Genomic DNA, 114,164 nt, shown 5'->3' with positions numbered 1-114,164 from the left:
GCGCTGGGGCCCGGGTCGAGACTCGTTCTGGAAGCGCTGCGCCTGGTGGATGTCGGCGCCCCTCCGCAGCTGACCGAACGCGGTCGGCTGGCGGCGGAACGGCTGGCGGACGCGCAGGCGCAGGCGTCGGGCCCGGTCGTGGGCAGCCACCGGTCCGGCACACGGCTGCGGCGGATCGCCCGCGTCCTGCCCGTTCACGAGCGGGATGTCGTAGCCGCGTCCACCGCGACCGAGGAGCAGAGCGATGAGTTCATCGTGACGTACGAACTGTCGCCGGAGCCGGGCAGCCGGCCCGACGGCGGGGGCGGGGCGAAGATCGAGGTGGCACGGAACGACCAGGACTTCTGGATCTGGCAGCGCGGAGGACCCGACACCGTCGTCGTCCTGGAGTCCATGGAGCCCCTGCCGGTGAGCGGCGAACCGGTGGTCGTCGCCAACCCGGACGGCCAGCCGCCGTCCGTCCTGCTCCGGCGCCTCTTCGGTCTCAGTGAGGAGAGCGATGGCTGACGACACGACGGCGGTCTCCGCCGACCGGCGGCATCGGGAACTCGCGCTGAAGTTGCAGTGCGCGCTGCTGTCGCTGGACCAGTGCGTCCGAAAGGCCCCCGAGGTGCAGAAGGGCGCGACGGACGAGGACGTCCGGAGTGCTGCGGCCCCCTACGCGAAAAGACTGGCCGCTGATATCAAGAATGTCTGGAGCGCGCGCCAGGCCCTGCGGGAGAAGGGGACCGCAGGCCTGCTCGGAGTTCCCCCGTGGCTCGGGCCGCGGCCCGCGGCGGCGACGTCCGGTGACAGCGCCACGGGGGCGCCCGCCGGACTGCGCCTGCTCCAGGAACGCCTGTCCTCCGAGGACCGCGTCTGGGCCCAGGTCCGCACATGCCTCTCCGCCGAACCCGCGGGGACGTTCCTCCTCACCAGGCTGACGAGTGACTGGGCGGGCGCCACGGAGCCGGCGCGGACCACCGAGGCCTCCGGCCACCCGGCCGGGCAGCCGGAGGAGGGGGGTGAACAGGGGAGCGCCACCGGAGGCCGCCCCACCCGTATCGAGATGCTGTTCCCCGTCATCCACATGGCGAGCGGCAACAGCTTCCTGGTCGAGATGACGCTGCACGCCGCCGAGCAGCCGGAGGAGCCGTCCGGCACCGAGGGCCAGGCTCTGACACCGAAGTTCAAGTCAGGCCTCGCCGCCGGGCGCCAGGCCGGCCTGAAGCTGGCGGCACGGCTCGGTGTGTCGGCGGAAGACCGGCACCTATGGGAGACGGGCAGCTACACCTTCCGCGGCATACCGACGAGTTACCGGCTCGACGACACGTCCGCCAGCGTCGGTACCGCGGTGGCGGTGGTCCGGCACCTGCTCGACCTGCCCGACCCGGACGTACTCGTCTCGGGTGAGGTCAGCGGTGACGGCACGGTGATGTCGCTCCCGTCGCCGGCCGACTTCACCGCGAAGAGCCGGGCGGCCGGCGACCACGGCCTCGGCCTGCTCCGCATGGTTCCGCAGTGGCCACTGTCCGAGGTGTGTGAGCAACTGTGGCCGAAGTCCTGGGCGTTCGCGGTGGAGCGGACAGCACGCAGCGGCCTGCTCGCCCTCTCCCACGAGGCACGCGCGGTGGGAAAGGTCAGCACCGGCGTCACCGCCACCGGCCAGTCGTTCTCCCTGGTCAGGCTCAAGATGGTGGACGAGATCCTGCAGCGGATGAATGCCGGCGCTTCGGCGGTCGTCGTCGGCGGTCCACGTGCCTCGGCCCGGACGACCTCGGTGCGGCAGGCGGCGCTGGAGTGGGCGGGTGCGAACGGCGCGGCCGTGGTGCAGTTACGTCTGAAGGACGGCGCTCTGCCGGACCGGGCCGATCTCACGCACGCCATCGAGCTGGCCCGGCGCGCCACTCAGACGTCCATGGGCAGTCCGGCCGTGGTGGTACTGGAGGATCTGCTCCCCTACGACGACGCGACCGATCTCGACACCGTGCTGCCCCAGGCCGCCGAGGCGACCGGGACCAGGATCATCGCCGTCTGCCTCTACACCGGAGGGACGCGGTGGGCGACCGACAGTGTCGCCACCGTGCCGAGCATCCCCCGGGCCGGTGAGGTGAGCGACTTCTCCAAGAGGTTCGTGCAGCTCAACGGCATCGAACTGGACGACGCACAGCTCGCCGTGGCGCGGCATGCCGCGAACGAGGACTTCTGGTGGCTCGTGCACCTCCTCATGGACAAGGCTCCGGTGCCGGACGGTGCCGGAGCGCGGGACACCCTCGCTCTCGCGTCGACGGCGACGGACATCCGCCCGTGGGCGGAGGCGGAGGACGAGCCCCTTCTCCATCGGACCGGGCGGCGGTCGGTCGCGGAACTCGATCCGTCCGCCGCCATCCGGGCCGCCTACGTCCGCCGGGCGCGCGGTCAGGTCAGTCCGGAGCAGCTCGACCTGATCAAGGCCGTCGCCGCCAGCAGCCTGCTCCGGGTCGGTGTGCCGGAGTCCCTGATCAAGGATCTGCCTGCCTCGGCCCTCCACCGGGCCGGGGCGCAGCGCGACCGGTCCGGACGGTGGTACATCGAGCGCAGCGCGACCTGCCGGGCCCTGCTCGCCTCCAGCGAGGCCATCGCGGACTCCACGGGACGGGAGTGGATGCGCACCGCCGACGCGCAGTACATGGCGTTGGCGGCGGTGCTGCGGCCGTATCTGCGCGAATACGACCGGAAGGCGGTGGGCTTCGTGACCACGCTCCTGGTCGCGGCCAAGACGGTCGAGGCCGGTCTCCACCGGCGCCTGCTGGAACTGGTCTCTCCGATGCTGACCGGCCACATCCACGTGGACGCTCCACCCGTCCTGGTCGCCCACGCTCTGCTGGCCGGCGGAGACACCTTCGGGGCGGAGCAGCGGCAGAAGCTCTTCGAGACCCTCATACGCAGCATCTTCGTGACGGGCTGGGGCGGGATGACCGCACGTCAGGCGACCACCTGCCTGCGGGCCATCCGGTCGAACGAGGACCACGCCGTCGGGCAGATCGTGCCGCTCCACGGCGAGGTGATCGAACGCATCGGCCGGGACATGAAGCCGGTCCTGTCGCGCAGCGACCCCGCGCAGGGGATGCTGTTCGTCCACGAACTCGGCCGCCGGTTCGACCGCAGGACGGCGGACGAGGTGGTGCCGCTCGCCGTCCAGGCCACCAGCGGATGCGACCCCGCTCTCGTGGAGCACTACGGGGCCGCGATGGGCCTGCTCGACGCGGCGGACAGGTACGGCGGCGACCGCCGGTCCACGATCCGGGAGAAGTTCGCCCGATCGCCCGGTGTGCGGCGGCTGGTCGAGGCCGAGCACAGGAACGACGCCGGACTCATCCTCGCCCGGGTCGCCCTGGAGCGAGCGCTCACCACACAGGGTGACGCGGATGCCGGCGGGCTCAGGAAGCTGTGCGCGGCGCTGTCCGCCGCTCTGCCCGCCTCCACGCCGTACAGCGTGACGCAGGGACTGCTGCTCATCGAGCGGGTCGATCTCGGGTGGGGACGCAGGATCCTGCGCCAGTCGAAGTTCACCTCCTGGTTCAGGACAGTCGTACTGGAGAGCGTCACATCCGATGTGACGCCGTGGCAGCTGGCCCAGCTCATCCGCACCCTGGGCAAGATCGAGGCCGGTTCCCTGATGAGTGCGCTCTACTCCCCCGACCGGAGCAGGGCGGAGCATGCCGTGATCGACGCGATCGTCAGCTGTGTCCTGGACATGGGAGACCTCAAAGGGGTCGGGCAGGTCATGGCCGCCGTCACCGCGTTCGACATCCAATGGGGGCCGGGGGGCTCCGACAACGCGGCCTCCCTGCTCTGTGCGCGGTTCGAGCAGTTCGTCGACGACGCCCTGGACACCGAGCGACGGGGGAGCGTCGTCCTCGCCGTCGTGAACGCGCTCGTGGAGGCCAACGTCTCGACCGCGACACTGAGCGCGCTCCTCGGGCGCTGTGCCGACGTCGTGGAGATGGAGGCGAAGGAGAGCGACAAGGAGTACGCACCGCGGCTGGGGCTTCTGATCGGCCAACTGGACTCCGTGGGAAACGAGTTCCTCTCCATGATCGATTCCCGGCTGGACGACGACCTGCTGTTGAAGCGGATGACGAGAGCTCGGTCCGTCGAATCGAGTGCGGCGTACATGGACCTCGCCCGTGCGTTGCGCCGGACGCAGGACATGGACTTCCTCGCGCAGTTCCTGGAGGACGAATGGCTCACGTACTCCCTGAAGGCGCTCGGCGACGGGAGCGTACTCACCACCCTCAAGGCACTCCGCGCCTACAGCCTCCTTCTGCGCGACGCCTGTGTGACCCTCCAGGAGGAGGGGCTGCTCAGGAGCGTCAGCGACGATCCGAAGGTGTGGGCCAAGCGGTTGAAGAAGCTCTTCCACCCGTCGCAGCTCAGTGAGGCACTCCATCTCCTGCACGGGCTCGCGCCGGCCATGAGCCGCCTCGTCCTGCGCGAACTCGACGTGCTGTACCGGCCGGGAGGGAGCGTCGGCGCCGCTCTTCCGGCCCTTCCCCCCGCTCCGCCGGTCGCGGCCCCCGCGGGGAAGCCGATCCCGGCCCCTGTCAGGATCGCTCTGATCGAGCAACGCAAGAAGGAGCAGCGCGATGTGACGGACCGGCAGCTGCCCGGCATGCTGCGCCACGCCCAGCGGCAGTTCATCAAGCCGGTCCAGGCCATCGAGCTCATCAACGCGACGCGGACCATCGACGAGGAGGCGGGGCGCAGTATCGGCGCTGCGCTGTCCGCCAGCGGCAACTGGGAGAGGAAGGCCCGTGCTCTGCTCGATACGGATGCTCCGGTGCACCTGGGGAACCTGCTGCGGATGATGGCGGAAGCGGACCTGGCCCTTCCGCCGCGCGTCCTGGACGCGCTCGCCCGCGCCTGGCACCCCTGGGCGTACACCCACCGGTCTCCGGCCGTTGCCGCGAGCATCATCTGCGGCTTCGCCGCATCAGGGGAGCAGGGCGTGGAGATCGCGCAGAACTGGGCGAGGGCTCTGAACATCGAAGCCTTCGCGCGCAGGCTGGAACGAGGTCTGCCCCACGACATCGAATCCGCCCCCCGCCTCGTCCAGGCCCTCGACCTCTGGGGGCCGGAGGGGAGCGCGGAGCGGATCGCCCATGCGCTTCCCGAGGACGCGGTGGTGCGGATCGGCACGGATGCCGCCGTGGACCTCCTGCTCACCCTGGAAGAGACCTTCCCCGATGCGGCGTTGCTCCACCTCGAAGCGGCGCAGCAGGTCATCGCGGAGAGATCGCGGCTGCGCTACGTGCCCAACCCGGAGGAGCACTGGCGTGACCTGGGCTGGCTGATCCGGATCGCCCGCCCGGAGCCGGACACCTGGGCCGACGCGGCGGAACCGATCTTCGAGCAGGTCGTCGGGCAGTGCCGCCGGCCCGAGGTCGTGGCATGGGTCGGGAGCTGTCTGGGGCGGCTCCCGGACGACGAGAGCTGGACTCTGGACGGTGAGAGGACGGCGGCCTGGGCGGAGTGCGCCCGGTTGCTGGCCCACTCCGAGCTCTCACCGGGGGCGTCACCTCACCACGAGCGGTACGTCGAGCTCCTGGGGCGAGCCTCGACACGCTGGCAGATCCAACTGCTGCACAGGGCCGAGGAGGACGCGGAGTTGCGCGGGAGGCTGACCGATGATGACCTCGACCGCCTCGACGCGGAGGGGGAGGATCTGATCGCGATCGGCCGGCCCGTGGGCGCGATCCTCGGGCGCGCGGTGGACGACGTACGGGCCGTCTCCGTGTTGTCGTGAGGAGACGTCGGCGTACGGCTACTCGCTCCGCACCGGCCCCGGCGGCCAGCCGACGACGTCCTCCGCGTGGACGTTGCGCAGGGACGTTCCCTCGAAGCGGGCGCCGGTGATGTCCGTCGGGCCCAGGCGCGGGATGCCGGTGTTGACCGTGCTGAGGCGGGCGCCGGTGAGGTCGGTGTCGCGGAGGTCGGCGTCGCGGAGGTTGCAGCCGGCGAGGACCGCGCCGCGGAGGGAGGCGCCGCGGAGGTCGGCGCCGGTGAAGTCGCAGAACTTGAACCAACAGCCTTCCAGGGTCGCGTAGCGAAGGTCCGCGCCCGCGAAGGAGCAGCGGGCGAAGCGGAGTTGGCTGGTGCGCGTGGATGCGAGGTTCTGGTGGGTGAAGTCCTCGCCGCTAACGGCCGCATAGCGGTGGAGCTCGGATAGGCGTTGGCGGGCGGTCAGTGGCGTGGTCATGGGGATCAGCGTCTCAGCCGTGCTGGTGGGCGCCATCGAGATTGCGACAACTTGACAGTTCAACAGCTGTGGCGGTGTCGAGTGATCACGTGCCTCGGTAGGGGGACTTGAGGACGTCTCGGGTTGATTTGGGTACGGGCGCCCGCGCGCCTGTTGTACCGTGATCGCGTCATCACCCTCTGTGCGTGCGTTTGTGCGCGCACACATGGGGCGGCCCCCGGTGGTGTTCACAGCACCTAGCCGAGGGCCTTCACCCAGGAGTGGAAGCACGAGGTCCACCAGGATGCTTCGGCATGCTATCGCGCCTGTTCGGCGCTACACGAAGGTCTCGCACGACGTCATGCGCCATCCGCGTCTCGGCAGCGACGCGAAGGTCATGATCGCCTACGTCCAGGGGCTGCCCGATGAACGGGCCGGAAAAGCCCTGTCCGACCTCGCCCGCGAGGTCGGTATCGCCGGGCGCAGGTTTCAGATCGCGAAAGGCCAGTTGGTCGTCAACGGATTCGTGCACGAGTGGCGGGTCGTGGGGGAGCGGGGGCGGTGGGCCACCCGACAGCTGTTCTCCAATGTCGCGCTGAGCGATGACGAGGCCCGTGTCGTGTGGCGGGAGGCCGGTGCGGGGACGGAGCCGTCTCCGAGTGAGCGGTTTCCGACCGTCGGCCGGCCGGGCCCCCGGAGCGTCGGTCATCAACTACCGGTGGAGGAAGAACGGGTGGAGAACTCTTCCCGCCCACCCACCGGAGCCGGTGCCGGGGTTCCCGCGGGGGAGCGTGGGCCGGATGAGCCGAGGGGCGAAGAGGCCGTGGTCGAGCGGGTGTTGTTGTCCCTGCGCGACGTACGCGCGGATCTCCGTCTGGGCGTCGTCGAGGCGCGGGCCCTGGTGGCCCAGGCCGTCGAGTGGCTGCGGCGCGGGGTGTCGGGTGCCGAGCTCCGGCGGGTGCTGAGCAGTGATCTGCCGCCGGGGAGGGTGCGGTCGGCCGTGGGGTTCCTGCGGCATCGGCTGGAGCACAAGATGCCCGAACCGCCCCGGCGCCGGGAGGAGAGGGCGGAGGCGGTGGCCGCCCCTGCGGAGTCCTCGTCCGCCGCCGCGGATTCCGCCGCGGTCGCGGACAGGCGCGCGGTCGCGGACACGGACGCGGACGGGCCTGCGGACGCGGGGCCCGCAACCCCCTGTGTCCCGCCGCCCCTGGTCACCTGTGAGGGGCCCGGCACCGAGCATGTCTTCCGGTCCTGGGGCGGGGAGGAGCTGTGCCCCGACTGTCAGCAGGCCGCCGCCTGGGCGCGGTGGGCCGAGAGGCGCGCCGCCGACCTGGGCGTCGACCTCGCGGAGGAGGCCGCCGCCGCCGTGGAGGCCGGGCGCGATCCGAACGGCTGGCGGGGGCGCCTCGCCGCCGCGGCCGCCGCGCACGGGGTGTCCGGGAGCGCCGACGAACGGTAGTTGGCCGGTTTCCGCAGTTCGGCGGGGCCGTGGACACGGCGGTGCCCGGCGACCGTGGCGTACGCGTACGGGAGGTGCCGTACGCGCGCCCGGTCACCGGGCACGGAGCGAGGGAGCCGAGGCGGTGGGCCTCAGCCCGTGATCTCGATCCTGTCCTTGTCCTTGTCGGACGCGGCGGTGGTGCTCTTCTCCGGCGCACCACCGGCGGTCTCGCCCGTGGTGCGGTTCTTCAGGTTCTCCAGCAGCGCGGCCACGTCCACGCCCGTCGTGGAGCTGAGCAGCTCCATGCCCTGGGCGACGTTGTCGGTGACCGTACGGGCCAGCTGGCTGGCGCCGTCCGTGGAGACGACCGTCAGCTTGTCGATCGCGCTCAGCGGCTCGGAGGCCTTCGCGACGACCTGCGGGAGGACCTCGACCAGCATCTGGAGGACGGCCGCGTCGCCGTACTGCGCGAACGCGTCGGCCTTCTTCTGCATGGCCTCGGCCTCCGCCGAACCCTTCGCGGCGATCGACGCGGCCTCGGCCTCACCCTCGATGCGCACCGCGTCGGCCAGCGCCGAGCGGTGGAGCTTCTCACCCTCACCGGTCAGGCGCGAGCGCTCCGCGTCCGCCTCGGCCTCCTTGACCAGGGCGATACGGCGGGCCTCCGCCTCCTGCTCGGCCTGGTAGCGGGCGGCGTCGGCGGGCTTGCGGACCTTGGTGTCCAGCTCGCGGTCGGTCAGCGCGGCCTGGCGCTCGGCCACCTTCTCCTGCTCCTGGAGCACTTCCTGCTGGCGGGCGGCCTCGGCGAGCGGACCGGCGGCGTTGGCCTTGGCGGCGGCCGCCTCGGTCTCGGCCTTGATCTCGGCCTGCTTCAGGTAGTACGTCCGCTCCGCGATGGCGATCTCCTCGGCCGCCTTCAGCCGGGCCTGCTCCGAGGCGCGCTTGGCGATCGCCTCGGCGATGTCCGCCTCCTGCTTGGCGCGGGCGGCCTCCGGGCGGCCGAGGTCCTCCAGGTAGGAGCCCTCGGTGGTGATGTCCTGGATCTGGAAGGCGTCCAGGATCAGGCCCTGGCCGGAGAGGCTGGTCTCGGCCTCCTCCGCGACCTGCCCGGCGAACGCGGCCCGGTCCCGGATGATGTCCTCGACCGACATCCGGCCGACGATCGCGCGGAGCGCACCGGAGAGCACTTCCTGGGTGAAGCCGACGATGCCGTCCTGCTGCTGGAGGAAGCGCTGCGCGGCGGCCCGGATGGCGTCCTCGCTGCCGCCGACCTTGACGATCGCGACGCCTTCGAGGTTCGACTTCACCCCGCGCAGGGTGACCGCGCCGCGCACGGCGATCGGAATGTGCCGGCTGGAGAGGTCCAGGGTGAACTTCTGCTGGACGAACGGCACGACGAAGACACCGCCACCGACGACGACCTTCTGGCCGCTGTTGTCGATGCTGGTGAGGCCGGTGACCGGGTCGACCGACTTCTTGCCGCGGCGCCCGGTGATGATGAACGCCTCGCTGGGCCCGGCGACCTTGTACCGCGTGATGACGACCAGGCCGAGCAGGACGAGCAGGACGACGATGCCGATGACGGCGATGGCTACTGGACTCATGAGAAAGGTCCCCCCTGCCTCCCGGATGGGGGACGGCAGATTGTTTGTGGTGCCAGGTGCTGTGTGGGTGGGGTGGGGTGTTCGGTTCGTTGAATTGAAGGGGTGCGGTGGGCGGGTGGCCTCAGCGGTCCACCGGGCGGACCGCCACCGACGTCGTCGACAGCTCCGCCTCCACCCAGACCTCGGTGCCCCGGACGACGGGCTCCGGGGATTTCGCCGCGTACTTGACGGGCTGGCCCGCCAGCCGCAGCATCACCTCGCCGTAGCCGCCGGCCGGGATGGCCGTCACGACCGTCCCGGACGTGCCGACGAGGTCGCCGCCGCGCGGGGTGGACGAGGTCTGGTCCCGCATCAGGGCCTTGCTGAGTTTCCACGTCAGCCAGCCCGCGACGACCCCGGCCCCGACGCCGACGACGGTGGCCACGACCGGCCCGGCGCCCGTGGTGCCGAGCACGATCGCCCCGCCGAAACCGAGCATCGAGATGAACCCGGCGATCACCGGGAGCGAGAGCAGCCCGTCGAAGAGGCCGTCGAGCACCCCGTCCAGCAGCCCTTCGAGGACGCCGCCGAAGACCAGGGAAAGGGCCAGCAGGACGATCCCCGCGATGCCGAGACCGAGAAAGAAGGTCACCTGATCACTCCCCTGTTCTTCGACTTCCCCCGGGTATTTCCGTCGAACTGACTGGATGGTCCCATAGGGGTCCGGTTCGAAGCACTGCCGGAACCCGGCAATCTTTACGCCGTTTTGATGCCGGACAACTGATCAGCAAGGGTGGAAAGTGACTGGAAGGTCGCACCCAGCAACGCCACGTGCTTCCAGCGCAGGACGCCGTCGGGGCCGATGAGGAAGACCGCCCGCCGGACGCCGATGCCGGGGGCGGCGACCCCGTACGCCCTGGCGATCTCCCGGCCCTCGTCCGCCAGCAGCGGCATCCGGAGCCCGTACGTCCGTGCGAACGACTCATGGCTGTCCACACCCTGTGGACTGATGCCCCAGACCTCCGCGTCGAGCCCCTCGAAGGTCTCCATGCCCGAGGAGTACGAGCACAGCTGCTTCGTGCAGACCGTGGTGTTGTCCCCGGGGTAGAACGCCAGTACCAGGGCCCGGCCGCGGGCGGCGGAGAGCGTGTAGTCGGCGCGGTCGAAGGCGTCCCCGGACAGGACACCGCCGGGGAGGGTGAAGTCCGGTGCCGGGGTGCCGAGGGATGGTCCTGCCGCCATGACGACTCCTTCGTGTGCGTTCGCGGTGCGAACGGGGGTGGGGCGTTGCCCGTACAGTGAACGGCACTTTCCGCCCGTTGACACGTTCGGCCCATCCGGAACGGCGTCCGCACCGAATACGTGACACCGCAGACGTACGGGGCGGGGCGCCCGGCCCCTCTCCCGCCCCTTCACCCGGACCTGGAGGTTACGCGTGGCCCCACGATCCCCGTCGGCAGCGGTTCTCGTCCTGCACGGGGGCTACGAGAACGGTACGGAGCCGCCGCCTCCCGGCCTCCTCAACCTCCCCGGCACCCGGATGCGCCCCTTCGTCCGCGCCCTGCGCCGCGCGACCCGCACACCGGCGAGCGGCCCGGGGAGCGGTGCGGACGTCCTCGTACGGCAGGTGCGGTACGCCCACCGGGGGTGGAACGGGTCCCGTGCCGACGCCCTCCACGACGCCCTGGCCGCGCTCGACGCACTCGGCGAGGAGACCGGGGGGTCCGAGGAGGGCGGCGGCGTGCCGGTGGTGCTGCTCGGCCACTCCATGGGCGCCCGCGCCGCCCTGCTCGCCGCCGGGCACCCCCTCGTGCGCGGGGTCGTCGGCCTCGCCCCCTGGTGCCCGCCGGGCGACCCGGTGACCCAGCTCGCGGGCCGTGACGTCGTCCTCGTCCACAGCAGCCGGGACCGGATCACCAGCCCCCAGGCCACCCAGTCCCTCACCACCCGCGCCCGCCGGGCCGGCGCCCGCACCTGCATGATCACCGTCCGGGGCGGCGACCACGCGATGATCCGGCGCGCCCCGGCCTGGCACCGCCTCACGACCACCCTGGTCACCGGATTGCTGGGTACCGGCAGTCTGCCGGAGCCCGTCACCGCCGCGCTCGGCCTGCCGCCGACCGCCGAGCCCACCGAGGGGACCCTCGACCTCGACCGGCTGCGCGCCGGGCGGGGCACGGCCGGACTCCAGCCGAGCCCCTGAGCCCGGCCGAACGCCCCCGGCGGGCGGGCCGCCGTGCTGCGGATGCGGTGCCGGGCGCGGCCGCTCACGATGGAGGTCCGGAGGCCGATCTACGGCACAGGAGGCCCCCTTGCAGGCCGCAGCGTGCGGCGACGGCATTCCGTCGTCCTTCGACCGCTCCACCGTGGCCGCCCTGCTCGACGGGAACCCCGCGGGAGTGGCGGTACTCGACGCGGACCTCCGCTACACCTACGTCAACCCCGCCCTCGAACGGATCAACGGCCTGCGCGCCGGGTCCCACCTGGGCCGGACCTTCTCCGAGGTGCTGCCCGGGCTGCGCGGCCAGGCCGCCGTCCTGCGCGGCGTGCTGCGCGACGGTGAACCCCGCGAGCAGACGATCAGCGGCCGGACCTGGGCCGCCGCCTCCGGCGACCCCCGGTTCTGGCGCGCCGCCTACCACCGGCTGGAGACCGGCGGGGACGTGTGCGGGCTGATGGTGATCGTCGTCGAGATCAGCGACGTGGCCCGGCAGCGGGCGGAGCTGGAGGAGGCCCGGGGCCATGTCACCCTCCTCTCCACGGCCGCCGTGCAGATCGGCACCACGCTCGACATGGACACCACCTGCCGGGAGCTGGCCGAGTTCGTCGTGCCGCCCTTCGCCGACGTGGCCGCCGTCGACGTCTTCCCGCCCGAGGTGGGACATCCCGTGCGCCGGGCCGGACCCGGTGTCCTGCGGCTGCGGCGGGCCGCGCTGCGGGGCCGGGGGCCGCTCGACGAGCAGATGCAGCGGTTCGGGCACCCGGGGGAGTACGTCGACTTCGCGGCGGACTCCGCCGTCACCCGCTGCCTGGCCGAGAACGAGCCGGTCCTCGACGACTGGGAGGACCACCGGAGCGCCCGCTCCGCGTCCACCTCGCAGCGGATCGCCGCCATCCTGGCCCTCGGCCTGCGCCAGGCGCTCGTCGTCCCGCTCACCGCCCGCGGCCGTCAGCTCGGCACGCTCAGCCTGGTCCGGGCGGAGGGCTCGCCCGCCTTCAGCGACCAGGACGTGGTCGTCGCCCGGGAACTCGCCGGCCGCGCCGCCGTCGACCTCGACCACGCCCGCCGTTACGACCGCGAGCACAGCATCGCCCGCGAACTCCAGGGCTCCCTGCTCTCCGAACCCCGCGGCCCCCACCCGCACGTGGAGATCGCCACCCGCTACCTCCCGGCCGAGCGGGGGGTCCTGGTGGGCGGCGACTGGTTCGACGTCGTACCGCTCCAGGACGGGCGCCACCTCAAGGCGATGGGCGATGTGATGGGCCACGGCGTGGAGGCCGCCGTGGCGATGAGCCACTACCGCTCGCTGCTGCGGCTGCTGGCCGCCGAGGACCTGCCGCCGCACCGGATCCTGGAGCGGCTCGACACGATGGTGGAGCGGTCGGGGCTCGACCGGGCGGCCACCTGTCTGCTCGCCGTCGTGGACCGGTTCGGCGGGGTCTGCGAGGTGGCCAGCGCGGGGCACCTGCCGCCGGTCTTCATCGACCCGGGGGCCTCGCGGGCCCACATCGTCCCGGTGGAGGCCGGGCCTCCGCTCGGCACCGGCTTCGGCGGCTACCGGACCACCTCCGTGCCCTGCGGCCCGGGGACCGTGCTCTTCATGTACACCGACGGTCTGGTGGAGCGCCGGGACGAGGACATCGACGTCTCCGTGGCCCGGCTGGCCTCGCTGACCCTGCCCTCCGGCGGGAGCCTGGAGGATCTGCTCGACCGGGTGCTGGACCGGTTCGGCGGCGACGCGGAGGACGACATCGCGGTGCTGGCCTCGCGGATCAGGGAGGATCCGCCGGTGGCGCCCCGGAGACCGGACGGCTCCGCGTAGGCCGTCGGGTCCGCGTCGGGTATCGGGTCCGCGTCGGGTATCGGCTCCGCCTAGGCCATCGGCTCCGCGTCGGCCGTCGGCTCCGCGCAGGCCCTGGTCCGGTTGTGCGCGAATCGGCCGGTCGGCGGTGCGCGGACCGGCCGCCCCTGTAGATCCTCGGCCTCTCAGCCCAGTTCGAGGCTGGTGATGCCGTAGTAGCCGTCCCGGTCGATCACCGGCTGCGGGCCCGTGTACATCCGGGCCGTGTCGAACGACGGGGTCAGCCCCAGCCCGTCCGCGAGCCGTACCGCCGCCGGGTTCAGGTCGGGCACGTCGATCGCCACCGGCCCGTCCGGCACCGTCGCCGCGAGCGCGCTCACCAGGGCCGCCGCCACCTGCGGGGACGCGGCGTAGAGCGGTCCGATCCGGGAGGCGGCGCGGCACTCCCGTACCACCGCGAGCCCGTGCAGCTCCCCGTCCCGCACCGCCGCCAGCGCCGTACGCCCGGGGGCGGTGATCCAGGCCGCCAGGAAGCCGTCCCGGGGCGCCGGGAAGAACCGCCGGTCGTACGCGGCGAGGAGGGCGAACGGTACGGAACGGGCGTCGACGAGCGTGATGCCCGGGGGCGGTGCGATGTCCGGCGGCGGGGTGCCCTCGTACCGGGCGTTGCTCCAGCAGGTGCGGAAGCCGGAGCGGCGGTAGTTGTCCTGCTGGTCGGGGACCCCGTCGAGCCCGATGGTGCGTCCGGCGAGCCGGGCCGTCCCGGCCTGCCAGGTGCGCAGCCCGTACCCCTGGCCGCGCAGGTGCGGGCGGGTCAGGTAGAAGCCCAGGAAGCCGTGGTCGGGGCCGTACCGCACGACGGACACCGAGGTGACCGGCACACCGTCGAGGCGGCCGATCAGGAAGCCGCCGGGGTCGGCCGGGAAGAAGACCCGGCCGTCGGTGAGGCCGGGGTTCCAGGACTCCTCGTGGGCCCATTCGCCCAGCATGACGATGTCCTCGGCGCTGGCGGCGGCGATCCGGAAGGTGTTCTCGGCGGGGTTCGGCACGGTACAGCCGTACCCCGGGGCCGGGCGGTTCAGTGATCGGTCGTTACGCCGTCGGGGTGACGTCCCCGTACGGCTTCGCGCACCGCTCCCCGTACCGCCGGGCGCTCACGCCGTCTCCGGGGTGTTCTCCCGGTTCCGGCCGCGCAGCTGCCGCAGGATCAGGGCGGCCGAGGTGATCAGCGGCAGCATCCCCGCCACCGCGTCGGCGGTGCTCAGCCTGTCGTGGCGGTTCCTGGCCCGGCGTACCTGCTTGGACGCCCTGATGACGGCGAGCGCGCTGCTGCCCAGGCTCAGCGCCAGCCCCGCCTTGCTGCCCCGCAGGCCCTTGGCGGGAGCGGAACGGTTCTTCTTCGCCATGGGAGGTACCTCCAGGTGGTCCGGGTCGCGTCCTCCGTGACCGGCCTCCTCCACGTAACCGGGTGCCGGCCGCCCCCGCAAACGGACGGCCGCGCCGTCGCGGAGGGAGCCCCGCTGCCGTGGCATGACAGCGTCATCGTGCGTTCACGCCCCGTCCGCGCCCGCGTCGCAGTGCCTTGCGATCGTCACCGCGGAAGCGCGGAAGCGCCGGACAGCGGAAGAAACGCCCGTACGGAGAGGTCGTCCATGAACAGATCGAAGGCTGCCGGCCTGCCCCGGCGCGGGGCCCGGCTGCTGGCCGGAGTCCTGGCCGCGGGCACGGTCGTCGTCGGAGCGGGTACGGGCACGGCGGCCGCGGCGGGACCGGGCGGCGCGGGACCGGGGAGCGCCGGGGCGTGCGCCGGGAGCGGGCCGCTGCCGCGCGCCTGTGCGCAGCCGGGCGATCTGATCGACGTCACCCTGGGCGAACTCCACCCGACCCAGGCCGTCCTCGGCTTCGACCAGGTCTTCTACAAGCTGGGCCGCTACGGCAGCGACCGCGACGAGGCGGCGGGCGGCTTCAACAAGCGCTTCGACGACTGGTGCGAGACCAACGGCCAGGGCGAGGCGGCCTCGGTGAGCCCGGGCGCCCGGCTGGACGACCCGGCGAGCTTCACCTGCACCGTGCCGCTCGGCCAGGAGACCGGGAAGTCGATCGCGCCGATGAAGACGGCCGTCATCGGGCCCGGCGGGAAGCTCTACCTCACCGACGGGCACCACACCCTGACGTCCTTCCTGGAGGGCCCGGACGGCTCCGCCCGGCTGCCGATCCGGCTCCGCGTCACCGACAACTTCAGCTCGCTGTCCACCGCCGCGTTCTGGCAGCGGATGACGGCCGGGAAGAAGGTGTGGCTGCGCGACGAGAACAACCGCCCGCTGGGCGTCGACCAGCTGCCGGACCGGCTGGGCATCACGCACTTCCGCGACGACCCGTACCGCAGCCTCGTCTACTTCACGCGGGACATCGGCTACGAAGTCCCGGACGGGGCGACGGAGTTCCTGGAGTTCTCGTGGGGCTCCTGGCTGCGCGGGAAGCACGACACGTCCGCGTACGACCTCACCTCCCCCGGGCCCTACCTCGACCTGGTCAAGAGCGCCTCGAAGTCGATGGCCGCGCTCGACGCCGACGCGGTCGTCGACGACGGGAAGACCGCCGGGCAGCTCGGCCGGATCGCGGAGTGGAACGGCGGCAAGAAGGAGACGGGCGGGGAGTTCGCCAAGCTGAGCAAGCCCCTGACGGACGCCAAGCCGGGCAAGCTGGCCGAATCCCTCGCGTACAAGGCCACGGTGGGGCGTGCCCCCGCGTGCACCACGAGGATCACCGGCGTACGCAACGGTCCGCTGACCGTCACGGACGGCGTCACCTGCGTCGAACGCGCCGCCCTGCGCGGGCCGGTCACCGTACGCGCCGGAGCCGCCCTCGTCCTGACCGGCTCCACGCTGGAGGGCCCGCTCCAGTCGGACCGTGCCGCCGCCGTCCGGGTGTGCGGGTCGAGCATCACGGGGCCGCTGGTCATCGGCCGCACCACCGGGACCGTCCGGTTCGGCGGGCCGGGGTGCACCGCCAACGCGGTGACCGGGGCCGTCGTCCTGACCGGCAACACCGGGGGCGTCCAGCTCGCCGCCAACACGGTGACGGGTCCCGTCGCGTGCTCGTCCAACGCCCCGGCGCCGGAGAACACCGGGCGGCCGAACGAGGTCCGCGGGCCGCGCTCGGGGCAGTGCGCGGGGGTGTGAGCCGGAGCGCGCACGTGAGGGGAGGCGGGGTGCACCGTGCACCCCGCCTCCCCGCGCCCGCGCCTTCGCCAGCCCCCGAACGCGTACGCCGTCGGATGACGTGCCGTAAGCCGCGTACGCCGGGCTCGTACGCCCGCTTCCCGGTGGCTCGTCAGCCGCCGATCGCGTACGCCACCGTCGTCGCCGCCCCCAGCCCCGCGCCCGCCACGGTCTGCGCGACCGTGTGGTAGCCGAGGGCCACGCGTGACCAGCAGACGGCCGCGGTCAGCGTGTACGCGGCCAGCCACCAGGGGGAGTGCACGACCGCGAGCAGGGAGACCACCGCGGAGGCCACCGCCGAGTCGACCGAGATCTTCCACACCGTGTTGACGGCGAGCAGCCCGATGGTCATCACCCAGAGCGCGAGCATCGCGACGAGGATGCCGGCCGGCGCGCTCCCGAGGACCATCACCACCGAACCGGCCCCGATCGAGCCGAGGATCACGAAGAAGATCGGGGCCCGCTTCGTACGGTCGACGACATGGCGGTCGCCCCAGGTGCCGCGCCCGCGCTCCCACTCGATGTACCCCGCCGGGATCAGCCCGGCGCAGAGCGCCCCGAGCAACCCCCAGAGCAGCCCGGTCCACTCCCCGGCTGCCGCCAGCCCGATGCCGAGCATGCCCGCGAGGAGGGCGTTGCGGGGCTGGAGCACGTCGGTGACCGCGCGCGCGACGGAGGTGCGGCGGGTGGCGTCCTCGGGGGTGGCGGTGGCCTCCCCGGCACCGACGGTGCTGCCGGTGTCCGCGGTGTCCGTGGCACCTGTCGTGCCGGTGGCGCCTGAAGGGCTGGTGGTGCCAGTGGTGCCTGCGATGCCTGCGGTGCCGGTGGTGTCTGAAGTGCCGGTCGTGTCTGCGATGCCTGTCGTGTCCGTGGTGCTGTTGTTGGTCATGAGAGCTGCTCCGTCTGCTGCTGCGCCGCGCGGGGCGTGGTCTCCCGCTGTGCCGTACGGGGTTCGGCCGCCGCCGTGAGCACCTCATGGGCCCGCTCCGCCGTCACCGTCCGGTAGGCCGCGGCGACCCGCTCCAGCCGGGCCACCTCGCCGTCCTGGTCCGCCGCCTGCTGGGCCGCCACCGCCGCGGCGGGGCCCGCGGGGACGCCGGACTCCTTGGCCAGCAGGGCGGCCCTGATCCAGTACGCGTCACCGAGCGCCGCCGCCCGGCGGGCATCGGCGGTCTCCCGGCCCGCGGCCTCACCGGCGGCGGCGACCAGCCCGTCGGGGACGTAGTGGCGCAGCTTCTCCACCGCGTCCGCGATGTCGGCGGCCCAGCGGTCGACGCGCAGGTCGGCCGGGGCGTTGAACCGGGTCAGCTCCCGGGCGAGGGAGGCGGGCGGGTCGAAGGGCTGGTCGGGGAAGGCGGTCATCAGCTCGTACCAGAGGGCGTGCAGCCGGATCTGGGCCCGCCAGAGCCGCACCCGGCGTGCGCCGGTGCTGAAGGCGGGGACGGACGCGCCGAGGGCGAAGAAGGCGAAGAGGACCAGCTGCGCCGCCTCGGTCACCTGGTCGAAACGGAGGGCGAACGACTCGCTCGGCTCGTCCACCACGCTGATCCAGAGGAACAGGGTCCGGCTGACGGTGTAGCCGACGCCGATGAACATCGCGAACGTCATCATCCCCAGCCCGATGCGCAGATGGCGCCGCCGGGCGTCGGCGGTGGCCAGCGCCCACTGGAAGGCGCAGACGGCGGAGGCGGCGCCGAGATAGAGGTAGAAGACGCTCATGTAGAGCGTGGCGCCCCACTCGCCCGCGTGGTCGGAGACGAAGCGGTCCGAGGGCTCGGAGCGGTCGACGACGGTGAAGAAGAGGACGGTCAGCAGGATCAGCGTGGCCACGGAGGCCTTCGCCGCGACCTGCTGGACGAGCCGGGCGAACCGTACGTGACGGGGGACCGCGCCCCCCTCCGGGTAGCGGCCGTAGATGGCGACGATGTAGCTGAGGATGGCCAGAATCGCCACCGTCGCGGTGTAGTGCTTGATGAGGACGGCGAGGTCGGTGACGGCGCTGTTGTTGAGGCCGATGCGCACCGCCTCGGTCTTCGTCCACAGGGCGAGGGCGAATCCGGCGTAGCAGCCCCACAGGGCCCGCCGTCTGCGGTCGTCCTCATCGCCCCACAGGGCAGCGGGCATACGCCACAGGGCAACGGCTGTCATCAGGCCGGCTATCAGGTAACCGGCGAGATCGAGGGGGGTCACAGCGGTCTCGTCCTCGGGTGTCGGGGGCACGGCGGTGGGGGAGGTGCGGTGGTGGCACGTGTCACCGAGAGGGGCGCACTCGGGGTCACGCGTCGTCCGAGGGCTCCCTCCGGCCGATCCGGGGGAACAGTCCGCGCCGGCGGTGGGCCACCGGGCGGGAGAGGGAGTCGCTCAGCCGCCCCACCATGTCATCGGTGGTGAGGTCCCGCGCCATCCGGGGGATGAGGGAGGCACCGAATTCGGCCATGCGTTCGTCATGGGTCGCGTACTGCGCGCGGGCCTGCACGGTGGAGCCTCCGGCGGCGAAGGACGCGGCGGCCTCGGGGGAGATCATCCGGGCGATCAGCGAGGTGTCGAAGACCGGGAGCAGCGTGCGCAGTTGCTCCGCGTCGAGGGTCGTCCCGTGGTCGAACCACTCGTGGCACAGCTCGTGGAGGATGACGTGCTCGGTCTGGTAGGCGGTCGGCCTGCGGCGGTAGAGGACGAGACTGGTGGTGTCCGCCTTCAGCCGCAGCCCGCAGGCGGCGTTGACGCGGGCGAGGCGGTCCGGCATCTCGTGCAGCCGGATCGTGCGGCCGCGCGCCGCCTCCATGTTGGCGACCAGCCCGGTCAGCGAGAACGGGACCGGGATGGGCAGGTCGGCGAGCTGTGCCTCGCACTCTTTGCGCAGCTTCCGCAGGGACATGCCACCGACGCTACGTGTCCTGCGGGCGGTTCCGCGAGGTTTCCCCCGCACTCTCCCGTGAGGGGGCCCGACCCTCCGGTGCGGTCTCCCGGGCCGCGTCCTCCAGCAGCGAGAGCGCGAACCGGAGCAGTTCCGGGGGGAGGCCCTCGTCATCCAGCCCCCGGCCCGCCACCCCGCTGATCTCCCCGGTCCGCCGCTTGGCCAGGAACTGCAGCCCCGCGACGACGTCGTCGACGACCTCGGACTCCTCCTTGAAGAAGCGCCAGTCCACGCCGAACCCCAGGCCGAGGGCCTTGAGGATCTCCTCCGACGGCTGGGTGACCTTGCCGGCGAGGATGTTGGAGAAGTAGCTGTGCGAGAGGGAGCCGCCCCGCTCCCGCACCAGCTCCGCGAAGACCCGGCCGGAGATCTTCTGGCCGGGGAAGGTCCTCTCGACCATGTACTCGACTTTTTCCCGCAGCGAGTTCAGGGGCGGCGGGCCGGCCGGGCGGGGTGGTTCGTTCCGTTCCGCACCGGGTTCGTCACCGTCGACCTTGGCCATCCGGTCCTCCACGCTCACCTCGGAGTCGGAACTGAGCTTGCGCAAACACTCTACGTCACTGTTAACTCGAAAAAACACGGGCAGGGGACCACGAGGGGAGTGCCTTGCCCGTGATGACCCAGGGCGCCCCTTGCCCGCCGCGGACGGGGGCGCCCGCGCCGGCCCGGACGGGTGTCCGTACCGGCTCGGACGGGTGTCCACGGTGGCCCGGACGGGTGCCCGCGCCGGTCCCGGGCCGGTGTCGGAACCGGTTCCGGACAGGGGTGTAGCCCTTCACGACGGGGGATGCGTGAAGGGCTACGCGTGCATTATGGCCCCGCGGTCCGCCCGACGACAACTGACCAGTCGGTCAGTTCCATCGGCGCGTCGGCCATCGTGACGCCGCCGGTGGCCGAAAGCTGTCACGGCCGCGATAGACATGTCCTTCCCGGGCGATTAGGGTTTCTTGTGCAATCAGGCGAAACAGCGGTACGCGGCAGAGGGGCACCCCGCAGGCGTACGGCGCCCCGGGCCCTCCGTCACGTGTGACAGACAGGTGTGACAGAAGAGGTGCAGATGCCCCCGGAGCCCCCCTCGCACGCCATCGACCGGCTCGACGACGACGACTACCCCGCCTACACCATGGGGCGCGCCGCCGAGATGATCGGGGCGACGCCGGGTTTCCTGCGGGCGATCGGTGAGGCCCGGCTGATCACGCCGCTGCGGTCCGAGGGCGGTCACCGCCGTTACTCCCGCTACCAGTTGCGCATCGCCGCCCGCGCCCGCGAACTCGTCGACGGCGGCACGCCCATCGAGGCCGCCTGCCGCATCGTGATCCTGGAGGACCAGCTCGAAGAGGCGCTCCGCCTCAACGAGGAGCTGCGCGGCGGCCGTCCCGAGCGCTGAGCCGCGCGCCCCGGCCCGGGTGCTGAGGCCTGGAAGGGTGCCGCGAACCCCGGAGGGGTGCTCCTTCGCCGCCCGAGCCCTGGTGGCCCGCCCGGAACATATCTGTATTCGCCGGCGCAGAATTTCACGCAATGCGCGATGAGGCTTTTCCCCCGCTGTTTTGTTCCCGCATCGCGCGTGATATTTCGTTCGTCCCCGCCCGGGGCCCCCGTGCTACTGTTGATCTCAGTTGCAGTTGTGGTTCCCAAAAACTTACAAGTTTTCCGGTGCTCTTCCGGACGGGGTAATCATCGCGGCGACGTGGGGTCCACAAGGTGTGGGCCCACGGGCACTGCCCCTCCCCTAAGGAGATATGACATGGCTACTGGCACCGTGAAGTGGTTCAACTCGGAAAAGGGCTTCGGCTTCATCGAGCAGGACGGTGGCGGCGCTGACGTCTTCGCCCACTACTCGAACATCGCCGCCTCCGGCTTCCGTGAGCTGCAGGAGGGCCAGAAGGTCTCCTTCGACGTCACGCAGGGCCAGAAGGGCCCGCAGGCCGAGAACATCGTCCCTGCCTGATCATCCGGTCTGCCCGATCACTCGGGCGCCTGATCACTCGGGACCGTCCGATCGCTCGGACGGGACTACGCAGCTGGGGCCCGCACCTTGGGGTGCGGGCCCCAGCTCGTTGCTGTTTCCGGGGCCGGCGGAGCACGTCTCCGCGCCCCTTTGTCATTTCATCGGCTCGTTCTTGCGATTCTGGGTGCCGTTCACGGTTTATTCCCCTGAAAAAGAATCCCTCGATACGTGCCCCATCGAGGAAAGGTTCTGCATGAACCGCGAACGCACCCCCCGCTCGAACGACCGATTCGCCCGCACCCGTGCGGGCTCCCCCTCCTCCGGCGGCCGTAGCGGCGGCGCACCGGGGAACTCCGGCGGCGAGCGCCGCGCCGCCGGGTTCGGCGGCGGACCCCGTCGCTCCGGCGGCGGTGGCGGGCGCTCCGGTGGTGGGGCCGGGCGCCGCGGCTCCGCGCTGAAGGGCGAGTTCGCCCTGCCGGTGACCGTCACCCCGGCGCTGCCCGCCGCCGAGACCTTCGGTGAGCTGGAGATGCCCGCCAAGCTCAAGGCGGCGCTCGTCGCGGAGGGGGTGACCGTGCCGTTCCCGATCCAGGCGGCCACCCTGCCGAACTCGCTGGCCGGCCGGGACGTCCTCGGCCGCGGCCGGACCGGCTCGGGCAAGACCCTCGCGTTCGGCCTGGCGCTGCTGGCCCGCACCGAGGGGCGCCGCGCCGATGCCAAGCGCCCGCTGGCTCTGGTGCTCGTACCGACGCGTGAGCTGGCCCAGCAGGTCACCGACGCCCTCACCCCGTACGCCCGGTCGCTGAAGCTGCGGCTCGCCACCGTCGTGGGCGGCATGTCCATCGGCCGTCAGGCGAGCGCGCTGCGCGGCGGCGCCGAGGTCGTCGTCGCCACCCCGGGCCGGCTCAAGGACCTCATCGAGCGCGGCGACTGCAGGCTGGACCGGGTCACCGTCACCGTCCTCGACGAGGCCGACCAGATGGCCGACATGGGCTTCATGCCGCAGGTCACCGAGCTGCTCGACCAGGTGAACCCGGAGGGGCAGCGGATGCTCTTCTCGGCCACCCTCGACCGCAACGTCGACCTGCTGGTGCGGCGCTACCTAGACGACCCGGTCGTCCACTCCGTCGACCCGGCCGCCGGTGCCGTCACGACGATGGAGCACCACGTGCTCTACGTCCAGGGCGCCGACAAGTACGCCACCACCACGGAGATCGCCGCCCGGGACGGGCGCGTGATCATGTTCCTGGACACCAAGCACGCCGTCGACAAGCTCACCGACCACCTGCTGCAGAGCGGGGTCCGGGCGGCCGCCCTGCACGGCGGCAAGTCCCAGCCGCAGCGCACCCGGACCCTGGAGCGGTTCAAGACCGGCCACGTCACGGTCCTCGTCGCCACGAACGTCGCCGCCCGGGGCATCCACGTCGACAACCTGGACCTCGTCGTCAACGTCGACCCGCCGAGCGACCACAAGGACTACCTGCACCGCGGCGGCCGTACGGCGCGCGCCGGGGAGTCCGGCAGCGTCGTCACGCTCGTCCTGCCCAACCAGCGCCGCGAGATGACCCGGCTGATGGCGGACGCCGGGATCACCCCGCAGATCGCCCAGGTCCGCTCCGGCGAGGCCGAGCTGAGCCGGATCACCGGTGCGCAGGCGCCCTCGGGCGTCCCCGTGGTCGTCACCGCCCCGCCCAAGGAGCGCTCCGGCCGCGGTGGCGGCGGCGCGTTCATGGGGCGCGGCACCAAGCGCGGCGGCGGGGCCCCGGCCCGGCGCCGCCGCCCTGACCTGCCGACGACGGAGGCACGCGCGGCCGCCGCCCAGCGCCGGGCGAACCGGGCCGCGTAGTCCGTCGGAGTCCCGGCGGGAGGCGCGGAGCGCCGCATGTGGGGCGGGGCCGGGCAGCACACGCTGCCCGGCCCCGCCCCGCATGTGGGGCGGGGCCGGGCAGCACACGCTGCCCGGCCCCGCCCCACATGGTCCCGTCCCCTCAGCGCGCGTTCGCGTCCGCCCGGGAGGCCGAGGCGCTGCCTCCCTCCGCGTCCAGGTGCGGCAGGATCCGGTCCAGCGGGCCGGGGATCCACCAGGCGGAGCGGCCCAGCAGCGTCATCACCGCCGGGACGAGCAGCAGCCGTACGACGGTGGCGTCGATGAGCACGCTGGCGGCCAGTCCCAGGCCCAGCATCTTCACCACGATGTTGTCGCTGATGACGAACGCGGCGAAGACGCTCACCATGATCAGCGCCGCGCAGGTGATGACCCGGGCGGTGATCTCCAGCGCGTGCGCCACGCTCGCCCGCGCGTCGCCGGTGCGCACCCACGCCTCGTGGATGCGGGAGAGCAGGAAGATCTCGTAGTCCATGCTCAGCCCGAAGACGATGGCGAACATCATCATCGGGACGTAGCTCTCGATCGGCACCTTCCCCGACACCCCCAGCGCCGGACCGCCCCAGCCCCACTGGAAGACGGCCACCACGACCCCGTACGAGGCCGCGATCGACAGGACGTTGAGCACGGCGGCCTTCAGCGCGACGAGCAGGCCCCGGAAGACGGCCAGGATCACCAGGAACGCCAGGGCCACGACGACCGCGATGATCAGGGGCAGCCGGCTGGAGACGATGTCCAGGAAGTCGACCTGGGCGGCGGTGGTGCCGGTGACGTACGTGCTCGCGTCCGTGCCGGAGACGGCCTGCGGCAGGACGTCGTCGGTGAGCCGGTTCACCAGGGAGGTGGTCCGCCCGTCCTGCGGGGCGGCCACCGAGTAGGCGGTGGCGGTCAGCACGTCGCCGTCCGACGTGGCGGTGAGCGGGGTGATCACGGCCGCGTCCGGGACGTTCGTCAGGGCCTTCTGCGCCTGGTCGGCCAGGGCGGAACGGTCACCGGAAGCCACCTTGCTCTGGTCGATGACCAGGGTCAGCGGGCCGTTGGAGCCGGGCCCGAAGGCGTCCGACATCAGGTCGAAGGCGCGCCGGTCCGTGAACGACTTCGGGTCCGCGCCGTCACCGATGTGGCCGAGCTGGATGAAGAAGACGGGGAAGGAGAGGACCGCCAGCAGCACCACCCCGCCCGCCAGGAACCACCACGGCCGCCGCTCCACCCGCTGCGCGTACCGGTGCCAGCCGCCCGCCTCCGCGCCCTCCCGCGCGGGAACGGTCTCGGCCACCGGCCTCCGTACCCGCACCCGGTCGATGCGGCGGCCGATGAGCCCGAGGAACGCCGGTACGAGGGTGAGGGCGCCGAGCACCGCCGTGACCACGGTGACCGCGGCCGCCAGGCCCAGCTTGCCGATGAACCCGATCCCGGAGACCCAGAGCCCCGAGAGCGCGATGATCACCGTGCAGCCGGAGAGCAGCACCGCGTGGCCGCTGGTGGCGGCGGCGTTCCCGGCGGCGGTGACCGGGTCCCGGCCGTCGATCAGGTTCTGCCGGTGGCGGGTGACCAGGAAGAGCGCGTAGTCGATGCCGACGCCGATGCCGATCATCGTGGCGAGCGTGGGGGAGACGGTCGCGAAGGTCGCGGCGGCGGCGAACAGGCCGAGCAGCGCGAGCCCGCACAGGGCGCAGATCAGCGCGGTGACCAGCGGCAGCACGGCGGCGAGCAGGCTGCCGAACCCGATCAGCAGCACCACGACCGCCACCCCGAAGCCGATCGCCTCGCTGGTGCGGTCGCTGGGCTCGGGCCGGGCCAGTTCACCGAGCGGACCGCCGTACTCCACCTCCACCCCCGCCGAACGCAGCGGCTGGACCGCCGCGTCGACCCCGTCCAGGTAGGAGGGGTCGAGGGTGGCGGGCTGCACGCTGAAGCGGACGGTGATGTAGGCGGTCTTCTGATCGCTGGAGAGCGGCCCGGTGTTGGGGTCGGGAGGCGGGGGCGGGGCGGAACCGGAGGACGGCAGCGGGTTCTGCGCCGAGAGCACGTCGGGCAGCTTCCCCAGGTCCGCGACGGCCGTGGCGACCTGGTCGGAGACCGAGGTGAGCGGCTTGTCGGCGTCGTGCAGGACGACCTGGGCGCTGTACCCGCCCGCCTGCGGGGCATGCGCCTTCAGGACGTCGAGGCCCTCCTGCGACTGGGTGCCGGGGAGCGAGAAGTCGTCGGAGTAGTCGCCGCCGTACGCGTGCTGGAGGACCTGGAGCCCGGCGAGGGCGGCGACCCACAGCACGAGGACGGTCACGAAGTGCCGGGCGCACCACTCGCCGGTGCGGCGCAGGGCTCCCCGGTCACGGCGTGGGGCGGCCTCCCGGTCGGTGCGGGCCTGTGACGACGGCATACGGCTCCCTGTCCTGTTCCGCCCCCGCTGTGAAGGCGCCTCCGCCGAGGCGTCGGGACTCCGCGTCCAGGCGTCGGGACTTCGCATTCAACGGCCCTCTCCGCCCCGCGGCACTCCGGCGCGGGAGAACGGGTGACGGGGGCGGGCCGCAGGGGGAACGGGGCCGGCCCACCCCGGCCCGACCGGCCCCCGGACGGGCCGCGGGACACCCTCCGCCCGACCTGGGAGAGGGGCCGACAGCAGGGTGTCATACCGGGTGATAAGCGACCATTCCTTGCTATACACGAGCGATGGAGCACCCCGGGACCCTCGTCCTGATCATGGCCCTGGCGGTTCTCGCCCCGCTGCTCGGCTATGCGACCGGGCGGTGGCTGTCCGTTCCCGTCGTCATCTTCGAGATCGTGCTCGGCATCCTGGTCGGTCCCGATGTGCTCGGCTGGGCCCACCACGACCAGGTCATCGACGCCCTGTCCGACCTCGGCCTCTCGATGCTGATCTTCCTCGCGGGGTACGAGATCCGGTTCGCGGAGGTCCGGGGCTCCACCCTGCGCCGGGCCGGCGGGGCCTGGATCTGCTCGTTCGCCGCCGGGCTCGGGGTGGCCCTGCTCCTCAGCGGCGCGGACCTGGCCAAGAGCCTGGTGATCGGCACCGCGCTCACCAGTACGGCCCTGGGGGCGGTGCTGCCGATCCTGCGGGACTCGGGGCGGCTGGAGGGGAGGTTCGGGTCGGTGGTGATGGCGTTCGGGTCGGTCGGCGAGTTCGGACCGATCGTGGCGATGGCCCTGCTGTTCAGCGGGCGGAGTCCGGGGGCGGCGAGCGCGGTGCTCGCGGTGTTCGCCGTCATCACCGTGGGCGCGGTGTTCTGGGCGATGCGGCCCCGGCCCCCGTGGTTCGCCCGGATCATCGCCCTGACCCTGCACAGCAGCGGCCAGTTCGCCGTCCGCTTCGTGATGCTGCTGCTCGCCGGGATGCTGGGCCTGGCCCATGTCTTCGGCCTGGACACCCTGCTCGGCGCCTTCGCCGCCGGGATGCTGACCCGGCTGGTCCTCCAGGGGGCGGTGCCCGAGCGCAGCGGGGAGATCCTGGGGAGGATCGAGGCCATCGGGTTCGGCTTCCTGGTCCCGTTCTTCTACGTCGTCACGGGCATCGACTTCGATCTGGCCGCGCTCCTGGACGGTGGCCGCCCGCTGCTGCTCCTGCCGGTGTTCCTGCTGCTCTTCCTGCTGGTGCGGGGGGTGCCGGCGTACCTCCTGGCCCCGCGCGACCTGACCGGGCGCGCGTCCCGGTCCGCGCTGGCGCTGTTCTCCTCCACGTGTCTGCCGCTGGTGGTGGCGATCACCGCGATCGGCCTGGACGAGAAGGTGATCGGGGCGGGGGAGGCCGCCGCGCTGGTCGCCGCCGCGATGGTGTCGGTGCTGGCGTTCCCGCTGCTGGCGTTCCGGCTGCTGCGGAAGGAGGAGGGCGGCACGGGGGCGGAGGCGCCGAGCCGGGCGGCGGAGAGCGGCGAGGCCTGGTGAGGGAGAAGCGTCCGGGGTGGGGCGGAGGGCGTACGGCGGTCAGGGGGCGTCCTCCGTCGGGACGCACAGCACCGGGACGGGGGACATGTGCAGCAGCTTGTGCGGGGTCGAGCCGAGGAGGGCGCCGCGCATCGGGCTCTCGCCCCAGGTGCCGACCACGATGACCCGGGCCGCGTGCCGTTCGGCCGCGTCCAGCAGGGCCTGTGCCGGGCTCTCGTCCAGCACCTCCACCCGGGCCGGCACCCCCGCCTCCTCGGCGGCCGTCAGCGCGTGCTCCAGGCCGGTGCGGCCGGCCTGCCGGATCGCCTCGTAGTGGCTGCGGTACTCCGCCCCGTCGCGCAGCCCCGGGGCCGCCGCGCCGTAGACGAGGACCAGCTCCTCGCCGTACGCGGCCGCCACCTCGATCGCGATGCGCAGGGCGCGGGCGGCGCCGGGGGACTCGTCGTAGCCGAGGACGACCGACATCTCAGCGCTCCTTCCGGTCGGCGGACCTCGCGGTCGTGGCGTGCACCAGCTCCGGGTCGGCGACCCCCGGCCGCTCCTGCCAGAACACCGCGTCCCGCAGCCGCCACACCACCATGAGGACCACGCCGACCAGCGAGATCACGATGCCGATGACCAGTGGCGGACCGAGGCCGAACCAGGAGGTGCCGCTGTAGGAGTTCGCCGGGTCCGACATGTCCATCACCGACCGCACCAGCAGCCAGGTCAGCAGTCCGGCACCGACCACCGGGCCCAGGCCGATGAGGAGGAAGTTGCGGACGCTCTCGGTGAGATGGCGGCGGTAGTAGACCGCGCAGGCCACGCCGGTGAGCCCGTAGTAGAACGCGATCAGCAGGGAGAGCGCGGTGAGCGAGTCGAAGAGGGCGGTGGTGGAGATCTGGTTGACCACCAGGTACCAGACGATGGCGATCCCGGCGACCCACCAGGTGCTGACGTCAGGGGTACGGAACCGGGGGCTGATGTGGCCGAAGTGCTGCGGCAGCGCCTGACGGCGGGCCATCGACAACGCGGTCCGGGACGCGGGGATGATCGTGGTCTGGGTGGAGGCGATCGCGGAGGTGGCGACCGCGAGGAGCAGGATCCAGTCCCAGCCGCCCAGCACGTCCCCGGCGAGCTGCGCGAAGACGAACTCCTCCTCGCCCGCGTTCTCCGCGAGGAACGCCGTCCCCGCGAAGGCGACGACCGCGACGGCGACCGACAGGTAGGTCACCAGCAGCACCACCGTGGACCACAGACCCGCCTTGCCGGGCGCGGTCGCCGAGTCCTCGGTCTCCTCGGTGAGGTTGACCGCCGACTCCCAGCCCCAGTAGATGAACACCCCGAGCAGCAGCCCGCCGGTCAGCGCGGCACCGCCCGCGCCGAACGGGTTGAGCCAGCTCCCGGACGGCTCGATGGAGTCGAAGCCGGTGGTGCCCGCGTACACCCGGTAGAGCGCCACCACGACGAAGACCAGCAGGAACGCGACCTGCGCCAGGATCAGCGCGTTCTGCACCTTGGCCGACAGCTCGGTGCCGATCACGCAGAGCCCGGTCATCACGATGATCAGCAGCACCGTGAGCAGCTGCCGTACGAAGTCGTTGGCCACCCAGCCGTCCAGCCCGACCGCCAGCAGGGTGAAGCTCACCGCCACATCGGCCAGCGAACCGACCACCAGCACCCCGGTCATGGTGATCGCCCAGCCGCCGAGCCATCCCGCCCAGGGGCCCATCGCCCGGGTCACCCAGGAGAAGGTCGTCCCGCAGTCCTGGTCGACCTTGTTGAGGTAGTAGAAGGCCGACGCGATCAGCAGCATCGGGACGAACGAGGCGAACATGACACCCGGGGCGTAGATCCCCACCAGGGCCACGATGGGGCCGATCACGGCGGCCAGGGAGTAGGCGGGGGAGGTCGCGTTGAGGCCGATGACCAGGGCGTCGACGAACCCGATGGCGTTGGGCTTCAGGCCGACCGCCGAGCCGTCCTGCCGCCCGCCCTCCCCGTCCTGCACAGCGTCGTGGGACATGGTTCCTCGATCCGGCCGGGTTCGCCGCGGGGGGCGGCGGATGATCCGGACCTCATCGTAGGAACACCTACATCAGTGCGCATTCCGGGCTGAAAGACCTCAGGGGTGAGGGTCACCCGATCGCCCCCGCTCCTCTGCGAAGGCCGGGGCCGGGGCGCAGGGTGGAGTCCATGTGCTCCCGCCGAATCGTCCTGGGCGCCCTGCTGCTGCCCCTGGTCCTCCTGATCTTCCGGGACGGCCCGGCGCTCCACGAGCAGCACCGGGAACTGGCCACCGGACCCCGGCCGCCGCGCGGGCTCCCGCAGCCCGCCGTCGTCAGCCGCGAGGAGTGGCACGCGGACGAGGGGCTGGTCCGGGAGAAGCCGCATTACACGGGAGCGGCGGAGGCGGTCTTCGTCCACCACACCGGCAACCCCAACGACTACGACTGCGCCGACGCCCCCGAGCTGATCCGGTCCGTCCAGAACGACCACGTCGAGAAGGACGGCTGGGACGACATCGGCTACAACTTCCTCGTCGACCGCTGCGGCACCATCTACGAGGGCCGGGCGGGCGGTGTGGGGCGGTCGGTGCTCGGCGCCCACACCAAGGGGTTCAACGCGGACACCGTCGGCATCGCGGCCATCGGCGACTTCGGGGCGGGCGCCGAGGTGCCGGAGCCGATGATGGACGCCCTGGTCGAGCTGGCCGCCTGGAAGCTGCGGCCCGGCGCCGACCCGCTCGCCACCGTCGAGCTGGTCTCCACCAACGCCGAGAGCCGCTTCGACGAGGGGCAGGTGGCCCGGCTGAACGTCATCTCGGGCCACCGCGACAGCTTCGAGACCCGCTGCCCGGGCGATGTGCTGTACGGGCTGCTGCCGGAGCTGCGCGAGCGGGTGGCCCGGATGCGCGACTCCGCCCCCGGCAACGCGGCGAACTCCCGGCTGCGCCCGTACTTCTGAGGGCCGCCCGGGCGGGCTACCGCGCGACGAACTGCGTGAGTATCGCCTGCACCTCGTAGATGTCGACGCCCTTGGTGAACGTCTTCTGGAGCGGGGTCGAGCTGCCCGAGATCCAGATCTTCAGCTCGGCGTCCAGGTCGAACGTCCCGGCCGTCTCCACCGCGAAGTGCGTGATGCTGCGGTACGGCACGGAGTGGTACTCGGTCTTCTTGCCGGTGATGCCCTGCTTGTCGACGAGGATCAGCCGGCGGTCGGTGAACAGGATCGTGTCGCGGATCAGCAGGAAGGCGGCGTGCACCTGCTCGCCCTGGCCGAGGAGGCGTTCGTAGTCCTGCTGGGCGGTGGCCGGGTTGATGGTGTGCGCGTTGCCGAACAGTGCCATGGATGCCCCGTCTCTCGGATCTGTCGTACATGAGTACGCGTACGGCAGTTGTTCTGGTTCCCGCCGGAGCCGGTGCCATGCTTTCGGGTGGCCCGGGGCGGTTCCGGGAACCCGGCCGGCCTCAGAGCGGGACGACGGTCACCTCGGTCGCCTTCACGCCCGTCCAGACCTCCGTGCCGTCCGCGATGCGCAGTTCGGCCGCAGCCTGCGGGGTGATCTCCGCGACCAGGTCCGGCGCCCGGTCGGAGGTGATGAGGAGGCGGAGCCGGCTGCCGCCCGAGGTGATCTCGCGGACCGTGCCGGGCCAGACGTTGCGGGGGGAGCCGGTGGGCTTCTCGCGGTGTACGGAGACGGCCTCGGGGGCGATGACCGCGAGGGCCTCCGTGCCCGGGGCGAGGGGCTCGGCGACCACGAGGTGTCCGCCGCCCGCCAGCTCCAGGCCGTCGGCGGTGGCGGTGCCGGGCCAGGCGTTGCGGCCGAGCATCCGGGCCACCCAGGGGGAGCGCGGGTGGCGGGTCACCTCGGCGGGCGGCTCGTCCTGGAGGACCCGGCCGTCGTCCAGGACCAGGACCCGGTCGGCCAGCGAGACCGCCTCGACCGGGTCGTGCGTGACGATCAGGCAGACCCCGCCGAAGTCGGCGAGGTGCCTGCGCAGGGTGTGGCGGACATGGGCCCGGGTGGTCTGGTCGAGGGCGGCGAGCGGTTCGTCCAGCAGCAGCAGGCGCGGGCGGGCGGCCAGCGCGCGGGCGAGGGCGACCCGCTGGGCCTGGCCGCCGGAGAGCTGGCCGGGCCTGCGGTGGGCGAGGTGGCCGACGCCGAGCCGGTCCAGCCAGGACTGCGCCTCGCGCCGGGCCGCCGCGCGGGGCACCCCATGGGCGCGGAGCCCGTACGCCGTGTTGGACAGGGCGCTCAGGTGCGGGAAGAGCGCGCCGTCCTGGGGGACCCAGGCGACCCCCCGGCGGTGCGGGGGGAGGGCCGTGACGTCGCTGTCGCCCAGGCGGAGTGCGGCGTGGGCGCGGGGGGTGAGGCCGAGGAGGGCGCGCAGGAGGGTGGTCTTGCCCGCGCCGTTGGGGCCGACGACCGCGATGGTGGTGCCGGGGTCGGCGGCCAGGGCGAGCCGGGTGAAGCCGGTGACGTCGGCGTGCAGGGGCCAGCGCTCCCGGGGGGCCTTCTCCAGGACGTGGCCGGGGGCCTTGCCGAGGGCGTCCTGGGCCGCCTCGTCCCGTACGTACGCGGCAGGTTCTGGCAGGACGTCCGGTGCGGCGGCGGCCGTCGGCTCCTCCGGGCGGGGGGCGGACCGCTCGCGCCGGTGGTCGCCGGGGGTGCCCGTCCACCGGCCGCGCAGTGCGATGAGCACGACCATGGCGATGGCCAGGAGCAGCAGCGAGACCGAGGTCGCGGCCTCCGGCGACTCCTGGAGCAGCAGATAGACCTGGAGCGGCAGGGTCTGCGTGGTGCCGGGCAGGTTCCCGGCGAAGGTGATGGTGGCGCCGAACTCCCCGAGCGCCCGCGCCCAGGTGAGGGCCGCCCCGGCGATCAGCCCGGGGGCCACCATCGGCAGGGTCACGGTGAGGAACACCCGTACCGGGGAGGCTCCCAGCGAGGCCGCCGTCTCCTCGTACCGGGGGCGCAGACCGCCGAGCGCGCCCTCCAGCGAGATGACCAGGAACGGCATCGCGACGAACGTGGCCGCCAGCACCGCCCCCGAGGTGTGGAAGGGCAGCGTGATCCCGAACGTGTCCTCCAGCCACGGCCCGAGCAGCCCGCGCCGCCCGAACGCCAGCAGCAGCGCCACCCCGCCGACCGTGGGCGGCAGCACCATCGGCAGCAGCACCAGCGAGCGCACGAACGCCTTGCCGGGGAACGGCACCCGGGCCAGCAGCCAGGCCAGCGGCACCCCGAAGAGCAGCGAGAGGCCGAGCGACCAGAGCGAGACGAGGAGGGAGAGGCGGAGCGCCTGGGTGGTGGCTTCGGCGGTGAGGTGCGCGCCGAGGTCGCCCCAGGAGGTGCGGGCCAGGATGCCGACGAGCGGCAGCATCAGGAACGCCACGGCCAGCAGCGCGGGCACCGTCAGCAGGAGCGGGGCGCGGACCCCGGGCGTACGGCGGAGGGCCGGTCGTTTCATGGTGACCTCGTCGGGCGGCTGGAGGTGCGGGAGCCCCGGCGGGCCCGTCGGACGGTACGGGCCTGCCGGGACGTGGGGTGGTGCCGTGCGGTCACGGGCCCGCCGGCCCGGGCATGGCCCGGTCCGCGGCTGCCGGCCCGAGGCGCAGGTTACGGCTGCTGGAAGCCCGCGCCCTGGAGGATCTTCTGCGCGGCGGGAGTGGAGAGCCAGGCGACGAACGCGGCGGCGGCCTCGCTGTGCTTCGACGCCTTCAGCGCGGCGGCCGGGTAGGAGGCGACGGCGTTCTCCGCGTCCGGGATGTCGATCGCGTCGACCTTGTCGGTGGCGGTGGCGGCGTCCGTCTTGTAGACGAGCCCCGCGTCCGCCTCGCCCAGCTCGACCTTGCTGAGGACCGCGCGGACGTTGGGCTCCTGGGAGACCGGCTTCACCTCGATCTCCTGCGCGTCGAGGATCTGCTTGCTGTAGCGGCCCACCGGCACCTCGGGGGCGGCCAGGACCACCTTGAGCTTGGTGTCGGCGAGGTCCTTGAGGCTGCCGACCTTCTCCGGGTTGCCCTCACCGACGGCGATGACCAGGCGGTTCTTGGCGATGACGGTCGGGCTGCCGGTCTCGGCGGAGAGGCCGTCCATCGTCTTGGTGTCGGCGGTGACCAGGGCGTCGGCCGGGGCGCCCTGCTTGACCTGGGCGGCCAGCTCCTGGGAGCCGGCGAAGGAGAACGTCACCTTCGTGCCCGGGTTCTCCTTCTCGTACGCCGCTCCCGCCTCCTTGAAGACGTCGGTCAGCGAGGCGGCGGCCAGCACGGTCAGCTCGGCGGCCGGGGCGCCGGAGGCGGGCGCCGAGCCGGAGGGCCCGGCACTGGCGGCGCTGTCCTTCTCCGTGTCGGATCCGTCGTTGCCGCAGGCGGCGAGCGGGACGAGGAGGGCGGCCGTGAGGACGGCGGCGGCGGTACGGCGGCGGGTGAGCAGGAGGGACATGAGGGCGGGCTCCTTGGCTGCGAGCCCGGTCGGCGGGGTGCCGTCCGGGCAGGGACGAGTTCGCGCGGGGCGCGTGGGCGTGTGGGGGCGTACGGGAGGTGGTGCGGTGGTACGGGCCTCGCGGCCGGGGCTCTCGGGCGTACGGGCCTGTGGGCGGCGCCCAGGACCGGCACCGGCCCCGGTCCGGTGCCCGGCGGTGGGGGACGGCCGGGCACGAGCGGCTCAGGTGCGGTCGATGTGCACGCTGGTCGACTTCACCCGGGCGGTCGCCTGCATGCCGACCTCCAGGCCCAGCTCCTCGACCGCCTCCCGGGTCAGGAGGGAGACGAGCCGGTGCGGGCCCGCCTGGATCTCGACCTGGGCCGCGACATCGCCGAGCTTCACCGCGGTGACGATGCCCGGGAAGGCGTTGCGCGCCGAGGTGTACGGGGTCTCCTCCTCGCCCGCGGCGCCCTGGCCGACCTCGATCGAGAAGGCGGCCAGCGCACGACCGTCGATCAGCCGTCGGCCGGTCTCGTCGCGATGGGTCGCGACCCGGCCGGCGTCCGCCCAGCGTCGGGCGGTGTCGGGGCTGACGCCGAGAAGTCGTGCTGCCTGGCCGATTGTGTAGGACTGCATGTACGACACGCTAGGCCAACTGGGCTCGCATTTGCCATTCTTGAGGCGATTACCCATGGCAGATGCGAGGTTCTCGGAGGATCGTACGGAGCCCCCGGACCGAGGCGGTCCGGGGGCTCCTGGGTGCCGTGGCGGAGGTCAGGCGGCCGGGCTCGTCGCCGGCATCTCGCCTTCCGTCGTCGTCACGTCGATCACGGAGAACGTCGCGCCCTGCGGGTCGGAGAGCGCCGCGAACCGGCCGAAGGGGCTGTCCACCGGCCCGTACCGCAGTGCGCCGCCCCGCTCGGTCGTCCTCGCCACGGCCGCGTCGCAGTCCGGGACGGTGAAGTACACGTTCAGGAACGCGGGCATCTCGGGCGGGAAGTCCTCGCCCATCGCCATCCGGCCGAGCACGGTCCGCCCCTGGACGTCGTACATGGTGAAGTCCATCGACTCGTCGTCGAACTTCCGCACCGTGTAGCCGAAGACGGCGGGGAAGAACGTGTCCGCGGCCCCGGGGTCCCGGGTGAAGACCTCGCCCCAGCAGTAGCCGCCGGGTGAGCCCATCTCCGTCTCGAACCCCTGGTGCGCGTCGGCCTGCCAGACGCCGAAGACCGCGCCGCCGGGGTCGCGGGCGAGCAGCATCGTGCCGAAGTCGCCCACCCGCATGGGTTCCATCAGCACCTCGCCGCCGTTGGCGCGGATCTTCTCACCGGTGGCGGCGGCGTCCGGCGAGGCCAGATACAGGCACCACGCGGACGGGGCGTCCGCGCCCGGCATCGGCGGGACCACCGCTGCCGCCGCCCTGCCGTTCGCGTACGCCGTCGTGTAGTCGCCGAACTCCGACGAACTCTCGCCGAACGTCCAGCCGAGCACATCACCGTAGAAGCTCTTGGCGCCCTCCAGATCGGCGAACATGGCGTCCGCCCAACACGGGGTGCCTTCGGGTTGTCCAGCCATGGCACTGGCCCTCTTCCGGTCCCGGACCTCTCGTGGTCCTCCGCTGCTGCTCCTTGGCCACCCCCTCTCGTCACGCTAGTCAGAGGTCCGGTTCCGCGCGCGCCGGGAGAACCCCGCCGGCCTGTGCGCCGGTGCGTACTTCTCGTGCGCTGGTACGCGGGAGGGGCAGGGGGCCGGGCCGGGCCGGTGTGGGCGCGCAAAAGGCCGGGCACCGCCGTGGGAGATCCTTTCCCATGGCTTTGCCCGGCCATTGCCCAACCGATTACCCGGCCGGTTTACCGTCAGAGGGCTTCTCCGCGGTGTCCGCACTCTCATCGGAATCCGCGTTCGGCGGTGGGCGCCGAACACTGAGCACGATCGACGTCGTCAGGATGACCACGATCACCGCCAGGCTGACCGGCGACGGGATCTCCGGGATGGACGTGCTGATCATCTTGTGCGAGGCCTGGAGCAGGAGCTTGACCGCGATGAAGGCCAGAATGATGGCCAGACCCGTGCTCAGGTAGTGGAAGCGGTCCAGCAGCCCCGCCAGCAGGAAGTAGAGGGCACGCAGTCCCAGGATGGCGAACGCGTTGCTGGTGTAGACGATGAACGCGTCGTCGCTGACCGCCAGCACGGCGGGCACACTGTCGACGGCGAAGATCAGGTCGGCCGCCTCGATCGCGGCGACCACCGCGAGCAGCGGTGTGGCGACCCGCTTCCCCTCCTCCTTGATGACGAAGTGCGTCCCCGCGTACTCGTCCCGGACCGGCATGATCTTCCGCAGCATCCGCACCGCGAAACTCTTGCTCGGATCGAAACTGTCGTCCTCGCCCTTGAGGATCTTGTAGGCGCTGTAGAACAGGACCGCGGCGAAGAGGAACAGCACGAAGGTGAAGCGGTTGACCACCGCGACGCCGGCCGTCAGGAAGATCGCACGGAACACGAGGGCGCCGATGACGCCGAAGAACAGCACCCGGTGCTGATATTCGCGCGGCACCTTGAAGTAGGCGAAGATCAGCGCGAAGACGAAGAGGTTGTCGACCGACAGACTCTTCTCCAGCAGCCAGGCCGTCGTGTATTCCGTCCCCGCGGTCGTCCCGAGGACATAGAAGACCACACCGCCGAAGACGAGCGCCAGGCCCACCCACAGCACACTCCACCAGGCCGCTTCCCTGAAGCCGATGACATGCGCCTTGCGGTGGGCAAGCAAGTCGACTGTGAGTGACACCACCACCGTTACGGCGAACGCCACCCAGAGCCACACCGGTACATCCACGCCCGAGACCTCCCCTGTTGATTGTTACGAGTGTGACGTGTCGGGCGCAGGAGTGCGAGGGGTTGTGCGCCGACCGGCTGCCGCGACCGATGCCATCAGCTCCGCGTCCAGGAAGGATGGATCGGCCATCCGGGTGGCGGCCGCATAGGAGTTGAGCAGGGCTTTCGTCACCCGGAGGGCGGCTTCGGGACGGCGTGCGACGGGCTTCGCCCAGGCCTCCACGGCCTGATCCAATTCGTTCTCCGGAACCACTCGCTGGAGGACGGAGAGCGCTTGCGCCTCGGCCGCGCCGAACGCCCTACCGGTCAGTACGAGTTCACGGACCCGGGCCGCGCCCACCTCATGGATCAGCCGGGGCAGCAGCCCGCCCCACGCCGTCGGCAGCCCGAGCGCCAGCTCCGGCAGCCGGAAGGAGGCGTTCTCCGCGCCCACCCGCAGATCGCAGGCGAGGGCGAGCGCGAACCCCGCGCCGACCGCCTTGCCCTGCACCCGGGCGATGGTGACGGCCCGGCTGCCGGAGAGCGCCTCGCAGACCCGGCGGGCCTTCTCCCCGGCGATCCGGATGCCGCGCCCGGCCGGATCCTCCGCCAGCCAGTCGGCGAACTCGGCGCGGTCGCCGCCCAGGCAGAAGTCGTCCCCGGCGGCGCTGAGGACCAGCACCCGCACGTCGGGGTCCGGCACGGCGACGACGGCCAGCAGCTCGTCGAGCATCGTCCCGGTGACCGCGTTCCCGGAGTCGGGGGCGTTCAGCCGCACGTGCAGGACGGCACCCTCGCGCCGGCTCCGTACGGTCGCGGGCGTCCCGTCCGGAGCCTCGGCCGCCTGGTCCGGGGCGGTGGCACTCCCCTGCGCGGCAGCGGGCGTCCCGTCCGGGGAGGGGTTCAGGAAACCGGACAGCGAGAGCTTCACAGCGCCACGCCCAGCGAGGTGACGCGCCGGAAGACCATCCGGGGGGCGTGGACCGGCGGGGAGACCGTCCGCAGGGCGGGGAAACGATCCAGCATGCGGGCCAGCAGCGTCCGCGCCTCCAGCTTGGCCAGCGCCGCGCCCAGGCAGTAGTGCACCCCGCCGCCGAAGGTGAGGTGGCTGCCGCCGCGCAGGATGTCGAAGGCGCCCGGGTCGGGGTTGCGGCGCGGGTCGTGGTTGGCGGCGCCGTACAGGACGTGGACCATGCTGTCCTTCTCGATGGGGACGCCGGCCAGGACGGTGTCCTCGGCGGCGATCCGGGTGTTGATGTGGATCGGCGGGTCGTAGCGCAGCACCTCGTCCACGGCCGCGTCGACGTGCTCGGGGCAGGAGCGCAGCCACGCCCAGCGGCCGGGCTCGGCCGACAGCAGGGAGACCATCGACGTCAGCAGGGTCGCGGTGGTCTCCAGCGAGGCGATCGTGACGAACATGGTGAGCCGGTAGAGGATCTCGTCCGCCCGCTCGCGGTCCGGCTCCAGCGCGTCCCAGGTGTGGATCCAGCCGGTCAGCACGTCGTGGCGGGGCTCGGCGCGGCGGCGGGCGACCAGGTCGGTGAAGTAGGCGCGCAGCTGCGCGGTCGCCTTGGCGGAGACCGCCAGTTCGCTGCTGGTGGGCAGCAGCTCCTGCGCGTACACCTGGTTGTGGGTGATCTCCAGGATGTGCGGATAGTCCTCGGGCGGCAGCCCCAGCCAGGAGCCGATGGTGTGGATCGGCAGCTGTTCGCTGACCGTGGAGACGAAGTCCGCCTCACCCCAGCGGAGCTTGTCGGCCAGCTCGTCCAGGAGCCGGTCGGCGTGGCGCTCGACGTCGGGGGTGAGGCGTTCGATGGTGGACCGGTCGAAGAGGTTGCCCAGCGAACGGCGCTGGCAGGTGTGTTCGGGAGCGTTGAGCCGGGCCAGGGTGCTCGTCATCTCCCGGGTGGCGATGGCGTCCCACCGTTTGGCGTCGTCCTGCCGTTCCTGCCAGGCGAAGTCGGGGGCCTGCCAGTTGCGGCCGCGCAACACCTGGCTGCAGGCGTCGAATCCGGTGACGAGGTATCCGTTCCACGGAGCGCGGACGACGTCACCCATCGTCCGCAGCTCCGCGAGTATTCCGTACGGCTCGGCCTGTCCCTCGGGCGAATTGAGTCTGCGGAGCAGGCCGATGACCGCGCGCCGACCATCGGGGGTCCTGGATGTACCACCTGTGATGCTCACGCAGAGTTCCTTGGACTAGGCCCGGGGTTACCGCCCAGAACCTACCCCTCCGGATAGCTGCGCCAAGCATCGGACTTTGTTGCCCCCGTCACATGCAATCGTCACAAATGCCCGTTGTCACTTGCGAATTGTCGGCCTGTGGGTCTTACGTGAAAACCAGTTTTCAGACACGGAAGACGTCGAGGAACGAACTCCACCAGCCCTTCTGCTTCTTGGCCGGTTCCGCAGGGTGACGGGCGGCGGCGCCGGGCTGGGGAGGAGCGTTCCGGTACGGATCGGGCAGCTGCGCCGAGGTCGGGGCCGGCGGCTGGGCGGCCGGGGTGCGGCGGGCGGCGGTGGGCGTGAACCGTACGGGCAGGGCGACCAGGGCGCGGTGGAAGGGACCGGGCCGCCAGGCGACGCCCGAGGCGGGGACGGCCAGCGCGAGGTCGGGCACGGTGTTGAGGATCTTCTCGATCGCGGTCAGCGCGATGAGGGTCGCGGGCGACTTGGCCGGGCAGACGTGCGGGCCCGCGCCCCAGGCCAGGTGGGCGCCCTTGCTGAGGGTCTGGCGGGCGTCGGTGAGGGACGGGTCGCTGTTGGCGGCGGCGAAGCTGATGAGGACCGGGGTCTCCGCCTTGAGCACCACCCCGTCCAGCTCGATGTCCCGGACCGGGTAGTGGGTGGCGTAGTTGGCGATCGGCGGGTTGTTCCACAGCACGTCGTCGAGCGCGTCCTCGACGAGCATCCCCGAACCGCGCCGCTCGTGCCCGCCCGGCTGCTCGCCGGAGAGCATCAGCAGCAGCGCGTTGGCGATCAGGTTGCGCTCCGGCTCGACCCCGGCGCCCATCAGCATCACCAGCTGGTCCTTCAGCTCCTCGTCCCGCAGCCCCGCCGGGTGCTGGATGAGCCAGGAGGTGATGTCGTCACCGGGCTGGCGCCGCTTGAGCGCGACCAGCTCCATCAGGCACTCCGTCAGCTCCGCGTTGGCGCGCAGCACGTCCTCGCCGTCGAAGATGGCGGACATCGAGCGGGTCAGCCGGTCACCGATGTCGCCGGGGCAGCCGAAGAGCTGGTTGAAGAGGAGCAGCGGGAGCAGCTTGGCGTACTCGTTGAGCAGGTCGGCGGAGCCGCGCTCGATGAACTGGTCGATCAGGTAGTCCGCGATGCGCTCGACGTCCCGGCTGACCCGGCTGCTGTTGAGCCGTGCCAGCGACTCGGTGACCGCCTTGCGCAGCCGCAGGTGCTCGGCGCCGTCGGTGAAGAGGCAGTTGGGCCGGTACATCATCATCGGCAGCACCGGGCTGTCCATCGGGATCGCGCCCTCGCGCAGCGCGGCCCAGCGCCGCGAGTCCCGGGCGAAGAGCGCCGGGTTCTGGAGCACCCGCAGCGCCGCCTCGTGCTGGACGATCAGTGTGGCGTCCACCCCGGGCGCCAGCTCGATCGGGGCGGCGGGGCCGTGCGCGCGGAAGGTGTCGTACACGCGGTGCGGATCGGCGGCGAACTCCGGCCCGTACAGCGAGGTCTGCTGCTGGTGCATGGGGCACCCGGCGGGGGCGCTGTACGGGGTGGCTCCCGGCGACGGGTCCATGTTCGGCTTCCTCGGGGTGATCGCGGGGCGGGTGGTCCCCGGCTTCGGAATGGGTGGGGGTGGGGGGTGGCGGTGTTCTCGCGGTGTCAGGCCGCGTGCGCGAGCAGGTGGCGTACGAGGGTGATCAGGGCCTGCGCGGAGGACTTCTGGTCCCGGGCGTCGCAGAAGACGACAGGGGTGTCCGGCAGCAGGTCGAGGGCCTCGCGCAGCTCGTTCTCGGCGTGCTGGGAGTACGGGTCGAAGCTGTTGACGGCGACCGCGTACTCCAGCCCGTACGTCTCCACCAGGTCGATCACCGGGAACGTGTCGGCCAGCCGCGCCGGGTCGACGAGCAGCAGCGCGCCGAGCGAACCGCGCGCCATGTCCTCCCACAGCTCGACGAACCGCTGCTGCCCCGGCGTACCGAACAGGTAGAGCACCAGCTCGTCGCTGAGGGTGAGACGGCCGAAGTCCAGGGCGACCGTGGTCGTCGTCTTGTCGGGCGCCCCGCGCAGGTCGTCGACCTGCGCGGCGGCCTGCGTCATCCGCTCCTCGGTGCGCAGCGGGGTGATCTCGGAGAGCGTGCCGATCAGCGTGGTCTTGCCCACGGCGAAGTGCCCGACGACGAGGATCTTCGCCGCGCGCCGCACCGCGTCCGGCACATAGATGCTCTCAGCCGAACCGGACTTGGAGTCCATGCAACACCTCTTCGAGGATCTTCCTGTCGACGAGCTGGGCCGGCGGCGGCGCCTTGCGGCGCAGCAGATGTCCCTGCTGGTTTAAATCCTGGAGCAGCAGCCGGGCCACGCCGACCGGCAGCCCGAGGTGGCCGGCGACCTCGGCCACCGAGAGGTAGCCGCCGGAGCACAGCTCCCAGATCGCCCTGATCTCGGGGCTGGGGTTGGGCGGCGGCTGCCGGTCGGGGGCGATGGTCACCAGGGTGACGAGCGAGAGCTCGTCCGCGTCGGGCAGCCCCCGACCCCCGGTGATGACGTAGGAGCGGACGAATCCGCTGCTGACGCTGGACTCCTCGCCCGGCGCCGTCATATCTCGCTGCTCACGTTCTGGCGGGGCGGCGTCGTCATCGCCTTCCCCAGCGCGGTGACCTGCTGCTGCATCCGGAAGGACATCGCCTCCATGTCCACATCGGCGGCGGCGGTGGCGGCCAGGTAGGCGCCGGAGCCCGCGGCGATGAGGAAGATCCAGCCGTCCTCGTACTCCAGGAGCGTCTGGCGCCAGCGTCCCGGGTTGCGGGTGCCGATGAAGGGGGCGACGGCGCGGCTGAGCGACTGCATGGAGCTCATGGCCGCGGCGACGGTCTCCGCGTCGTCCCGGCCGATCTCGCTGGAGTTGGCCAGCAGCAGCCCGTCGGCGGAGACGAGGATCGCGTGCCGGGCTCCGGGTACCTGGAGCACATCGTTCAGTACCCAGGACAGATCGGGGTTCACTGGATCTCGGATCCTTCCGTGGTCGTCGTCGTGGACCGCCCGGAGCGGGTGCCGCGCTGGAAGGCACCCAGGCGGGAGGCGGTCTCCTCGTTGCTGCGCAGCGGCTGGGGCTCGGCCGGGGGCACCGCGGAGACGGGGCTCTTGCGACGACGCTTCGGCAGGCCGCCGGAGGTGGTGCTGATCTGGGCGAGCTGCTGGGTGGCGGTGTCCGGGCGCCGGTCCGCCGGGGGGAAGAGCGGGGTGGGCGGGTTCGGCGCGGGGGCGTGCGCCTGCTGCTGCCACTGAGCGGGCTGGTGGATCTGGTGCTGATGCTGGTTCCCGTACGCCTCCGGGTCCTGGGGGACCTCGGGGACGGCAGCCGGGGCGGGCTGCGGGACCTCTGTGGTGAGCAGTTCGTCGGGGATCAGTACCACCGCGCGTACGCCTCCATAGGGGGAAACGGAGTCCACCGAGACCCGGAAGCCGTAGCGGGCGGCGAGCATCCCGGAGACGGCGAACCCGAACTGCGGCGGAATGCCCAGGCTGGAGAGGCTGATCGCCGCCTGGGGGGAGAGGAGGGCCGCGGCACGGTCCTTCTCCTCCTGGCCCATGCCGAGACCGGCGTCGTCCACGATCAGGCAGACGCCCGTGGGCACGGCCTGGATGTTGATCTCCACCGGGGTGCCGGGGGCGGAGTAGTTGGTGGCGTTGGCGAGCAGCTCCGCGAGGACCACGGCGACCGGTTCGACGGCCCGGCTGACGACCGAGAAGTTCACCTGGCCGTTGACCCGGACCCGGTCGAAGTGGCGGATACGGCCCTGGGCGCTGCGGGCCACGTCGAAGACGGAGGCCACGGTCTCGCGCCGGCCGAGCCAGCCGCCGCAGAGGACGGCGATGCCCTGGGCGCGCCGGCCGAACTGGCTGTTGGCGTGGTCCATGGCCATCAGGTCGGCGAGGATCCCGGGGTCGTCGCCGTACTTGCGCTGGGCCTTCTCGATCACGACCTGCTGCTCGTCGGCGAGGCCCTGGAGGGTGCGGACGGCGGCCTTGAGGACCGCTTTGGTCTCCTCCTCGGCGTCCTTGCGGACCTCGGCGAGCTCGGAGGCCTGCCGCTGGAGGAGCCCGTTGTGGACGACGTGGAGCTCGTCCCGCTGCCGCAGGAGCTCGTCACGCTCGGAGCTCAGCTCGGCGTTGCCCCTGCGCAATCTGACGTTGGTCGCGCGAGCCCGCAGAACGGCACCCACGGCGACCAGTGCTACGACAACCAGCGCCCAGATGACGGGGCCCTGTGGAAATGTCATGAGACTCACTTCAAGTGCCATGGCTGGAAACGGCTTGACACCCCGTCATGCGGCACGCGACCAGGGCTCGTTCGCCACGACCGTGCGCCGCTTCGGGAGGTGCCCCTCCGAAGGTGGGGCCGAGGAATCCATTCCTCTCCGGAATGCCCCCATACGCCATCAGCCCACTGGAAGTAAGATGATCTTATCATTGGATGCGCGCTGACATGTCAAGCGCGGCGCGCCGGTTGCCACTTGACTCAGAACGTTCACATTGCGGAGACACGGAGGAGGTCGTTCCGGTCCAAATGGGCTGGAGCGGTCCGCAGTTGGCGCGCCGGCCCGGGGGCCGGGCGGGCGCTGATCCAGAACCGTCCCTACGACTTCGGCGGCACCGGTCTCAAGAGGATTGCCGGTGTCAGGGGGATGTGGGCGGAGGGGCCGGGCGCGGGTCCGGGCGAGCGCGAGGGCTCTCCGCGCGATCGCTGAGAGTGGTCGGGCGGCGTGTGCCGGCCGTGGTGGGGGCGATGGTGCGCGGTCAGGTGGAGGCGCGGGTCTCCAGGGCCCAGGCGTGGCGGCGGACCGTGTCGGGGGTGGTGCGGCCCGCCAGGATGTCGCAGAGCAGCTCGGCGCAGGCGCGCCCGTACGCGGCGGGGCGCAGGTCGACCGCCGTGACGGGCGGCTCGGCGGAGCGGGTCGCGGTGCCGTCGACGCAGGAGGCTACGAGGAGAGGGGTACGGGCGCGGGCGCCGGTGTCGGGCCCGGTGGCCGTACGGGCGTGAGGCGCCGCCGCCCGTAGTGCGCCGGGACCCACCGGGCGGCCCAGGGTCGCCGCCGCCCGCAGCACGCCCGGAGCCGCTCCGTCCGGGGCGCAGATCACCGCGTCCACCGACGGGTCCGTACGCAGCAGGGCCAGCGTCGTCTCCTCGGCCTCGCCGGGTGTGGCGGCGAACGGTACGGTCCGCAGCGCCACGGCCACTTTGCGCTCCCGCGCCCAGGAGTCGGCGGTGGCCCGCAGGGCGGTGGCCCAGGCTGAGGTGCCCGCGGGGGCCAGGACGGCGGGGTGGCAGGCGCCGCGTTCGGTTACATGGTCCAGGAGCGCCGTGAGCGAGGCGGCGTTGTCGCAGATCACGGCCCCGGTGGGGGCGGTGGTAGGGCCGAGGTAGCGCTCCCCGGTCACCACCGGAACGCCCCCGTCCAGCAGCCCGGGGACCGCGCTGTCGTCCATCTCGGGGTCGATCACCAGCAGGCCGTCGACCCGCGAGGCGATCGGGCCGCTCGGGGTGGCTGCGCGGCCTGCAGGGCTTGCGGGGCTGGTGAGGCTCGTGGGGCCCGTCGAGTCGGGGGAGCCCTTGGAGCCCCCGCCGCCCGTCGGGGCCAGCAGCACGACGTCGAACCCCTCCTCCTGGGCGCGCTCGACGGCCCCGAAGGCGAGGTTCATGTAGTAGTCGAGCCGGGTCGCCGTCCGCGGCAGGTGCAGCCCGATGGCCCCGGTGCTGGAGCGGCGCAGCCGCCGGGCCGCGCTGTTGGGGCGGTAGCCCAGCTCCTCCGCCACCGCGCGGACCCGGTCCCGGGTGGCCGCCGCGACGCGGCCGGAGCCCTGGAGGGCGTCGGAGACGGTGCTCTTGGAGACCCCGGCGGCGCGGGCCACATCGAGCAGGGTCACGGTCCGGGAGGTCACGGGGGTGAAGTCTAGACGGTCGTGATCGGACGGGGCCGAGGGTTGCCGGAACGTTCCGGCAGGGTTAGATTCGGGCCGTGCCGGAACGTTCCGGCAGTGTCGCTCCCCTCCACCCCGCACCCCGCACCCCGCCCCCTGGAACTGGTCATGCGTCTGATCACCGCGTACAACCCGCCCGCCTCCCCGACCCGGACCCGCCCCGCCGACCGCGCCCCCCTGCGCGTCGCGGCCGTCCAGCAGCGGTGGCACCGCGACCCCGCCGAGCACCGCGCCGCCCTGCTGGAAGGCATCGGCCTCGCCGCCGCCGAGGGGGCCCGGGTGGTCTGCCTCCAGGAGCTGACGCTCTCGCCGTACTTCGCGGTCGTCCGCCGCGCCGACCACCCCGCACCGGCCGAGCCGGAGGAGCTGCTGACGGGCCCCACCTCCACCTTCGCCGCCGAGGCTGCCCGTGAGCACGGGGTGTACGTCCACGCCTCCCTGTACGAGAAGGCCCCGGCACCCGGCGGCCGGGACGACGGCCTCGGCTACAACACCGCGATCCTCGTCGCCCCCGACGGCACCCTCGCCCAGCGCACCCGCAAGACCCACATCCCGGTCACCGAGGGGTACTACGAGGACGACTGGTTCCGGGCCGGCCCGGCGGGCGACGACGCCTTCCCGCTGGTCACGGTGGACGAGGCCCGCTTCGGGCTGCCGACCTGCTGGGACCAGTGGTTCCCCGAACTGGCCCGCGCCTACTCGCTCGCCGGGGCCGACGTCCTCGTCTACCCCACGGCCATCGGCTCCGAGCCCGGCTTCCCCGGCTTCGACTCCCAGCCGCTCTGGCAGAAGGTGATCACCGGCAACGCCGTCGCCAACGCCACCTTCATGGTCGTGCCCAACCGCATCGGTGCCGAGAACGGCCTCACCTTCTACGGCAGTTCCTTCATCGTCGACCCGTACGGCCGCGTCCTCGCCCAGGCCCCGCGCGACGAGCCCGCCGTGCTGGTCGCGGACCTCGACCTCGACGCCCGCCGCGACTGGCTGGAGCTGTTCCCGTTCCTGACCACCCGCCGCCCGGACGCGTACGGCCCGCTCACCGCCACGGACTGAACGGTCGCCGTGGGCTGAAGGGCTGCCGTGGACTGAAAGGCCGACACGGGCTGAAGGGCGGCCACGGGCTGAAGGGGCGCCAGGGAGTGAGCGCTGGAGTGACCGGGCCGAGGGGTGGGTATGGGAGGCGGGTCATGTGCTCGGGTGAGCCTCAGGGGGAACCGGCGGGGTATCCCCATGGCCCGGGAAGCGGCCGGACGGAGATCATTCAGCTATGACTTCCGTGAGCACCACAGAGACGATCACCGCGGCCGCGTCCGGCCGTTGGACCCTGGGCGATCTCCCGGTCAGCCGCATCGGCTTCGGTGCGATGAGGCTGCCGCAGACCGGCCCGGCGCTCGTGGCGGACGCCGCCTCCCGCGACCGCCGGGCGGCCCTGTCCGTGCTGCGCCGGGCGGTCGAGCTCGGTGTGAACCACATCGACACGGCGGCGTTCTACTTCTCCCCGCTGCGCTCGGCCAACGAGCTGATCAACAGTGCCCTCGCCCCTTATGCGGACGACCTCGTCATCAGCACGAAGGTCGGCCCGGCCCGCGACCGTACGGGACAGTGGGCCACCCACGCCCGCACCCCCGAGGCGCTGCGCGGCCAGGTCGAGGAGAACCTGCGCCAGCTGGGCCGCGACCACCTCGACGTGGTCAACCTGAGGATCGTCGGTACGGAGTCGATAGCCGAGCGCTTCGGTGCTCTGGCCGACCTGCGCACGGCCGGGCTCATCCGCCACCTCGGCCTCTCCAACGTCACCCCCGCCCACCTCGCCGAGGCCCGGGCCATCGCCCCGGTCGTCTGCGTGCAGAACCGGTACGGGATCGGGGTGCGGCCCGAGGACGACGCGTTCGTCCGTGAGTGCGGCGCGCAGGGGATCGCGTTCGTGCCGTTCTACGCGATAGCCGCGGCCGGTGGGCAGGACGGCGTGACCGTGCCCGAGCCCGCCGAGGTCCTGGCCGTCGCCAAGGCCCATGGCGCGAGCCCGGCGCAGGTCCGGCTGGCGTGGATCCTGCACCGGGGCCCGCACGTCCTGGCCATACCCGGCACCGGCGACCCCGGCCACCTCATGGCGAACGTGGCGGCTGGCGCCCTCCGGCTCTCCGAGGACGAGCTGGAGCTGCTGGAGGGGGTGCACAGAAGCGCCCTGACCGGCTGACCCTTCCCGCGCGGCGCCTGCTCGGCCGCTTCCCGCGCGGCCCCTGCTCCGGCCGCTTCCCGTCCAAGGGCACTCGGGCTTGCTCGGCTCTGCTCGATTTCGCGTGGCCTCACCCAGCCCTGCCTGATTCCGCGCGGTCCCACCGGCCCCGCCCGGCTCCGCTCGATTCCGCTCGGACCCACCCGGCTCTGCCCGATTTTCGCGCGGTCCTATCCAGGTCTGCTCCATCCTGCTCGGCCTCACCCAGCTTCGCCCGATCCCGCTCGACCTCGCTCGATTCCGCTCAAGGGAGGGCGGGCGCGTCCGACGGCAGCCGGGCGCACCGGCGGCAGGCGCGGGCCGAGCCGGCGACGACGGCGTGGGAGGCGGCGGCCAGTGCGCAGGCCGCCGCCGTCAGCGGCCAGTTCTCCGCGAGGACCGACGCGGTGGCGAGGGCCAGGGCCGCCACCGCCATGGAGACGCTCGACGCGGTGCCCGCCCAGGCCACCGTGAGGGGCAGCCGGTTCGGGACGGGGAGGTGCCGGGCCAGTGTGCCGGTCGCCGCCAGAGTGGCCGCGGCCAGGAGGACCGCCACGCCCGCCACCGTGGCCAGGTTCGTCGCCAGCAACTGCGCGGCCCGGGGCACCGACGCGGCCTCCTGCGGGCTGCCCAGCCGCTGTACCAGGAACCAGCACGCGAGCAGAAAGGGGGCACTCAGGGCGACGGCACGGGCCGTGTGCCGGGCCTGGGCGACGGTCAGTTCGCGCTGGAAGCTCTCCGCCAGCTCCCGCGCCGAGCCGAACTCCGCCACCGCCCGGTGGACCGCCCGCTCGTACGGCTCGTCCTCGCGGAGGTGGGCCGTCACGGTCTCCGTCAGCCCGTCGCGCACCTCCTCGACCAGGCGGGACTTGGCGCGGGCGGGGCCGCGCAGGAGGGCGTCCAGCTCGGTGACGTACTCCTCGACGAAGCCGTCGACGAGGTCGCTGTTGCTGCTGCCGTTGTTGTGGCTGTCGTTGGTGTCGTCGTCGCTGCTGTGGCCGCCGCCGTCGTCCCCGCAGCCAACGGGGCTGTTGCTCGGAGCGCTGCCGGTCATGCGCTCTGTCCGTGCGGCGAGCCGTGCGGGTGGGGGGAGACCGGGTTGAGGACCGCGCCGATCGCGGCGGTGAAGTCCTGCCAGGCCGTGCGCTCGTCGGCCAGGAAGCGCGCGCCCGCGTCCGTCAGGGCGTAGCAGCGGCGCTTGCGTCCGCCCTCCGCCTCCCAGCTGCTGCGCAGCAGGCCCAGCCGCTCCAGCCGGTTCAGCGCCGGGTAGATCGTGCCGGTCCGCAGTTCGAGCGCCCCGCCGCTGCGCTGCTGGACCGCGGTGATGATCGCGTACCCGTGCAGCGGAGCCGGTTCGAGAACCGCCAGAAGGAGACCGTCCAGATGTCCGCGTACCGCATCCTGCCTCATGCGTAGGCAGCCTACAGGTGAGGGGAGGGGGTGGCCAGAAGTGGGGTGAATATGTAGGCGGCCTACCTATTCGAGCGCTGGGCGTGCTAGTTCTATGCGTACCGAATGCGTTGGCAGCCAATGTATGGGGCGCTCGGCCGTGCCCCGGCCGTCGATCCCTTGCTCCGCGCCTCCGGCGTCTCTGTCACTTCCGCCATCTCCGAAAGGGACCCCTGTGACCAAGTTGCTGCTCTCGCTGCACGTCCTGGCGTCGATCCTGGCGGTCGGGCCGGTCACGGTCGCGGCCTCGATGTTTCCCCGCTACGCCAGGCCGCCCGCGCCCGGCGGGACGGGCGCGGGCGGCGGGACGGGCGCGGGTGACCACGATCTGCGGACGGCGGCCTTCCTGCACAAGATCTGCCGGGTGTACGCGATGGTCGGTATCGCCGTGCCCGTCCTCGGCCTCGCCACCGGGGCGCAGATGGGGGTGCTGGGGGATGCCTGGCTGCTCGTGTCGATCGTGCTGACGACGGTCGCCGCCGCCGTGTTGATGGCGATGGTCCTCCCCGGGCAGCGGGAACTCCTGGGGGAGGAGGAAGGGACGGCGGCCGAGCGGCGGGCGGCGGCGGGGCGGCTTGCCATGACCACCGGGATATTCAACCTGCTCTGGGCCACGGTCGTCGTGCTGATGATCGTGCGGCCCGGGTCGACGACGGGGGCCTGACGGGCTGGCGGGGCCGACGGCCCGATGGGGTGGCAGGGCCGACAGGGCCGGCGGGGCTGGCAAGGCCGATGGGGGTGGCAGGGCCGATGGGGCCGGCGGGGCTGGCAAGGCCGATGGGGCTGACGGGCCTGGCGACTGCGCCGGGCCCTGGATCGAGCGCCGGGTCCCGGACCCGGGCGCCTGGCCCCGGACCGAAGCGGCCGGCCCACGGACCGAGCCGCCGGCTCCAGCCGAAGGCGTCGAGTTGGGACGGCAGTCTCTCTGGCCGGAGGTGTCTGCCTCTGGCCAAAGGCGACCCTTCCGGCCGGAGGCACCAGGCAGCCGCAGAAGGCCTCGGGGCCCCGGCGAAGACCTCGGGCTCCCGGCCCGGGTATCAGGCTCCGGCCCGGGTATCAGGCTCCGGGCCGGGTGCCGGGCTCCTCGGCCGGGGGCGCGTCAGCCTGCCTTTGCGTAGCGGCTGGCCGGGCGGGTGAGGCCCAGGTGGCCGCGGAGGGTGGTGGAGGTGTACTCCGTACGGAACACCCCGCGCCGTTGCAGCTCCGGGACCAGGCCCCGGGTGATCGCCGTGAGGTCGTGCGGGAGGACGGCCGGGCGGAGGCGGAAACCGTCCAGGCCGGTGGAGCGCCAGTCGAGGAGCAGGTCGGCCAGTTCGGCGGGGGTGCCGGTGAAGATCTCGGCGTCGGAGGCGAGTTCGGACCCGGCCACCTCGTCCAGGCGGGCCTTGCGGCGGGCCGCCGCGCCCGGTTCGTCGTCGAGGAGCACGATGAGGTCGGCGAAGGTGCGCAGGGGGCGGTCCGCCAGGTCCCGGCCGGTGCGCTCCACCGCCTCCGCGACCTGGGCGAGGATCGCCGCCGCGTCCGCCCGGCCGTGCGGGGTGACGGCGACGACGTCGGAGCCGAGCGCGGCGAACTCGTACGGGACGGGGGCGTGCGCGAGGCTCACCACCGGCGGCTGGCCCTGGGGGGTGCGCGGGGTGATGGACGGGCCCTTCACGCTGAAGTCGGTGCCCCGGAAGTCGATGTGGTGGACCTTGTCCCGGTCCAGGAACCGGCCTGTCGCCGCGTCCCGTATCTCCGCTCCGTCCTCCCAGCTGTCCCAGAGCAGGCGTGCCGCCTCCACCACCTCCGCGCCCTCCGTGAAGAGCGCGCGCAGCGGCTGGGAGATCCGCTCCGAGTCGGTGACGTCGTCCTCGGTGAGCTGGGGGGTGGTGCGGCGGCCGAAGTGGGCGGCGTCGGCGGCGCGGGAGGCGATCTGCGGGCGCCAGCCGGCCCGGCCCCGGCTCGCGTGGTCGAGCGTGGCGATGCCGATGGCGAGGTGGAAGGGTTCGGTGTGGGTGACGTTGGTGGTCGGGACCAGGCCGATGTGCGTGGTGAGCGGGGCGAGATGGGCGGCGAGCAGGACGGCGTCGATGCTGCCCCTGACCTGGTCGGTGCGGTCGTCGGGCAGGTGGAAGGCGGCGGACTGGAGGCCGAGCGCGTCCTCGAAGGTGACGAAGTCGAGCAGGCCGCGTTCGGCCTCGGTGACCAGGTCGGTCCAGTAGGGGGCGTCGAGCAGTTCGCCGGGGCGGGCCCCCGACTCGCGCCAGGCGGCCGGGTGCCAGCCCGCACCGTCGAGTGCGACGGCCAGGTGGAGGGGAGCGGCGGTGGTGCCGGAGGCGGTCCCTCCTGGGGCGCCGACAGGGCTCGTCACGCCGGTCGTGGTGCCCTCCGTGGCCCTCGTACCCGTCGTGGCCCTCGTACGCGTGGTGGCTCGTGCGCCCTCCGTGGGCCTTGTGGCCGTCGCGGCTCTCGTATCCTCCGAGGCCCTTGAGCCGGACGTCGCTCCCGTGCCGTTCGCGTCCCTTGAGCCCGTCGTGCCGGTCATGCGGGTATCTCCTTGTCGTCGCGCCCGGAGCGCAGGGGCTGTCCGGGGCCGCCCCAGCCGGTCGGGCGGGGTGCGCCGGACAGGCCCAGGTGGTCGCGGAGGGTGGTGCCGGTGTAGTCGTCGCGGTGGACGCCCTTCTCCTGGAGGATCGGCACCACCCGGTCCACGAAGTCGTCCAACCCGCCGGGGGTGAGATGGGGGACGAGGACGAAGCCGTCGGCGCCCTCGCTCTGCACGTAGTCGTCGATGGCGTCGGCGACCGTCTGCGGGCTGCCGACGAACGTCTGGCGTCCGCCGACCTCGATGACCAGCTCCCGGATGGAGAAGTTCCGTTCCTCCGCGAGCTTGCGCCACTGCCGGGCCGTCTCCGCCCGGCCCTTGCGGAAGACCGAGTGCCCCTTCAGGAAGTGGGCGTCGTCCTCGGGCTCGATGTCGGGCAGCGGCCCGTCCGGGTCGTAGGCGGAGAGGTCACGGCCCCAGACCGCCTCCAGGTGGGCGATCGCGGTCTGCGGGCTGACCAGGTCGCGGCTGATCTCCTCCGCGTAGGCCGCCGCCTCCTCGTCGGTGTCCGCGACGACCGCGTTGGCGGTGGGCAGGATCAGCAGGTCGTCGGGGCTCCGGCCGTAGGCGGCGAGCCGCCGCTTCACGTCCCGGTAGAACTCCCGGGCGACGTCGATCCGGTTGTGCTTGCTGAAGATGACCTCGGCGTCGGACGCGGCGAACTCCCGGCCCGCGTCGGACTCCCCGGACTGGATGATCACCGGGTGACCCTGCGGGCCGGCCGGCGTGGTGAACCGGCCGGAGATGTCGAAGTGCCGCCCCCGGTGGGCGAAGCGGCCCGCGCCGGCGGCGGTGAACTCACCCGTCGACGCGTCGGCCTTCAGGTCGCCCCCGGCCCAGCTGTCCCACAACGTCCGGGAGGCGGTGAGGAATTCGGCGGCCCGGGTGTAGCGGTCGGCCTCCGGGAGGAAGCCGCCCCGGCGGAAGTTCTCGCCGGTGAACGCGTCGTAGCTGGTCACCACGTTCCAGGCGGCCCGGCCGCCGCTGAGCCGGTCCAGGGTGGCGAACCGGCGCGCCACCTCGTACGGCTCGTTGAAGGTGGCGTTGACCGTGGCGGCCAGACCCAGGTGCGTGGTGACGGCGGCGAGGGCGCTGAGCACGGTGAGGTTCTCCGGGCGGCCCGCGATGTCCAGGTCGTAGACCCGCCCCTTGTGTTCGCGCAGCCGCAGCCCCTCGGCGAGGAAGAAGAAGTCGAACTTGCCGCGTTCGATGGTCTGCGCGAGCCGGATGAAGGAGTCGATGGCGATCTGGCTCTCGGAGCGCGGGTCCGACCAGACGGTCACATTGTGGATGCCGGGCAGCTGGGCTGCGAGATGCACCTGTTTCTTGGTGGTGGCGGGCACGGTGCGGTCTCCTCCTGCGAAGTCCGGCAGCGGGTGGTGGGTCGGGTGCGGGGACGGGAGTGGGACGGGAGTGGGGGGTGGCGGTGTGCCGTACCGAGCGTGCCTGGGCAGAGCGGCGTCTGCCCAGGTCAACCCGGTCTGTTTCACGAGGAGTTCATGCCGTGGTGACAGGAGCGGCCGCAGCGGGGGCCGAGGCGGCGGAAGGCGTCGCGGACGGGGTGGGGGAGACGTAGCGCACCCGGTTCTCGAAGGCGACCCCGTGGCTCTTCACGTCGATCGCGATCCGGTCGCCGTCCGCGATCCGGAACCCGTCGTGGAAGCTCGCCTCGTCGGCGCCGAGCAGGACGTAGTTGACGAGACCGGGCCGCCGTACGGCGGGAAACGTGAACAGGTGGTCCGCCATGTCCCGCACCCGGTAGTAGAGGGCGTCGTCGCCGCAGTCGAACGGGCCCTCCCAGGCCGTCGCGCCGTCCCGGACGATGGTGACCCGGCCGGTCACCGTGCGCGGCGGCGGGCCGAGGAAGAGCCACGGGGTGAGGGCGGTGTCGCACAGCTTGCAGTACGGGTTGTAGCCCGGGTCCTGGCGGTGCAGGCCGATGTCGCACAGGTCGTTGCCGAAGGTGTAGCCCGCGTAGTGCGGGGTGCCGTCCGCATCGTTGACGTAGACGAGCGCCACCTCCGGCTCCTCGATCAGGGCGACCGGGCGCGCGGGCACGTTCAGGTCCTCGCCGGGCAGCTTCACCCACTCCCCGAACCCCTTGAAGAACCACTTCGGCGGGGTGAACTCGCCGTCCTCCGGGGCCGTTTCGCCGCCCCACTTCTTCTTGTGCGTGCCCATGAACCCGCTCAGCAGGGCGTTGCCCGTGGCCTGCGGAAGGAGCGGCGGCAGCAGCCGGAGCCCCGGGTCCCCGGCGGTGACGGTGATGCTCGCGGACCCCTCGGTGAGCGCGGCGCGCAGGGCCTCCTCCGAGCCGTCGGTGGCGATGAAGGCGGCGGCGACCCGGCCGTCCTCCACCCGGTGCAGGGTCTGCTCGCCCCCCTCCTCGGGGTGGCCGAAGCCGACGTACCGTTCGCCGTCGTACAGCGCCTCGAAGAGGACGGGAAGGTGGGAATGGGGGTGCGGGTGGGACACGGGTGACTCCTCTGACATCAGTGGTACGTGGGTGAGTTGGGGTACATCAGGGGTGCGGGGCGAGAGCGGAGGGGACCTGCGCCCCTGTCAGGTCGGCTGGGCCCGCCAGGTCCGCCCGGCCCGTCAGGTCGGCCAGGGCCTCGCCGACCCGGTCGACGGACTCCCGTATCCACGGCAGGGCCAGCGGATCGGCCGCCTCCAGCGCCGCCGTCCGCCGCTCGGCGGTCTCGCCGTAGAAGTGGCTGGTCGCGGCCCGGATCCGCAGCGGCCGGCCGGACTCCCCGAACGCGCTCGCGGGCAGGACGCCGATCCCGTACCGCTCGGAGAACAGCGCGGCCAGAGCGTCCCCGTCGTGCACGCCGTGCGCGTCGGCCAGGTGGTCCCGCAGCGGCTCGAAGTCCGGGTAGAGGTAGCAGGTCGCCGCCACGGGGTGCAGCTTCGCGCCCACGGCCGTGAAGCGGGCGGCGACCGCGCGCACCACCGTCTCGTGCAGCCGCCGGCTCGCCGCGACCCGCTCGACGACCTCCGGCGGCTCCCCGAACGCGTACGCCGCCGCCGCCTGCACCGGCGCGGGCGGACTCGACCAGATCTGGCTGGCCACCGCGACCAGCCGGGTGTGCAGGGCGCGTCCCGGCTCGCCGTCGGGCAGCCGGGCCACGCCGGTGCGCCAGCCGCCCACCGCCAGGTTCTTGGTGAGCCCGGTGGTCACGACGGTCCGCTCGGGGGCGTGCAGGGCGGGGGAGACGGCCGGGGCGGAGCCGTCGTAGACCAGGTCGCCGTAGATCTCGTCGGAGACGACGATCAGGTCCAGTTCGCGGGCTGCCGCCGCCAACTCCCGTACGGTCGCCTCCGACGCGACCGTCCCCGTCGGGTTGTCCGGCACGGTCACGATCACCGCCCGGGGGCGTCGCCCGGACGCCCGGGCGTCGGCGACCGCCTCCCGCAGCCGCGCCGGATCGGGCACCCCGCCCTGTCCCGGCCGGATCGGTACGGGGATGGGGCGCGCCCCGACCAGCCGCGCCTGGGCCGCGTAGCTCACCCAGCTCGGCACGGGCACGATCACGTCCCCGCCGATGGCCAGCAGCACGGCGAAGAGCAGCGACTTGCTGCCCGGTCCGGCCACGACGAGGTCCGGGTCGACGGGCATACCGCGCCGCTCCCAGTACCCGGCGACGGCGGTGCGGAGGGCGGGGCTGCCGGGGACGGAGCCGTACGCGTTCTCGGTGGCCGCCGCCGCGAGCCGGTCCGCGAGGGCGGGGAGGACGGGCAGGCCGATCTCCCCGCTGGCCATCGACAGGACCCGCTCCCCGGCCGCCCGGCGGCGGGCCAGGGCCTCGTCGGCGGCGAGGGTGGCGGACATGGGGACGAGGACGGGGGCGGAGACGGGGCTGGGGGTAGGGGCAGGGGCTGTGTCGGTGGGGTGTCCGGCGGCTTCCCGCGTGGCTTCCGGCGGGGATTCCCCGGTGGTTTCCCGGATGGTTCGCCCGGTGGTCCGGGCGTGCGCGGTGGCCGTGGCGGGCCCGGAGGCGGCCGGGGCGTCCGAGGCGGTCGGGGCGGGCCGGGAGGCGGTCGGGGGCGGGGGTTCGGGCATGGGGGCTCCAGCGGTCGGGGTGGGGTGTCCAGCGGTCAGGCGGGGTGGGCGGGCGTCGCGTACCGCTCCCGCAGTTCCGCCTTGCGGACCTTGCCCGTGAGGGTCTTGGGGAGGGCGGGGACGAGTTCCACCCGGTCGGGGAGGAAGAGGGCGTCGTGGCCCGCCGCCGTGATCCGGTCCCGGACCTCGTCGAGCGTCGGTCCCCGCCCGCCGCGCGGGACGACCACGGCGACGATCACGGTGCCGTGCCCCTCCCCTCCGGCGGCCTCCAGACCCACCAGCGCGGCCTCCTCCGCCCTCGGGTGGCTGCCGATCACCGCCTCCAGCTCGGTCATCGGCGCCACCCGGCCGTCCCGCAGGACCGCGTCCCGGGCCCGGCCGATGATGCGGATGCCGCCCCGGCCGTCGTCCCGGGCGAGGTCGCCCGTGTCGAACCAGCCGTCCGCGTCCAGCTCGGCCGCGAACGCCTCGGGGCGCCGGTGGTACCCGAGCGCGAGCGACGCGCCCCGCACCTTGAGCCGCCCCACGGGGTGCTCGGCCTCCCCCTCGCGCCCCCCGCCCTCGCGCCCCCCGGCCCCGGCAGCCCCGTGCGCCTCGGCAGCCCTGGAGACCCCGACAGCCCCGCGCACCCCGGCAGCCCCGGAGACCCCGGCCGTCCCGGAGACCTCGGCCGCCCCGGGAGCCTTGTCCGCCCCCGAAGCCCCGTACGCCTCCGAGGCCTCGATCCGGGTCTCCATCGCGTCGATGGCGTGGCCGTTGCTGCGGGCCGCCCAGCCCTCCGGGTCCTCGGGGCGGGTGGTGGTCACCGGCCCGTTCTCCGACATGCCCCAGAGCGAGTGGGCGCGGGCGCCCAGCGTCTCGTGGACCTCGTCGGCCAGCTCCTGGAGCACCGGCGCCGACCCGATCACCACATGCCGCAGCGTGCCGGTGTCCCGCCGCTCCGCCCGCTGCGCGGCGGCCACGTCGGCGAGGGTGGCAGGCGGCCCGTAGAGCAGGGTCGCCCCGTACCGCTCGACCAGGTCGAGCAGCGCCTCGTTGCGGCGGACGTCCTGGAAGGCGACGGTGCCGCCCAGCATCACCCCGGCCAGGACGCCCTGCGCGAACCCGGAGTAGTGGACGAGCGGCGTGGAGACGGCCGCCACCCAGTCCCCGCCCGTCCCGTCGGCGGCCCCGAACGCGTCCACATACCCGCGTACGGCCGAGTGGACCGTGTTCGGGCTGTGCAGAACCCCCTTGGACAGACCCGTGGTGCCGGACGTGAACAGCACCACGAACGGGTCGTCCGCGCCGAGCGCCAGCCCCTCCAGCCGGGCGGTGGCGCCCTTCCAGGCCTCCCGCTCCCGGGCCACGAAGTGGTCGTGGAAGGGGAGCGCGCCCTCGGGCGGCGGCCCGTCCACCACCAGCACATGCTCCAGCGAGGGGAGTTCGGCCTTCAGCCGCGTCGCGATCGCGGCCAGCGGGGTGTCCGCCCACTCGGGGAGCGTGACGCACACCCGCGCCTCGGTGAGGGAGAGGCGGTGGCGCAGCTCCACCTCCGTGCAGATGGGCGAGATCGGGATGATGACCGCGCCGACCCGGATCGAGGCGAAGATCAGCGGCACCATCTCCCACCGGTTGGGCAGCTGTACGGCAACGAAGTCGCCCCGCTGTACGCCCAGTTCGAGCAGAGCCAGGGCGAACCGGTCGGTGAGCCGGTTCAGTTCGGCGTACGTGAGGGCGTCCGTACGGGACTCCGCGATGCGGCGGCCCGCGATGGCCAGGTGGTGCGGGCGCTCGCGCGCCTGCCGGTGCAGGTCGTCGAGGAAGGTCTCCGACCGCCACCAGCCCCGGCGGTGGTACTCGGCGGCGCGCTCCTGCGCGACAGCCGTCTCCGCAGCCGCCCCCACAGGCGCCGGCCGCTCCCTCGCCGCCGTGCTCATCCGCGCTCCTTCCGGCGGACCGCGAGCAGCTCCGGCAGCGGGTCGCCCGCGCGGGAGGCGGCGATCTCCAGCAGGTCCCGGGTGTTCTGCCGGACCCGGTCACCGACCCAGTCGAAGACCCACGCCTTACGGGCCTGCGCCTCCAGGTCGAACGGGACGACCCGGGTGACGGCCAGGGCGGCCGATGCCGCGCCGCCGATGTTGGCGATCACGCCCGGGACCAGGGCGGCCCCGGAGGCGGCCACCTTCTCCTTGGCCGCCGCGCTGGAGGCGAGGTTGGCGCCCTCCACCACCAGGCCGGCCCGCAGCCGGTGGGCGTTCTCGGCGTTGATCGCGTACTTCTGCGCGGCCAGGATCAGGATGTCCGCGTCCACGTCGAGCCAGGCGTCCGGTTCGGCGGAGAGCGTGACGTGCTGCGGCAGCCGGGTGCGGTCGATGGCCCCGAACCGGTCGGTGATCGCGACGAGTTCGGCCACCGGGAGCCGGTCCGCGCTGATCGTGCCCTCGATGTCCGCGATGCCGACGACGATGTGGCCCCGGTCCTCCAGGAACCGCGCCACCGCCCGGCCCACCGCGCCGAACCCCTGCACCACGACCCGGGCCGGTTCGGTGCGGCCGCTCGCCTCCAGGGCGGTGATCGCGGCGACCCCGACCCCGTGGCCGGTGGCGTCGATCAGGGGCTCGTAGTACGTACGCCAGTCGATCGGCATGTCCGGTGCGCCGAGCCGGTAGCGGGGGTCGTACCTCGCCTCCTCGAAGAAGACGGCCCGGTCGGCGGGGGTGACGCCCATGTCGATGCCCAGGTGGATGCCGCCGTGCAGGAGCGGCTTCACCGTGCGGCCGAAGGTGCGGAAGGTCTCCTCGCGCGCCGCGCCCCCGGAGTTCGTACCGTCGGCCACGATCCCGGCCTTGGCACCGCCGATCCGCAGTCCGGCGAGGGTGAACTTCTCGGTCATGTCCCGGGCCAGGCCCGCGACTTCCTCCTCACTCACCCCGGTGGTCATCCGGGTGCCGCCCATCGCCAGGCCGTCGACGAGCGTGTCGACCACCACCCAGCCCTTGACGGCCCCGCCGCTGCCGTTGAGATGGACGGTGAGGGCGGGGTCCTGCGGTTCATCCGGCACTGCTGTTCCTGCTGCTCCTGCTGCGCTCATGGTGAAGTCCTTGTTCTGTACGGAGACGGAGACGAAGGGGCGGGGAGACGAAGGGGCGGGGAGACGAAGGGGCGGGGAGACGAAGGGGCGGTGGAAGGAGGCCCGGGTCACTGGTAGAGCTGCGCGAAGCCCCGCAGGATCTCCAGGCCGTCCTTGCGGAACTCCAGGTGGGCCTGGGCGCCGTGGACGCGGCCGTCGTCCGAGCGGAGGAACTCCACGGGCGCGTGCTCGGAGCGGCCGATCGAGCGGTAGCCCGCCGGGGCTTCCCGGAGGTAGAGGGTGTGGCGGTGGAAGACGGTGACCGTCGGTTTCACGTAGGCGAAGAGCGGTTCCTCCGTGTCCACCTGCGCCTCGTGGCCGCCGACCCGCTGCGGTCCCTCGGCCAGCCGGCCGCCGGCCGCGACGGCGAGGATCTGCATGCCGCCGCAGATACCGAAGACCGGTACGTCCGCTGTCGTCACCAGGTCGATCAGAGGCTTGTAGAACTCGCTGTCGTACGCGCGCACCTTGGTGCCGCTCAGCACGATCGCCTGGTAGCGGCCGTTCAGCCGGGCGGGGACGGAGGCCGCGTCGACCGCCTCCGTGTCCGATCCCAACTCCTCGAACCGGGACCGGAGTTGCCTGAGCGACAGGGTTCCGTTGTTGACGACCAGAACGCGGGACCTGCTCATGCGCCCGCTCCTTCCCCGGAGGCATGTGTATCGGTGATCACCGTGCCGGTCGTGCCGTCCAGCAGCTCCGTGACGGCGGCGCTGCCGATGACGACCCGCTCGACCCCGCGTTCCAGGGCCTCGCCCGCCGCCCGCAGCTTCTTGCGCATTCCGCCCCGGGCTCCCTTGTCGCGGAAGGCGGCGGCGTCCCGGGCGCTGATCCGGCGTACCGGCTGCTCGTCGATGAGCAGATGGGCGACGTCGGTGACCAGGACCAGGTCGGACGCGCCGGTGGCTCCGGCGATGGCGGCGGCGGCCCGGTCGGCGTCGGTGTTGACCTCCTGGCCCGCCGCGTTCCGGGCGAGCGGGGTGACGAGGTAGGCGTGGCCCGGCTGGAGGTTCTTCAGCGGGGCCGGGTCGACACCGGTGATCGGGCCGACCAGGTTCTCCAGCTCGACGAGCTGCTTCTCCCGCCACCACCAGCGCTCGCCCTCGCCCGCGCCGACCAGGCCGTCGCTGCCGAGCAGCCGCTCGGCGGCGATGCCCCGGCGCTCCAGCCGGGCGAGGACGTCCTCGGCCAGGACGGCGCTGACGGTCTTGATGTCGTCGATGACCTCGGGCGTGGTCCACCGGCTCTGGTTGCCGTACCGGTCGCGGAGGATGGCCGACGGTTCGCTGTAGCGGGGGTCGAGCCTCTTCAGCGGCTTGGACCAGCCGTGGACGAGGACCAGGGGCCGCCCCCGGCCGTGCCGGGCCAGGTCGTCCCACCAGGTGCCGTCGAGATCGTCCAGGCAGCTGCCGCCGAGCTTGACCACCGTGGGGACGGCGGAGGGCGTGCTCATGCCGGCATCACCGGCTGCTGTGTCAGCCCCGTCTCCTCCGGCAGCCCGAACCGCAGGTTCGCCACCTGCACGGCCTGCCCCGCCGCCCCCTTGACCAGGTTGTCGAGCGCGGCGAGCACCACGATCCGCCCGCCCTCCTCGTCCAGCAGGACGGTGACGTCGGCGTAGTTGGAGCCCAGCACCACCTGCGGGTCGGGCACCGGGATCAGCGTCTCGTCGTGCCGCCGCACCCGGACGAACGGGCGCCCCTTGTAGAAGCGCAGATAGGCCCGGTTCAGCTCCCGCTGGTCCACCTTCTCGTCGGTGAACACGTACGAACTGGTCAGCAGCCCCCGTACGTTGGGGACGCCGTACGCCGACATGGTCAGGTTCCCGATCGTGCCGGGCTTGCTCCGTTCCAGGAAGTCCCCGACCTCGGCGGCGTGCCGGTGGCCGGTCGGGGAGTACGGGGCGATGGCCCCGGCCCGGAAGGGGTGCAGGTCTGATGTGCGGAGCTGGATGCCGCCGCCGCTGGAGCCGCTCTTGCCGTCCACGACGACCGTCTTCAGGTCGAGCCCGAGGCCGAGGGTGAGCGGGGCCAGGCCCAGGGTGATCGCGGTGGCATAGCAGCCGGGCAGCGAGATGAGGGCCGCGTCCTCGAGCTGGTCTCCGATCAACTCCGGTACGCCGTAGACGAAGCGGTCGGCCAGGTCGGTGCGGCGCCTGACCTTCGGGTACCAGCGGTCGTGCAGCTCCGGGGTGCGGATGCGGAACGCGCCGCTGAGGTCGACGATCGCCGGAACGCGGTCCGCGAGCAGCGAGGACAGCTCGGCGGAGACCGGCGCCGGGGTGGCCAGGAAGAGGACGTCGACCTTCTCCGCGACCTCCTCGGTGACCGGCTGCACGGTCAGGCCCCGGTCGATCCGGAGGCCGGGGTGCAGCTCGGAGGGGCGGCGGCCGATGTTGGAGGAGCCGCCGAGGAACGTCAGCTCCAGCTCGGGGTGTTGGGTGATGAGGCGGATGAGTTCGCCGCCGGCCAGCCCGGAGGCGCCGACGACTCCTGCGCGGATCATGCGAGCAGCTCCTGCACATAGCGGCCGATGGCCGAGGGGATGTCCGCCCCGGTGGCGGAGGCCACGGCCCGGAAGCCGGGGGCGTGGTTGACCTCGTTGACGACGTAGCCGTCCGGGGTGGCGAAGAGGTCGACCCCGTAGATCCCGGGACCGAGGACGTCCACCACGCCGTCGACGGTCTTGACGACGTCGGGGTCGTGGGCGATGGCGCGGTTCTTGTTGCCGAGGGCCGCGTTGTTGCGCCAGTCGCTGCCGCCGCTCTCGAACTCCGCCGCCCCGACCAGCTCCCGCCCCACCACCAGGCACCGCACCGAACTGCCGCCGAGATACGGCTCCACCAGGCTCGCCTGTTCGAAGGCGTGGGCCAGGTCCTCGACGTAGTCGTAGACGGAGTGCGCGGTGTCGGCGTGCCGGATCAGCGTGACCCGCTTGCCCATCCCGCCGAAGACCGGCTTCAGCACGAGGGGGAGCGGCAGGTCGGCCAGCGCCTTCTCGAAGTCCTTGCGGGAGAGCACGAGCCGGTGGTCGGGGACCGGCACGCCCGCCGTGTGGAGCAGGGCGCGCAGGGCGGCCTTGTTCTCGCAGGCGTGGATGGCGCGGGCGGTGTTGAGCGTGGGGACACCGGCCGCCTCCGCGAGGGTGGCGATGAGCCCGCCCCGGGTGTAGCTGCGGCTGCGGACGAGGAGGGTGTCGTACCCCTGGACCGCCGGGGCGTCCGGGTGGCCGAGGGAGAGGGCCTCGTCGTTGACCCAGTCGATCCGGAGGCCGAAGTCCGGGGCCGCCTTGATCAGCAGGCGCTCCTCCCAGGCGATCCGGTCCGCGACGAGTCCGACGGGACGGAGGGCGCTCATCTCACTGGCCCCAGTCGCGCAGCTGCACCTCGACCATCTCCAGCGTCAGCCGGCCGTTCTCGACGGCCTCGACGCGGAGGGTCAGGATGCACTCGGGGCAGGAGAGCGTCTCGCCCAGGGTGACCGGGGGCATGGTCAGGTCGGTCTCGCACTCGGGGCACACGCCGGTCAGGGTGGTGGCGGTGGACATGGTCAACTCCGTTGTCTGTCAGGCGGGTTGTGGAGGGGGGTGTCAAGGCGGCTGTAAAAGAGGGGGCGATGGACGATCGGCTACGCCGGGACCGGGCGGAAGCCGGCGGCGGCCTCGCGGATCGTGTCGCGGTCCAGCAGCGGGCGGCCGTCCCGCTCCTGCCGCTCGGCCAGCCACGCCGTGAAGGCGTCCACGTCGACGTCCGGCGCCGCATCGGCCAGGGCCCAGCGGACCAGGGCGGTGGTGAGCCGGGTGCGGACGCGCAACTCACGCCGGTTGCCGACGAGTTCGGCGGGCAGCGTCTCGTACGCGTGCGGGTGGCTCAGCTGGCCCGGCAGTTCGTACGCGAAGGCGTGCGGGGTGGTCGGCCCGGACTGGAACGCCTCCCCGAGACCGGCGCCCCGCAGCGCGATCCGGGACAGCTCGGTGAGGTGGGTCAGGTCGAACCGGGTGTCGCCGTGGACGACCCGGAGCGCGGTGAGCAGCTCGGCCAGCGGGGCGTTCCCGCCGCGCTCCCCGATCCCGCCGACGGTCGCGGAGATCCACTGGGCCCCGGCCCGCACGGCGGCCAGGGAGTTGGCGACGGCCAGGCCCAGCATGTTGTGCGAGTGGATCTCGATCTCGGAGCCGTCGATCGCGGTGAGGTCCGCGATCACCTCCTGCATCTGCCAGGGGGAGAGGTACGCGACCGTCTCCGCCAGCCGGAACCGGTCGGCCCCGGCCGCGAACCCCGCCTCCACATAGGGGACCAGCCGCTCCCGGGGCGTACGGGCGCCGTCCTCGCCGCTGAAGGTGACGTGGAAGCCGCGCTCCTTCGCCTGGGTGATCGCCGAGCGGGCCAGCGCCTGGAGGAACTTGGGGCTGGCGGAGTCCAGCTTGAGCTGGGCGTGCTGCTCGGAGGTGGGGATCGAGTACATGATGTGGCGCACGCCCAGCCGTTCGGCCTCGTCCAGCGCGCGGGCGACCTGGCGGCGGTCGCGGACGACCAGGAGCGTCATGCTGCGCTCGGGGGTGACCGCCTCATGGGTGGCGAGGACGAGATCGGCGTCCTTGGAGTCCGGTCCGGAGACCATGCCCACCTCGACCAGCTCGACGCCCGTGCGCACCAGCAGGTCCGCGATGGCGGCGGCGTCGGCCGGGCCGAACTCGACCCCCGCCATGTGCGCGGAGTCCCGCAGCGTGGCATCGGATATCCGGGGCGGCCGCTCCAGTTGCTCGGGGCCTTCTGCTGTCATTCTCTCCGCTCCTTTTCCCTGAACTGTGGATCGTTCATCGGGGTATTCGCCGTATTCGCTGTCCCATATCCTTCGGCGCCCGTCCGGAAAGAGCAATGTCTGCGGTGTCAGGGCTGTGTTGCCGAGTGTCAGGGAATGTCAGGAAGGAAAAGGAGTGCAAGGGTGGTGTGCGGCCGTGCCAAATAGCGGACGTTCGACCCCCGTCGATGTGACGCGCGTCCTACGGTGGCGCCCATGGATCTCTTCTCGCTGCCCCGGCTAGGGGTCGTCGTGCCGCCGGAGAACCCCACGGCGGAACCCGAGTTCAACCAGTTGCTCGGTGGTGGAATGAATGTGTACACCTCCCGCTTCCCGGTGACTCCGGGGTCCGGGCTCCGGGCCATGCTGGAGACGTACAACGAGGTGCTTCCCGAACTGCTGGGCAGCTTCGGCGCCCTGCGGCTGGACGCGGTCGTGGTGGCGTGCAGCGCCTCGCACTACCTGCTGGAGCCGGCGGGCGACCGGGCCTTCTGCGCGGAGCTGTCCGAGCGGGCGGGCGCGCCCGTGGGCTCCTCCACCCAGGCGATCCTGGCGGCCTGCGAGGCGCTCGGGGTGACCCGGCTGACCCTCGTCTCCCCGTACCAGCCGTGGCTGACCGACACCTCCCGCGCCTTCTGGGAGCGGGCCGGGCTCACGGTCGACGGGGTGGTGCTCGTCCCGGCGGCGGAGGCCGCCGGCCCGGATGGGGGCGCGCACTTCGACCCGTACGAGGTCACCACGGACGCGATCCTGCGGCGGATACGGGAGCGGGAACTGCCCGGGGACACGGCCCTGCTCTTCACGGGGACGGGGATGGGCACGCTCGCCGCCCTGACCGAACTGGCCCGGCGCGATCCGCACCGCACCCTGCTGACCTCGAACCTCGCCTCGGCCTGGTGGGCGCGGCGGGTGGCGGGCGCGCGGGGAGAGGCGCACCACCCGCTGCTGCGGCGGCTGGAGGGGGCGGCCGCGGCGGTGTGACGGCGGGGCCCGGGGCGGGTGCGGGCGGGCGCGCCCCGGGGCCTGGAGGCCCGGCGGCCCGAGCCGGCCCCCGTCTCGCCCCCGTGCTCAGCCGGCGGTGGTCTCCGGCATCTGCCAGGCGTACCCCATCCGGTAGCCCACGCCCCGGACGGTGATGATCCAGCCGCCGGAGCCGAGTTTGGCCCGCAGGCTGCTCACATGGGTGTCGATCGTGCGGCTGGTGTGCCCCCAGTTGCTGCCCCAGACCCGGGCCATCAGCTCCTTGCGCGTCACCACCGTATCGGGGGTGGCGGCCAGGGTGTAGAGCAGCTCGAATTCCTTCGATGTGACAGGGACGAGCCGTTCCCCGAGACGCACTTCCTGCCGCCGCGGATCGATATGCAGATCGCGCAGGGAAATGGTGGCAGGAAGGGACTGGCGGGGCCGGGAACGGCGGAGGACCGCCTCGATGCGGGCCCCGACCTCCCGGAATCCCCAGGATTTCACCACGCAGTCGTCCGCCCCCGCGTGCAGGGCGAGCACCCGTTCCAGTTCGGCGTCGGCCTCGGTGACCGCTATCAGGGCCGTGTCGCCGCCGTTGCGCAGGGACCGGCACAATTCCAGTCCGTCGATATCGGGCAGTTCCAGGGAGAACAGCACCAGATCCGCCTCGCCGTACACCCGCAGCGCCCGCTCCCCGGTGGCGACGGCGCGGGCGGTGAAGCCCTGCCGTCTCAGATCGGTCACCATGGCCGCTGCGGCGGAGGTGTCCTGCTCCACCACGAGTACCTGTCTCACGTGCCCACCCTCCATGTCTCCTCGGCCGCACGGGGCTCATGGCCCTCGCGGTCCTCCCGCAGTCCTGACGTCGGCCGGTGGTGCCCCGACGTCAGGGGGCGGCACCGGCGAGCGCGGTGGCCGGGGCACCGGACAGGCGCTGGTAGACGTAGGCGGCCGAGGCCATGGTCATGTGGTGGTGCCAGCCGGGGAAGGAGCGGCCCTCGAAGTCGAGGACGCCGAACCGCCGCCGGAGCGTGGCGACGGCGGCGAGGGCCGCGGCGTGGCTGCGCGCCAGCCGGAGGACGTCCTCCACCCGCCGGTCGGTGAGCGTGGTGAGCCAGTACCGGGCGGGCTGCCGGCCGTCCGGGTCGGGGCGTTCCACGACGCGGTACGGGCGTGCGCCCACGTCGTCGCCGCTGCCGGGGCGCGGGGCCGCCGTCACCGTGCCCGCGTAGGTGTGGACCGGTACGGGCCGGACGCCGCCGTCGGGCGTCTGCCGGAGCAGGACGTGGGTCTGCCGGGCGTGCCGGACCTCCATGAGCGCGCCGACCGTGGTCGCGACGGGCGTGTGCTGCCCGGTGAGGAGCACCAGATGGTCCGGGGAGATCTCGCACACCACGTCGGCCCGCTGCCGGGCGAGCCCCGCGAGGACCCCCGCCGCGTCGTCGCACCGGGTCAGGTCCAGGACCCAGGGCAGACGCGGGAGCCCGGGGTGGGCGGCGGCCTCGGCGGCGTAGGCGGTCACATGGTCGGCGGGGGTGCGCCCGGCCTCGGAGCCGGGGATGCGCGCCCGGCGTCTGCGCTCCCGGTCCGAGTCCCACGCCCCGCCGAGCACGAGGCTCCAGTCCACCGGGTAGCACTGGCCGCCCGAGGCGAGGAAGAACACCAGCGCGCGCTGGCAGTTGACGGTCCGTCCGGTGGCGGGGTCGACGCGCCGGTGCACGCCCACCGAGTGCTCGCCGCGCTTGGGGATGATGAGTTCGGCCACGGTCCAGGCCTGGGGTGCCGTCCGCGCGGCGACCTCGCGGGCGAGCCGGTGGCGTACCGGATTCCAGTCCCACGGACTGGCGTTGATGAACCGGTGGAGGCCGTGTGCCGCGGCCGGAGGTAAGGGTTTCGCCAGCGCCATGGTGCGGGGTGTCTTCTTGCCCGCGCCATGGATCAGGGCCCACAGATACGCCTGGGCCCAGCGGCGCTGCTCCGGCCGCCGGAGTGCCCGGAAGATCTCGTCCATGAACGTCTGCAACGTCTGCGTGGACCCGCCGTCGCCCGGCACGGCCGCGCGTACCTCACTTGACGACATGTAACGCTACGCCCCCTCGTACTCGTCATCGCTCGCACCGCCCGGCACGGACGCGTGGCTCAGTGACCACCTGGCCACCTCGACCACCTGGCCACTTTGGCCGCATGGCTTCATGGCACATCAGTACGAGGTGAAAGTACCGCTCGGCGCGGAGTTTGCCCGGCTCGGCCGTCGATTTCGCGAGTTCGGCCTGTGACCTGCGAAAACGCTCTTCGGCTGGGGGTGCGTGAGAGAGGGCGACCCGGTTCCACCAGTGGTGGAACCGGGTCGTGGAGCCGTCCGGTGAAGTGTCAACAAATCATGAACATGGCTGGAGTGCGGTGGGTCAGGAAGCCGGAACCGCGGCTTCCTCCTCGGCCCCCGCCTGTTCCCCCACCGACCCGGAGCCCGGCCGCGCGGCGGGGAATCCGGCCTTCCGGGCGGCGAGCACGACCGCGAGCACGGGCAGCAGGAGCAGCACGACCGCCCAGGGGAAGGACTCGCTGCCGAGGGTGTCGAGCAGGATGCCGCCGACGATGCCGCCGCCCGCCATCGCGACGTTCCAGAGCGTGACGAGCATGGCCTGCGCCGCGTCGGCCGACTCGCCGCCCGCGTCCCCGACGGCGGTCTGGAGGAGGGTGGGCACACCGCCCCAGCCGAGCCCCCACAGCACCGCGGCCGCGTAGACCAGGGCGGTGGTGTCGGAGAGGACCGCCAGGATCAGCGAGGCGACGGCGACCAGGAGCGCGCCGCCGACGGTGAGCCCGCGCAGCCGCCGGTTGATCTGCGCGCCGACGATCCAGATGCTCGCCAGCGAGGCGGCGCCGAAGACCAGCAGGATCAGGCCGGTGTGCCCCTCCAGGCCGAGGTCCTTGAGGTAGCTGGCGATGTACGCGTACAGGATGGTGTGCGCCAGCACGAAGACCAGCGTCACGAACAGGACCGGCGAGACCCCCGGGATGGTCAGGGTCCGCAGCAGCTTCGGCCGCTCGCCGCGGGCCTGGCCCGGGAAGTCCGGTACGCCCGCGAAGATCCACACCAGCAGGGCGACCGTGAGCGCGGTCATCGACAGGAAGGCCACGCGCCAGCCGAGCCAGTCCCCGAGGAACGTTCCGGCGGGCACCCCGAGGGAGAGCGCGACGGGGATGCCGGCCATGGCGATGGCCATCGCCTTGCCCTGGAGGTGGACGGGGGCGAGGCGGCGGGCGTACCCGGCGAGCAGGGCCCAGGCGAGACCGGCGGCGACCCCGGCGACGAACCGGGCGACCATCGTCAGTTCGTAGACCGACGACACGGCCGTCACGGTGTTGGCGAGGGCGAACCCGGCCATGGCCGTGAGCAGCAGCTTCTTGCGCTGCCAGCCCGCGGTGGCGGCGGTGAGCGGGATCGCGGTGAGGGCCGTGCCGATCGCGTAGACGGTGACCGTCTGCCCGGTCGCGGACTGGCTCACCCGCAGGTCCTCGCTCATCGCGGGGAGCAGACCGGCGGGCAGGGTCTCGGTGAGGCAGGTGATGAAGACGGCGGTGGCGAGGGCCAGCAGGGCGAAGAGGGGGAGCTTCCGCTCCTCCTCCCCGCCCTCGCTCCTCGGGTCCGGTGCCGAGGAGGCGGGCGCCGTGTCGGGTGCGGTGCTCATGGGGTGTGCTCCAGGTTTCCTGAGGGGAGTCGGGGTGGGGACGGTGGTCGTGTGCACGGGCGGGCGAGGCCGCCGTCCACGGGGAGCCGGGCCCCCGTCGTGAACGTGGCCTCGGTGGCCAGGAAGAGCGCGGCGCGGGCCACCTCCTCGGCGGCGCCGAGCCGGCCGAGCGGAGGCAGGGGTACGGCGCCGGAGCCCGGCGCCTCGATACAGCCCGGGGCCACGGCGTTGACGCGGATGCCCCGGGCGGCGAGTTCGGCGGCGAGCGCCCGTACGGCGTCGGGACACGGCGTCGGGGAGGTCAGCACGATCGCGCCGCCGTCCTCGACGTACGGCAGCAGGGGGCGCGCGGAGGGGATGGCGTCGGCGAAGAGGAGATCGACGCGGAGGCCGGGGGCGGTACGGGGGCCGGTGCCGGTACGCGGGGCGGCGCCCGTATCCGTAGCGGCGCCGGAGCGTGTGCCGGTGTCAGGGTCGGTGCCGGTAGGCGTATCGGTGCTGGTGCTGGTGCTGGTGCTGGTGCTGGTGCTGGTGCGCGCAGCGGTGTCCGCTCCTGTGCCGCCCGCCAGGACGTCTTCCACGGCGGACGGGGCCACGACCCGGGCGGCGGAGCCGAGTTCGGTGACCGCGTGGGCGCGCGCCCCGGCGGTGCGGGCGGCCAGCAGGACGCTCGCACCCCCCTCCACGAGGCGCTTGGCGATGGCCAGTCCGATACCGGTGGCCTCCCCGACGACCAGGGCCCTTCTGCGCGCGTACTTGGTCATGGTTGCCGCTCCCTCCAGGTGCCACCCGTGCGACGACTCTGCGCCCGGCCGCTTCGGGGAACCTTCGGGAAACCTTGGGGCCGCCTGACGGCCGGGCCGCGGCGGGCCGTGGTGCGCCGGGGCGGGGCGGTCCGACGGGTGCTGTCGGCCGCCGCCGTGCGCGGGAGGAGCCCCCGGACGCCCGTCATCCGGGCCTGTACGGTGGCGGCTATGCGGTTTGGGGTGCTCGGGCCACTGGTGGTGTGGGACGGCGAGGGGCGGGAGATCAGGGTCCCCGAGGCCAAGGTCAGGGCCCTGCTGGCGGATCTGCTCGCGAACGACGGGGGCCCGGTCTCCGCCGACCGCCTCATCCACGACCTGTGGGGCGACGCGCCTCCGGGCAAGCCCGCGGGCGCCCTCCAGGCCAAGGTCTCCCAGCTGCGCCGGGTCATCGGCCGCGACCGGGTGGAGCGCCGGCCCGCCGGCTACCGGCTCCGGTTCGACGAGGGCGGCGACGAGGTGGACGCCGTACGGTTCCGGGCCCTGGTGACGGCGGCCCGCCCCGTACGGGACCCGGGCGCGCGGGCCGCGCTGCTGACGGAGGCCCTGGAGCTGTGGCGCGGACCGGCGTACGCGGACTTCGCGGACGGCCCCTTCGTACAGGCGGCCGCCCAACGCCTCGCCGAGCAGCGGCTCTCCGTACTGGAGGAGCAGGCGGAGGCGCGCCTGGAGACGGGGGACCACGCGCTCCTCGCCGGGGAGCTGGCCGACCTCGTGGCGCGCCACCCACTGCGGGAGCGACTGCGCGCGGCCTCGATGAGGGCTCTGTACGCGGCGGGCCGGCAGAGCGAGGCGCTGACGTCGTACGCAGACCTCCGCACCCGGCTGGCGGAGGAGCTGGGGGTCGATCCGAGCCCCGAACTGGCCTCCCTGCACCAGGCGTTGCTGCGCCAGGAGCCGGGCCTGAGGACGGAGACTCCGCCCGCCCCGGCCGCCGTCCTCACCGCCCCGGCCACCGTCCCCACCGGCCCGTCGGCCGCCTCCTCCACCCCGGCCACGGTCTCTTCCGCTCCGGCCACTGCCTCCACCGCCCCGGCCACGGTCTCTTCCGCTCCGGCCACTGCCTCCACCGCCCCGGACACGGTCTTCACCACTCCCGCCACCGCCTCCTCCGCCTCGGCCTCCGCCTCCTCCACCCCGGACACGGTCTTCACCACTCCCGCCACCGCCTCCTCCGCCCCGGCCCGCCATCAGGCCCCGGCCCGCCAGGCCCCGGGTGGGTACCAGGCTCCTGTCTGGCCTGGGAGCCCGGCCGAGGATCAGGACCCTGCCCCGGGTCGGGCGGCCTCCGCCTCCGCCCCGCCCTCCACCAACCTCCCGGTCCCCCTCACCCCCCTGGTGGGCCGCCGTCAGGCGCTCGACGATCTCGACCGGCTTCTCTCCGAAGCGCGGCTGGTGACCCTCACCGGGCCCGGGGGCGTCGGCAAGACCCGGCTGGCCGTGGCGGCGGCCACCGCCGGCCGGGATGGGGCCCGGAGCGGCGAACTGGCCGACGGCGCCTGGTTCGTGGAGTTCTCCGGCCTCCGTACCGGCACCCCCGCCGACCTCGCCCAGGTCGTCGCCGCCACGCTCGGTATCCGCGACGACGCCCCCCGCCCCCTGCCGGGCACCGGCCCCGCCACGCGGTCCCTGCCGCACCGCCTCGCCGCCGCCCTGCGCGACCGCCGCACCCTGCTCGTCCTGGACAACTGCGAACACGTCGTGGACGCCGCCGCCGAACTCGCCGAGCTGCTCCTGCGCACCGCCCCCGGGCTGCGGGTCATGGCCACCGGGCAGGAGCCGCTCGGTCTGGCGGGCGAGGCGGTGTTCCTGGTGGAGCCGCTGCAACCGGCGGACGCGGTAAGGATGTTCATGGAGCGCGCCGCCGCGGCCACCCCCGGCTTCCCGCGCGACCCGGAGGCGCCGGACGAGCCCGAGCGCCGGGCGGTCGACGAGATCTGCCGCCGCCTGGACGGCATCCCGCTCGCGCTGGAGCTGGCCGCGACCCGGGTGCGGGCTCTGGGCGTAAGGGAGTTGGCGGCACGGCTGCACGACCGGTTCCGGGTGCTGACCTTCGGGCAGCGGGGCGCCCCGGCCCGCCAGCAGACGCTGCGGGCGGTGATCGACTGGAGCTGGGAGCTGCTCAGCGCCCCCGAACGCATCGTCCTGCGCCGCCTCGCCGCCCACACCGACGGCTGCGACCTGGCCGCCGCCGAGGCGGTCTGCGCGGGGGACGGGGTCGCCCGGGACGAGGTGCTCGACCTGGTCACCCGGCTGGTCGACCGGTCCCTGGTGGTCGTGGCGGACGGCCCGACCGGCCCCCGCTACCGGCTCCTGGAGTCCGTCGCCGCGTATGCGACCGAGCGGCTCCACGAGATGGAGGACCTCACCGCCGTACGCGACCGCCATCTCCTCCACTACCGGGCGCTGGCCGAACACGCCGAGCCGGAGCTGCGCGGCGCCGGGCAACGGCCCTGGCTGGCCCGCCTGGACGCCGAGGCCGGCAACCTGCGGACGGCGCTCGACGAGGCGGTGCGCCGGGCGGCCGCCGGGGGGCCCGGGACGCCGGGGGCGCCGGGAGATCCCGGGCGCCCGGGCAGACCGGCGGGCCCGGGCAGGGCGGAGGAGGCACAGGGAGCGGGAGGGGCGGGGAAGTCGGGGAAGCCGGGAGAGCCGGAGGAGCCGGGTAAGCCGGAGGAGCCGGGAGAGCCGGGAGAACCGGGGAAGCCGCGGGAGCCGGACGGGGCGGCGGAGGCGGTCCGGCTGGCCACCGCCCTGGCCTGGTGGTGGCTGCTGCGCGGCCGCCTCACGGAGGCCCGCCGCAGCCTGGCCGCCGTGCTCGCCGTGACGGACGGCGGACCGGCCGAACTCGCCCTCCTCCAGGCCGCGTTCGCGCTGCTCACCGGGGACCGTACGGCGGTCGCCGCCGCCCGGGCCGCCGCCACCGCCGAGGCCGTCCCGGACCCCGTGCGCCGGGCCCGGGCGCTCTGGCTCTGCGCGTACGGCCTGTTCAGCGCGGGGGACGCGGCCGGAAGCGGCGAACTGAACGACCGCGCGCTCGGCCTCTCCACCGCCACGGGCGACCGGTGGGGCACGGCGGCGGCGCTCGGTCTGCGCGCCACGCTCGCGCTGGTCCGCGGGGACCTCGCCGGCCTGGGCCGCGACGGGACGCGCAGCGCCCTGGCCTTCCGGGAACTGGGGGACCGCTGGGGCGAGTTGCAGACCGTGTCCCCGCTGGCGGCGCTCGCCGAGATCAAGGGCGGGTACGAGGAGGCGGACCGCCGCCAGCGCGAAGGGCTGCTCATGGCGCGGGAGCTGGGCCTGGAGGCGGAGGTGTCCGCGCGGCTCTCCGGACTCGGCCGGCTGGCCCTGCTCGCCCGGGACTGGGAGCGCGCCCGCGAGCTGCACGGACAGGCACGCCGGAGCGCGGCCGAACAGGGCTACAAGTACGGCGAGATCCACTCCGAGATGGGCCTCGCCCTCGGCGCCCGCCGCTCGGGCGACCTGGACGGGGCGGAGGCCCACCTGCTCCACATCCGGGACGGGTACGCCGATGTCTCCTCCCAGGCGGGCGACCACCTGCTCCTGGCCGAGCTGGGCTTCGTCGCGGAGCTGCGCGGCGACGCGGCTGCGGCGGAGACCCACCACCTCCAGGGCCTGGAGATCGCCCGCGCCCTCGCGGAACCCCGCGCCCTGGCCCTCTCCCTGGAAGGCCTCGCCGGGGCGGCGGCCCTCGCCGCCGGCACCCCCTCCGCCACCCGGGCGGCCGTCCTCCTGGGCGCGGCGGCGGCCGCCCGCCGCGAGGCCGGGGCCCCGCTGCCGCCCGCCGAACGCGCCGACGTCGACCGGATCACCGCCTCGGTCCGGGCGGCCCTGGGAGCGGAGGCGTTCTCGGAGGCGTACGCGGAGGGCGCCCGGCTGACCCCGGAGGAGGCGGCCCGCCGGGTCCGTACCGGACCGACCTCGTAGGGAACCGCCCCGGGCCCGCCGCCGCGCCGACCGGTCCACGGCCGAGACGGACCCGCGCGGTCCCCGAACCACGGCACCGGCCGCCCGGAAGCACGGCTCCCGCCCCCGGCCTCCGGAAGCACGGCTCCCGGAGGCCGGGGGCGTACGTGGGGCGTCTCGCATTCCGGAACGCGCGACGGGCGTATTTCCTTGTGTGTAGGGCAAATTGACGCAGCGTCACCGTATGTGTCGCGGCCATGACATCCACCCGTGCGCCCTTGTCCCGCCCGGACGCGCGGCTCCATCGTCGAAACGCGGCGGACGAAACCCCGTACGCCGCGTTCCCCCGGCGCGTGGACCCTGGCGCGCCACCGTTCGAGGAGACTCTTCATGGCAGCAGTGCGCACCACCAAGCGAAGGATCGCCGGAGCGATCGCCGCGGCCACGACCTTGGCGCTCGCGGTCGGAGCGGGCGCGGCCTTACCGGCGCAGGCGGCTCCCGCCCCCGCGCCCGAGGGCAGAATCCTGCACGCGGGGGCGGCCGGGGCGGTGCCCGGCAGCTACATCGTCACGCTGAAGGAGACGGCCGGGTTCGGTGCGACGGCCGCGCGGGGCCGGACGCTCATAGCCGGGTACGGCGGCACGATCGAGCGCACCTACACCTCCGCCCTCAACGGGTACGCGGCGAAGCTCAGCAGCGCGCAGGCCAGGCGGCTGGCCGCCGATCCGGCGGTCGCCTCGGTCGAGCAGGACCAGAAGGTGCACGCGACGGCCACCCAGACCAACGCGCCCTGGGGGCTGGACCGGATCGACCAGGCGAACCTGCCGCTGAACGGCACGTTCACCTACCCGGACTCCGCCGGTGGCGGTGCCACCGTCTTCGTCCTGGACACGGGCGTCCGCATCACCCACCAGGACATCGCCGGACGGGCCGTGAACGGCTGGGACTTCGTCGACAACGACGCCGTCGCCCAGGACGGCAACGGCCACGGCACGCACGTCGCGACCACCGCCGCCGGCACCACCTACGGCGTGGCCAAGAAGGCGAGGATCGTCGCCGTGCGCGTCCTCAACAACAGCGGCTCCGGTACCACCGCCGGGGTCATCGCGGGCGTCGACTGGATCACCGCCAACCGGGTGGCCAACTCCGTGGCCAACGTCTCGCTCGGCGGCGGGGCCAGCACCGCCCTGGACGACGCGGTACGGCGGTCGATCGCGGCCGGGGTGACCTACTCCATCGCGGCGGGCAACTCGGGCGCGCTCGCCTCCAACTACTCGCCCGCCCGGGTGGAGACCGCGCTCACCGTCGGCGCCACCACCCGGACCGACGCCCGGGCGAGCTACTCCAACTACGGGCCCCGCGTGGACCTCTTCGCGCCGGGCTCCGACATCACGGCGGGCTGGGCCACCTCCGACACCGCCACCTACACCGGCAGCGGCACCTCCTTCGCCGCGCCCCACGTCGCCGGTGCCGCCGCCGTCTATCTGACCGGCAACCCCGGCGCCTCCCCGGCCGCCGTGGGCAACGCCCTCGTGAACGGTGCGACGAACAACGTCCTCACCAACATCGGGTCCGGGTCGCCCAACAAGCTTCTGCGGCTCGTTCCGTGAGGTGACAGGCCTGCGCTGAGCCGAGAGTGACGGCGGCCGGTGGCCGTGCGGGGTGCTCCCCGCGCGACCACCGGCCGTTCCGCGGTGCGGGGGTGCACGGAAGGTGAGCGCCGCTCGCCTTCATGTCACGCTCCGTGGCAGGGGTCCGGGCACACCCGGCGGGACAGGGGGGTTGTGGTGCGCGGATGCCTCTCGGACGTCAGGTATCCGTGTGTGTATCCGCCCGTAACACATCCGTTGCATGGTGCATCGCCACCATCCCCGACGTGACCCAGGTCGCAGTCGTCCCAGCCGAATTATGGCGTCGGTGGATCGAACACCGTATCGGCGGTCAAGCCGGTGTCCGGAGCACCTAGGCATGCCACCCGCCCGGCACGCACCGTAGGGAACGAAATTCCCAGAAGCATCGCCTAGAGGGAAGGTACAGGGATGAGTTCCGCTGCTGCTCTTCATACAGACAATCGTTTATCGGACGAGCAGCACCGCCTGCCGCTCGACGTCTCCGGAGTCGAGGACATCGTTCTCGGGGAACTGGGCTCACGCCTGTTCCTCTCCCTCCCCCGCAGTGACCAGCGGCGCAGGGGCATGAACTACCTTCAGGCGCTGATCGCGGCCGAGGGCCGCAAGTCGATCCGGAACATCGCCGCCGTGCTGGGCGGCAGCGCGACCGAGCAGAGTCTGCACCACTTCGTCGCCAGCTCCACCTGGGGGTGGAAGCCGGTACGCCGGGCCCTGGCCGAGCACGTGGTGCGCGTGGCACCACCGCAGGCGTGGGTCGTCCGCTCGATGGTCATTCCGAAGGCCGGGGAGAACTCGGTGGGGGTGGAGCGGCAGTTCCTTCCGTATACCGGCCAGGTCCTCAACGCCCAGTACGCGGTGGGGGTGTGGGCCGCCTCCGAGACCGGCAGCTTCCCCGTCAACTGGCGGCTGCACCTCTCGGACGCCTGGCTGGAGGACGGGGCCCGCCGGCTCCAGGCCTCGATACCGGACGCCGTCGCGTCGGAGTCGCCCGCCGACTGCGCCCACGAGGCGTACCTGGGCATGATGCGGTCCTGGGGGCTGCCGGACCGCCCGGTGGTGCTCGACGGGCACGCCACCGACGCGGCGGAGGCCGCGGCCACCGTGCGCTCGTACCACGCGGCGGGCGTCCAGGTGCTGGCCCGCGTGCCGGGCAGCACCCGCCTGGAGGTCACCGACCCGATGCTGCGCGGCCGCAGCGGTACGTCCACGGCGCACCAGATCATGGGCGCCGCCCGGGACCTGCGCCGGCCGGTGGCCTGGCGTGCCCACGGCCCCGGGCGCCCGGCCCGCAGGAGCCTCGTCGCGGCGGTCCGGACCCGGATACCGAGCCCCATGCGGGTGGCGCGCCGGCGCGGGGACCTGGTGCTGCTCGGCGTGGGCGAGCACGGGCGGGGGTGGCCCGGTGAGCTGTGGCTGACCAATATGACGGACACCCCGGCCGCCGAACTCCTGCGGCTCACCCGGCTCGTCGACCGGGTGGACCACGACTTCCGCGAGGTCGCGGAGCGGGTGGGCATCCGCGACTACACGGGCCGCTCCTTCGCCGGCTGGCACCGGCACGTCACCCTCGCCTCGGCCGCCCACACCGTGGTCGCCCTCAGCCGGGTGGGCGACGAGGCCCGTGCCCTGTGCTGAGGGCGGTCACCCCGGCCCGCTTCCCCTCGGCGCCGGTGCGGTGCCGGGGGTGGTCCGGGCCGGGCGGGCGGCCCTGAGCCTCACTCCCCGTCGGCGCCGGTCCGGTGACCTCCGGCGAGCGGTTCCCGCCCCATCAGGGCCGACCTCATCCGCCTGAGCTTCAGGGCCAGTTGGACCTCAAGGGCGCGGTCCGGCCGGTGCCAGTCCTCGCCCAGCAGTTCACCGACCCGCTCCAGCCGGCGCGCGACGGTGTTCGGGTGCACATGGAGGGCCTTCGCCGCGTGGGTGGGTGAGCCGGAGGAGTGGAAGAAGGCCTCCAACGTGTCGGTGAGCTGGGTGAGCCGCTGGTCGTCGTAGCGGGCCACCGGGCCGATCACCGACTCGATGAAGCCGTCCACGTCGTGGTCGTCGGAGACCAGCAGTCCGAGGAAGCCCAGCTCGGAGGCGGCCGCCGACCGGCCCGAGAGCCCCAGCGCGCCCATCACCTCCAGGCACCGCAGCGCCTCCAGATAGCTGCGGTGGATGGGGCCCGCGCCGGAGACCGGGCCGGCGGCGCTGACCGTGACCAGGTGCCGGAGCAGCGGCGAGAGGTCGTTGTGCACCTCGCGGGCGACCTCCGCCGCGTCGGTGCCGGGGAGCAGGAAGACCACCCGGCCCGCCTGCTCCGACTTCAGCCCGTCGTTGCGGTGCGCGTAGGAGGAGGCCCAGATCATCGCCTTGCGCCGGGCGTCGCCGACCGGGCTGGCCACCACGACGACGTACGACTCCTCCAGGGCGACGCCCAGCTTGCGGGCGCGCCGGTCCAGCTCCCGTGTGGAGCGCGTACGGTTGACGAGGTCGTCCAGGAAGCCGTCGCGGGCCTGGCTCTCCATCACGATGCCGTGGCTGTTCTGCCGGAGCAGCAGGACGGCGGTGGTCTGCGCCATCAGGCCCAGCAGCCGGACGCCCGAGTCCCACAGGGGCCGTTCGGTGCGCAGGAGCACCGCGCCCAGGTTCTCGTCGCCCATCATGACCGGGGCCGCCCACAGGCTGTTCTTCACCCGGACCGCCTTGCCCGCGGCGTGGGCGTCCATCATCGCCCGGGGGATCAGCGTTTCGTCGTCGGGCTGCTCCCCGGCGGTGGAGGCCAGCACGGTGCCGTCGCCCGCGCAGATGGTGAGGACGCCCCCGAGCCCGTCGGCCGCGGCCTCGGCCAGGGTCTGCAGATCGCAGCCGGAGAGCACCTGGGACATCAGGAACTCGTGGAGGTCACCGACCTCCTGCCACTGGCGGTGTCCCGTCTCCGCCTCCTCGGTCCGGCGCTGGAGCATCTCCACCTCGGCCGCGGTCCGGTCCATCAGCCAGGCCTTCTCGATGACGGCCCCCGCGAGATCGCCCAGCGAACTCATCAGGGACACCTCGTCCGCCGAGAAGTGGCGCGGCTCGCGGTCCGCGACGTGCAGCACGCCGAACGGGCCGCTGCCGTGGGAGAGCGGGACCGCCATGATGCCGCGCAGCTCCTCCGCCCGCACCATCTCGTCCAGCCGCTCGTGGTGGGGGAAGCGGGCGTCGCTGAGGTAGTCCGCGCTCCAGAAGGGCGCCGAGGTCGTCAGGACGTCGCTGCTCCCGGCCCCCTGCGGGATCTGCATCCCGACGTGGAACGACGAGACGTGCCCGTCGCTGGCCTCGACCCGGGCGGTGCCCTTCTCCGAGGTGAGCAGGGTGATGTAGGAGATGTCCGCGCCGAGCAGCATCCGGGCCCGGCGGGTGGTCACCTTGAGCAGGGTCTTCAGGTCGTACGGGGCGGACAGCTCCCGGGCGATGTCCACCAGGGCGGAGAGGCTGGCCTCGCGCTGCTGGCGGCGGTCGAGCTGGGAGTAGATGTGCAGGCCGAGTTTCCGGGCGTTCTCCAGACGGTCCAGCTGCGGTCCGGGCATACCCGCGGAGCGGGCCCGGGTGAGGAGCGATTCGAATCGGTCAGGCGGTGCGTCGGAGGCCAGCAGCTCCAATATGGCCACAGCATCGACGTTCGCCTCGGCTTCGTGTCTTAACACGTGATCCCCCGTTGTGCGGCCCGGCAACATCTCTGGTCAGCGGCCCGGTGCGGCCCACGCGGTCGCGTCGTCACTCCGCCACCGGCACCGCTTGGAAGCGTAATATGCCCTGATCTTCAGGGGGAGGTGGTCCGGGCACCGTAGAACGGCCCCGGGCGGTAGGGAGCGCACTTTTCGCCATATCGGCCGACGGCCCATGAGGTGGCCGGACACCCGTGTGGAGCGTGGGGCAGGGGGTCGGAGCAGCGGTCGGCGACGGAAACGGACGGGAAGGTGAACATCTTCCGTCCGTTTCCGTCTGATTCTGTCGCGGGGGCGGTGGTTCCCCGGTCCGCCCCCGGTCTGCCGACGGTCCTCTTTCAGCCGTGCGGGCGGCCTCAGAGGTCGAGCAGGACCAGCTCCTGCCGGGAGCCCACACCCAGCTTCGGGTATGCCTTGTAGAGGTGGTGCTCCACCGTGCGCGGGCTCAGGAACAGCTGCGCGGCGATCTCCCGGCTGCTGCTGCCGTCCTTGGCGAGCCGCACCACCTGGAGCTCCTGCGGGGTGAGCCGGTCGATCAGGTTGTCCGCCAGCATCCGGGCCGTCACCAGGTGGTCGCCGGACGCCTGGAGTTCGGCCCGGGCCCGGCGCATCCAGGGCTCCGCCTGGAGCCGCTCGAAGGTGGTCAGCGCCGAACGCAGCATCTCCCGGGCCTCGTTGCGCCGGCGGGCCCGGCGCAGCCACTCCCCGTACAGCAGCTCGGTCCGCGCCCGCTCGAAGGGGCGGCCGCCCTTCTCGTGCAGGTGCAGCGCCTGGGTGTAGTACTCCGGCTGGTCGGTGAGGAGGGCCTTGCACCGCAGGACCACCGCCTGCGCCCAGGGTGCGACGGTGGTGGAGGTGCGGGGGCGGGCCCCGGCGGCGGCCCAGTTCTCGAAGTGGCGCAGCGCCTCCTCGGCGCGCTCCGGCTGCCCGAGCCGGACCGCCGCCTCCACCTGGTCGGCGGCGGTGGAGAGGGAGAGCCAGATGTACCGGTCGGGGCCGGGCGGCGGCGGGGTCAGCCGGCTGAGGGCCGAGTCGAAGTCCCCGAGCCCCAGGTCGAGCAGGACGCCCGCGCAGTCCACCCCGGTGCACAGCGCCTCGGGGGTCGCCTCGGCCAGCTCGCGGACCCGCTGGGCGTCCCCCTCGATGGCGGCGATCCGCGCGCGCACCGCCGCCAGCCGGGCCAGCCGCTGGCGCATCCCGGTGTCCCGGGCGATCTCCTCCGCCTCCGTCACCGACGCCTCGGCGTCCCGGTGCCGTCCGGCCAGGACCTGGTTCTGGGCCAGGACGTCGAGCGCGTACGGGAGTTCGCCGATGATGCCCTGGGAGCGGCACCACCGCACCTCCGTCGAGGCCAGGTCGAGCGCCGCCTCGTCGTCACCGAGGATCGTGCCGCAGGTGAGCGCGAGCATCCGGACGGCCTGCTCGTCCACGTCCCGGGTGTCGGGCGCGTCGAGCCGGCGCTCCAGGAACCCGGCGAGCAGCGGCAGCCCGTGCTCGGCGTCGTCCTCGCAGAGCCGCTCCAACCCCTCCACCAGCGGGTCCGTACAGCCGCCCGCCGCGAGCCGGGCCCCGGCGGCGCGCACGGTCTCCTCGTCACCGGCCAGCCAGCCGTAGGCCGCCGCCGTCCGGAGCATGCCGGAGGTCTCCGGGGTCGCGGCGTCCCCGACGCGGGCCAGCAGCCCGTGCGCCGCCTCGCTCTGGTCGCCCAGCTCGAAGACGACGGCCGCCCGCACCGAGGCGATCGTGGCGCCGACGGCCGGGTCGTCCTGGAGCGGGTCCGCCTCCTCGGCCAGCCGGTCCGCCTGTGCGGCATGACCCCCGGCGAGGGCGAGGGCCGCCGCCTCGGTCAGCCAGGCGGCCCGCTGCTCCTGCTCCGGGCTGATCCGGGCGGCGTGCCGGAAGAGGCCGGAGGCCGCCGCGTACGCCGTACGGCCCCGGGCTCGGGCGGCCGCCCCGGCCAGCTCCAGCGCCACGTCCTGGTCGGGGGCGGTGGTGATCGCCAGCAGATGGCGGGCCCGGCAGTCGGGGTCGACGGCTGCCTCGGCCAGCGCCCGGTGCACGGCGATCCGGCGGGCGAGCACGGAGCCCTGGTACGTCGCCGAGGCGATCAGAGGGTGACGGAAGGTGACCGTGCCGTCCATGACGTACATCAGCCCGGACCGCTCGGCCTCCTCCAGATCACCCAGGTCCACGCCCAGCAGCTCCGACGCGCGCAGCAGCAGGGGCAGATCGCCGCGCGCCTCGGCGGCCGCGATGAGCATCATCAGCCGGGTGCGCTCCGGCAGTTTGCCGATCTGTGACCGAAAGGCCGAGAACACACGGTCCGCGACGGGCAACGGGGCATGCTGGTGCGGCTGATCGCGCCGCGCGGAGTCGAATTCGATGAGGGCGAGCGGGTTGCCCGCGGACTCGGTGATGATCTGGGAGCGCAGGGCCGGCGCCCGGCCCCGGTCGGCCAGCAGCCGCGAGGAGTCCTCGAAGCCCAGCCGGTTCAGCCGCAGCTCGGGGATGCCCGGGGCGGAGAAACCGTCGTCCCGCCCGGCCAGCACCATCGCCACGCCCTCGGCGGCCAGCCGGCGGGCGGCGAAGAGCAGGGCCTCGGCCGTGGCCTGGTCCAGCCACTGGGCGTCGTCGACGAGACAGAGGAGAGGGCCGTCCTCGGCGAGGTCCGCCAGGACGGTCAGGACCGCGAGACCGGTGAGGAAGCGGTCGGGGCCGCGCTGCTCGGCACCGGTGCCCAGCACCGCCCGCAGGGCCGCGGCCTGCGGCTCGGGGAGGGCGTCCAGGCGGCTCTGGACCGGCCAGAGCAGCTGGACCAGGCCTCCGAAGGCCAGATCCGCTTCCGGTTCGATGCCGGTGACCCGTAAGATACGCAGCTCTCGTCCGTCGTCCCCGTGCTCCGGCCGGGCCGCCGTCTCGGCGAGCCAGTCGAGCAGTGCCGTCTTGCCGATCCCCGCCTCACCGCGTACCAGAAGTGCACCACTGCACCCGGCACGTGCCGCGGCCACCAGTTGCGTCAGCCGCTCCTGTTCGGTGGTTCGCCCGTACAGCACCGACGTCCCCCTCCACCCGTTACCAGACCCGCCCGCATGCCATCGGTATACGGTCCCATGTTACTTACCCGTGAATACGTACCGGGAGCAGTAGAGACTACGGATTCCGCGCGAGGGCGCCGCTCCTACCGTTGTGATCAGGACATCCCCCGATGATCACAACCCGATGGAGGAGACCATGGACGAGCTGTTCGCCCCCCTGCGCGTAGGCAAGATGACCCTGCCGAACCGCCTGGTGATGGCCCCGATGACACGCAGCCGTTCCGTCGACCGTTCCGTGAACGCCCTGACCGCCGACTACTACGCCCAGCGGGCCGGGGCCGGGCTGATCATCACCGAGGGTACCCAGCCGAGCGTGATCGGTCAGGGCTACATCGACACCCCGGGGCTGCACTCCGCCGAGCAGGCCGAGGCCTGGCGCCGGGTGACCGACGCGGTGCACGCCGCCGGCGGCCGGATCTTCGTCCAGCTCATGCACTCGGGCCGGGTCGGCCACCCCAGCCTCTACCCGGACGGCGCCCTTCCGGTCGCGCCCTCGGCGATCGCCACCGGCGGGCAGATGTACACCCCCGACGGCATGGTCGACCACCCGGTCCCGCGCGAGATGACCCTGGAGGACATCGCGCAGACCGTGGAGGACTTCGTCTCCGCCGCCAAGCACGCGGTGGACGCCGGGTTCGACGGTGTGGAACTGCACGGCGCCAACGGCTATCTGATCCAGCAGTTCCTGGCCGACGGCTCCAACCAGCGCACCGACGTCTACGGCGGTTCGGTGGAGAACCGGGTCCGGTTCGCCGACGAGGTCGCGCGGGCCGTCAGCGACGCCATCGGCCCCGAGCGCGTGGGCATCCGTATCTCGCCCGGCTCCACCAGCGAGGGCATCAGCGAGAGCGACCCCGCCGAGCTGTACCGCACGCTGATCCGCACGCTGGCCCCGTACAACCTCGCCTACGTGCACATCATGGAGTTCGGCCACCGCGAGGTCACCGAGCTGATCCGGGCCGAGTGGCCGGGCACGCTGATCCTCAACCCGCACAAGACGGGCACCGAGGCCTCCGTGACCCCCGAGAGCGCGCTGGAGGTCCTCCAGGACGACCTCGCCGACGCGGTCAGCCTCGGCTCGCTCTGGCTCGCCAACCCCGACCTGCAGCGCCGCGTCCGCGTCGGCGGCCCGTTCAACTCGCCGGACGCCTCCACCTTCTACGGCGGCGACCACAAGGGCTACACGGACTACCCGACGCTCGACGCCTGAGCGCACCACCGCACCACCGCACCGCACGGCTCCGTGGCCGGGCCCCCGCCCGGCCACGTGACCGCTCGACCGTACGACGCCCGGTCCGCCGGGCGATTCCGGTGCCGGGCCCCGCGCAGGCGGAGCCGACGCCCCTTACCTCACCCCTGGAGGAACCGTGAGTGAATCTCTCGCGGGTCCGGGCACCGCGCGCCCCGAGGGCGCGGACCACCCGGCACCCGACACCCCCCGCATCCCCACCTACTGGCTGGGGCTGATGGCCGGACCGCTCTCGTTCGGCATCGCCGGACCCGCGCTGGTCCTCGACGACATCGCCCGCGACCTGTCCACCACCACCGGCACCGTCACCTGGGGCGTCACCGCCTTCGGCTGGGGCATCGCGGTGGGCACCCCGCTGATGACCGGGCTGCTGCGGCACCGGGGCGCGCGCGCCGCGCTCGCCGGCTGCGGGGCGCTGGTCCTGCTGGGCGCCCTGCTGGTCCTCGCCGTACCGGCGCTCCCGGCCGTCATCATCGGCTGCGCGCTCCAGGCGCTCGGCACCGCCGGGCTCACCTCCATCGCGATGAGCCTGACGAACTCCGCTCGCTCGATGGGCTTCGTCACCGCCTCGCTCGCGGTCGTCGGCTCCACCGCGCCGCTGGTCGGCTCGCTGGTCAACGACGCGATCAACTGGCAGGCGACCCTCGCCCTGCCCGCGCTCAGCCTGATCGCCCTGCTCGTCATCATCGGCCGGGCCTCCACCCGGCCGACCTCGACCGCCGCCTTCGACGGACTGGGCGCGGTGCTGCTCACCGCCGTGGTCACGGCCCTGGTCTTCGTCCCGCACTACCCGGCCATCGCCGGGGTGCTCTCGGTGCTGACGATCGCCGCCCTGGTCTGGCACCTGCGGGTCAAGCCGCAGGGGTTCGTCCCGGCCGTGGTGGTCCGCAGCCCGGTCTTCCTGATCTCCTCGGTGCTGGCCTTCCTGCTCGCGGCGGTCAACTTCGGGCTGATGTTCGCGGTGCCCAACTCCCTCTCGGACCACACCTCCTGGTCGAGCGGGACGATCGGCGGGGCCATGGTCTGGCCGCTGCTGCTCGGTGGCGCGCTCTCCTGGCTGGTGGTGGCCCTCTCGGCGAAGGTGGGCCGGCAGCCGGTCATCTTCACCCTCCTCGCCCTCAGCGCCGTCGGGGTGCTGCTGGCCTCGGTGAGCACCGTGGCGATCCTGCTGCTCCTCGCCCAGGCCCTCGCCTCGATCGCGGCCGCCTCCGGGCAGGGCGTCTTCGCGGTGCACTCCACCAAGGCGGTGCCCGACGAGGAACGACCCGCCGCCATCGGTCTGTTCAACCTCTTCTACCTGCTCGGCGCGGCCTTCGGACCGGCCATCGTCTCGCTCCTCTAGGACGACGGCGGGTACAGCGAGAGCCCCGGCACCTGGTGCCGGGGCTCTCTTCGTGTGCGGGGTCCGTCAGCAGGCGGCGGCGCTCTCGCCGCGCTGCAGGAACCCCAGGAGCAGCGAGACGTCCTCGTCGGTCAGGGTGAGACCGAACTTCTCCCGCAGGGCGGCGACCACCTCGCCCGGGGCGAGCACGGCACGCTCGGTGCGCCCGTCGGGGTGGTCGGTGACCAGGACGTCGTTGCGCAGCCGGTGCCGTACGGTCTCCGAACCGCGCTGCGCCACCAGCCGGTTGACGAACGGCGAGCCCGGGCGGGTGGAGCTGACGTAGTGCGCCGCCCGGTAGTCGACCTCGTACTGGCGCTCGGGCCGGAAGACGTAGAGGTCGCTCCAGCGGCCCTCGCCGTCCTGCGACCGCAGCACCCAGTGCCCGTCGTCCACGCCCAGTTCCCAGCTCCAGGCCCCCACGGTCGCGCGGGCGCCGTCACGCAGCGGCATCGGCTCGATCAGCCCCGCGTAGCCGTAGCCGGGGTCGGCCAGCCACACCGTGTCCGGCTCGTCCGCCGTCCTGACCAGCAGGGAGGTGTGCGAGCGGAACCGGCGCCTGGTGTCGCCCTCCCGGATGCGCGACAGCATCCGCATCACCGGGAAACCGAGGCGGTCCAGCGCGGCGGCGAAGAGCAGGTTGGTCTCGTAGCAGTAGCCGCCGCGCCCGGAGCGGACCAGTTTCCGCTCCAGTTCGGCGATGTCCAGCGAGACCGTGCGGCCGACCGCGATGTCGACGTTCTCGAAAGAGATGGTGCTCATATGGGCCCGGTGCACCTGCTGAAGGGTCTTCAGCGAGTTGTCCCGGACGCCGTCGTATCCGATCCGTCGCAGATAGGCGTCCAGATCGAGCCTGTCCGAACCCCACTCGGGTGAGTGGTCGATGTCGAACGTCGGCGCGATGGCATACATCAGGTCGGCACTCCTTCCGGGGGGCACGGACAGCGTGGGGTCGGGAGACATGTCAGGCCTCGACCCGGACCCCGTACTCGGTGACCCAGGTGTTGAACTCGACGAGCCGTTCCATCACCGCACGGGTCCCCCAGAGCCCGCCGAGCCCGGCGTACGACTCCAGCGGCTTGTCCAGCAGCCGCTGGATGCCCTCGGCCGGCACCAGCTGCAGGACCGGTGAACCCTCGTGGAGCAGGGCGGCGACCTTGTCGCGCAGGGCCCGTACGTACTCGTGGTCCTGGGTGGAGGGGTACGGGCTCTTCTTGCGGGTCAGCACCGACTCCGGGAGCACGTCGGCGGTGGCCGCGCGCAGCAGGCTCTTCTCCCGGCCGTCGAAGGTCTTCATCTCCCACGGCACGTTGAAGACGTACTCCACGAGCCGGTGGTCGGTGAAGGGGACCCGGACCTCCAGGCTGGCGGCCATGCTGATCCGGTCCTTGCGGTCGAGCAGGAAGTTCTCCCAGCGGGAGATGTTGAGGTAGAGCAGCTCGCGCATGCGCTCCTCACGGCCGGACTCGCCCTCCAGCCGGGGGACCTCGCCCAGCGCCTCGGCGTAGCGCGCCTTGACGTACTCCTCCATGCCGAGCCGGTCCCAGAGGCCGATCTCCTTCATGGTGTCGAGCCCGCCGAGCCGCCGCCAGGCGTCGTACCAGGGGAAGGTGTCGCCCTCGACAGCCTCCTGGTCGAAGAACCAGTTGTAGCCGCCGAAGAGTTCGTCCGCGGTCTCCCCGGAGAGGGCGACGGTCACCTGGCGCTTGAGCGCGGTGCACAGGTGGAGCAGCGAGTGCTCCATGTCGCCGGTGGAGATGGGCAGGTCCTGGCAGCGCAGCACCCGGGCGCGGATGGACTCGTCCAGGACGTCGGCGTTCTCCAGCTCGACGATGATGTGCTCGGCGCCGCACTTCTCGGCGACCTCGACGGCGTACGGGGTGTCGGGGTCCTGCCAGATGCCGTTCCCGGCGAAGGCCTCGTCGTTGCCCTTGAAGTCGATCGAGAACGCCTTGACGCGCTCGGTGCGGCCCTGGTCCCGGAAGGCCTTGGCGGCCAGGGCGGTCAGGGCGCTGGAGTCCAGTCCGCCGGAGAGCAGGGTGCCGACGGGGACGTCCGCGATGAGCTGGCGGCGGACGATATCGTCGAGCAGCTCCCGGACCCGGGCGATGGTGGTGTCGAGGTCGTCGCCGTGCGGGTGGGCGGTCAGCTCCCAGTAGGTGCGGACCGAGTGGCCCGCGTCGGTGAAGCGGACGATGGTGCCGGGCACCACCTCGTGCATGCCCTTGAAGACGGCGTGGCCGGGGGTGTTGATGATGGCGAAGATCTCGGCCAGGCCCTCGCGGTCGACGACCGCCTCGGCCTCGGGGTGGGCCAGGATCGCCTTGGCCTCGGAGCCGAAGAGGACGCCGTCGCGGGTCGGGTAGTAGAAGAGCGGCTTCACGCCCATCCGGTCCCGGACCAGGAGGAGTTCCTCGGTGCGCGGGTCCCAGATGGCCAGCGCGTACATCCCGTTGAGCCGCTCCGCGAACTCCTCGCCCCACTGGAGGTAGGCGTGGAGCACCACCTCGGTGTCGCTGGAGGTGCGGAACTCATGGCCGAGCCCGCTCAACTCCTCTTTCAGTTCAAGGAAGTTGTAGACCTCGCCGGTGTAGACGACGGTCGGCAGACCGTCGTCCGGCGCGGTCACGTGCATCGGCTGGCGGCCGCCCTCCAGGTCGATGACCGAGAGCCGGCAGTGACCGAGCGCCACGTGCGGGTCGGTCCACACGCCCTCGTCGTCCGGGCCCCGGCAGGCCATCGTGGCGGTCATGGCCTGGGCGGTGGCGCCCAGTTGGGTCAGATCGCGGTCGTAGCCGACCCAGCCTGCGAGTCCACACATAGTGCCTCGGTTCCTTTCCTCGTGTTCAGCCGTGTCAACAGCGCTGTGGAGAAGTCGGGCCGCGCGAATCAGGTACGGGGCACCCAGCCGGCCCGGTCCCAGTAGCGGAGCTGGTCCGCCTTGAAGGTGGTGGAGAGACGGGCGACGTCCGGGCCGCCGACCACCATCGTGGTGGCACGCCGCGGGGCGAACTCCGGCCACACGGGGGCGTTCGGGGCGGACGGCCGGCCGGTGCGGGCGAAGGAGGCGATCAGGTCGATCAGGGTGTCGGAGACCTGGCGCTCCAGCGGGCCGTCGCCGTAGGCGGGCTCGTTGGCGGGCAGCGCGTGCGAGCCGAAGAGGAACTTCGACGTCGCCTCGTGCGGGGTGCCGGAGTAGGGGGCGCGCACCGGGTGGGCGAACTCCATCAGGTACTGCGGGGAGCGGCCCTCGCGGGCGTGGCGCTCGGCCAGCCGGACGATCTGGTAGCGGAAGAGGCCGTCGCCCCAGATCTCGGTCCAGATCGACATCGGGTCCTGCGGGAGCCCGCCCCGGACGGCCGCCTTGCGGTAGAAGGCGATGGCCTGGTCCGCGTCGCGGAGGCCCACCCGGGCGCTGCCCTTGCGCAGCACCATGAAGACCGCCTCGCGCAGCTCGGCGTCGTTGGTGGGGAGGGGGCCGGGGTAGGGGTAGCCGGGTCCGCCGGTGAAGAACGAGCCTTCGGTACGGGCGTATATCGGCATGATCGGTATGCGGGGGGTGGGCAGCTCGTGGTCGAAGCCGCGCATCCACTGGCCGTCGGGCACCGGTCCGCGGTACTCGCGCCAGCCGGTCACCGGCCGGTCGGCCGGGTCACCGGAGTACAGCTCCTCCCAGGCGGCCTTGAGGTCGGTACCCGGTACGGTGCGCAGCCCGGCGACGGTGGTGCCGAGCCGGGAGGCGAGCAGCGCGTAGACCTCGCGCGACTCCTGCGGAGTGGTCGAACTGGCCGGGTTCCAGACGTGCTTGACGCTGACCGGCACCGCCCGTCTGATCACCCCGCGCAGCTGCGGGAGCAGGCTCAGCTGCCAGGTGCTCGACCCGCCCGCCGAGGTGCCCGCCAGGGTGATGTTGCCCGGGTCGCCGCCGAAGGCCGCCGCGTTGGCCTGGACCCAGCGCAGCAGCGCCGCCTGGTCCTGGAGCCCCCAGTTGGCGAAGGACTGCGTACGGGGGTCGGTGAACTCCTCGTGGAGCCCCCAGCCGAGCAGGCCCAGGCGGTAGTTGAAGTTGATGACGACCATGTCGCCGCGCGCGGCCGGCCTGGCGCCGTCGTAGTCGGGCTCGCTGCCCGCCCCGAGGAACCAGCCGCCGCCGTGGATGTAGACGACGACCGGCCGGCGGCCGGAGGTGCCCGGGGTCCAGACGTTGGCGTAGAGACAGTCCTCGCTGCTGTCCGGCAGGTAGTCGGTCTGGAGCGCGGGCGCCCCGAAGGCCGTGGCGTCCCGGACCCCGTTCCACGGCTCGGCCGGGCGCGGGGAGGCGAAGCGGAGCGGGCCCACCGGCGGGGCCGCGTAGGGGACACCGCGGAAGACGGTGACGTCGCCCTGGCGCTCACCGGCGATACGGCCCTCGGTGGTGCGCACCACCACCGACGAACCGCCCCGGGGCCGGGGGGCCCGGTGCGAGGAGGCGGCGGCCGCGGCCGGCACCGCCGAACCGGCGGTCGCCGCTGCGGCCGCGGCTGCGGCAGCGGTGACGACGAACGTGCGCCGGGCGAGGCCGGAGCTGTTGCTTGGTGTCATGACGGGAGATCTCCAGGGGCCTAGAGGTGTCGCGCCGATCGGGCCGGGATCCAGGGCGCCCGGGCGGGCGCCTCGCGGTGGTGCCGCGCCTCCGCGTCGCGTCGGGCGACGGGGACGGCGGCGGTGTCCCGCTGGGCACCGCACCGGGTGCGCGGGCCCGTCCGGCCCTGATCGGCAAGGCACTCCCTCGCGCCGGAACGGGCGCAGAGCAGGGGTCGGGAGCGGCCTCATGGTGCAACGTTTCATCCTTGGTGGCCCAGTTCGGCCCGGGTAGTCCGTCAGGTCCGGGCCGCTGGACGCGGGTAGACCTGATGGAATCCGCGTCACCTGACGAACTGCTGATCCGTTGGTTGGCGCTTGACCGGCGTGCGGCCCAGGATCGGCAGCCGGACCAGGGCGGGACGGCCGCCCCCTCCGACCCGCGGGCTCGGGTCATCCCGGAACCGAGTGGCGCGGGCACGTCCCGTACGCCGCCTCGTCGCAGACGACGCCCGCGACGGGTTCGCCGACGCCGCACCGACTCACACCCGACAGCGAGCGTTCCCGCTCGCGCCATGCGACCGTGGAGGCACCAGTGGACAACGTCGTGTCCGAGATCCGGCTCAGGCCCGCACTCCAGCAGCCGGAGTGGCCCGATGCCGAACACCTGGAGAACGTGCGCAGAGAGCTGTCCGGCCGCCGGGCCCTCGTCCGCTACGAGGACGTCCAGGCCTTACGCTCGGTCCTCGCGCAGGTGGCGCGGGGCGAGGCCCAGGTGGTCCAGGCGGGCGACTGCGCCGAGGACCCCATGGAGTCCAGCGCGGGGTACGTCGCCCGCAAGGCCGCCGTCCTCGACCTGATGGCCGGGGCCATGAAGCTGGCCTCGCACCGGCCCGTCGTCCGGATCGGCCGGATCGCCGGGCAGTTCGCCAAGCCCCGCTCCAATCCGACGGAGCGGGTCAACGGGGTCGAACTCCCCGTCTACCGGGGCCACATGGTCAACAGCCCCGAACCCGCCCCCAAGGGCCGCATCCCCGACCCGGCCCGGCTGCTCACCGGCTACGAGGCGGCCGACGAGATGATGGGGCACCTCGGCTGGGACGGCGCCCCGCGCGAACAGGCCCGCGCCATCGACCCGTTGGTGTGGACGAGCCACGAGGCGCTGCTGCTCGACTACGAGCTGCCGATGCTCCGCCGGGACGCCTCGGGCGCCCTCTGGCTCTCCTCCACCCACCTGCCCTGGATCGGTGAGCGCACCCGTTCGCTGGACGGGGCCCACGTGGAGCTCTTCTCCTCCATCGCCAACCCGGTGGCCTGCAAGGTCGGCCCCTCGATGACCGTCTCCGACCTGCTCGCCCTCTGCGAGCGGCTCGACCCCACCCGCTCGCCCGGCCGCCTCACCCTCATCTCCCGGATGGGCGCGGACACCGTGGCCGAGCGGCTGCCCGCGCTGGTGACGGCCGTACGGGAGGCCGGGCACCCGGTGAGCTGGCTCTGCGACCCGATGCACGGCAACACCGTGACCACCCCCGAGGGGCTCAAGACCCGCTACCTGGACCACGTGGAGCGGGAGGTGCGCGGCTTCCTCACCGCCGTCCGCTGCGCCGGCGGCACCGCGGGCGGCGTCCACCTGGAGACCACCCCCGACGACGTCACCGAGTGCGTGCGCAACGAGACCCGCGCCCACCAGGTGGGGGAGAAGTACACCAGCTTCTGCGACCCCCGCCTCACCGCCTCCCAGGCGGTCTCGGTCATCGCGGCCTGGCGGGGCTGACCGGCGGGGCCACCGGCCCCGCCCCCCGCAGCACCCCGTGAGCACACCCGTACCACCCTCGTACGAAGGAGAGTTCAGGTGGAAGAGCAGACAGCGCTGGTCACCGGGGCGGCCGGAGGCATCGGCGCGGCCGTGGTCCGGCTCCTCGCGGAGCAGGGCACCACGGTGGTGGCGGTCGACCGCGACGCCGACCGGCTGGCCGAGGAGGTCGCCAAGCTCCGTGCGGAGTCCCTCCAGGTGGCGGACTTCCCGGTCGACGTCTCCGACAGCGCGGCGGTGGAGGCCGTGGTCGCGGCCGCCGAGGAGCAGATCGGCCCCATCGACCAACTGGTCAACGCCGCCGGGGTGCTGCGGCTGGGCCCGGTCAGGGACATCACCGACGAGGACCTGCGGGCCATGCTCGACGTCAACGTCACCGGGGTGCTCAACGTGACGCGCGCGGTCGTCAACCGGATGATCCCGCGCGCCCGGGGCTCCATCGTCACCGTCACCTCCAACGCGGCCGTCACCCCCCGGGCGGGGATGGCCGCGTACGCCGCCTCCAAGGCCGCCGCGACCCAGCTCGTCAAGTCGCTCGGCCTGGAGGTCGCCCAGTACGGCATCCGCTGCAACACCGTGGCCCCCGGCTCCACCGACACCCCGATGCTCCGGTCCATGTGGCACGACCGGGAGGCCGAGCAGCACACCCTGGACGGCTCGCCCTCCGCGTACCGGGTCGGCATCCCGCTGCGCCGCATCGGCCGCCCCGACGATGTCGCGGAGGCGGTGGCGTTCCTGCTCTCCGACCGGGCCGCCCAGATCACCCTGCACGACCTCACCGTGGACGGCGGCGCCTCCCTGGGGGCCTGACCCACCCGGGCGGTGCCCGGCGACCGGAACGCGACCACCCACGAAAGGAACCAGGACCACCCATGGCCGGCATCGCCCCCATCCCGCCGTACCCGCTCCCCGAGCGCGGCGACCTCCCCGACAACACCGCCCGGTGGAGCATCGACCCCGACCGGGCCGTCCTGCTCGTCCACGACATGCAGCGCTACTTCCTCCAGCCGTTCGCCCCCGAGCTGCGCGACCCGCTGCTCGCGAACGCCGCCCGGCTGCGCGCCCACGCGCTGGCGACCGGGATGCCGGTGGCGTACACCGCCCAGCCCGGCAGCATGACCCCCGAGGAGCGCGGGCTGCTCAAGGACTTCTGGGGGCCGGGCATGCGCGCGGAGCCCGCCGACCGCGAGGTGGTCGACGAGCTGACGCCCGCCCCCGGCTCCTGGATGCTCACCAAGTGGCGCTACAGCGCCTTCTTCCGCACCGACCTGCTGGAGCGGATGCGCGCGGCCGGCCGGGACCAGCTCGTCATCTGCGGTGTCTACGGCCACGTCGGCATCCTGGCGACGGCCATCGAGTCCTTCACCCAGGACATCGAGACCTTCCTGATCGCGGACGCCGTCGGGGACTTCTCCCTGGAGCGGCACCGGATGACCATGGAGTACGCCGCACACCGCTGCGCCGTCGTGCTCACGACCAAGGAAGCGGTCGGCTGATGACGGACCTGCTCGGGCGGATACTCGCCGCCGACCCGCCCCCCTTCGCCCTGCTCCACCGCCCGGAGGCCACCGGCGAGGGCACGCTCGACGTGCTCGTCGGGGACGTGCGCGCGTACGACACCCTCGCCGACATCCCCCTCACCCCGGGCCCCCACGGCGAGGCCCGGCACGACGCCCTGGTCCTCGTGCCGTACCGGCAGATCGCCGAACGCGGCTTCGTCGGCGCCGAGGACGGCTCCCCGCTGCTCGCGATGACCGTCACCGCCCAGGAGGTCCGGAGCGTCGCGGAGGCGCTGCGCCGCATCCCGGACACCCCGATCGCGCTGACCGACGGCGGATTCGACACCGACGACGAGACGTACGCCGAGACCGTGCGCCGGGTCGTCACCGACGAGATCGGCACCGGCAAGGGCGCCAACTTCGTCATCAAGCGCTCCTACGCGGCGGACATCACGGGCTACACCCCGGCGGCCGCGCTCACCTTCTTCCGGCGGCTGCTGGAGCGGGAGACCGGCGCCTACTGGACGTTCGTCGTCCACACCGGGGAGCGCACCTTCGTCGGCGCGACCCCCGAGCGCCATGTCAGCCTCACCCGCGGCCTCGCCGTGATGAACCCCATCAGCGGCACCTACCGGTACGCGCCCGGCGGCCCGAGCCTGCCCGCCATGATGGAGTTCCTCGCGGACCGCAAGGAGATCGACGAGCTGTACATGGTCGTCGACGAGGAGCTGAAGATGATGTCCCGGATCTGCCCGGAGGGCGGGCGGGTCATCGGACCGTTCCTCAAGGAGATGGCCCGGCTCGCCCACACCGAGTACTTCATCGAGGGGCACAGCGACCGCGACCCGCGCGACATCCTGCGCGAGACGATGTTCGCGCCGACCGTCACCGGCAGCCCGCTGGAGAGCGCCTGCCGGGTGATCAACCAGTACGAGCCCGAGGGGCGCGGCTACTACAGCGGGGTCGTGGCCCTCCTGGGCCGGGACGAGGAGGGCGGCCACGCCCTGGACTCCTCGATCCTCATCCGGACCGCCGACATCTCGGCCGCCGGACGCCTGCGGATCGGCGTCGGCGCCACCCTCGTACGCCACTCCGACCCGATGTCCGAGGCGGCCGAGACCCGCGCCAAGGCGGCCGGGCTGCTGGCCGCCCTGGAGTCCGGCGGGCAGGCCCGGCTCTCCGCCAACCCCGAGGTCCGGGCCGCGCTGGCCGAACGGAACTCCTCCCTCGCGGACTTCTGGCTCGCCCACGCCGGGGACCGGCACGCCCCGGACCCGTACCTCGACGGGCGGCGGGTGCTGGTGGTCGACGCGGAGGACACCTTCACGTCGATGATCGCCCAGCAACTCCGCTCCATCGGGCTGGCCGTGACGGTCCGGCGCTTCGACGAGCCGTACGACACCGACGAGCACGACCTGATCGTCATGGGCCCCGGCCCCGGCGATCCGCGCGACCTCACCGACCCCAAGATCGCCCATCTCGACGCGGCAGTCGGCAGGTTGCTGGAGAACCGCACCCCGTTCCTCGCCGTCTGCCTCAGCCACCAGGTGCTGAGCGGCCGGCTCGGACTGCCGCTGATCCGCCGCGATGTGCCCAACCAGGGCGTGCAGCGCGAGATCGACCTCTTCGGCCGCCGGGAGCAGGTGGGCTTCTACAACACCTTCGCCGCCGTCTCCGAGGAGGACAAGACCGACTGCCCGGGCATCGGACCGGTCGAGGTCAGCCGCTCGCCCGAGACCGGCGAGGTGCACGGGCTGCGCGGCCCGTGGTTCGCCTCCACCCAGTTCCACGCGGAGTCGGTCCTCACCCGCGACGGGGTGCACATCACCCGTAACCTGCTGACCGAACTGCTGCGACGCACGGAGGGAGCGGTCCGATGACGAGCGACGACCCGGCACTGGTCAACATCGAGCCCAGAGAGGGGGGTCGGCCGGTCGTCACGGTCTGGTCGGACGTCGGCTGCCCCTGGGCCGCGCTGGCCCTGCACACCCTGCGGGCAGCCTCCGCCCGGCTGGAGCTGCCGGTCCTCATCGACCACCGGGCCTTCCCGCTGGAGCTGTTCAACCGGGAGTCCACCCCGAAGTTCATCGTGGACGTGGAGCTGGCGGCCATCGCCGCCCGCCGCCCCGAGGTGGGCTGGCGCCGCTGGTCGGCCCCCGAGTGGACCTACCCCTCCAGCATGCTGCCGGCCCTGGAGGCCGTCCAGGCCGCCAAGTCCCCGGCGGTGGGCGGCCTGCGCGCCTCGGACGAGCTGGACATCGCCCTGCGCCGCGCCTTCTACACCGAGAGCCGCTCGGTGGGCGTGCACGCGGTGATCCTGGAGCTGGCCGAGGGCTGCGAGCACTTGGACGCGGACGCCCTGGCGAAGGCGCTGCGCGCGGGCGAGGGACGCTCCGAGGTGTACGGCCAGTGGGACATCGCCCAGGGCCCCCACGTCCAGGGCAGCCCGCACCTGTTCGCCCCGGGCGGCTACGCGGTGCACAACCCCGGGGTGACCTGCCGCTGGACGGACTCCCCGGAGAACGGCGGCTTCCCGCTCTTCGAGGCGTACGACGAGTCCTGGGCGGAGGAGCTGCTGCGGCGGGTGCACGGGGCGGGGTGAGCGACGGCCCCCGGAATCCAGCACGTTCGTGACGGGGCTTCGCCGCTCGCCTGGGACATCGATGACGGAGCGTCGGCTCTTCGGCGCCGGGCTCGCCGGCCCCCGGGCAACGCCTCCCCGAGGCGGTCGTGGAACAGGGCTGGGCAGGTGAGTGCGCGGTGGCCCCCCTCCGGGAGACCACCGCGCACACGTACATCCGGAGGAGCGGGCAGAGGACTAGCCCCGCCCCACCTCCCGGTCGACCAGGGCGCCCGCGGCCCCCGTGTAGCCGGCCGGGTCGCACAGTCGCTCCAACTCCGCGCCCACCGGCAGCAGTTCCGCCGCCTGGGGGAGGGAGGCCAGTACCTGGGCCAGGGAGCGGCGGCTCATCCGGACCTCGTCCGCCGCCTCGCCCAGGAGCCGTTTGGCCTCCGCGCGGCCCAGGTGCGGGGTGAGGTGGGCGGCGATCCGCTCGGTCACCACCTGGTCGCCCGTCAGGCCCAGGTTCTCCCGCATCCGGTCGGCGCGGACCTCCAGGCCCGCGCACAGCTCGACCGCGGTGTGGGTGGCCCCGGCCGTCAGCCGCAGGCACTCGCGCAGCGGCGACCACTCGGCGTGCCAGACGCCCGCCGACCGCTCGTCCTCGGAGACCAGGCACTGCGCCAACCCGGCTGCCAGCAGCGGCACTTGGAGCGACGCGCTGCGGATGAGGGTGGCCAGCACCGGGTTCCGCTTGTGCGGCATGGCGGAGGAGGCCCCGCGCCCGGCCACGGACGGCTCGGCCACCTCGCCGACCTCGGTCCGGGTGAGTGACTGGACGTCGATGGCGATCTTGCCGAGCGCGCCGGTGGTGAAGGCGAGCGCGGCGCCGAGGTCCGCGATCGGCGTCCGCAGGGAGTGCCAGGGCAGCGGCGGCCGGGCGAGACCGGTCTCGGCGGCGAACCCGTCGAGCAGCAGCTCCAGGTAGCCGTCGACGTCCTGGGCCCGGGCGTCGCCGTCGACCCGGGCGTACTCCAGGTACCCGGCGAGCGTTCCGGCCGCCCCGCCGAGCGAGACCGGCAGCCCGCCGTCCAGGACGGCGGTGATCCGGCGGTGGGCGTCGAGCAGCAGCCGCCGCCAGCCGGCCGCCTTCAGCCCGAAGGTGGTCGGTACGGCCTGGAGGGCGAGGGTGCGGCCGGGGAGCACGGTGTCCCGGTGGTCCCGGGCCAGCCCCGCCAGCGACTCGGCGGCCGCTTCCAGGTCCGCCGCGATCAGCTCCAGGGTCCGGGCGGCGACGAGCATCGCCCCGGTGTCCAGGATGTCCTGGCTGGTCGAGCCCCGGTGGACGTACTCGGCGGCCTCCGGAGAGACCTCCGCCACCGCCCGGGTCAGCGCGGCGACCAGGGAGACCACCGGGTTGGCCGTCTCCCGGGAAGCGACCGCGAGGGCCCGCAGGTCCAGCGCCTCCGCCCGGGCGGTCCGGGTGACCGTCTCGGCGGCCTCCTTCGGTACGGTGCCGATCCCGGCCTGGGCCCGGGTCAGCGCCGCCTCGGCGTCCAGCATGGCCTGCAGCCAGGCCTCGTCGCCCGTCGCCGCCTCACCGGGCGTGCCCGCGCGGACGGGGGAGAGGATTCCGGAGTCGATGCCGGGGCGGGCGGGCGCGGCCGGCCCAGTCCCGGTGGCGGCGGAACCGGCCGGTCCGGGGCCGGTGCCGGAGCCCGTACCGGCCGTGGCTCGGGCGTCCGGACCGGAGCCCGTACCGCTACCGGCCGTGGCTCGGGCGCCCGGGCCGGAGCCCGTCGTGCCTGCGGCGGGTGCCCCCGGGCCGGAGCCCGTACGGGCCGCCGCCCCCGGTGCCGGAGCACCGGGGGCGGCGGCGGGGCCGGGGGTTCCGGCGGTCACACGATCACCCCGACGAGACCCTCTTCCGAGGTCTGGACCTGGGTGGTCCAGGGGCGGTTGGCGACGGGGGACACCGCCAGGGCCGCCCGGGCGATGGCGTCCGAGTCGCCGAGCGTCACCGAGTCGACCCCGGGGCGGATGCCCGCGGCCGTCACCCAGTGGACCGACTCCGTCGGCACGCCGTAGGCGAAGCGCCGGGGGTGCACCTCGCCGTTGCCGTCCAGCAGCCGGTAGGGCCGCTCGGTGACGGCGAGCCCGCCGGTCTGGTAGCTGCTGCCCTGGGAGGCGGCCATGGAGTACGGCTGGGCCTGCCCGGTGTCCAGCAGATGGCGCATCAGCGGGTCGTCGGTGCGCCGCAGATCGGGCTCGGGCAGCCGGGCCTCGATCAGGACCGTCGAGTGGATCGGCGGCCCGGGCACCTCGGTGGAGACCGCGACGAACTGCGGTGCGCCGGTGTCCACGGCGATCTTCGTACCCGGTCCGGTCACCTCCAGCAGACCTGCCTCGATGAGGGCGATCATCTCCTCGATGCGGGAGGCCGGCGGGCCGATCGAGAGGAAGGCGTTGAGCGGGGTGTACCAGGCCTCCAGCTCGTCCCGGTAGGAGTCACCGGCCAGTCCGCCGTGGTCGACCGCGAGCCGGATCTCGTTGCGGAGATCGCGCAGCACGTCCAGCGCGGCCTTGACCGGACCGCTGACGTTGCCGCTGCGGGCGGCGACCACATCGGCGGCCAGATACTCCAGGAGCCAGGCCCGGAAGCTCTCCCGGCTGGTGAACTCCCGGTTCTCGTACGGCTTGGAGAGCCGTTCCCAGGACCAGTGGTCCTCCGGCTGGATGCCGAACTCGGTGAGCAGCTGCACCCCGTCGTCGTCGGCCGGGCGCTTCAGGAAGCGCTCGGCCAGCTCGGCGCCGTCCGCCGCCCGGTCCCGGGCGGTGAGCAGGGTCTCGTAGTAGACGCTCTCCACCTCCCGGGAGATCAGCGGCCACAGGTCGGTCTTGAACCGGATCTGCTGGCCGTCGGCGGAGCGGGCGCGCAGCTTCTCGATGTACTCGACGGTGAGGAGCCGGGGGAAGTAGCGGCCGTAGGCGCCCTTCTGGTTCTCGCCGCGCGAGTGGTAGGGCACCCCGCGCCGGGAGAACGCGTACATCTTCGGCTCGCGGCCTGAGGCGCGGTAGACGAGCCTGCCGTCCTCGCCGCGCTCGAAGGTGCCGCCCCGGCCCGCGCTGAACAGGGCCATGTGGTCGAAGAAGTTGAGCCCCAGACCGCGCAGCAGCACCGGCTGGCCGGGCTTGATGTCGCTGAGGTCCAGGTCGGCCGGGTTGGCCGGGGCCACATAGGTGAGGTGGTGGATCCGGGCGAGGCCCGCCGTCCGCGCCTCACGCGTGGTCAGCCGGGTCGGCAGGTGGCCCTGGGCCAGGATGATGGCGTCCAGCTCGTTGAGCCGGGTCCCGTCCTCCAGCCGGACGCCCTGGGTCCCGTCGGTGACCCCGTGCACATCGGCGATGGCCACCGCACGGGAGCGGTGCACCTTGACCGACACGTGCTCCGGAGCGCGGTCCACCACCTCCTGGAAGCAGCTGCGCAGGTAGCGGCCGTAGAAGGAACGGGTGGGGTAGGAGTCCGGGCCGAGCGACCGGGCCTCGGAGAGCACGTCCTCGTCGGCCTCGGCGTGGCCCGCCTCGACCCGCGCGACCAGGGCGCGGGCCCACTCGTACAGGCTGGGCCCCGCCTCGATGGGACCCTCCAGCCGGGCGCTGTCGTCGGTGAAGACGGTGATCTGCGAGGCCACCGTGTTCATCAGCAGATGGCGGGACTGCTCGGGCCGCCAGACCGTACCGGCCCCCGGCGGGGACGGGTCCACCACGTGGATGGTGACCCCGGCGTGGCCGGGGTTGGCTCTCTCGTTGGCGCAGAGCCGTTCGATCACCGACAGGCCGCGGGGCCCGGCGCCCACGACACAGATCTCCAGGAGAGCCTTCGTCATGACAGTTCGCCGTTCCCGTCGGAGCCGGCCGCCAGCAGCCGGGCCAGTTCGAGTCGCTTGATCTTGGTGGTGGCCGTCTGGGGGAGGTCCTCCAGCTTCCACCGGACCGGGTCCGCCATCGGGGGCAGACCGACGACGGCGTCCTTCCAGACCCGCTCGTCCAGCGGCTTGTCGTCACGGGTGGAGACGACCGGGACGGGGCGGCCGTCGGGGCCGGGGATGATGATGACCTCGATCAGGTCCTCGATCCGGGCGAAGAGCTTGTCCTCGATCTCCAGGGTCGACTCCACGCCGGGGATCTCGTCGACCTCGCGGTCCAGCAGGTGCAGACAGCCCCACTTGGTGCGGTAGCCGACGTCACCCATCCGCCACCAGCCGTCGTTGACCTGCTTCTCCCACCGCTGGTGCTCACCGAGGTAGGTGACGATCCGGCCGTCGCTGCGGACCTCGATGAAGCCCGGCGAGGACTTCGTCGGCGGGCGGCCGTCGCGGCTGACCACGCGGACGTTGGTCATCCCGTGGAACGGCGAGCCGACACAGCGGCCGTCGGCCTCGGCGCCGCGCTTGCGGGAGTACGTACGGGCGGCGATCGGGCCGACCTCGCTCTGCCCGTACGCCTGGGCGAAGAGCGGCAGCTTCCGGCGCGAGGCGCCCAGCAGCGTGTGCACGGTGCGCGGGTGGATGGCGTCGAAGGTGGAGCTGAAGTACTTGACGTTGCTCAGCGGGCCGCGCGGGTCCTTCGCCAGCACCTCCCAGCGCAGGAAGGTGTTGGGGTGGGCCTCGATGAGCCCCGGCGGGACCTGCGAGAAGAGCTTGGCGACCGACTCCGGCTCGTCGTCCTTCAGGATGATCAGCGGGTGGCCCTGGAGGATCGCGATCGGCATCGCGGTGAACATCCGCGAGTGCACGAACGAGACGTGGATGGCGATCGGTTCGCGGCTGCGGACCGCCGAGACCACGGTGGCCTGCGGGCGGTAGCGGGCCTGGAAGGTGTGGCCGGTGTGGACGGCCAGCTTCGGGGTGCCCGTGGTGCCCGAGGTGTGGGTGATCAGCGTCGGGTGGTCCGGCGGCATGGTGATCGGGTCGACCCGTGCGGTGCCGGCGTACGAGGCCAGCGGCGTGGCGCCCTCGAAGGTGCCGGAGGCGAGCAGGACCTTCTTGGCGACCTCGAAGACCTCGGCCGGAAGGCTGTCGGTGAGCTTGGCCTCGTCGGTGAAGAGGTAGGGCTGCTGGGCCCGGCGCACCAGCTCGACGACGGTCTCGCCGTCCAGCTTGGGGGAGAGCAGCACCGGTACGGCGCCGATCCGCGCGGCGGCGCAGGCCATCAGCGAAATGTCGAAGCCGTCGGTCTTGTGGACGACGATCTTCTCACCGGTGCGGACCCCGGCGGCCCACAGCCGCGACGCCAGCTCGGCGACCAGCTCGGCCACCTCGGGCAGCGCCAGCCGGCGGCCCAGTTCGGGCGCGACATCCAGGTCGTGGTCCAGGACCACCATGTTGCCGGGATGCCGGGCGGCCGCCCGGTCGAAGAGCGTCCCGAGCCGGATGCCCTTGTTCCCTATTCGTTGCAGAAACATCTCGCCCACTCCGTTTCACGTACGCGGGAAGGAACCCGTCATGCGGATTCGATGACGTCCTTGATTCGCTTGAGGGTGTCGTCGAGGTCCCGTTCCAGCTTGGCGGTCCAGTCCGCGACGAATCGCTTACGAGCATCCTCGTCGAGCTCGGAGACGATCTTGTGAATTCCGGCGGTCGCCTTTCCCATGCGGAAATGGTGGACCAGCCGGCTGCCTTCGGCGAGCGGCTCGATGTCGAAGCCCCAGACGGATTCCTGGTCGTCCTGGGCGTGCGAGAGCATCATCCAGCGGAAGGTCACACCGGGCTCGGCCGCCGTGACCCGGGCCTCGGTGTACCAGGTCCCGCGCACAAGCGGGGCCCAGGCCACGACCTCCTCGCTGCGGAGGTTCTCGCCGCGGAAGATCGTTCCCACCGCCGCGGGCTCTCCATCGATCCATTCACCGCCCCGGCATTCGGGGCTCCATTCGGCGCTGCGCGGCAGATCGCTGACGACCGCGTAGACCTCTTTCGGGGTCGCGGAAACCGCAATGTCCGCGCGCAGTTCGAACAGGGGGGAATTGTCGATGATTGATTCGCTCATAAGGAGAACTCTGGTGGCGCGCCGAACGCGGGTCAACAAACCCCGAGATGGTCCGTCAAGTTCTTTCCGGTGCGACTTCCGCGCCGGTCCGGCCGACCCTCAGCAGGATCTTTCCGCGGACCTCGCCGCGCTCCAGGGCGCCGTGCGCGTCCGCCGCCTCGCTCAGCGGCATCGGCACCGTGGCCGGGGGCAGCAGCTTCCCGGCTGCCAGCAGCGTGCCGATGGTCTCGGCGGCGGCGGCCAGTTCGGCGGTGGTGGCCTGTGAGATGGCGAAGCCGACGACCGAGCAGTCCTTCAGATAGAGCGGTCCCGCGGGCAGCACCGGCCGGGTGGTGAGCCCGGCGAGCACCACCACCCGCCCGCGCCGGGCGAGCAGGTCGACGGCCGTCTCCAGGTCGTTGCGGGCCGAGGTGTCGATCCACACGTCGACGCCCTGGGGGCAGGCGGCTCGTAGCCGCCCCACCACGTCCGGGTCGCGGTAGTCGATGACCTCGTCGGCGCCGAGGCCCCGGAGCCGGTCGATGTCCCGGGCCGACGCGGTGGCGACGACCCGCGCCCCGGCGTGCACGGCGAGGACGACGAGGGCGCTGCCCACGTTGCCGCCGCCGCCCAGGACGACGACGGTCTCGCCCGCCTGCACCCGGCCGTGCGGGTGGAGGGCGAGGTAGGCGGTGGCGGCGGGGTGGGCCAGGGCCACGGCGTCCTCGGGGTCGACCCCGTCGGGCAGCCGGTAGAGCCGGTCGGCGGGGACGGCCACGCGCTCGGCGGCGGCACCCTGCCGGCCGGCGTGGCCCATGCTGTTGCACCAGACGCGTTCGCCGGCCTCGAAGCCGGTGCCGGGCGCGGCGGCGGCGACGGTGCCGGCCAGATCGCGGCCGATCACGAAGGGGAAGGTCACGGGCGTGCGCCAGGCTCCGGACCGGACGAAGGTGTCGACGTGGTTGACGGAGGCGACACTCACGTCCACCAGGACCTCGCCCGCCTGTGCCACAGGCTGGGGGAGTTCGCCGTACCGGATGGTGTCGGGGGAGCCGAGCTGTTCGATGTAAGCGGCGAGCATGGTGCCGGAGTCTGTCAGCGGCGGACCGGGCCCGTCACCACCGGCAAGGACTCTCTGTCAGGTCGGTCGATCTCCCGCGGCGCGGACCGTGCGGCACCTGGGCGGGGGCGCCGGATCCGACCTGACGGATACCTCCGCGGGCCCGTCGGCGCACCCCTAGCCTGGACGCCGTGGACCTGACACGCACCGACCCCGAACCCGCGGACTCCGGACCCACGGCCTCCGTACGCGTCGGCCCGGAACCCGCCGAGCCCGTGCCCGCGGACCCGGTACTCGCCGGCGCCGCACCTGTGGACTCCGTGCCCCCCGAACCCGCGCCCCCCGAGCCCGCATTCGCAGCCCCCGCGCCCGTCGACCTCGTCCTCGTCGATCTCGGACCCGGCGATCCCCGGATGGCCGCCGATGTGGCGCCCCTGATCCGCGCGTTGCGCCCGCGGCTGTCGGCCGACGCCTTCACCGCCTTCGCGGAGGAGGGGTACGCCCAGGGGCTCCGCTTCACCGTCGCGTACGACGCCGCCACCGGCCGGGCCCTCGGGGCGGCCACCCACCGGGTGCTGGCGACCAGCCGGGGGCGGCTGCTGTTCGTCGACGACCTGGTGACGGCGGCCGAGTCCCGGGGCCGGGGGGTCGGCGCCCGCCTGATGGCGGAACTGGAGCGGCGCGGCCGGGCGGAGGGGTGCGCCCGGCTGGAGCTGGACTCGGGCACCACCAACGTGGACGCGCACCGCTTCTACCACGCGCGCCGCCTGACGGTGGCCGCGTTCCACTTCGGCCGGGAGCTGGAGCCGGACCCCGGGTGAGGGGGCCGGGCGCGGACGGGGGCCCGGTACGGACGGGGGCCCGGTACGGACGGGGTCCGGTCCGGACGGGGACCGGTACGGACGGGGACCCCGGTACGCACGGGGACCCCGGTACGCACGGGGACCCCGGTACGGACGGGGCTCCGTCCGTACCGAAAGGGGTTCCGCAGGCCGCTGGCGCCGCTCAGAACGCGTATCTGATCCGCAGCCAGGGCGCGTGCCCGGCGATCAGCTCCCGCAGCCGGGCCAGGGCGTCCCGCTTGATCTCACGGGCGTAGCGGACGTTGAGCGCCCCGTTCTCCGAGCGCTTGGTCTCCTGCGCGGCGGGCTGCCAGAGGACCTCCTCGGCCCGGGGGTGCCAGCCGAGGTTCACCTCGTGCAGCTGCTGGTTGTGGGTCAGCATGATGATCTCGGCGCCCGCCTGCGCCTTCACCCGGGCGGGCAGCACGTCGTCGAGGTGGTCGAGCAGGGCGGCCCAGTCGCGCTGCCAGCCGGGGCGCAGCACCACGGGCGAGAGGTTGAAGTGGACCTCGTACCCCGCGTCCAGGAAGTCGGCGGCGGCCGCGACGCGCTCCGCGACCGGGCTGGTACGGAGGTCCAGCAGCCGGGAGTCGTCCGGGGGCATCACCGAGAACCGCACCCGGGTGCGCCCCTGGGGATCCAGGGCCAGCAGATCGGGGTTGACGAACTTCGTGGCGAACGAGGCCTTCGCGGTGGGCAGAGTGCGGAACGCGGCGATGAGATCGGCCGTGTTGTCGCAGATCAGGGCGTCGACCGAACAGTCGCCGTTCTCCCCGATGTCGTAGACCCAGGCGTGCGGATCGCACTGGTTGGGCTCGGGTTTGGGCCCCTGGGCCCGGACGTGCCGCCGTACGTGGGCGGTGATCGCCTCGATGTTGGTGAAGAGCGTGATCGGGTTGGCGTACCCCTTGCGGCGCGGCACATAGCAGTACGCGCACGCCATCGCGCAGCCGTTGGAGGCCCCGGGGGCGATCCAGTCGGCCGAGCGGCCGTTGGGCCGGGTGGTGAGGCTCTGCCGGACGCCCAGGACCAGGGTCTCGGTCTTGATCCGGGTCCAGCGGGCGATGTTGCCCTCGTTGCCGTGGAGGGAGGGGACCCGCCAGTGCCCGGCGATCTCGGTGACGGGGACGCCGGGCAGCCGGGCCAGGATCTGCTGCCCGCGCGGCGAGGCGAGCGCGGCGGGCTCCGCGTACACCTCCCGTACGTCGAGCATCCGCCGGGCCCGCGCACTGTCCCGGAACCCGCCGCCCCGGCCCGGCGGTTCGGCGAGCACGGTCTCCTCCCAGCCGAAGAGGGCCTGCTGCTCGGGCTGTTGGGGCCGGTCGGGGGGCTGGTGCACGGCCCCGACCCTACGGGGGCCACGGCGGGGAAGGGCCCGACAGGCCCGTGCCGGAGTGTCGGCGTACGGGGACGGGCGCGGGCTGCCACGATCGTCGGGCTCCGACACGGAAGGCGGCTCCCCCCCATGGCACCACGTCCGCACTGGCTGTTCGGGGACCAGCTCGGTCCGCACTTCCTCGACCCGCGCCACGGCGGCCCGGACGACCGGGCGCCGGTGGTCATGATCGAGGCGCGTTCGGTGCTGCGCCGGCGCCGCTTCCACCGGGCCAAGGCGCATCTGGTCCTCTCCGCGATGCGGCACCGCGCGGCGGAACTCGGCGACCGGGTTACGTACGTCCGGGCGGAGACGTATGGGGAGGGGCTGGCGGAGGTCCGCAGGAGCGGGCCCCTGACGGTCTGCCACCCCACCTCCCGCCGGGCGCTGGAGTTCGTGCGCGGGCTGGAGGACGTGGAGATCCTCCCGGCCAAGGGCTTCCTGGTCAGCCACGACGACTTCGCGCGGTGGGCGGGGAAGGGCAAGGCCGAAGGAACGGGAGAGGGCGAGGCCGAAGGAAAGGGGAAGGGCGAAGCCGAGGGCACGGGGAAGGGCGGCGGGAACCTGCGGCTGGAGGGCTTCTACCGCTGGGTGCGCGAGCGGCACGAGCTGCTGATGGACGGTGACCGGCCTGTCGGCGGGCGGTGGAACCTGGACCAGGAGAACCGCGAACCACCGCCCCGGGGGCAGGAGACCCTCGACGTCCGGGGCCCCTGGCGGCCGTCGGAGGACGAGATCGACGACGAGATCCGCCACGACCTGGACCGCTGGGAGCGCGACGGCGAGGTCGCGTTCGTCGGCCGGGACGGCCCGAGGCTCTTCCCCGCCACCCGGCGCGAGGCCCGTACCGCGCTGCGCCACTTCGTCGCCCACCGGCTCGCCGGTTTCGGCCCCCACGAGGACGCGATGCTGGCGGCCGACCCGGTGCTGAGCCACAGCCTCCTCTCCGCGCCGCTGAACCTGGGCCTCCTGGACCCGGCCGAGTGCGTGGAACTGGCCGAGGAGGCGTACCGGGCGGGTGACGCGCCCCTGAACAGCGTCGAGGGGTTCGTCCGGCAGATCGCGGGGTGGCGCGAGTACGTCTGGCACCTCTACTGGCACTTCGGGGAGGAGTACCGCCACCGCAACGCCCTGCGCCACACCGCCCAACTGCCCGACTGGTTCCTCGACCTGGACGCGGACGCGGTGACCGCCCACTGCCTCTCCACCGTCCTCGCCCAGGTGCGGGACACCGGCTGGACCCACCACATCCCCCGGCTGATGGTGCTCGGCAGCCGGGCCCTCCAGGACGGCTGGGACCCGGCGGCCGTCACCGACTGGTTCCACCGCTGCTTCGTCGACGGCTACGACTGGGTGATGCTCCCGAACGTGGTCGGCATGTCCCAGTACGCGGACGGGGGCCGGATGACGACGAAGCCGTACACCTCGGGCGGGGCCTACATCCACCGCATGAGCGACCTCTGCGCCCCCTGCGCCTACCGCCCCACCGACCGGACCGGCGAGCGGGCCTGCCCGTACACCACCGGCTACTGGGCCTTCCTGCATCGCCACCGCACCCGCCTCGCCGCCAACCACCGCACGGCCCGCGCGGTGAAGGGCCTGGACCGGCTCAAGGATCTGCGGGAACTGTTGGAGACGGCGGCGGAACGGGGAGACACGCCTCCGTGACCGGTCGGCCCCGACCAGTCGGCCGGGGCTCGGCCCTGACCGCTCGGCCGGGCCTCAGCGCAGGGCGCTCCTCTCCTGCCACTCGGCCCAGGAGAGGTTCCAGGCGCCGAAGCCGTTCCCCGGGGCGACCACGCCCTTGGTGTCCCTGCCGGTGATCTCGAACGGGTCGCCCGGCCGCACCTGCGCGTAGAACCAGGCCGCGTCCGCGTCGCTCATCCCGATGCATCCGGAGCTCTGGTTGGACCGGCCGAAGAACTTGGCGTTCCACGGGGCGGCGTGGGCGTACATGCCCGACCAGGTCAGCCGCATGGAGTGGTCGACCATCTTGTCGTAGGCGTTGCCGAGGCCCACCGTCTCGGAGTTCATGTTGATCGTGCCCTCCTTGGCCATGAGCACGGCGGTCCCGCGCCAGGAGCGCTTGTCGCCGCCGGGCGTGCCGCCGGAGACCGGTATGCGGCGGAGCGTCTTCCCGTCCCGTACGAGGGAGAGCCGGTGGCGGTCCAGGTCGACCTTGACGACCTGCCCGGCGCCGATGGTGAAGGCGGTCCGGTAGTCGCGGACGAACCAGCCGCCGCCGTCCGGGCCCGAGTCGGTGCCGTTCAGCTCGGCCTCCAGCGTGACCCGGGTGCCGGGCTTCCAGTACGTCCGGGGGCGCCAGTCCACCCGGTCCCGGCCGGACCAGTCGCGCAGCCAGCCCCAGGAGCCCTCGGTGCCGTTCGAGGTGGTGACCTTGAGCTGCTTCTCGACCTCGGCCCGGTTCCTGACGGGGTGGTCGAAGACCAGGGAGATCGGCTGGGCGATGCCCACGGTGGTGGCCCCGCCCGGCCGCCAGTCGACCTTGTTGACCTTCCCGGCCGGGGCGGTGGTGAAGGCGGCCGTGCTGCTACCCGCCGTGCCGCCCGCGCTCCGGGTCGCCGTCCTCACCTCGTACGCGGCCCCGGGGGCGGCCTTGCGGCCGGAGGTCCAGGTCCGGCCGTCGGCGGCGACCTCGCCGGGGAGCGTACGGCCGTCGGCGGCGGTGACGGTCACCGAGGTGAGCGTGCCGCCGATGGCGGTGACCCGTACCGGCCCGCCCGCCGGGACCTGGTTTCCGGCGGGCGTCACGGCGACGGTCACGGGGCGGTCCCCGGCGCCCGGCGACGCCGTGGCGGCCGCCGAGGTCCCCTTGGCGTCCCCGGCACCCGTGGTGCCCGTGGTCTCCGTGGTGCCGGAGGAGCAGGCGGCGAGCGGGGCCAGCAGGGCGGCGGCCAGGAGGGCGACGGGGAGGCGTGCGGCGGAGAGGCCGGGGCGGGCCAGGGAGATACGGGAGCGGTCCGTACGGGAGGCGTCCGTACGGGAGCTGTTCGTACGGGACAGCGACGCGCGTGACAGGAACGCGCGTGACACGGACGTGTGCGACAGGGACGTGTGTGGCGGACGGGACAACGGGACCTCCGGGCATCACGGAAGAGGCGTTCGGTGCAGGTGATGCGGTGACTGTAGAGCCGGGAAACCCGAGGTCAGAGGGGGTTGGGGCGATGTGACGGCGACTGGTGAAGAACGGTCATGGTCCGGTCACATTCGCCGGACGGAGCGGTCATGGAGCGCTGTGAGCATCCTCCGCATCCCCGTGGAAGCGCGGGGAGCCGCCCCCGCCGGAGGCCCGGGGAACCGTCCCGCCGGAGAGCCGGGGAACCGCCCCGCGAGAGGTCCGGGGAGAAGGAGAGGCCCAGCCCGTGTCAGCGCTGCTCGTACCGCCGCCGCCACCGTCCATACCGTCGCCGTCGGCCGACCCCGTCCGCCCGGTGGGGGATCGCCCCCTCACCCTGTGCGCCATCACCGCGCGGACCTACCGCGCCTTCCTCGCCTCCCCCCGGGGCACGGCCCTCGGCGCCGGGTTCCTCCAGTGCCCGTCCTGGGCCGACGTCAAGGAGGGCTGGCGCGCCCTCCTGCTCGGCTGGGGGCCGGATCCGGAGGCGGGTGAACTGACGGGCGTGGCCATGGTGTTGCTGCGCCAGTTCCCCGGCACCCGCAAGTACTTCGCGTACCTCCCCGAAGGGCCCGTGGCCGACTGGCGCGACCCCGGCGTCGACCGCTGGCTCGGACCGCTGCTGGAGCATCTGCGGCGGGCCGGCGCCTTCGCCGTACGCATCGGGCCCTCGCCCGCCTACCGGCGCTGGGACGCCGCCCTGCTCAAGCCGCTCACCGGCCCGGGGCGGCGCCTGGGCGACGTCCTGGCCAGCGAGGTCGACCCGCTCGGCACCGCCGTCGCCGAGCGGCTGCGGGCCCGGGGCTGGAGCCGCTGCGGCGGGGACGGGACCGGGGACGACGGGGGCGGGGACGCCCAGCCCCGGTACGTCTTCCACGTGCCGCTCGCCGGACGCACCACGGACGACCTGTGGTCCGGGCTCAACCAGGAGTGGCGGCGCAATGTGCGCCGGGCGCAGAAGGAGGGCGTGGAGGTGGTCGTCGGCAGCGCGGCGGACCTGCCCGAATTCTGCCGGCTGCTCGCCGTCACCGAGCGGCGGGACGGGTTCCGGCTGGGCCGCTCGCTCGCGTACTACGAACGCCAGTACGCGGCGCTCAACGCCGAGGAGCCGGGACGGATGAAGCTGTACCTCGCCCGCCACCAGGGGGAGATCCTGGCGGCCCACACGCTGATCACGGTCGGCCGCCGGGCCTGGTACCAGACGGGCGCCTCCGCCGACCACCGCCGCGAGGTCCGGCCCTCCAACGCGCTCCAGTGGCGGATGCTGCTGGACGCCCACGCCCTCGGGGCCGACATGTACGACATGCGCGGGGTACCCTCCACTCTCGATCCGGGCGAACGTGCGTACGGTTTGCTGCGGTGGAAGCTCGGCACCGGGGGACGGGTCGTCGAGACGTTGGGGGAATGGGAGAAGCCGTTGGGCGGCAGCGCCAACCACGCGCTTCACCGTGCCTTCCAGGCGTACCTGAAGCGCCGGTGAAGCAGGTGAACCAGCTGAAGCGGGCGCAGACGGGGGACGCGGTCCGGGCCGGGGCGCCGCCGACGGCCGCGCCGACGGTGTCGGCCCCGCGCGGCAGCGCCGTCATGGCCGCCGGTTCCGTCGTCGCCCGCGCCACCGGCTTCGGCCGCTCCGCCGTGGTCGCGGCGGCCATCGGCACCATCGGGCCGACCGCCGACGGCTACGCGGTCGGCAACGCCCTGCCCACCGTCGTCTACATGCTGCTCATCGGCGGCGCGCTGAACGCCGTCTTCGTGCCCGAGCTGGTCCGGGCCGCCAGGCAGCACCCCGACGGAGGCCGCGCCTACACCGACCGGCTGGTCACCGTCTGCGTCCTCGCGCTGCTCGCCCTCACCGCGACCGCCGTCTGGGCCGCCCCCGCGATCGTCGGCGCGTACACCGGCTACACCGGCCGGCAGGCGGCCCTGACCGTCGCGTTCGCCCGCTCCTGCCTGCCGCAGATCCTCTTCCTCGGGCTGTTCACGCTGCTCGGCCAGATCCTCAACGCGCGCGGCCGGTTCGGCGCGATGATGTGGGCGCCGGTCCTCAACAACGTGGTCGTCATGGCCGTCTTCGGCCTCTACCTGGCGCTCGCCCTCGGTACGGGGCCGGGGGCCACGCCCTCCGCCGCCGGGACCGCGCTCCTCGGCTGGGGCACCACCGCGGGCATCGCCGTCCAGGCCCTCGCCCTCGTCCCGGCGCTGCGCGCGGCCCGCTTCCGCTGGCGCCCCCGGTTCGACTGGCGCGGCAGCGGGCTGACCCGCCCCCTGCGCTCGGCCGGGTGGCTGGTGCTGCTGGTCCTGGCCAACCAGGCCGCGTACTGGGTCACCACCCGGCTCGCCACGGCCGCCGGAAGCGCGGGCGGCCCCGGCTTCGGCGCGTACACCAACGCGTACGTCCTCTGGGTCGTCCCGCACGGCATCGTCACCGTCTCCGTGGTGACCGCCCTCCTGCCCCGGATGAGCGCGGCGGCCGCCGACGGGGACACCGGCGCGGTCCGGCACGACGTCTCGCACGCCCTGCGCGTCAGCGCCGCCGCCGTCGTCCCCGCCGCCTGCGCGCTGCTCGCGCTCGCCCACCCGCTGATGGCGCTCGTCTTCGGGTACGGCAGGACCAGCGCCGCCGACACCGCCGCGATGGCCTTCGTCCTCATGGCCTTCGCGCCGGGACTCGTCGCCCTCTCCGGGCAGTACGTGCTCTCCCGGGCCTTCTACGCGCTCTCCGACACCCGCACCCCGTTCCTCCTCAACCTGGTGATCGTGGCCCTCAACGCCGGGCTCTCCCTGGCCGCCGCCCATCTGCTGCCCGCCCGCTGGGCGGTGACCGGCATGGCCGCCGCGTACTCCCTGGCGCTCTGCGCGGGATGGGCGGTGACGGCGCGGGTGCTGAGCCGCCGGCTCGCCGTCGTACGCCCGCTGCGCGCCTCGGCGGCGGCGCGCGCCCACGGACGGCTGCTGCTCGCCGCCGTCCCCGCCACCGCGCTGGGCCGCCTCGCGGCCGCGGGCGCGGCACCGGCGGGGGCCCCGGTCGCCGCAACCGCCGGGGCGGCCGCCGTCGTGCTCACCTTCGCCCTGCTCGCCCGCCCGCTGGGGCTCGCCGAAGCGGACGCGCTGCTGACGCGCGTACGCCGACGGGTCACCCGGGTCCGGACCCGTACCCGCTCCTGACCACCACCCCCACCCCCCAGGGAGAACCACCGATGTCCCGCGTGCTCCTCATCGAGGACGACCCCTCCGTACGCGAAGGGGTCGAACTCGGGCTGCGCCGCCGCGGCCACGACGTCCGGGCGACCGCCACCGGCGAGGCCGGACTCGCGGCGCTGGCCGAGTTCCGCCCCGATCTGCTGCTGCTGGACCTGATGCTGCCCGGCATGAACGGCGTCCAGGTCTGCCGCCGGGTCCGCGAGCAGAGCCAGCTGCCGATCATCATGCTCACCGCGCGCGGCGACGACTTCGACGTGGTCGTCGGGCTGGAGGCCGGGGCCGACGACTACATCGTCAAACCGGCCCGTACGGAGGTGATCGAGGCCCGCATCCGTGCCGTGCTGCGCCGCATGGACGACAGCGGTCCGGGCCGCCCGGCCATCGAGGCGTACGGCGAACTCACCATCGACCGCGTCGGGTTGACGGTCTCCAAGGCGGGCCGCCCGCTGGCGCTCGCCCCCTCGGAGCTGCGGCTGCTGCTGCACCTGACCGCCGCCCCCGAGCAGGTGTTCAGCAGGCAGCAACTCCTCGAACACGTCTGGGAGCACACGTACCACGCGGACGCCCGGCTGGTCGACGCCTGCGTGGCCCGGCTGCGCGGCAAGGTCGAGGACGAGGTGGGCAGCCCCCGGTACGTCCAGACGCTGCGGGGCTTCGGCTACCGCTTCGGACCGCTGTGAGCACCGAGGCCCGTCCGGCGGGCGGTGCTCCGTCCGGCGCCCGTACGGCGGGCGCCCGCACGCGGTCCGCCCGCACGCCCGGCGCCCGGCGGCCCCGTTCGCGGGTGCGGGCGTTCGGTCTGCGGACCCGGCTGCTGGCCGCCTTCCTCCTGGTGGCGGCCGTCAGCGCGGGCACGACGGCCACGCTCACCTACCGGGAGGCCCGCAGCGCGCTGCTGAAGACCGCCCAGGACACGGCGGTCTCGACCTTCCGCGAACACGTCCAGCAGACGGGCTTCGCCCTGCCCCTGAAGGGAGAGGGGGAGGAGCGGGAGGGGATGGAGCAGTTCCTGCGCGACCTCGCCCGCAAGGGCAAGCCGCGCCCGTGGGTGGTGTTCGCCGAGTACGGTTCGGTCCGCGTCTCCTCGGGCGAGAGCCCCGTCTCGACCGTCGTCACCCCCGAACTGCGCCGCGCCGCGCTGGCCAACCCGTACGGCCACTTCGAGCGGGTCGTCAAGGACGGCGTCCCCTATCTGACGATCGCCATGCCGACCGTCTTCAGGACCGGGCCGTACAGCGTGCTGCCCAGCGGGCTCGTGCTGTACGCCGTCATGCGGATGACCGACGAGCAGGTCAACGTCGACGCCCTCCTCACGGCCGCCCGCGACGGAGCCCTGCCCGGTCTCGCCGTCGCGCTGGTCCCCGGGCTGATCGCCGCGCGCAGCGTGCTGCGTCCGGTACGGGAGCTGAGCCAGGCGGCCCGGAGCATGGGCAGCGGCCGGCTCGACACCCGCATCCCGGTGCGCGGCAACGACGAACTGGCGGACATGGCCCGTACCTTCAACGGCTCGGCGCGCCAACTGGAGGACTCCGTGCATGAGTTGCGGGAGGCGGAGGCGCGGGCCCGCCGGTTCGCCTCCGACGTCTCGCACGAACTGCGCACCCCGCTCGCCGGGATGCTCGCCGTCACCGAGGTGCTGGACGAGGGCGCGGACGCGGACCACCTGGACGCCGACACCGCCCGCGCGGTCCGGCTGGTCAGCGCGGAGACCGGGAAGCTCGCGGTGCTCGTCGAGGACCTGATGGAGATCTCCCGCTTCGACGCCCGCGCGGCCGAGCTGAACACCGACGAGGTCGATGTGGCCGAGGCCATCCGCAAGACCCTCCAGAACCGGCACTGGCACGAGGACGACCGGATCCGCGCCGACCTCCCCGCCGGCATCCGGGCCCGGCTCGACCCGCGCCGCTTCGACGTGGTGGTCGCCAACCTGGTCGGCAACGCCCTGCGGCACGGCGGCGCGCCGGTGACCGTACGGCTGCGCACCGAGGAACGTTCCTCCGGGGCGACGGTGTTGACCGTGGAGGTGGCGGACCGGGGCCCCGGCATCCGCCCCGAGGCGATCCCGTACATCTTCGACCGCTTCTACAAGGCCGACGCGGCCCGTACCCGCTCGGCGGGCAGCGGGCTCGGCCTCGCGATCACCTCGGAGAACGTGCTGCTGCACGGCGGAACGATCCGCGCGGGGAACGGGCCGGAGGGCGGGGCGGTCTTCACGGTCGCGATCCCGCTCCGGGCGGAGGGGACGGACGATGCGGCGTAACAGCAGCGGTGCGCGCGGGCGTTGGTCGGAGGGGGCGGGCGATGGGGCGTAACAGCGGTGGTTCGCAAAGGCGTTGGGCGGCACCGGCAGCCGTCCTGGTGGTCGCCCTCCCGCTGCTCGGCGGCTGCGGGATCCGGGGCACCGACGTCATCGAAGCGGGCGGCCCGGCGACCGTCGAGGCGTTCTACAACCGCGAGGACGACATGATGCTCTTCTTCCGCGCCCCCGACGGGGCGGTGCGGCCCGTGATCCGGACGGTCCGGCCCCCGGTGGCGTTCGGGGAGGAGTACACCGCCCCCCGCGGCCCCGGGCCCGTACCGACGGAGGAGGTCGTCACGGCGCTGCTCGCCGGTCCCGGCCGGCCGGACCGGGCCGCCGGTCTCACCACCGCGCTCCCCGCCCCCCGTCCCGGCGGAGAGGTCGGCGTCACGCTCGTGGCGGCCGACCGCATCGTGGTCCGCCTCCCGATCGCCCTGAAGGGCCTGGACGCCACGGCCGTCGACCAGTTGAGCTGCACGATCGCCTTCAGCCGGGACCCGGCCGGGCGTTTCGTCGTCGAGCTGGAGGGCCGGGACGGCACCTCCCGCTCCAGCACCTGCCCCCTCGCGTCGGTCGACTTCACCGGCTCCGGCACCCCCGGGAACGCCCCCACGCGGACCCCGGACCCGGCGGGGGCCACCCCGCCGTGAGGGCCGGTCAGCCGTGCGTGCGGGCGGGCGAGGAGACCCTCTCCAGCGCGGCGCGCGGGGCGGCCGCGCGCCGGGCGGCACCCAGGACCGCGTAGCCGAGGAGGCCGCCGAGGGCGTTGGCGATCAGGTCGTTGACGTCGACGGCGCGGCCATTGGCGAATGCGATGTACTGCAGCAGCTGGGTGACCTCGATGCCCAGGCTGACGAGGGCGCAGGCCAGGACCGTGCGGCCCCGGGTGATGCGGGGGAACAGCAGCGGCAGGAGGAAGCCGAGCGGCAGGAACATGATCACGTTGGGGACCATGGTGATGTCGGCCAGGAGCAGCGGGACCGGCTGGATCTGGCCGATCCACTCCGCCTCGTTGCGGTACGCCCCGCCGTGGATCCAGAGCGGGAAGAGGGTGAGCGAGGCGACCGCCGCCGCGTAGAGCGCGGTGACGCACCGCAGCAGCAGCGGGCCGCCGCGCCAGCCGGGGGCGTCGCGCCGGTGGCGTACGAGAGCCACCAGGGCGAAGAGGAGGAGCGCCGGTCCGAGGACGGCGACGGTGGGGATCTTGTACTGGAAGTCCATGGGGAGTCCGTGTGAGGTGGGGGGACCTGCCGGCCCCGGGCGGATCGTCGTGGGGCGATCCTGTCCGCGCGGGACACGGTCGCGGATCTGCCGAAGGACGGAGCCGGCCCCGCCGCCCTACGACTTTCGGCAGAGGGGCCCGCTCACCCCGGATACGTACGCTGCGGGCATGCACTCCCCGCACTTCGGCCGCGGCTCCTCCCGGACGCGCCGTGCCCTGTTCCGCGTCGGTGTCGTCCTCGTCGGGGCCGCGCTGCTCCTCGCCCTGGCCGCCGACCACCGCACGGGTGTCTTCGGCTCCTCCCTCGCGCTCCAGGTCCGGCTCTCGGCGCTCGCGCCCGTGGCGGCGCTGTCGCTCATGGCCGTACGCCGGTGGCGCGGCGACCCGCGGGTGGTGGCCGCGGCCGGGGCGCTGGCCGGGGCCTGGTCCCTCGGGTGCGACGCGTGGATGCGGGCGGTGGCGCAGCGGCCGGGGTCGTCGGCGGGGCACGCGGACGCCTACACCCTCTTCGAGCTCGCCGCGCTCATCGTGGTGCTGGTCCTCACCGTCCGGTACGGGGCCGCCCGGCCCGCCGCCGGGGCGGCCGTCCTGCTCTGCCTGGCCGTGGTCCTGCGGCCGGTGGCCGTACGGGTGACGGAGAACGGGCTGATCCTGGCCGTGTTCTGCACCGTGGCCGTCTGCGCCGGGCTGATCGGGGCGCTGGTCGCCCGGCTGGCCGCTCTCGACCGCCGGCGCCACGCCGAGCAGGTGCGCCTGGAGCAGCGGCTCGCCTTCGCCCGGGACCTGCACGACTTCGTGGCCCACCATGTGACGGGCATCGTGGTGCAGGCCCAGGGCGCCCAGGTCGTCGCCGCGTCCCGGCCGGAGCTGGCCGTCTCGGCGCTGGGGCAGATCGAACGGGCGGGCTCCGAGGCGCTGCGGGCCCTGCGGCACATGGTGAGCGGGCTCCGAGCGGAGGATGCGTTCGCGCCGGGGCCGGCCCCGGGGGACGAGCCCGCCGCGGACGGTGTGGCGGGGCTCCGTACCCTGGTCGCCGCCTTCACCCTGCCCGGCGGCGGCTCGGCCCGCCTGGCGGAGGAGGGCCCCGTCGACCGGCTGCCGGCGGCGGCGGTGGCGGCCGTGCACCGGGTGACGATGGAGGCGCTGACCAACGTACGCAAACACGCCCCGGAGGCCCGCCAGGTGACCGTGACGCTGCGGGCCCTGGCCGGGACGGTGGACCTGGCCGTCGTCGACGACGGCTCGGGCCCCGGCGGGGGCGGGGGGTCGGGCGTGGACGTGAGGCCGGGCGGTGGGCTGGGCGGGCTCCCGGGGCTGGGCGCGGGGCCGGGCGAGGGTGCGGGCGAGGGTGCGGGGCTGTACGGGCTCCCGAGCCGGGATGCGGGGCCGGGCGGTGAGCCGGGTGAGAGTGCGGGGCCGTACGG

Annotated in this window: 91 protein-coding genes (2 of these 91 running past the window's edge); 33 read left to right on the top strand and 58 right to left on the bottom strand. The window is 73.2% G+C overall.

Annotation, left to right across the window (positions count from 1 at the left end):
- Positions 1–507, top strand: the 3' portion of a protein-coding gene (locus ACQ9ZG_RS16000; RefSeq protein ID WP_109917127.1) for a hypothetical protein. Its footprint begins 144 nt before the window's first position; 507 of the gene's 651 nt are visible here — the last part of the coding sequence; the start codon falls outside the window, past its left edge; it ends in the stop codon at positions 505–507.
- Positions 500–5,767: a hypothetical protein gene (locus tag ACQ9ZG_RS15995; protein WP_109917128.1), complete on the top strand. Its 5,268-nt coding sequence runs from the start codon at positions 500–502 to the stop codon at positions 5,765–5,767. The genes ACQ9ZG_RS16000 and ACQ9ZG_RS15995 overlap by 8 nt, the downstream gene beginning before the upstream one ends.
- Before the next feature lie 18 nt (positions 5,768–5,785).
- On the opposite strand, the gene ACQ9ZG_RS15990 is transcribed toward ACQ9ZG_RS15995, so the two are convergent.
- Entirely contained in the window at positions 5,786–6,220 is a 435-nt protein-coding gene (locus ACQ9ZG_RS15990) for a pentapeptide repeat-containing protein (RefSeq protein WP_018489714.1), read from the bottom strand.
- Positions 6,221–6,503: 283 nt separating this feature from the next.
- Here ACQ9ZG_RS15990 and ACQ9ZG_RS15985 point away from each other — a divergent pair, with 283 nt between their 5' ends.
- Positions 6,504–7,658 (top strand): hypothetical protein, encoded by a 1,155-nt coding sequence (locus ACQ9ZG_RS15985; RefSeq protein WP_499280716.1) that lies wholly within the window; start codon positions 6,504–6,506, stop codon positions 7,656–7,658.
- A gap of 131 nt (positions 7,659–7,789) precedes the next feature.
- Here the strand turns inward: ACQ9ZG_RS15985 and ACQ9ZG_RS15980 are convergent, their stop codons facing one another.
- The 3 genes from ACQ9ZG_RS15980 to ACQ9ZG_RS15970 form a co-directional block, all read right to left on the bottom strand.
- A complete protein-coding gene (locus tag ACQ9ZG_RS15980) occupies positions 7,790–9,244 on the bottom strand; it encodes a flotillin family protein (RefSeq protein WP_018489712.1) in 1,455 nt (484 codons plus the stop codon).
- Between the two features lie 121 nt (positions 9,245–9,365).
- Positions 9,366–9,875 (bottom strand): NfeD C-terminal domain-containing protein, encoded by a 510-nt coding sequence (locus ACQ9ZG_RS15975; protein ID WP_018489711.1) that lies wholly within the window; start codon positions 9,873–9,875, stop codon positions 9,366–9,368.
- A gap of 104 nt (positions 9,876–9,979) precedes the next feature.
- Positions 9,980–10,465, bottom strand: a complete 486-nt coding sequence (locus tag ACQ9ZG_RS15970; protein ID WP_018489710.1) for a peroxiredoxin — start codon at positions 10,463–10,465, stop codon at positions 9,980–9,982.
- 193 nt (positions 10,466–10,658) lie between these two features.
- Here ACQ9ZG_RS15970 and ACQ9ZG_RS15965 point away from each other — a divergent pair, with 193 nt between their 5' ends.
- Together ACQ9ZG_RS15965 and ACQ9ZG_RS15960 are read left to right on the top strand one after the other, a co-directional pair.
- Positions 10,659–11,426, top strand: coding sequence for an alpha/beta fold hydrolase (locus ACQ9ZG_RS15965; protein WP_499280713.1), 768 nt, complete (start codon positions 10,659–10,661; stop codon positions 11,424–11,426).
- A 109-nt stretch (positions 11,427–11,535) separates the two neighbouring features.
- Complete coding sequence (locus ACQ9ZG_RS15960; protein ID WP_109916961.1) at positions 11,536–13,266, top strand: SpoIIE family protein phosphatase; 1,731 nt, start codon at positions 11,536–11,538, stop codon at positions 13,264–13,266.
- Between the two features lie 164 nt (positions 13,267–13,430).
- On the opposite strand, the gene ACQ9ZG_RS15955 is transcribed toward ACQ9ZG_RS15960, so the two are convergent.
- Together ACQ9ZG_RS15955 and ACQ9ZG_RS15950 are read right to left on the bottom strand one after the other, a co-directional pair.
- Positions 13,431–14,234, bottom strand: coding sequence for a GNAT family N-acetyltransferase (locus tag ACQ9ZG_RS15955; RefSeq protein WP_109916962.1), 804 nt, complete (start codon positions 14,232–14,234; stop codon positions 13,431–13,433).
- Positions 14,235–14,399: 165 nt separating this feature from the next.
- Positions 14,400–14,651 (bottom strand): hypothetical protein, encoded by a 252-nt coding sequence (locus tag ACQ9ZG_RS15950; RefSeq protein WP_026237827.1) that lies wholly within the window; start codon positions 14,649–14,651, stop codon positions 14,400–14,402.
- Between the two features lie 246 nt (positions 14,652–14,897).
- Between ACQ9ZG_RS15950 and ACQ9ZG_RS15945 the strand changes: the two genes are divergently transcribed.
- Entirely contained in the window at positions 14,898–16,427 is a 1,530-nt protein-coding gene (locus ACQ9ZG_RS15945) for a ParB/Srx family N-terminal domain-containing protein (RefSeq protein ID WP_499280711.1), read from the top strand.
- Between the two features lie 151 nt (positions 16,428–16,578).
- Here the strand turns inward: ACQ9ZG_RS15945 and ACQ9ZG_RS15940 are convergent, their stop codons facing one another.
- The 4 genes from ACQ9ZG_RS15940 to ACQ9ZG_RS15925 all read right to left on the bottom strand — a co-directional run bounded on the left by ACQ9ZG_RS15940 (position 16,579) and on the right by ACQ9ZG_RS15925 (position 19,927).
- Positions 16,579–17,118 (bottom strand): phosphatase PAP2 family protein, encoded by a 540-nt coding sequence (locus ACQ9ZG_RS15940; RefSeq protein WP_109914699.1) that lies wholly within the window; start codon positions 17,116–17,118, stop codon positions 16,579–16,581.
- A 233-nt stretch (positions 17,119–17,351) separates the two neighbouring features.
- On the bottom strand, positions 17,352–18,656 hold the full coding sequence (locus ACQ9ZG_RS15935; RefSeq protein WP_499280709.1) for an MAB_1171c family putative transporter: 1,305 nt from the start codon (positions 18,654–18,656) through the stop codon (positions 17,352–17,354).
- 85 nt (positions 18,657–18,741) lie between these two features.
- The gene (locus tag ACQ9ZG_RS15930; protein ID WP_028415901.1) at positions 18,742–19,341 is read right to left on the bottom strand and encodes a toxin; all 600 of its coding nucleotides are present in this window, start codon (positions 19,339–19,341) and stop codon (positions 18,742–18,744) included.
- Positions 19,342–19,351: 10 nt separating this feature from the next.
- Positions 19,352–19,927: a hypothetical protein gene (locus ACQ9ZG_RS15925; RefSeq protein WP_109916718.1), complete on the bottom strand. Its 576-nt coding sequence runs from the start codon at positions 19,925–19,927 to the stop codon at positions 19,352–19,354.
- A gap of 510 nt (positions 19,928–20,437) precedes the next feature.
- Between ACQ9ZG_RS15925 and ACQ9ZG_RS15920 the strand changes: the two genes are divergently transcribed.
- The 3 genes from ACQ9ZG_RS15920 to ACQ9ZG_RS15910 all read left to right on the top strand — a co-directional run bounded on the left by ACQ9ZG_RS15920 (position 20,438) and on the right by ACQ9ZG_RS15910 (position 23,174).
- Entirely contained in the window at positions 20,438–20,767 is a 330-nt protein-coding gene (locus tag ACQ9ZG_RS15920; protein WP_018489700.1) for a MerR family transcriptional regulator, read from the top strand.
- 357 nt (positions 20,768–21,124) lie between these two features.
- Entirely contained in the window at positions 21,125–21,328 is a 204-nt protein-coding gene (locus ACQ9ZG_RS15915) for a cold-shock protein (protein ID WP_018489699.1), read from the top strand.
- 253 nt (positions 21,329–21,581) lie between these two features.
- Positions 21,582–23,174 (top strand): DEAD/DEAH box helicase, encoded by a 1,593-nt coding sequence (locus ACQ9ZG_RS15910; protein WP_499280706.1) that lies wholly within the window; start codon positions 21,582–21,584, stop codon positions 23,172–23,174.
- A 142-nt stretch (positions 23,175–23,316) separates the two neighbouring features.
- On the opposite strand, the gene ACQ9ZG_RS15905 is transcribed toward ACQ9ZG_RS15910, so the two are convergent.
- Positions 23,317–25,593, bottom strand: a complete 2,277-nt coding sequence (locus ACQ9ZG_RS15905) for an MMPL family transporter (protein ID WP_499280705.1) — start codon at positions 25,591–25,593, stop codon at positions 23,317–23,319.
- Positions 25,594–25,883: 290 nt separating this feature from the next.
- On the opposite strand from ACQ9ZG_RS15905, the gene ACQ9ZG_RS15900 reads away from it, so the two are divergent.
- A complete protein-coding gene (locus tag ACQ9ZG_RS15900; protein WP_028415905.1) occupies positions 25,884–27,110 on the top strand; it encodes a cation:proton antiporter in 1,227 nt (408 codons plus the stop codon).
- Positions 27,111–27,149: 39 nt separating this feature from the next.
- Here the strand turns inward: ACQ9ZG_RS15900 and ACQ9ZG_RS15895 are convergent, their stop codons facing one another.
- Together ACQ9ZG_RS15895 and ACQ9ZG_RS15890 are read right to left on the bottom strand one after the other, a co-directional pair.
- A complete protein-coding gene (locus tag ACQ9ZG_RS15895; RefSeq protein WP_028415906.1) occupies positions 27,150–27,575 on the bottom strand; it encodes a universal stress protein in 426 nt (141 codons plus the stop codon).
- A gap of 1 nt (position 27,576) precedes the next feature.
- Positions 27,577–29,115 carry an APC family permease gene (locus tag ACQ9ZG_RS15890; protein ID WP_028415907.1) on the bottom strand — a complete coding sequence of 513 codons (1,539 nt, stop codon included), beginning with the start codon at positions 29,113–29,115 and terminating at the stop codon, positions 27,577–27,579.
- A 170-nt stretch (positions 29,116–29,285) separates the two neighbouring features.
- On the opposite strand from ACQ9ZG_RS15890, the gene ACQ9ZG_RS15885 reads away from it, so the two are divergent.
- Positions 29,286–30,056 carry a peptidoglycan recognition protein family protein gene (locus ACQ9ZG_RS15885; RefSeq protein ID WP_109916045.1) on the top strand — a complete coding sequence of 257 codons (771 nt, stop codon included), beginning with the start codon at positions 29,286–29,288 and terminating at the stop codon, positions 30,054–30,056.
- A gap of 16 nt (positions 30,057–30,072) precedes the next feature.
- Here ACQ9ZG_RS15885 and ACQ9ZG_RS15880 read toward each other — a convergent pair whose 3' ends face one another.
- The 14 genes from ACQ9ZG_RS15880 to ACQ9ZG_RS15815 all read right to left on the bottom strand — a co-directional run bounded on the left by ACQ9ZG_RS15880 (position 30,073) and on the right by ACQ9ZG_RS15815 (position 44,451).
- Positions 30,073–30,438, bottom strand: coding sequence for a PH domain-containing protein (locus ACQ9ZG_RS15880; protein ID WP_018489692.1), 366 nt, complete (start codon positions 30,436–30,438; stop codon positions 30,073–30,075).
- 121 nt (positions 30,439–30,559) lie between these two features.
- Positions 30,560–32,563 (bottom strand): ABC transporter permease, encoded by a 2,004-nt coding sequence (locus ACQ9ZG_RS15875; RefSeq protein ID WP_499280703.1) that lies wholly within the window; start codon positions 32,561–32,563, stop codon positions 30,560–30,562.
- 149 nt (positions 32,564–32,712) lie between these two features.
- Positions 32,713–33,537: a molybdate ABC transporter substrate-binding protein gene (modA, locus tag ACQ9ZG_RS15870; protein ID WP_109915331.1), complete on the bottom strand. Its 825-nt coding sequence runs from the start codon at positions 33,535–33,537 to the stop codon at positions 32,713–32,715.
- Between the two features lie 222 nt (positions 33,538–33,759).
- Entirely contained in the window at positions 33,760–34,155 is a 396-nt protein-coding gene (locus ACQ9ZG_RS15865; RefSeq protein ID WP_026237824.1) for a TOBE domain-containing protein, read from the bottom strand.
- A gap of 138 nt (positions 34,156–34,293) precedes the next feature.
- Positions 34,294–35,094, bottom strand: a complete 801-nt coding sequence (locus ACQ9ZG_RS15860; protein ID WP_109915330.1) for a VOC family protein — start codon at positions 35,092–35,094, stop codon at positions 34,294–34,296.
- Positions 35,095–35,356: 262 nt separating this feature from the next.
- On the bottom strand, positions 35,357–36,352 hold the full coding sequence (locus tag ACQ9ZG_RS15855) for a TerC family protein (RefSeq protein ID WP_026237822.1): 996 nt from the start codon (positions 36,350–36,352) through the stop codon (positions 35,357–35,359).
- A gap of 24 nt (positions 36,353–36,376) precedes the next feature.
- Complete coding sequence (locus ACQ9ZG_RS15850; protein ID WP_309076621.1) at positions 36,377–37,261, bottom strand: enoyl-CoA hydratase/isomerase family protein; 885 nt, start codon at positions 37,259–37,261, stop codon at positions 36,377–36,379.
- Positions 37,258–38,388 carry a cytochrome P450 gene (locus ACQ9ZG_RS15845; RefSeq protein ID WP_109915329.1) on the bottom strand — a complete coding sequence of 377 codons (1,131 nt, stop codon included), beginning with the start codon at positions 38,386–38,388 and terminating at the stop codon, positions 37,258–37,260. Before ACQ9ZG_RS15845 ends, ACQ9ZG_RS15850 begins: the two co-directional genes overlap by 4 nt.
- Before the next feature lie 289 nt (positions 38,389–38,677).
- Entirely contained in the window at positions 38,678–40,084 is a 1,407-nt protein-coding gene (locus tag ACQ9ZG_RS15840; RefSeq protein WP_028415913.1) for a cytochrome P450 family protein, read from the bottom strand.
- An 86-nt stretch (positions 40,085–40,170) separates the two neighbouring features.
- Positions 40,171–40,761 (bottom strand): GTP-binding protein, encoded by a 591-nt coding sequence (locus tag ACQ9ZG_RS15835; protein WP_028415914.1) that lies wholly within the window; start codon positions 40,759–40,761, stop codon positions 40,171–40,173.
- Positions 40,736–41,110 carry a DUF742 domain-containing protein gene (locus tag ACQ9ZG_RS15830; protein WP_018489682.1) on the bottom strand — a complete coding sequence of 125 codons (375 nt, stop codon included), beginning with the start codon at positions 41,108–41,110 and terminating at the stop codon, positions 40,736–40,738. The genes ACQ9ZG_RS15835 and ACQ9ZG_RS15830 overlap by 26 nt, the downstream gene beginning before the upstream one ends.
- A complete protein-coding gene (locus tag ACQ9ZG_RS15825) occupies positions 41,107–41,511 on the bottom strand; it encodes a roadblock/LC7 domain-containing protein (protein WP_028415915.1) in 405 nt (134 codons plus the stop codon). The genes ACQ9ZG_RS15830 and ACQ9ZG_RS15825 overlap by 4 nt, the downstream gene beginning before the upstream one ends.
- Positions 41,508–42,791 carry an ATP-binding protein gene (locus ACQ9ZG_RS15820; RefSeq protein WP_084993974.1) on the bottom strand — a complete coding sequence of 428 codons (1,284 nt, stop codon included), beginning with the start codon at positions 42,789–42,791 and terminating at the stop codon, positions 41,508–41,510. The genes ACQ9ZG_RS15825 and ACQ9ZG_RS15820 overlap by 4 nt, the downstream gene beginning before the upstream one ends.
- Before the next feature lie 517 nt (positions 42,792–43,308).
- A complete protein-coding gene (locus ACQ9ZG_RS15815; RefSeq protein WP_499280699.1) occupies positions 43,309–44,451 on the bottom strand; it encodes a LacI family DNA-binding transcriptional regulator in 1,143 nt (380 codons plus the stop codon).
- A 147-nt stretch (positions 44,452–44,598) separates the two neighbouring features.
- Here ACQ9ZG_RS15815 and ACQ9ZG_RS15810 point away from each other — a divergent pair, with 147 nt between their 5' ends.
- Together ACQ9ZG_RS15810 and ACQ9ZG_RS15805 are read left to right on the top strand one after the other, a co-directional pair.
- Positions 44,599–45,543, top strand: coding sequence for a carbon-nitrogen hydrolase (locus tag ACQ9ZG_RS15810; protein WP_084993979.1), 945 nt, complete (start codon positions 44,599–44,601; stop codon positions 45,541–45,543).
- 214 nt (positions 45,544–45,757) lie between these two features.
- Positions 45,758–46,687 carry an oxidoreductase gene (locus ACQ9ZG_RS15805; protein ID WP_109917679.1) on the top strand — a complete coding sequence of 310 codons (930 nt, stop codon included), beginning with the start codon at positions 45,758–45,760 and terminating at the stop codon, positions 46,685–46,687.
- Between the two features lie 283 nt (positions 46,688–46,970).
- On the opposite strand, the gene ACQ9ZG_RS15800 is transcribed toward ACQ9ZG_RS15805, so the two are convergent.
- Together ACQ9ZG_RS15800 and ACQ9ZG_RS15795 are read right to left on the bottom strand one after the other, a co-directional pair.
- On the bottom strand, positions 46,971–47,759 hold the full coding sequence (locus ACQ9ZG_RS15800; RefSeq protein WP_499280698.1) for a permease prefix domain 1-containing protein: 789 nt from the start codon (positions 47,757–47,759) through the stop codon (positions 46,971–46,973).
- Positions 47,756–48,115, bottom strand: coding sequence for a PadR family transcriptional regulator (locus ACQ9ZG_RS15795; RefSeq protein ID WP_109914241.1), 360 nt, complete (start codon positions 48,113–48,115; stop codon positions 47,756–47,758). Before ACQ9ZG_RS15795 ends, ACQ9ZG_RS15800 begins: the two co-directional genes overlap by 4 nt.
- A 214-nt stretch (positions 48,116–48,329) precedes the next feature.
- Here ACQ9ZG_RS15795 and ACQ9ZG_RS15790 point away from each other — a divergent pair, with 214 nt between their 5' ends.
- On the top strand, positions 48,330–48,818 hold the full coding sequence (locus tag ACQ9ZG_RS15790; RefSeq protein WP_109914240.1) for a hypothetical protein: 489 nt from the start codon (positions 48,330–48,332) through the stop codon (positions 48,816–48,818).
- A 435-nt stretch (positions 48,819–49,253) separates the two neighbouring features.
- Here ACQ9ZG_RS15790 and ACQ9ZG_RS15785 read toward each other — a convergent pair whose 3' ends face one another.
- The 12 genes from ACQ9ZG_RS15785 to ACQ9ZG_RS15730 all read right to left on the bottom strand — a co-directional run bounded on the left by ACQ9ZG_RS15785 (position 49,254) and on the right by ACQ9ZG_RS15730 (position 62,700).
- Positions 49,254–50,507 (bottom strand): LLM class flavin-dependent oxidoreductase, encoded by a 1,254-nt coding sequence (locus ACQ9ZG_RS15785; protein ID WP_109916150.1) that lies wholly within the window; start codon positions 50,505–50,507, stop codon positions 49,254–49,256.
- Between the two features lie 170 nt (positions 50,508–50,677).
- Positions 50,678–52,084, bottom strand: coding sequence for an NtaA/DmoA family FMN-dependent monooxygenase (locus ACQ9ZG_RS15780; protein WP_109916151.1), 1,407 nt, complete (start codon positions 52,082–52,084; stop codon positions 50,678–50,680).
- A 154-nt stretch (positions 52,085–52,238) separates the two neighbouring features.
- Entirely contained in the window at positions 52,239–53,234 is a 996-nt protein-coding gene (locus tag ACQ9ZG_RS15775; protein WP_109916152.1) for a fumarylacetoacetate (FAA) hydrolase, read from the bottom strand.
- 28 nt (positions 53,235–53,262) lie between these two features.
- Complete coding sequence (locus ACQ9ZG_RS15770) at positions 53,263–54,576, bottom strand: pyridoxal phosphate-dependent aminotransferase (protein WP_499280697.1); 1,314 nt, start codon at positions 54,574–54,576, stop codon at positions 53,263–53,265.
- A gap of 266 nt (positions 54,577–54,842) precedes the next feature.
- Entirely contained in the window at positions 54,843–56,726 is a 1,884-nt protein-coding gene (locus ACQ9ZG_RS15765) for an AMP-binding protein (RefSeq protein ID WP_499280695.1), read from the bottom strand.
- Complete coding sequence (locus ACQ9ZG_RS15760) at positions 56,723–57,880, bottom strand: Glu/Leu/Phe/Val dehydrogenase dimerization domain-containing protein (protein ID WP_099219389.1); 1,158 nt, start codon at positions 57,878–57,880, stop codon at positions 56,723–56,725. The genes ACQ9ZG_RS15765 and ACQ9ZG_RS15760 overlap by 4 nt, the downstream gene beginning before the upstream one ends.
- A gap of 107 nt (positions 57,881–57,987) precedes the next feature.
- The gene (locus ACQ9ZG_RS15755; protein ID WP_109915120.1) at positions 57,988–58,551 is read right to left on the bottom strand and encodes a type 1 glutamine amidotransferase; all 564 of its coding nucleotides are present in this window, start codon (positions 58,549–58,551) and stop codon (positions 57,988–57,990) included.
- The gene (locus ACQ9ZG_RS15750; RefSeq protein ID WP_109915121.1) at positions 58,548–59,372 is read right to left on the bottom strand and encodes an amino acid kinase family protein; all 825 of its coding nucleotides are present in this window, start codon (positions 59,370–59,372) and stop codon (positions 58,548–58,550) included. Before ACQ9ZG_RS15750 ends, ACQ9ZG_RS15755 begins: the two co-directional genes overlap by 4 nt.
- On the bottom strand, positions 59,369–60,424 hold the full coding sequence (argC, locus tag ACQ9ZG_RS15745; RefSeq protein ID WP_109915122.1) for an N-acetyl-gamma-glutamyl-phosphate reductase: 1,056 nt from the start codon (positions 60,422–60,424) through the stop codon (positions 59,369–59,371). The genes ACQ9ZG_RS15750 and argC overlap by 4 nt, the downstream gene beginning before the upstream one ends.
- Positions 60,421–61,275 (bottom strand): ATP-grasp domain-containing protein, encoded by an 855-nt coding sequence (locus tag ACQ9ZG_RS15740; RefSeq protein ID WP_109915123.1) that lies wholly within the window; start codon positions 61,273–61,275, stop codon positions 60,421–60,423. Before ACQ9ZG_RS15740 ends, argC begins: the two co-directional genes overlap by 4 nt.
- A gap of 1 nt (position 61,276) precedes the next feature.
- Complete coding sequence (locus ACQ9ZG_RS15735) at positions 61,277–61,465, bottom strand: lysine biosynthesis protein LysW (protein ID WP_109915124.1); 189 nt, start codon at positions 61,463–61,465, stop codon at positions 61,277–61,279.
- Between the two features lie 80 nt (positions 61,466–61,545).
- Positions 61,546–62,700, bottom strand: a complete 1,155-nt coding sequence (locus tag ACQ9ZG_RS15730) for a hydroxymethylglutaryl-CoA lyase-like TIM-barrel protein (RefSeq protein WP_109915125.1) — start codon at positions 62,698–62,700, stop codon at positions 61,546–61,548.
- A 234-nt stretch (positions 62,701–62,934) separates the two neighbouring features.
- Here ACQ9ZG_RS15730 and ACQ9ZG_RS15725 point away from each other — a divergent pair, with 234 nt between their 5' ends.
- Entirely contained in the window at positions 62,935–63,699 is a 765-nt protein-coding gene (locus tag ACQ9ZG_RS15725) for a maleate cis-trans isomerase family protein (protein ID WP_499280694.1), read from the top strand.
- Between the two features lie 87 nt (positions 63,700–63,786).
- On the opposite strand, the gene ACQ9ZG_RS15720 is transcribed toward ACQ9ZG_RS15725, so the two are convergent.
- From ACQ9ZG_RS15720 to ACQ9ZG_RS15705, 4 genes are all read right to left on the bottom strand, one after another.
- The gene (locus ACQ9ZG_RS15720; protein WP_084994008.1) at positions 63,787–64,491 is read right to left on the bottom strand and encodes a response regulator transcription factor; all 705 of its coding nucleotides are present in this window, start codon (positions 64,489–64,491) and stop codon (positions 63,787–63,789) included.
- Positions 64,492–64,567: 76 nt separating this feature from the next.
- Positions 64,568–65,761, bottom strand: coding sequence for an IS701 family transposase (locus tag ACQ9ZG_RS15715; RefSeq protein WP_206312847.1), 1,194 nt, complete (start codon positions 65,759–65,761; stop codon positions 64,568–64,570).
- Positions 65,762–66,086: 325 nt separating this feature from the next.
- Positions 66,087–67,373, bottom strand: a complete 1,287-nt coding sequence (locus ACQ9ZG_RS15710; RefSeq protein WP_109917652.1) for an MFS transporter — start codon at positions 67,371–67,373, stop codon at positions 66,087–66,089.
- Positions 67,370–68,137 (bottom strand): SDR family oxidoreductase, encoded by a 768-nt coding sequence (locus ACQ9ZG_RS15705; RefSeq protein WP_499280692.1) that lies wholly within the window; start codon positions 68,135–68,137, stop codon positions 67,370–67,372. Before ACQ9ZG_RS15705 ends, ACQ9ZG_RS15710 begins: the two co-directional genes overlap by 4 nt.
- 210 nt (positions 68,138–68,347) lie before the next feature.
- Between ACQ9ZG_RS15705 and ACQ9ZG_RS15700 the strand changes: the two genes are divergently transcribed.
- The 3 genes from ACQ9ZG_RS15700 (at position 68,348) to ACQ9ZG_RS15690 (ending at position 75,370) form a co-directional block, all read left to right on the top strand.
- Positions 68,348–72,124 (top strand): AfsR/SARP family transcriptional regulator, encoded by a 3,777-nt coding sequence (locus ACQ9ZG_RS15700; protein ID WP_499280691.1) that lies wholly within the window; start codon positions 68,348–68,350, stop codon positions 72,122–72,124.
- 369 nt (positions 72,125–72,493) lie between these two features.
- On the top strand, positions 72,494–73,714 hold the full coding sequence (locus ACQ9ZG_RS15695) for a S8 family peptidase (protein WP_109917356.1): 1,221 nt from the start codon (positions 72,494–72,496) through the stop codon (positions 73,712–73,714).
- A gap of 429 nt (positions 73,715–74,143) precedes the next feature.
- The gene (locus tag ACQ9ZG_RS15690; RefSeq protein WP_026237816.1) at positions 74,144–75,370 is read left to right on the top strand and encodes an IS701 family transposase; all 1,227 of its coding nucleotides are present in this window, start codon (positions 74,144–74,146) and stop codon (positions 75,368–75,370) included.
- An 80-nt stretch (positions 75,371–75,450) separates the two neighbouring features.
- Here the strand turns inward: ACQ9ZG_RS15690 and ACQ9ZG_RS15685 are convergent, their stop codons facing one another.
- Positions 75,451–77,367, bottom strand: a complete 1,917-nt coding sequence (locus ACQ9ZG_RS15685) for a helix-turn-helix domain-containing protein (protein WP_032754514.1) — start codon at positions 77,365–77,367, stop codon at positions 75,451–75,453.
- A 413-nt stretch (positions 77,368–77,780) separates the two neighbouring features.
- On the bottom strand, positions 77,781–80,477 hold the full coding sequence (locus ACQ9ZG_RS15680) for a helix-turn-helix transcriptional regulator (RefSeq protein ID WP_084994020.1): 2,697 nt from the start codon (positions 80,475–80,477) through the stop codon (positions 77,781–77,783).
- A gap of 178 nt (positions 80,478–80,655) precedes the next feature.
- On the opposite strand from ACQ9ZG_RS15680, the gene ACQ9ZG_RS15675 reads away from it, so the two are divergent.
- Together ACQ9ZG_RS15675 and ACQ9ZG_RS15670 are read left to right on the top strand one after the other, a co-directional pair.
- Positions 80,656–81,729: an alkene reductase gene (locus tag ACQ9ZG_RS15675; RefSeq protein WP_050451227.1), complete on the top strand. Its 1,074-nt coding sequence runs from the start codon at positions 80,656–80,658 to the stop codon at positions 81,727–81,729.
- A gap of 157 nt (positions 81,730–81,886) precedes the next feature.
- A complete protein-coding gene (locus ACQ9ZG_RS15670; protein WP_019763960.1) occupies positions 81,887–83,110 on the top strand; it encodes an MFS transporter in 1,224 nt (407 codons plus the stop codon).
- Between the two features lie 66 nt (positions 83,111–83,176).
- Here the strand turns inward: ACQ9ZG_RS15670 and ACQ9ZG_RS15665 are convergent, their stop codons facing one another.
- The 3 genes from ACQ9ZG_RS15665 to ACQ9ZG_RS15655 all read right to left on the bottom strand — a co-directional run bounded on the left by ACQ9ZG_RS15665 (position 83,177) and on the right by ACQ9ZG_RS15655 (position 87,730).
- The gene (locus tag ACQ9ZG_RS15665; protein WP_028415942.1) at positions 83,177–84,061 is read right to left on the bottom strand and encodes an arylamine N-acetyltransferase family protein; all 885 of its coding nucleotides are present in this window, start codon (positions 84,059–84,061) and stop codon (positions 83,177–83,179) included.
- A gap of 52 nt (positions 84,062–84,113) precedes the next feature.
- Positions 84,114–85,970, bottom strand: coding sequence for an asparagine synthase (glutamine-hydrolyzing) (asnB, locus tag ACQ9ZG_RS15660; protein ID WP_028415943.1), 1,857 nt, complete (start codon positions 85,968–85,970; stop codon positions 84,114–84,116).
- 68 nt (positions 85,971–86,038) lie between these two features.
- On the bottom strand, positions 86,039–87,730 hold the full coding sequence (locus tag ACQ9ZG_RS15655) for a carboxylesterase/lipase family protein (protein ID WP_499280689.1): 1,692 nt from the start codon (positions 87,728–87,730) through the stop codon (positions 86,039–86,041).
- Positions 87,731–88,304: 574 nt separating this feature from the next.
- On the opposite strand from ACQ9ZG_RS15655, the gene ACQ9ZG_RS15650 reads away from it, so the two are divergent.
- The 5 genes from ACQ9ZG_RS15650 to ACQ9ZG_RS15630 all read left to right on the top strand — a co-directional run bounded on the left by ACQ9ZG_RS15650 (position 88,305) and on the right by ACQ9ZG_RS15630 (position 93,623).
- Positions 88,305–89,483 carry a 3-deoxy-7-phosphoheptulonate synthase gene (locus ACQ9ZG_RS15650; protein ID WP_028415945.1) on the top strand — a complete coding sequence of 393 codons (1,179 nt, stop codon included), beginning with the start codon at positions 88,305–88,307 and terminating at the stop codon, positions 89,481–89,483.
- A 78-nt stretch (positions 89,484–89,561) separates the two neighbouring features.
- A complete protein-coding gene (locus ACQ9ZG_RS15645) occupies positions 89,562–90,332 on the top strand; it encodes a 2,3-dihydro-2,3-dihydroxybenzoate dehydrogenase (protein WP_018489645.1) in 771 nt (256 codons plus the stop codon).
- Between the two features lie 62 nt (positions 90,333–90,394).
- Entirely contained in the window at positions 90,395–91,018 is a 624-nt protein-coding gene (locus ACQ9ZG_RS15640) for an isochorismatase family protein (RefSeq protein WP_028415946.1), read from the top strand.
- Positions 91,018–92,901: an anthranilate synthase family protein gene (locus tag ACQ9ZG_RS15635; RefSeq protein ID WP_109915369.1), complete on the top strand. Its 1,884-nt coding sequence runs from the start codon at positions 91,018–91,020 to the stop codon at positions 92,899–92,901. Before ACQ9ZG_RS15640 ends, ACQ9ZG_RS15635 begins: the two co-directional genes overlap by 1 nt.
- Positions 92,898–93,623: a DsbA family oxidoreductase gene (locus ACQ9ZG_RS15630; protein WP_109915370.1), complete on the top strand. Its 726-nt coding sequence runs from the start codon at positions 92,898–92,900 to the stop codon at positions 93,621–93,623. Before ACQ9ZG_RS15635 ends, ACQ9ZG_RS15630 begins: the two co-directional genes overlap by 4 nt.
- Before the next feature lie 216 nt (positions 93,624–93,839).
- Here ACQ9ZG_RS15630 and ACQ9ZG_RS15625 read toward each other — a convergent pair whose 3' ends face one another.
- From ACQ9ZG_RS15625 to ACQ9ZG_RS15605, 5 genes are read right to left on the bottom strand one after another with little or no spacing between them, the layout of a single operon-like run.
- A complete protein-coding gene (locus ACQ9ZG_RS15625) occupies positions 93,840–95,483 on the bottom strand; it encodes a nitrosuccinate lyase (protein ID WP_499280687.1) in 1,644 nt (547 codons plus the stop codon).
- Positions 95,480–97,468, bottom strand: coding sequence for an FAD/NAD(P)-binding protein (locus ACQ9ZG_RS15620; protein ID WP_109916449.1), 1,989 nt, complete (start codon positions 97,466–97,468; stop codon positions 95,480–95,482). Before ACQ9ZG_RS15620 ends, ACQ9ZG_RS15625 begins: the two co-directional genes overlap by 4 nt.
- Positions 97,465–99,045: a class I adenylate-forming enzyme family protein gene (locus tag ACQ9ZG_RS15615; RefSeq protein WP_018489631.1), complete on the bottom strand. Its 1,581-nt coding sequence runs from the start codon at positions 99,043–99,045 to the stop codon at positions 97,465–97,467. Before ACQ9ZG_RS15615 ends, ACQ9ZG_RS15620 begins: the two co-directional genes overlap by 4 nt.
- Positions 99,046–99,083: 38 nt before the next feature.
- On the bottom strand, positions 99,084–99,626 hold the full coding sequence (locus ACQ9ZG_RS15610; protein WP_028415951.1) for an SRPBCC family protein: 543 nt from the start codon (positions 99,624–99,626) through the stop codon (positions 99,084–99,086).
- A 55-nt stretch (positions 99,627–99,681) separates the two neighbouring features.
- On the bottom strand, positions 99,682–100,686 hold the full coding sequence (locus ACQ9ZG_RS15605) for an NADPH:quinone reductase (RefSeq protein WP_028415952.1): 1,005 nt from the start codon (positions 100,684–100,686) through the stop codon (positions 99,682–99,684).
- 170 nt (positions 100,687–100,856) lie between these two features.
- Between ACQ9ZG_RS15605 and ACQ9ZG_RS15600 the strand changes: the two genes are divergently transcribed.
- On the top strand, positions 100,857–101,486 hold the full coding sequence (locus ACQ9ZG_RS15600; protein ID WP_309076628.1) for a GNAT family N-acetyltransferase: 630 nt from the start codon (positions 100,857–100,859) through the stop codon (positions 101,484–101,486).
- Between the two features lie 184 nt (positions 101,487–101,670).
- Here the strand turns inward: ACQ9ZG_RS15600 and ACQ9ZG_RS15595 are convergent, their stop codons facing one another.
- Positions 101,671–102,846 carry a spore photoproduct lyase family protein gene (locus ACQ9ZG_RS15595; RefSeq protein WP_109915686.1) on the bottom strand — a complete coding sequence of 392 codons (1,176 nt, stop codon included), beginning with the start codon at positions 102,844–102,846 and terminating at the stop codon, positions 101,671–101,673.
- 126 nt (positions 102,847–102,972) lie between these two features.
- Here ACQ9ZG_RS15595 and ACQ9ZG_RS15590 point away from each other — a divergent pair, with 126 nt between their 5' ends.
- Positions 102,973–104,550 carry a cryptochrome/photolyase family protein gene (locus ACQ9ZG_RS15590; protein ID WP_109915687.1) on the top strand — a complete coding sequence of 526 codons (1,578 nt, stop codon included), beginning with the start codon at positions 102,973–102,975 and terminating at the stop codon, positions 104,548–104,550.
- 54 nt (positions 104,551–104,604) lie between these two features.
- On the opposite strand, the gene ACQ9ZG_RS15585 is transcribed toward ACQ9ZG_RS15590, so the two are convergent.
- Positions 104,605–105,852, bottom strand: a complete 1,248-nt coding sequence (locus ACQ9ZG_RS15585) for a L,D-transpeptidase (protein WP_375138316.1) — start codon at positions 105,850–105,852, stop codon at positions 104,605–104,607.
- A 413-nt stretch (positions 105,853–106,265) separates the two neighbouring features.
- Here ACQ9ZG_RS15585 and ACQ9ZG_RS15580 point away from each other — a divergent pair, with 413 nt between their 5' ends.
- From ACQ9ZG_RS15580 to ACQ9ZG_RS15560, 5 genes are all read left to right on the top strand, one after another.
- Positions 106,266–107,498, top strand: a complete 1,233-nt coding sequence (locus tag ACQ9ZG_RS15580) for a lipid II:glycine glycyltransferase FemX (RefSeq protein WP_499280683.1) — start codon at positions 106,266–106,268, stop codon at positions 107,496–107,498.
- A gap of 104 nt (positions 107,499–107,602) precedes the next feature.
- Positions 107,603–109,183 carry a murein biosynthesis integral membrane protein MurJ gene (gene murJ / locus ACQ9ZG_RS15575; protein WP_499281607.1) on the top strand — a complete coding sequence of 527 codons (1,581 nt, stop codon included), beginning with the start codon at positions 107,603–107,605 and terminating at the stop codon, positions 109,181–109,183.
- Between the two features lie 32 nt (positions 109,184–109,215).
- Positions 109,216–109,899, top strand: coding sequence for a response regulator (locus tag ACQ9ZG_RS15570; protein ID WP_109914811.1), 684 nt, complete (start codon positions 109,216–109,218; stop codon positions 109,897–109,899).
- Positions 109,896–111,479, top strand: coding sequence for an ATP-binding protein (locus ACQ9ZG_RS15565; protein ID WP_499280682.1), 1,584 nt, complete (start codon positions 109,896–109,898; stop codon positions 111,477–111,479). Before ACQ9ZG_RS15570 ends, ACQ9ZG_RS15565 begins: the two co-directional genes overlap by 4 nt.
- A gap of 41 nt (positions 111,480–111,520) precedes the next feature.
- The gene (locus ACQ9ZG_RS15560) at positions 111,521–112,168 is read left to right on the top strand and encodes a hypothetical protein (protein WP_109914034.1); all 648 of its coding nucleotides are present in this window, start codon (positions 111,521–111,523) and stop codon (positions 112,166–112,168) included.
- A gap of 7 nt (positions 112,169–112,175) precedes the next feature.
- Here ACQ9ZG_RS15560 and ACQ9ZG_RS15555 read toward each other — a convergent pair whose 3' ends face one another.
- Complete coding sequence (locus ACQ9ZG_RS15555) at positions 112,176–112,739, bottom strand: VanZ family protein (protein WP_499280681.1); 564 nt, start codon at positions 112,737–112,739, stop codon at positions 112,176–112,178.
- 169 nt (positions 112,740–112,908) lie between these two features.
- Between ACQ9ZG_RS15555 and ACQ9ZG_RS15550 the strand changes: the two genes are divergently transcribed.
- Positions 112,909–114,164: the 5' portion of a sensor histidine kinase gene (locus tag ACQ9ZG_RS15550; RefSeq protein WP_499280680.1), read on the top strand. The gene runs 244 nt beyond the window's last position; only the first 1,256 of its 1,500 coding nucleotides appear in the window; its start codon is at positions 112,909–112,911; its stop codon lies beyond the right edge, outside the window.

It is taken from the genome of Streptomyces araujoniae, from assembly GCF_050871195.1.
Taxonomy (GTDB): Bacteria; Actinomycetota; Actinomycetes; order Streptomycetales; family Streptomycetaceae; genus Streptomyces; species Streptomyces bacillaris.
The sequence above is the reverse complement of the archived record's forward strand: the minus strand, read 5'-3'. Positions and strand labels throughout refer to the sequence as shown.

Excerpts from the sequence above, each read along its gene's own strand:
- ACQ9ZG_RS15995 (WP_109917128.1), top strand. The coding sequence starts at position 500 with ATGGCTGACGACACGACGGCGGTCTCCGCCGACCGGCGGCATCGGGAA.
- ACQ9ZG_RS15990 (WP_018489714.1), bottom strand. The coding sequence starts at position 6,220 with ATGACCACGCCACTGACCGCCCGCCAACGCCTATCCGAGCTCCACCGC.
- ACQ9ZG_RS15985 (WP_499280716.1), top strand. The coding sequence starts at position 6,504 with ATGCTTCGGCATGCTATCGCGCCTGTTCGGCGCTACACGAAGGTCTCG.
- ACQ9ZG_RS15980 (WP_018489712.1), bottom strand. The coding sequence starts at position 9,244 with ATGAGTCCAGTAGCCATCGCCGTCATCGGCATCGTCGTCCTGCTCGTC.
- ACQ9ZG_RS15970 (WP_018489710.1), bottom strand. The coding sequence starts at position 10,465 with ATGGCGGCAGGACCATCCCTCGGCACCCCGGCACCGGACTTCACCCTC.
- ACQ9ZG_RS15955 (WP_109916962.1), bottom strand. The coding sequence starts at position 14,234 with ATGCTGGGCGAATGGGCCCACGAGGAGTCCTGGAACCCCGGCCTCACC.
- ACQ9ZG_RS15950 (WP_026237827.1), bottom strand. The coding sequence starts at position 14,651 with ATGGCGAAGAAGAACCGTTCCGCTCCCGCCAAGGGCCTGCGGGGCAGC.
- ACQ9ZG_RS15945 (WP_499280711.1), top strand. The coding sequence starts at position 14,898 with ATGAACAGATCGAAGGCTGCCGGCCTGCCCCGGCGCGGGGCCCGGCTG.
- ACQ9ZG_RS15930 (WP_028415901.1), bottom strand. The coding sequence starts at position 19,341 with ATGTCCCTGCGGAAGCTGCGCAAAGAGTGCGAGGCACAGCTCGCCGAC.
- ACQ9ZG_RS15920 (WP_018489700.1), top strand. The coding sequence starts at position 20,438 with ATGCCCCCGGAGCCCCCCTCGCACGCCATCGACCGGCTCGACGACGAC.
- ACQ9ZG_RS15915 (WP_018489699.1), top strand. The coding sequence starts at position 21,125 with ATGGCTACTGGCACCGTGAAGTGGTTCAACTCGGAAAAGGGCTTCGGC.
- ACQ9ZG_RS15910 (WP_499280706.1), top strand. The coding sequence starts at position 21,582 with ATGAACCGCGAACGCACCCCCCGCTCGAACGACCGATTCGCCCGCACC.
- ACQ9ZG_RS15905 (WP_499280705.1), bottom strand. The coding sequence starts at position 25,593 with ATGCCGTCGTCACAGGCCCGCACCGACCGGGAGGCCGCCCCACGCCGT.
- ACQ9ZG_RS15900 (WP_028415905.1), top strand. The coding sequence starts at position 25,884 with ATGGAGCACCCCGGGACCCTCGTCCTGATCATGGCCCTGGCGGTTCTC.
- ACQ9ZG_RS15895 (WP_028415906.1), bottom strand. The coding sequence starts at position 27,575 with ATGTCGGTCGTCCTCGGCTACGACGAGTCCCCCGGCGCCGCCCGCGCC.
- ACQ9ZG_RS15890 (WP_028415907.1), bottom strand. The coding sequence starts at position 29,115 with ATGTCCCACGACGCTGTGCAGGACGGGGAGGGCGGGCGGCAGGACGGC.
- ACQ9ZG_RS15885 (WP_109916045.1), top strand. The coding sequence starts at position 29,286 with ATGTGCTCCCGCCGAATCGTCCTGGGCGCCCTGCTGCTGCCCCTGGTC.
- ACQ9ZG_RS15880 (WP_018489692.1), bottom strand. The coding sequence starts at position 30,438 with ATGGCACTGTTCGGCAACGCGCACACCATCAACCCGGCCACCGCCCAG.
- ACQ9ZG_RS15875 (WP_499280703.1), bottom strand. The coding sequence starts at position 32,563 with ATGAAACGACCGGCCCTCCGCCGTACGCCCGGGGTCCGCGCCCCGCTC.
- modA (WP_109915331.1), bottom strand. The coding sequence starts at position 33,537 with ATGTCCCTCCTGCTCACCCGCCGCCGTACCGCCGCCGCCGTCCTCACG.
- ACQ9ZG_RS15865 (WP_026237824.1), bottom strand. The coding sequence starts at position 34,155 with ATGCAGTCCTACACAATCGGCCAGGCAGCACGACTTCTCGGCGTCAGC.
- ACQ9ZG_RS15860 (WP_109915330.1), bottom strand. The coding sequence starts at position 35,094 with ATGGCTGGACAACCCGAAGGCACCCCGTGTTGGGCGGACGCCATGTTC.
- ACQ9ZG_RS15845 (WP_109915329.1), bottom strand. The coding sequence starts at position 38,388 with ATGGGTGACGTCGTCCGCGCTCCGTGGAACGGATACCTCGTCACCGGA.
- ACQ9ZG_RS15840 (WP_028415913.1), bottom strand. The coding sequence starts at position 40,084 with ATGGACCCGTCGCCGGGAGCCACCCCGTACAGCGCCCCCGCCGGGTGC.
- ACQ9ZG_RS15835 (WP_028415914.1), bottom strand. The coding sequence starts at position 40,761 with ATGGACTCCAAGTCCGGTTCGGCTGAGAGCATCTATGTGCCGGACGCG.
- ACQ9ZG_RS15830 (WP_018489682.1), bottom strand. The coding sequence starts at position 41,110 with ATGACGGCGCCGGGCGAGGAGTCCAGCGTCAGCAGCGGATTCGTCCGC.
- ACQ9ZG_RS15820 (WP_084993974.1), bottom strand. The coding sequence starts at position 42,791 with ATGACATTTCCACAGGGCCCCGTCATCTGGGCGCTGGTTGTCGTAGCA.
- ACQ9ZG_RS15810 (WP_084993979.1), top strand. The coding sequence starts at position 44,599 with ATGCGTCTGATCACCGCGTACAACCCGCCCGCCTCCCCGACCCGGACC.
- ACQ9ZG_RS15805 (WP_109917679.1), top strand. The coding sequence starts at position 45,758 with ATGACTTCCGTGAGCACCACAGAGACGATCACCGCGGCCGCGTCCGGC.
- ACQ9ZG_RS15800 (WP_499280698.1), bottom strand. The coding sequence starts at position 47,759 with ATGACCGGCAGCGCTCCGAGCAACAGCCCCGTTGGCTGCGGGGACGAC.
- ACQ9ZG_RS15795 (WP_109914241.1), bottom strand. The coding sequence starts at position 48,115 with ATGAGGCAGGATGCGGTACGCGGACATCTGGACGGTCTCCTTCTGGCG.
- ACQ9ZG_RS15775 (WP_109916152.1), bottom strand. The coding sequence starts at position 53,234 with ATGTCAGAGGAGTCACCCGTGTCCCACCCGCACCCCCATTCCCACCTT.
- ACQ9ZG_RS15770 (WP_499280697.1), bottom strand. The coding sequence starts at position 54,576 with ATGTCCGCCACCCTCGCCGCCGACGAGGCCCTGGCCCGCCGCCGGGCG.
- ACQ9ZG_RS15765 (WP_499280695.1), bottom strand. The coding sequence starts at position 56,726 with ATGAGCACGGCGGCGAGGGAGCGGCCGGCGCCTGTGGGGGCGGCTGCG.
- ACQ9ZG_RS15760 (WP_099219389.1), bottom strand. The coding sequence starts at position 57,880 with ATGAGCGCAGCAGGAGCAGCAGGAACAGCAGTGCCGGATGAACCGCAG.
- ACQ9ZG_RS15755 (WP_109915120.1), bottom strand. The coding sequence starts at position 58,551 with ATGAGCAGGTCCCGCGTTCTGGTCGTCAACAACGGAACCCTGTCGCTC.
- ACQ9ZG_RS15750 (WP_109915121.1), bottom strand. The coding sequence starts at position 59,372 with ATGAGCACGCCCTCCGCCGTCCCCACGGTGGTCAAGCTCGGCGGCAGC.
- argC (WP_109915122.1), bottom strand. The coding sequence starts at position 60,424 with ATGATCCGCGCAGGAGTCGTCGGCGCCTCCGGGCTGGCCGGCGGCGAA.
- ACQ9ZG_RS15740 (WP_109915123.1), bottom strand. The coding sequence starts at position 61,275 with ATGAGCGCCCTCCGTCCCGTCGGACTCGTCGCGGACCGGATCGCCTGG.
- ACQ9ZG_RS15735 (WP_109915124.1), bottom strand. The coding sequence starts at position 61,465 with ATGTCCACCGCCACCACCCTGACCGGCGTGTGCCCCGAGTGCGAGACC.
- ACQ9ZG_RS15730 (WP_109915125.1), bottom strand. The coding sequence starts at position 62,700 with ATGACAGCAGAAGGCCCCGAGCAACTGGAGCGGCCGCCCCGGATATCC.
- ACQ9ZG_RS15725 (WP_499280694.1), top strand. The coding sequence starts at position 62,935 with ATGGATCTCTTCTCGCTGCCCCGGCTAGGGGTCGTCGTGCCGCCGGAG.
- ACQ9ZG_RS15720 (WP_084994008.1), bottom strand. The coding sequence starts at position 64,491 with ATGGAGGGTGGGCACGTGAGACAGGTACTCGTGGTGGAGCAGGACACC.
- ACQ9ZG_RS15715 (WP_206312847.1), bottom strand. The coding sequence starts at position 65,761 with ATGTCGTCAAGTGAGGTACGCGCGGCCGTGCCGGGCGACGGCGGGTCC.
- ACQ9ZG_RS15710 (WP_109917652.1), bottom strand. The coding sequence starts at position 67,373 with ATGAGCACCGCACCCGACACGGCGCCCGCCTCCTCGGCACCGGACCCG.
- ACQ9ZG_RS15705 (WP_499280692.1), bottom strand. The coding sequence starts at position 68,137 with ATGACCAAGTACGCGCGCAGAAGGGCCCTGGTCGTCGGGGAGGCCACC.
- ACQ9ZG_RS15700 (WP_499280691.1), top strand. The coding sequence starts at position 68,348 with ATGCGGTTTGGGGTGCTCGGGCCACTGGTGGTGTGGGACGGCGAGGGG.
- ACQ9ZG_RS15695 (WP_109917356.1), top strand. The coding sequence starts at position 72,494 with ATGGCAGCAGTGCGCACCACCAAGCGAAGGATCGCCGGAGCGATCGCC.
- ACQ9ZG_RS15690 (WP_026237816.1), top strand. The coding sequence starts at position 74,144 with ATGAGTTCCGCTGCTGCTCTTCATACAGACAATCGTTTATCGGACGAG.
- ACQ9ZG_RS15675 (WP_050451227.1), top strand. The coding sequence starts at position 80,656 with ATGGACGAGCTGTTCGCCCCCCTGCGCGTAGGCAAGATGACCCTGCCG.
- ACQ9ZG_RS15665 (WP_028415942.1), bottom strand. The coding sequence starts at position 84,061 with ATGTATGCCATCGCGCCGACGTTCGACATCGACCACTCACCCGAGTGG.
- asnB (WP_028415943.1), bottom strand. The coding sequence starts at position 85,970 with ATGTGTGGACTCGCAGGCTGGGTCGGCTACGACCGCGATCTGACCCAA.
- ACQ9ZG_RS15655 (WP_499280689.1), bottom strand. The coding sequence starts at position 87,730 with ATGACACCAAGCAACAGCTCCGGCCTCGCCCGGCGCACGTTCGTCGTC.
- ACQ9ZG_RS15640 (WP_028415946.1), top strand. The coding sequence starts at position 90,395 with ATGGCCGGCATCGCCCCCATCCCGCCGTACCCGCTCCCCGAGCGCGGC.
- ACQ9ZG_RS15635 (WP_109915369.1), top strand. The coding sequence starts at position 91,018 with ATGACGGACCTGCTCGGGCGGATACTCGCCGCCGACCCGCCCCCCTTC.
- ACQ9ZG_RS15630 (WP_109915370.1), top strand. The coding sequence starts at position 92,898 with ATGACGAGCGACGACCCGGCACTGGTCAACATCGAGCCCAGAGAGGGG.
- ACQ9ZG_RS15620 (WP_109916449.1), bottom strand. The coding sequence starts at position 97,468 with ATGACGAAGGCTCTCCTGGAGATCTGTGTCGTGGGCGCCGGGCCCCGC.
- ACQ9ZG_RS15615 (WP_018489631.1), bottom strand. The coding sequence starts at position 99,045 with ATGTTTCTGCAACGAATAGGGAACAAGGGCATCCGGCTCGGGACGCTC.
- ACQ9ZG_RS15610 (WP_028415951.1), bottom strand. The coding sequence starts at position 99,626 with ATGAGCGAATCAATCATCGACAATTCCCCCCTGTTCGAACTGCGCGCG.
- ACQ9ZG_RS15605 (WP_028415952.1), bottom strand. The coding sequence starts at position 100,686 with ATGCTCGCCGCTTACATCGAACAGCTCGGCTCCCCCGACACCATCCGG.
- ACQ9ZG_RS15590 (WP_109915687.1), top strand. The coding sequence starts at position 102,973 with ATGGCACCACGTCCGCACTGGCTGTTCGGGGACCAGCTCGGTCCGCAC.
- murJ (WP_499281607.1), top strand. The coding sequence starts at position 107,603 with ATGGCCGCCGGTTCCGTCGTCGCCCGCGCCACCGGCTTCGGCCGCTCC.
- ACQ9ZG_RS15570 (WP_109914811.1), top strand. The coding sequence starts at position 109,216 with ATGTCCCGCGTGCTCCTCATCGAGGACGACCCCTCCGTACGCGAAGGG.
- ACQ9ZG_RS15560 (WP_109914034.1), top strand. The coding sequence starts at position 111,521 with ATGGGGCGTAACAGCGGTGGTTCGCAAAGGCGTTGGGCGGCACCGGCA.
- ACQ9ZG_RS15555 (WP_499280681.1), bottom strand. The coding sequence starts at position 112,739 with ATGGACTTCCAGTACAAGATCCCCACCGTCGCCGTCCTCGGACCGGCG.